Annotated in this window: 102 protein-coding genes, 3 tRNA genes and 1 riboswitch (1 of these 106 running past the window's edge); of the genes, 51 read left to right on the top strand and 54 right to left on the bottom strand. The window is 68.8% G+C overall.

From position 1 onward, the window contains the following. From hemC to hemE, 8 genes are all read right to left on the bottom strand, one after another. Window positions 1–190: the 5' portion of a hydroxymethylbilane synthase gene (hemC, locus tag BJQ95_RS00525; protein ID WP_130176413.1), read on the bottom strand. 764 nt of this gene lie to the left of the window's left edge; the window shows 190 of its 954 coding nt (coding positions 1–190); its start codon is at window positions 188–190; the stop codon falls past the left edge of the window. Continuing rightward, window positions 187–1,281, bottom strand: coding sequence for a ferrochelatase (locus BJQ95_RS00520; RefSeq protein WP_130176414.1), 1,095 nt, complete (start codon window positions 1,279–1,281; stop codon window positions 187–189). The genes hemC and BJQ95_RS00520 overlap by 4 nt, the downstream gene beginning before the upstream one ends. Then, window positions 1,281–2,045, bottom strand: coding sequence for a hydrogen peroxide-dependent heme synthase (gene hemQ / locus BJQ95_RS00515; RefSeq protein ID WP_130176415.1), 765 nt, complete (start codon window positions 2,043–2,045; stop codon window positions 1,281–1,283). Before hemQ ends, BJQ95_RS00520 begins: the two co-directional genes overlap by 1 nt. Window positions 2,046–2,105: 60 nt before the next feature. Continuing rightward, window positions 2,106–2,405 carry a DUF3618 domain-containing protein gene (locus BJQ95_RS00510; RefSeq protein WP_130176416.1) on the bottom strand — a complete coding sequence of 100 codons (300 nt, stop codon included), beginning with the start codon at window positions 2,403–2,405 and terminating at the stop codon, window positions 2,106–2,108. Continuing rightward, window positions 2,395–2,811 carry a phage holin family protein gene (locus tag BJQ95_RS00505; RefSeq protein ID WP_165384852.1) on the bottom strand — a complete coding sequence of 139 codons (417 nt, stop codon included), beginning with the start codon at window positions 2,809–2,811 and terminating at the stop codon, window positions 2,395–2,397. Before BJQ95_RS00505 ends, BJQ95_RS00510 begins: the two co-directional genes overlap by 11 nt. Window positions 2,812–2,842: 31 nt before the next feature. Continuing rightward, on the bottom strand, window positions 2,843–3,262 hold the full coding sequence (locus tag BJQ95_RS00500; protein ID WP_130176418.1) for a hypothetical protein: 420 nt from the start codon (window positions 3,260–3,262) through the stop codon (window positions 2,843–2,845). Window positions 3,263–3,352: 90 nt separating this feature from the next. Beyond that, complete coding sequence (locus tag BJQ95_RS00495; RefSeq protein ID WP_130176419.1) at window positions 3,353–4,918, bottom strand: NAD(P)/FAD-dependent oxidoreductase; 1,566 nt, start codon at window positions 4,916–4,918, stop codon at window positions 3,353–3,355. 82 nt (window positions 4,919–5,000) lie between these two features. Next, window positions 5,001–6,158: a uroporphyrinogen decarboxylase gene (gene hemE / locus BJQ95_RS00490; RefSeq protein ID WP_130176420.1), complete on the bottom strand. Its 1,158-nt coding sequence runs from the start codon at window positions 6,156–6,158 to the stop codon at window positions 5,001–5,003. Window positions 6,159–6,231: 73 nt separating this feature from the next. On the opposite strand from hemE, the gene BJQ95_RS00485 reads away from it, so the two are divergent. Beyond that, the gene (locus BJQ95_RS00485) at window positions 6,232–7,632 is read left to right on the top strand and encodes a glutamyl-tRNA reductase (RefSeq protein WP_130176421.1); all 1,401 of its coding nucleotides are present in this window, start codon (window positions 6,232–6,234) and stop codon (window positions 7,630–7,632) included. A gap of 68 nt (window positions 7,633–7,700) precedes the next feature. After that, on the top strand, window positions 7,701–8,747 hold the full coding sequence (locus tag BJQ95_RS00480; protein ID WP_130176422.1) for an alcohol dehydrogenase catalytic domain-containing protein: 1,047 nt from the start codon (window positions 7,701–7,703) through the stop codon (window positions 8,745–8,747). Between the two features lie 394 nt (window positions 8,748–9,141). Here the strand turns inward: BJQ95_RS00480 and BJQ95_RS00475 are convergent, their stop codons facing one another. Beyond that, window positions 9,142–10,527: a glycine--tRNA ligase gene (locus BJQ95_RS00475; protein WP_130176423.1), complete on the bottom strand. Its 1,386-nt coding sequence runs from the start codon at window positions 10,525–10,527 to the stop codon at window positions 9,142–9,144. Between the two features lie 489 nt (window positions 10,528–11,016). On the opposite strand from BJQ95_RS00475, the gene BJQ95_RS00470 reads away from it, so the two are divergent. From BJQ95_RS00470 to BJQ95_RS00450, 5 genes are all read left to right on the top strand, one after another. Next, on the top strand, window positions 11,017–13,299 hold the full coding sequence (locus BJQ95_RS00470; RefSeq protein ID WP_130176424.1) for a carbon starvation CstA family protein: 2,283 nt from the start codon (window positions 11,017–11,019) through the stop codon (window positions 13,297–13,299). A 27-nt stretch (window positions 13,300–13,326) separates the two neighbouring features. After that, complete coding sequence (locus tag BJQ95_RS00465) at window positions 13,327–13,536, top strand: YbdD/YjiX family protein (protein WP_130176425.1); 210 nt, start codon at window positions 13,327–13,329, stop codon at window positions 13,534–13,536. Between the two features lie 78 nt (window positions 13,537–13,614). Beyond that, window positions 13,615–14,469: a shikimate 5-dehydrogenase gene (locus BJQ95_RS00460; RefSeq protein WP_130176426.1), complete on the top strand. Its 855-nt coding sequence runs from the start codon at window positions 13,615–13,617 to the stop codon at window positions 14,467–14,469. Continuing rightward, the gene (locus tag BJQ95_RS00455; protein ID WP_240694598.1) at window positions 14,466–14,954 is read left to right on the top strand and encodes an NUDIX domain-containing protein; all 489 of its coding nucleotides are present in this window, start codon (window positions 14,466–14,468) and stop codon (window positions 14,952–14,954) included. Before BJQ95_RS00460 ends, BJQ95_RS00455 begins: the two co-directional genes overlap by 4 nt. Window positions 14,955–15,055: 101 nt before the next feature. Continuing rightward, a complete protein-coding gene (locus tag BJQ95_RS00450; RefSeq protein WP_130176427.1) occupies window positions 15,056–15,637 on the top strand; it encodes a DUF5655 domain-containing protein in 582 nt (193 codons plus the stop codon). Window positions 15,638–15,792: 155 nt separating this feature from the next. Here the strand turns inward: BJQ95_RS00450 and BJQ95_RS00445 are convergent, their stop codons facing one another. The 4 genes from BJQ95_RS00445 to BJQ95_RS00430 are packed head-to-tail and all read right to left on the bottom strand — an operon-like array spanning window position 15,793 to window position 19,830. Continuing rightward, entirely contained in the window at window positions 15,793–16,752 is a 960-nt protein-coding gene (locus BJQ95_RS00445; protein WP_130176428.1) for a PfkB family carbohydrate kinase, read from the bottom strand. Next, entirely contained in the window at window positions 16,749–17,783 is a 1,035-nt protein-coding gene (locus BJQ95_RS00440) for an ADP-ribosylglycohydrolase family protein (protein ID WP_240694599.1), read from the bottom strand. Before BJQ95_RS00440 ends, BJQ95_RS00445 begins: the two co-directional genes overlap by 4 nt. Then, window positions 17,780–18,340, bottom strand: coding sequence for a cysteine hydrolase family protein (locus BJQ95_RS00435; RefSeq protein ID WP_130176429.1), 561 nt, complete (start codon window positions 18,338–18,340; stop codon window positions 17,780–17,782). Before BJQ95_RS00435 ends, BJQ95_RS00440 begins: the two co-directional genes overlap by 4 nt. Continuing rightward, window positions 18,337–19,830 (bottom strand): cytosine permease, encoded by a 1,494-nt coding sequence (locus tag BJQ95_RS00430; RefSeq protein WP_130176430.1) that lies wholly within the window; start codon window positions 19,828–19,830, stop codon window positions 18,337–18,339. Before BJQ95_RS00430 ends, BJQ95_RS00435 begins: the two co-directional genes overlap by 4 nt. Window positions 19,831–20,057: 227 nt before the next feature. Between BJQ95_RS00430 and BJQ95_RS00425 the strand changes: the two genes are divergently transcribed. Next, window positions 20,058–20,627: a YdeI family protein gene (locus tag BJQ95_RS00425; protein ID WP_240694600.1), complete on the top strand. Its 570-nt coding sequence runs from the start codon at window positions 20,058–20,060 to the stop codon at window positions 20,625–20,627. Between the two features lie 87 nt (window positions 20,628–20,714). Here the strand turns inward: BJQ95_RS00425 and BJQ95_RS00420 are convergent, their stop codons facing one another. Further along, complete coding sequence (locus BJQ95_RS00420; RefSeq protein WP_130176431.1) at window positions 20,715–21,623, bottom strand: serine hydrolase; 909 nt, start codon at window positions 21,621–21,623, stop codon at window positions 20,715–20,717. An 83-nt stretch (window positions 21,624–21,706) separates the two neighbouring features. Further along, entirely contained in the window at window positions 21,707–23,671 is a 1,965-nt protein-coding gene (locus BJQ95_RS00415; RefSeq protein ID WP_130176432.1) for a M13 family metallopeptidase, read from the bottom strand. A 152-nt stretch (window positions 23,672–23,823) separates the two neighbouring features. Here BJQ95_RS00415 and BJQ95_RS00410 point away from each other — a divergent pair, with 152 nt between their 5' ends. From BJQ95_RS00410 to BJQ95_RS00385, 6 genes are all read left to right on the top strand, one after another. Further along, window positions 23,824–24,753 carry an NADP-dependent oxidoreductase gene (locus BJQ95_RS00410; protein ID WP_130176433.1) on the top strand — a complete coding sequence of 310 codons (930 nt, stop codon included), beginning with the start codon at window positions 23,824–23,826 and terminating at the stop codon, window positions 24,751–24,753. A gap of 103 nt (window positions 24,754–24,856) precedes the next feature. Next, window positions 24,857–26,188, top strand: a complete 1,332-nt coding sequence (locus BJQ95_RS00405; protein ID WP_240694601.1) for an MATE family efflux transporter — start codon at window positions 24,857–24,859, stop codon at window positions 26,186–26,188. Window positions 26,189–26,435: 247 nt separating this feature from the next. Then, window positions 26,436–27,923, top strand: a complete 1,488-nt coding sequence (locus tag BJQ95_RS00400) for an integrase core domain-containing protein (protein WP_240694581.1) — start codon at window positions 26,436–26,438, stop codon at window positions 27,921–27,923. Window positions 27,924–28,043: 120 nt separating this feature from the next. Next, window positions 28,044–29,252: an MFS transporter gene (locus BJQ95_RS00395; protein ID WP_130177829.1), complete on the top strand. Its 1,209-nt coding sequence runs from the start codon at window positions 28,044–28,046 to the stop codon at window positions 29,250–29,252. Window positions 29,253–29,261: 9 nt separating this feature from the next. Then, entirely contained in the window at window positions 29,262–29,957 is a 696-nt protein-coding gene (nucS, locus tag BJQ95_RS00390; RefSeq protein WP_130177828.1) for an endonuclease NucS, read from the top strand. Between the two features lie 78 nt (window positions 29,958–30,035). Further along, window positions 30,036–30,704, top strand: coding sequence for an HAD hydrolase-like protein (locus tag BJQ95_RS00385; RefSeq protein WP_240694754.1), 669 nt, complete (start codon window positions 30,036–30,038; stop codon window positions 30,702–30,704). Window positions 30,705–30,924: 220 nt separating this feature from the next. Here BJQ95_RS00385 and hxlA read toward each other — a convergent pair whose 3' ends face one another. Both hxlA and hxlB read right to left on the bottom strand, forming a co-directional pair. Continuing rightward, window positions 30,925–31,548: a 3-hexulose-6-phosphate synthase gene (gene hxlA / locus BJQ95_RS00380; protein WP_130177826.1), complete on the bottom strand. Its 624-nt coding sequence runs from the start codon at window positions 31,546–31,548 to the stop codon at window positions 30,925–30,927. A 51-nt stretch (window positions 31,549–31,599) separates the two neighbouring features. Further along, window positions 31,600–32,190, bottom strand: a complete 591-nt coding sequence (gene hxlB / locus BJQ95_RS00375; protein ID WP_370688402.1) for a 6-phospho-3-hexuloisomerase — start codon at window positions 32,188–32,190, stop codon at window positions 31,600–31,602. Between the two features lie 275 nt (window positions 32,191–32,465). Here hxlB and BJQ95_RS00370 point away from each other — a divergent pair, with 275 nt between their 5' ends. After that, window positions 32,466–33,737, top strand: a complete 1,272-nt coding sequence (locus BJQ95_RS00370) for a LuxR C-terminal-related transcriptional regulator (RefSeq protein WP_240694753.1) — start codon at window positions 32,466–32,468, stop codon at window positions 33,735–33,737. A 125-nt stretch (window positions 33,738–33,862) separates the two neighbouring features. On the opposite strand, the gene BJQ95_RS00365 is transcribed toward BJQ95_RS00370, so the two are convergent. The 3 genes from BJQ95_RS00365 to BJQ95_RS00355 form a co-directional block, all read right to left on the bottom strand. After that, complete coding sequence (locus tag BJQ95_RS00365; protein WP_240694752.1) at window positions 33,863–35,584, bottom strand: SulP family inorganic anion transporter; 1,722 nt, start codon at window positions 35,582–35,584, stop codon at window positions 33,863–33,865. After that, a complete protein-coding gene (locus tag BJQ95_RS00360) occupies window positions 35,581–36,006 on the bottom strand; it encodes a metalloregulator ArsR/SmtB family transcription factor (RefSeq protein WP_130177832.1) in 426 nt (141 codons plus the stop codon). Before BJQ95_RS00360 ends, BJQ95_RS00365 begins: the two co-directional genes overlap by 4 nt. 190 nt (window positions 36,007–36,196) lie before the next feature. Beyond that, a complete protein-coding gene (locus BJQ95_RS00355) occupies window positions 36,197–36,340 on the bottom strand; it encodes a hypothetical protein (protein WP_165384932.1) in 144 nt (47 codons plus the stop codon). Between the two features lie 329 nt (window positions 36,341–36,669). Here BJQ95_RS00355 and BJQ95_RS00350 point away from each other — a divergent pair, with 329 nt between their 5' ends. Beyond that, complete coding sequence (locus tag BJQ95_RS00350) at window positions 36,670–37,641, top strand: FKBP-type peptidyl-prolyl cis-trans isomerase (protein WP_165384931.1); 972 nt, start codon at window positions 36,670–36,672, stop codon at window positions 37,639–37,641. A 52-nt stretch (window positions 37,642–37,693) separates the two neighbouring features. Further along, window positions 37,694–37,758, top strand: a riboswitch (guanidine-III (ykkC-III) riboswitch). An 11-nt stretch (window positions 37,759–37,769) separates the two neighbouring features. Beyond that, entirely contained in the window at window positions 37,770–38,093 is a 324-nt protein-coding gene (locus BJQ95_RS00345; protein WP_130177824.1) for a multidrug efflux SMR transporter, read from the top strand. Here BJQ95_RS00345 and BJQ95_RS00340 read toward each other — a convergent pair. Next, window positions 38,059–39,981, bottom strand: a complete 1,923-nt coding sequence (locus tag BJQ95_RS00340; RefSeq protein WP_130177823.1) for an HNH endonuclease signature motif containing protein — start codon at window positions 39,979–39,981, stop codon at window positions 38,059–38,061. The two genes, BJQ95_RS00345 and BJQ95_RS00340, sit on opposite strands and share 35 nt — an antisense overlap. A gap of 131 nt (window positions 39,982–40,112) precedes the next feature. Continuing rightward, on the bottom strand, window positions 40,113–40,526 hold the full coding sequence (gene panD / locus BJQ95_RS00335) for an aspartate 1-decarboxylase (protein ID WP_205750122.1): 414 nt from the start codon (window positions 40,524–40,526) through the stop codon (window positions 40,113–40,115). Between the two features lie 88 nt (window positions 40,527–40,614). Here panD and BJQ95_RS00330 point away from each other — a divergent pair, with 88 nt between their 5' ends. The 4 genes from BJQ95_RS00330 to BJQ95_RS00315 all read left to right on the top strand — a co-directional run bounded on the left by BJQ95_RS00330 (window position 40,615) and on the right by BJQ95_RS00315 (window position 46,997). Next, window positions 40,615–43,209 carry an excinuclease ABC subunit UvrA gene (locus tag BJQ95_RS00330; RefSeq protein ID WP_165384930.1) on the top strand — a complete coding sequence of 865 codons (2,595 nt, stop codon included), beginning with the start codon at window positions 40,615–40,617 and terminating at the stop codon, window positions 43,207–43,209. An 83-nt stretch (window positions 43,210–43,292) separates the two neighbouring features. Further along, entirely contained in the window at window positions 43,293–44,522 is a 1,230-nt protein-coding gene (locus tag BJQ95_RS00325; RefSeq protein WP_240694751.1) for an aminotransferase class V-fold PLP-dependent enzyme, read from the top strand. Then, window positions 44,523–45,581 (top strand): hypothetical protein, encoded by a 1,059-nt coding sequence (locus BJQ95_RS00320; RefSeq protein WP_130177820.1) that lies wholly within the window; start codon window positions 44,523–44,525, stop codon window positions 45,579–45,581. It begins immediately after the preceding gene. A gap of 129 nt (window positions 45,582–45,710) precedes the next feature. Beyond that, entirely contained in the window at window positions 45,711–46,997 is a 1,287-nt protein-coding gene (locus tag BJQ95_RS00315; protein WP_130177819.1) for an ATP-binding protein, read from the top strand. 24 nt (window positions 46,998–47,021) lie between these two features. Here BJQ95_RS00315 and BJQ95_RS00310 read toward each other — a convergent pair whose 3' ends face one another. Further along, on the bottom strand, window positions 47,022–47,768 hold the full coding sequence (locus tag BJQ95_RS00310; protein ID WP_165384929.1) for a FadR/GntR family transcriptional regulator: 747 nt from the start codon (window positions 47,766–47,768) through the stop codon (window positions 47,022–47,024). Between the two features lie 248 nt (window positions 47,769–48,016). On the opposite strand from BJQ95_RS00310, the gene BJQ95_RS00305 reads away from it, so the two are divergent. Continuing rightward, entirely contained in the window at window positions 48,017–49,411 is a 1,395-nt protein-coding gene (locus tag BJQ95_RS00305) for a GntP family permease (RefSeq protein WP_130177817.1), read from the top strand. A 35-nt stretch (window positions 49,412–49,446) separates the two neighbouring features. Continuing rightward, window positions 49,447–49,992, top strand: coding sequence for a gluconokinase (locus BJQ95_RS00300; protein ID WP_130177830.1), 546 nt, complete (start codon window positions 49,447–49,449; stop codon window positions 49,990–49,992). A gap of 245 nt (window positions 49,993–50,237) precedes the next feature. On the opposite strand, the gene BJQ95_RS00295 is transcribed toward BJQ95_RS00300, so the two are convergent. Continuing rightward, the gene (locus tag BJQ95_RS00295; protein WP_130178012.1) at window positions 50,238–50,867 is read right to left on the bottom strand and encodes a hypothetical protein; all 630 of its coding nucleotides are present in this window, start codon (window positions 50,865–50,867) and stop codon (window positions 50,238–50,240) included. Window positions 50,868–51,061: 194 nt separating this feature from the next. Beyond that, window positions 51,062–51,577 carry a DUF664 domain-containing protein gene (locus BJQ95_RS00290; RefSeq protein WP_130178011.1) on the bottom strand — a complete coding sequence of 172 codons (516 nt, stop codon included), beginning with the start codon at window positions 51,575–51,577 and terminating at the stop codon, window positions 51,062–51,064. 206 nt (window positions 51,578–51,783) lie between these two features. Between BJQ95_RS00290 and hutH the strand changes: the two genes are divergently transcribed. The 5 genes from hutH to hutI all read left to right on the top strand — a co-directional run bounded on the left by hutH (window position 51,784) and on the right by hutI (window position 59,204). Beyond that, window positions 51,784–53,364, top strand: coding sequence for a histidine ammonia-lyase (gene hutH / locus BJQ95_RS00285; RefSeq protein WP_130178010.1), 1,581 nt, complete (start codon window positions 51,784–51,786; stop codon window positions 53,362–53,364). A gap of 46 nt (window positions 53,365–53,410) precedes the next feature. Then, window positions 53,411–55,207 carry a urocanate hydratase gene (hutU, locus tag BJQ95_RS00280; RefSeq protein WP_130178009.1) on the top strand — a complete coding sequence of 599 codons (1,797 nt, stop codon included), beginning with the start codon at window positions 53,411–53,413 and terminating at the stop codon, window positions 55,205–55,207. After that, on the top strand, window positions 55,200–56,408 hold the full coding sequence (locus BJQ95_RS00275; protein ID WP_130178008.1) for an allantoate amidohydrolase: 1,209 nt from the start codon (window positions 55,200–55,202) through the stop codon (window positions 56,406–56,408). The genes hutU and BJQ95_RS00275 overlap by 8 nt, the downstream gene beginning before the upstream one ends. Then, window positions 56,405–57,856: a formimidoylglutamate deiminase gene (locus BJQ95_RS00270; RefSeq protein WP_256041476.1), complete on the top strand. Its 1,452-nt coding sequence runs from the start codon at window positions 56,405–56,407 to the stop codon at window positions 57,854–57,856. Before BJQ95_RS00275 ends, BJQ95_RS00270 begins: the two co-directional genes overlap by 4 nt. A 148-nt stretch (window positions 57,857–58,004) precedes the next feature. Then, window positions 58,005–59,204: an imidazolonepropionase gene (hutI, locus tag BJQ95_RS00265; RefSeq protein WP_130177704.1), complete on the top strand. Its 1,200-nt coding sequence runs from the start codon at window positions 58,005–58,007 to the stop codon at window positions 59,202–59,204. Between the two features lie 38 nt (window positions 59,205–59,242). On the opposite strand, the gene BJQ95_RS00260 is transcribed toward hutI, so the two are convergent. The 5 genes from BJQ95_RS00260 to BJQ95_RS00240 form a co-directional block, all read right to left on the bottom strand. Beyond that, on the bottom strand, window positions 59,243–60,790 hold the full coding sequence (locus BJQ95_RS00260; RefSeq protein ID WP_240694736.1) for a Mur ligase family protein: 1,548 nt from the start codon (window positions 60,788–60,790) through the stop codon (window positions 59,243–59,245). Between the two features lie 167 nt (window positions 60,791–60,957). After that, entirely contained in the window at window positions 60,958–61,809 is an 852-nt protein-coding gene (locus BJQ95_RS00255; RefSeq protein ID WP_130177703.1) for an ABC transporter permease, read from the bottom strand. Window positions 61,810–61,843: 34 nt separating this feature from the next. Next, entirely contained in the window at window positions 61,844–62,920 is a 1,077-nt protein-coding gene (locus tag BJQ95_RS00250; protein WP_240694735.1) for an ABC transporter ATP-binding protein, read from the bottom strand. Further along, complete coding sequence (locus BJQ95_RS00245; protein WP_205750112.1) at window positions 62,917–63,984, bottom strand: sigma-E factor regulatory protein RseB domain-containing protein; 1,068 nt, start codon at window positions 63,982–63,984, stop codon at window positions 62,917–62,919. The genes BJQ95_RS00250 and BJQ95_RS00245 overlap by 4 nt, the downstream gene beginning before the upstream one ends. A gap of 247 nt (window positions 63,985–64,231) precedes the next feature. Continuing rightward, entirely contained in the window at window positions 64,232–65,062 is an 831-nt protein-coding gene (locus BJQ95_RS00240) for a DeoR/GlpR family DNA-binding transcription regulator (protein WP_130177702.1), read from the bottom strand. A 124-nt stretch (window positions 65,063–65,186) separates the two neighbouring features. On the opposite strand from BJQ95_RS00240, the gene BJQ95_RS00235 reads away from it, so the two are divergent. From BJQ95_RS00235 to BJQ95_RS00225, 3 genes are read left to right on the top strand one after another with little or no spacing between them, the layout of a single operon-like run. Continuing rightward, window positions 65,187–66,548: an MFS transporter gene (locus BJQ95_RS00235; protein WP_130177701.1), complete on the top strand. Its 1,362-nt coding sequence runs from the start codon at window positions 65,187–65,189 to the stop codon at window positions 66,546–66,548. Between the two features lie 46 nt (window positions 66,549–66,594). Continuing rightward, window positions 66,595–68,139 (top strand): mannitol dehydrogenase family protein, encoded by a 1,545-nt coding sequence (locus BJQ95_RS00230; protein ID WP_130177700.1) that lies wholly within the window; start codon window positions 66,595–66,597, stop codon window positions 68,137–68,139. After that, window positions 68,136–69,572: a xylulokinase gene (locus tag BJQ95_RS00225; protein WP_130177699.1), complete on the top strand. Its 1,437-nt coding sequence runs from the start codon at window positions 68,136–68,138 to the stop codon at window positions 69,570–69,572. Before BJQ95_RS00230 ends, BJQ95_RS00225 begins: the two co-directional genes overlap by 4 nt. A 132-nt stretch (window positions 69,573–69,704) precedes the next feature. Here BJQ95_RS00225 and BJQ95_RS00220 read toward each other — a convergent pair whose 3' ends face one another. Then, entirely contained in the window at window positions 69,705–70,613 is a 909-nt protein-coding gene (locus BJQ95_RS00220) for a LysR family transcriptional regulator (RefSeq protein WP_240694734.1), read from the bottom strand. 153 nt (window positions 70,614–70,766) lie between these two features. Here BJQ95_RS00220 and BJQ95_RS00215 point away from each other — a divergent pair, with 153 nt between their 5' ends. The 5 genes from BJQ95_RS00215 to BJQ95_RS00195 are packed head-to-tail and all read left to right on the top strand — an operon-like array spanning window position 70,767 to window position 75,527. Then, window positions 70,767–72,155, top strand: a complete 1,389-nt coding sequence (locus tag BJQ95_RS00215; RefSeq protein ID WP_130177697.1) for an MFS transporter — start codon at window positions 70,767–70,769, stop codon at window positions 72,153–72,155. Further along, window positions 72,155–72,901: a 3-hydroxybutyrate dehydrogenase gene (locus BJQ95_RS00210; RefSeq protein ID WP_205750111.1), complete on the top strand. Its 747-nt coding sequence runs from the start codon at window positions 72,155–72,157 to the stop codon at window positions 72,899–72,901. Before BJQ95_RS00215 ends, BJQ95_RS00210 begins: the two co-directional genes overlap by 1 nt. Before the next feature lie 45 nt (window positions 72,902–72,946). Further along, the gene (locus BJQ95_RS00205; protein WP_130177696.1) at window positions 72,947–73,687 is read left to right on the top strand and encodes a CoA transferase subunit A; all 741 of its coding nucleotides are present in this window, start codon (window positions 72,947–72,949) and stop codon (window positions 73,685–73,687) included. Beyond that, window positions 73,684–74,337, top strand: coding sequence for a 3-oxoacid CoA-transferase subunit B (locus tag BJQ95_RS00200; protein ID WP_130177695.1), 654 nt, complete (start codon window positions 73,684–73,686; stop codon window positions 74,335–74,337). The genes BJQ95_RS00205 and BJQ95_RS00200 overlap by 4 nt, the downstream gene beginning before the upstream one ends. Continuing rightward, window positions 74,334–75,527: an acetyl-CoA acetyltransferase gene (locus BJQ95_RS00195; RefSeq protein ID WP_130177694.1), complete on the top strand. Its 1,194-nt coding sequence runs from the start codon at window positions 74,334–74,336 to the stop codon at window positions 75,525–75,527. The genes BJQ95_RS00200 and BJQ95_RS00195 overlap by 4 nt, the downstream gene beginning before the upstream one ends. Window positions 75,528–75,625: 98 nt before the next feature. Here BJQ95_RS00195 and BJQ95_RS00190 read toward each other — a convergent pair whose 3' ends face one another. Both BJQ95_RS00190 and BJQ95_RS00185 read right to left on the bottom strand, forming a co-directional pair. Further along, on the bottom strand, window positions 75,626–76,483 hold the full coding sequence (locus BJQ95_RS00190; protein ID WP_165384920.1) for a Cof-type HAD-IIB family hydrolase: 858 nt from the start codon (window positions 76,481–76,483) through the stop codon (window positions 75,626–75,628). A gap of 217 nt (window positions 76,484–76,700) precedes the next feature. Continuing rightward, a complete protein-coding gene (locus BJQ95_RS00185) occupies window positions 76,701–77,219 on the bottom strand; it encodes a DinB family protein (RefSeq protein ID WP_130177692.1) in 519 nt (172 codons plus the stop codon). A 223-nt stretch (window positions 77,220–77,442) separates the two neighbouring features. Here BJQ95_RS00185 and BJQ95_RS00180 point away from each other — a divergent pair, with 223 nt between their 5' ends. The 4 genes from BJQ95_RS00180 to BJQ95_RS00165 all read left to right on the top strand — a co-directional run bounded on the left by BJQ95_RS00180 (window position 77,443) and on the right by BJQ95_RS00165 (window position 82,905). Beyond that, window positions 77,443–78,957 (top strand): MDR family MFS transporter, encoded by a 1,515-nt coding sequence (locus BJQ95_RS00180; protein WP_130177691.1) that lies wholly within the window; start codon window positions 77,443–77,445, stop codon window positions 78,955–78,957. Window positions 78,958–79,255: 298 nt separating this feature from the next. Further along, window positions 79,256–79,987 carry an HAD family phosphatase gene (locus BJQ95_RS00175; RefSeq protein WP_130177690.1) on the top strand — a complete coding sequence of 244 codons (732 nt, stop codon included), beginning with the start codon at window positions 79,256–79,258 and terminating at the stop codon, window positions 79,985–79,987. After that, entirely contained in the window at window positions 79,984–82,500 is a 2,517-nt protein-coding gene (locus BJQ95_RS00170) for a glycoside hydrolase family 65 protein (RefSeq protein ID WP_130177689.1), read from the top strand. Before BJQ95_RS00175 ends, BJQ95_RS00170 begins: the two co-directional genes overlap by 4 nt. 279 nt (window positions 82,501–82,779) lie before the next feature. Next, a complete protein-coding gene (locus BJQ95_RS00165; protein ID WP_256041475.1) occupies window positions 82,780–82,905 on the top strand; it encodes a hypothetical protein in 126 nt (41 codons plus the stop codon). Window positions 82,906–82,917: 12 nt separating this feature from the next. Here BJQ95_RS00165 and BJQ95_RS00160 read toward each other — a convergent pair whose 3' ends face one another. Beyond that, entirely contained in the window at window positions 82,918–83,352 is a 435-nt protein-coding gene (locus tag BJQ95_RS00160) for a DUF2269 family protein (protein ID WP_130177688.1), read from the bottom strand. A gap of 185 nt (window positions 83,353–83,537) precedes the next feature. Between BJQ95_RS00160 and BJQ95_RS00155 the strand changes: the two genes are divergently transcribed. Then, entirely contained in the window at window positions 83,538–84,701 is a 1,164-nt protein-coding gene (locus BJQ95_RS00155; protein ID WP_240694733.1) for an alcohol dehydrogenase catalytic domain-containing protein, read from the top strand. 129 nt (window positions 84,702–84,830) lie between these two features. Here the strand turns inward: BJQ95_RS00155 and mtnN are convergent, their stop codons facing one another. Next, complete coding sequence (gene mtnN, locus BJQ95_RS00150; protein WP_130177686.1) at window positions 84,831–85,610, bottom strand: 5'-methylthioadenosine/S-adenosylhomocysteine nucleosidase; 780 nt, start codon at window positions 85,608–85,610, stop codon at window positions 84,831–84,833. Further along, on the bottom strand, window positions 85,607–86,059 hold the full coding sequence (locus BJQ95_RS00145; protein ID WP_130177706.1) for an S-ribosylhomocysteine lyase: 453 nt from the start codon (window positions 86,057–86,059) through the stop codon (window positions 85,607–85,609). Before BJQ95_RS00145 ends, mtnN begins: the two co-directional genes overlap by 4 nt. A gap of 146 nt (window positions 86,060–86,205) precedes the next feature. Between BJQ95_RS00145 and BJQ95_RS00140 the strand changes: the two genes are divergently transcribed. After that, window positions 86,206–87,582 (top strand): hypothetical protein, encoded by a 1,377-nt coding sequence (locus BJQ95_RS00140; protein WP_130177685.1) that lies wholly within the window; start codon window positions 86,206–86,208, stop codon window positions 87,580–87,582. Between the two features lie 12 nt (window positions 87,583–87,594). Here BJQ95_RS00140 and BJQ95_RS00135 read toward each other — a convergent pair whose 3' ends face one another. Both BJQ95_RS00135 and BJQ95_RS00130 read right to left on the bottom strand, forming a co-directional pair. Continuing rightward, the gene (locus BJQ95_RS00135; RefSeq protein WP_130177684.1) at window positions 87,595–88,530 is read right to left on the bottom strand and encodes an aldo/keto reductase family oxidoreductase; all 936 of its coding nucleotides are present in this window, start codon (window positions 88,528–88,530) and stop codon (window positions 87,595–87,597) included. 267 nt (window positions 88,531–88,797) lie between these two features. Further along, a tRNA-Leu gene (locus BJQ95_RS00130) sits at window positions 88,798–88,881 on the bottom strand. A 217-nt stretch (window positions 88,882–89,098) separates the two neighbouring features. Between BJQ95_RS00130 and BJQ95_RS00125 the strand changes: the two genes are divergently transcribed. From BJQ95_RS00125 to pknB, 7 genes are all read left to right on the top strand, one after another. Next, window positions 89,099–89,845 (top strand): DUF3662 and FHA domain-containing protein, encoded by a 747-nt coding sequence (locus BJQ95_RS00125; protein ID WP_130177683.1) that lies wholly within the window; start codon window positions 89,099–89,101, stop codon window positions 89,843–89,845. Then, complete coding sequence (locus BJQ95_RS00120; RefSeq protein ID WP_130177682.1) at window positions 89,842–90,435, top strand: FHA domain-containing protein; 594 nt, start codon at window positions 89,842–89,844, stop codon at window positions 90,433–90,435. The genes BJQ95_RS00125 and BJQ95_RS00120 overlap by 4 nt, the downstream gene beginning before the upstream one ends. Window positions 90,436–90,438: 3 nt before the next feature. Continuing rightward, a complete protein-coding gene (locus BJQ95_RS00115; RefSeq protein WP_130177681.1) occupies window positions 90,439–91,668 on the top strand; it encodes a PP2C family serine/threonine-protein phosphatase in 1,230 nt (409 codons plus the stop codon). Continuing rightward, on the top strand, window positions 91,652–93,052 hold the full coding sequence (locus tag BJQ95_RS00110) for an FtsW/RodA/SpoVE family cell cycle protein (protein WP_130177680.1): 1,401 nt from the start codon (window positions 91,652–91,654) through the stop codon (window positions 93,050–93,052). Before BJQ95_RS00115 ends, BJQ95_RS00110 begins: the two co-directional genes overlap by 17 nt. Next, a complete protein-coding gene (locus BJQ95_RS00105; RefSeq protein WP_130177679.1) occupies window positions 93,053–94,504 on the top strand; it encodes a penicillin-binding protein 2 in 1,452 nt (483 codons plus the stop codon). Then, a complete protein-coding gene (locus tag BJQ95_RS00100) occupies window positions 94,501–96,246 on the top strand; it encodes a protein kinase (protein WP_130177678.1) in 1,746 nt (581 codons plus the stop codon). Before BJQ95_RS00105 ends, BJQ95_RS00100 begins: the two co-directional genes overlap by 4 nt. Window positions 96,247–96,328: 82 nt before the next feature. Continuing rightward, window positions 96,329–98,026 carry a Stk1 family PASTA domain-containing Ser/Thr kinase gene (pknB, locus tag BJQ95_RS00095; RefSeq protein ID WP_130177677.1) on the top strand — a complete coding sequence of 566 codons (1,698 nt, stop codon included), beginning with the start codon at window positions 96,329–96,331 and terminating at the stop codon, window positions 98,024–98,026. A 94-nt stretch (window positions 98,027–98,120) separates the two neighbouring features. On the opposite strand, the gene BJQ95_RS00090 is transcribed toward pknB, so the two are convergent. From BJQ95_RS00090 to BJQ95_RS00080, 3 genes are read right to left on the bottom strand one after another with little or no spacing between them, the layout of a single operon-like run. Continuing rightward, on the bottom strand, window positions 98,121–98,759 hold the full coding sequence (locus tag BJQ95_RS00090; protein ID WP_130177676.1) for an aminodeoxychorismate/anthranilate synthase component II: 639 nt from the start codon (window positions 98,757–98,759) through the stop codon (window positions 98,121–98,123). Next, entirely contained in the window at window positions 98,756–98,917 is a 162-nt protein-coding gene (locus BJQ95_RS00085; RefSeq protein WP_165384919.1) for a hypothetical protein, read from the bottom strand. The genes BJQ95_RS00090 and BJQ95_RS00085 overlap by 4 nt, the downstream gene beginning before the upstream one ends. A 41-nt stretch (window positions 98,918–98,958) precedes the next feature. Further along, window positions 98,959–99,759, bottom strand: coding sequence for a class E sortase (locus tag BJQ95_RS00080; protein ID WP_130177675.1), 801 nt, complete (start codon window positions 99,757–99,759; stop codon window positions 98,959–98,961). An 86-nt stretch (window positions 99,760–99,845) separates the two neighbouring features. On the opposite strand from BJQ95_RS00080, the gene BJQ95_RS00075 reads away from it, so the two are divergent. After that, complete coding sequence (locus BJQ95_RS00075) at window positions 99,846–100,088, top strand: cell division protein CrgA (protein ID WP_130177674.1); 243 nt, start codon at window positions 99,846–99,848, stop codon at window positions 100,086–100,088. A 151-nt stretch (window positions 100,089–100,239) separates the two neighbouring features. Here BJQ95_RS00075 and BJQ95_RS00070 read toward each other — a convergent pair whose 3' ends face one another. Beyond that, entirely contained in the window at window positions 100,240–101,088 is an 849-nt protein-coding gene (locus BJQ95_RS00070; RefSeq protein ID WP_256041474.1) for a rhomboid family intramembrane serine protease, read from the bottom strand. Window positions 101,089–101,099: 11 nt separating this feature from the next. Further along, window positions 101,100–101,639, bottom strand: coding sequence for a peptidylprolyl isomerase (locus BJQ95_RS00065; RefSeq protein ID WP_130177673.1), 540 nt, complete (start codon window positions 101,637–101,639; stop codon window positions 101,100–101,102). A 124-nt stretch (window positions 101,640–101,763) separates the two neighbouring features. Between BJQ95_RS00065 and BJQ95_RS00060 the strand changes: the two genes are divergently transcribed. After that, window positions 101,764–102,300, top strand: a complete 537-nt coding sequence (locus tag BJQ95_RS00060; protein ID WP_130177672.1) for a hypothetical protein — start codon at window positions 101,764–101,766, stop codon at window positions 102,298–102,300. Between the two features lie 402 nt (window positions 102,301–102,702). On the opposite strand, the gene BJQ95_RS00055 is transcribed toward BJQ95_RS00060, so the two are convergent. The 11 genes from BJQ95_RS00055 to dnaA form a co-directional block, all read right to left on the bottom strand. Next, entirely contained in the window at window positions 102,703–104,181 is a 1,479-nt protein-coding gene (locus tag BJQ95_RS00055; RefSeq protein ID WP_130177671.1) for a class I SAM-dependent DNA methyltransferase, read from the bottom strand. A 222-nt stretch (window positions 104,182–104,403) separates the two neighbouring features. Continuing rightward, a tRNA-Ala gene (locus BJQ95_RS00050) sits at window positions 104,404–104,476 on the bottom strand. A 93-nt stretch (window positions 104,477–104,569) separates the two neighbouring features. Further along, a tRNA-Ile gene (locus BJQ95_RS00045) sits at window positions 104,570–104,643 on the bottom strand. Between the two features lie 84 nt (window positions 104,644–104,727). Continuing rightward, the gene (locus BJQ95_RS00040) at window positions 104,728–105,135 is read right to left on the bottom strand and encodes a DUF3566 domain-containing protein (RefSeq protein ID WP_130177670.1); all 408 of its coding nucleotides are present in this window, start codon (window positions 105,133–105,135) and stop codon (window positions 104,728–104,730) included. Then, on the bottom strand, window positions 105,128–107,635 hold the full coding sequence (gene gyrA, locus BJQ95_RS00035) for a DNA gyrase subunit A (protein WP_240694740.1): 2,508 nt from the start codon (window positions 107,633–107,635) through the stop codon (window positions 105,128–105,130). Before gyrA ends, BJQ95_RS00040 begins: the two co-directional genes overlap by 8 nt. Before the next feature lie 64 nt (window positions 107,636–107,699). Beyond that, window positions 107,700–109,679: a DNA topoisomerase (ATP-hydrolyzing) subunit B gene (gene gyrB, locus BJQ95_RS00030; protein WP_130177668.1), complete on the bottom strand. Its 1,980-nt coding sequence runs from the start codon at window positions 109,677–109,679 to the stop codon at window positions 107,700–107,702. A 121-nt stretch (window positions 109,680–109,800) separates the two neighbouring features. Next, window positions 109,801–110,289 (bottom strand): DUF721 domain-containing protein, encoded by a 489-nt coding sequence (locus BJQ95_RS00025; protein ID WP_130177667.1) that lies wholly within the window; start codon window positions 110,287–110,289, stop codon window positions 109,801–109,803. Beyond that, entirely contained in the window at window positions 110,282–111,469 is a 1,188-nt protein-coding gene (gene recF / locus BJQ95_RS00020; RefSeq protein WP_130177666.1) for a DNA replication/repair protein RecF, read from the bottom strand. Before recF ends, BJQ95_RS00025 begins: the two co-directional genes overlap by 8 nt. Window positions 111,470–111,475: 6 nt before the next feature. After that, the gene (gnd, locus tag BJQ95_RS00015; RefSeq protein WP_130177665.1) at window positions 111,476–112,363 is read right to left on the bottom strand and encodes a phosphogluconate dehydrogenase (NAD(+)-dependent, decarboxylating); all 888 of its coding nucleotides are present in this window, start codon (window positions 112,361–112,363) and stop codon (window positions 111,476–111,478) included. Between the two features lie 44 nt (window positions 112,364–112,407). Continuing rightward, window positions 112,408–113,556, bottom strand: a complete 1,149-nt coding sequence (dnaN, locus tag BJQ95_RS00010; RefSeq protein WP_130177664.1) for a DNA polymerase III subunit beta — start codon at window positions 113,554–113,556, stop codon at window positions 112,408–112,410. A gap of 365 nt (window positions 113,557–113,921) precedes the next feature. After that, window positions 113,922–115,343: a chromosomal replication initiator protein DnaA gene (gene dnaA / locus BJQ95_RS00005; protein ID WP_130177663.1), complete on the bottom strand. Its 1,422-nt coding sequence runs from the start codon at window positions 115,341–115,343 to the stop codon at window positions 113,922–113,924.

Genomic DNA, 115,343 nt, shown 5'->3' with positions numbered 1-115,343 from the left:
CACGCAGGGCGCTGGCGAAGACGCCGGTTCCGCCGAGGCTGGAGAGCGACTCGCGGGACACGTCGCCGTGGGTGGTGATCGGGATGATCTCCACGTCCCCGCCGACGGCCGCCTGGATACGATTCGCGACCGCCGAGGTCTGGGCCATGGCCAGGGCGCTGCCCCGGGTGCCGACGCGGATCACGCTCACGGCGCCATTCCAGCGACCGCCGGCTTGAAGCCGAGGCGCACGTTCTCGCAGCAGCCCGGGCGACAGACGTCATACCAGGGGCCGAGGTCGGTCAGGGCGGGGCGGTCCTCGGCTGGCACGTCGTTCAGACGTTCCTCGACGAGGTCGATCAGACCGCTCACGTAGACCGGGTCGGCGCCGGGGGTGGGCACCCGCACCGAGAAGAGGCCGTGCTCCTTGGCCGTTTCGGTGGCCTCGTTGTCGAGGTCCCACATGACCTCCATGTGGTCGCTGACGAAGCCGAGCGGCACGATGACGACGGCGCGGATGCCGCGCGCCGGCAGCAGCGCGATGGCGTCGTTGATGTCGGGCTCGAGCCACGGCATGCTTGGCGGGCCGCTGCGGGACTGGTAGACCAGCTGCCACGGGGACTCGAGGCCCTGCATGACCACGTCGGCCACGGCCATGTGCTGGGCTGCGTAGGCGCCGTCAGGGCCGAAGCCGCGCTCCGCTGGGCCGCTCTTGGCGGCATCCGTGGACGGGATCGAGTGGGTCGAGAACAGCACCTCGACCTCGCTGGCGAGGTTGATGCCGGGGATCTGGGCCTCGATATCGGCCAAGCCCTGGCGCACGCCGGTGATGAACGGGGTGACGAAGCCGGGGTGGTCGAAGAACTGGCGGATCTTGTCGATCTGCACCGTGCCGGTGAGCCCGGTGGTGTCCAGCGCCTGGGCGAAGTCCTCCCGGTACTGGCGGCAGCCGGAGTACGAGCTGTACGCGCTGGTGGCGATGGCCAGCAGGCGGTCCTGGCCGTTGGCGTGCGCCTCGGCGATGGTGTCGGGCAGGTAGGGCGCCCAGTTGCGGTTGCCCCAGATCACCGGCAGGTTGATGCCGCGGCGGTCCAGCTCGGCCTGCAGGGCGGCCCGCAGCACGCGGTTCTGCTGATTGATCGGACTGATGCCGCCGAAGTGACGGTAGTGCACCGCGACCTCTTCAAGGCGCTCTTCTGGGATGCCGCGGCCGCGCGTGACGTTGCGCAGGAACGGGATCACGTCGTCCTGGCCCTCTGGTCCGCCGAAGCCGGCGAGCAGGATGGCGTCATAGCTTGTCATTACTGCAGCACCTCCACGAGCTCGGCGGTGCTGATGCGACGGCCGGTGTAGAACGGCACCTCTTCACGCACGTGCATGCGGGCGTCGGTGGCGCGGAGCTCGCGCATCAGGTCGACCAGCTCGGTGAGCTCGTCGGATTCGATCGGCAGCAGCCACTCGTAATCGCCCAGGGCGAACGACGAGACGGTGTTGGCGATGGCCCCGCGGAATGCGGCACCCTTGCGGCCGTGGTCGGCGAGCATCCGGCTGCGCTCGGACTCCGGCAGCAGGTACCACTCGTAGCTGCGCACGAACGGGTAGACGGTGAGCCAGCCCTTGGGCTCGACGCCGCGGAGGAAACCGGGCACGTGGCTCTTGTTGAACTCGGCGTCGCGGTGCACGCCCATGGCGTTCCAGGTCGGCAGCAGGCTCTTGAGCAGACGGCTGCGGCGCAGCTCCCGGTTGGCCCACTGCAGGGTCTGGGCCTCGTCGGCGTGGGTCCAGAGCATCACGTCGGCGTCGGCGCGGAGGCCGGAGACGTCGTAGATCCCGCGCAAGGTCACGCCCTCGGCTTCGACGAGGGCGATGATGTCGTCCAGCTCGTCGACGAAGCGCGGCACGTCACGGCCGTCGAGGTCGTCGGGGTTGGACGGGTCCTTGCGCAGCACCGTGAACAGGGTGAATCCGGAGGGGGAAGCCTCGGTGGGTTCAGCCTCGGACGAGGTGTGTGATTCGGGGGTGGGCACGGTCTTGTCTACTGCCTCTCCGGCAGCCGGGTGAGTCATGTGTACTAGTCTCTACCGCTTTGCCCGGAGAGCCAAAAGTAGCCCAGCCCACCCGGCCGTTCAGCGGCGGTCGAGGACCGTCTTGACGCCCCACCAGACGACTGTTCCCACCGTGGCGGCAGCACCGAGGGCGATGCCGGCCAGGGCGATGGGGTTGTCCTCGCCGAGCCTATGCAGGCCCAGGGTGAAGCGTCGGGTGTTGATCTTGATCTGTTTGGGCACGTTGAGCTTGTACTCGATGGCGTCCAGGGTGCCGGCGAGCGCGGCACGCGCCCGGTCGGCTTCGGCGCGCAGTTCGGCCGTACTCCGGTGGTCCGGGGTGGTGTCCGGGGTGGTATCCGGGGTCTTGTCAGTGCTCATATTCGCCAACTCCCTTGAATGCGTTGACGTCCTTCTGGATGCTCGCGGTCACGCCCTCCGGATCGTGGCTGGTGCCCTTCTTGACCCGGTTGAGCCCGATCAGGGCCAGGATCACCGCGATGAGGAGTAGCGCGACGGCCACGATCAGTGCCGCCAGCCAGAGCGGCAGCACCAGGTCGAGCGCGATGACGGCCAACGCGATGAAGACGATGATCGCGAAGAATGCGAACACCGCCGCGCCGATGAAGAGGCCCAGGCCGATGCCGACATTCTTCGCCTTGCCGGAGATGTCGGCCTTGAAGGCGTCAATCTCGGCCTTGACCAGATCAGTGATCTGGCCAGGAAGCTCACTGAGGAGCGTGAACAGTGACTGCTTGCTTTTGGGGTTGTACCCGCTGTTGCTCACTGGCATCCTTCCTTGGACTGTCGTCGTGAGGTTACTGCGCGGCCGTGGTGTCGTCTGCGGCCTGGGCGGACTCGGCCGCGGAGGTGGCAGAGGCCGCGGCGGCCGTGGCGGACTTCGTGGCAGAGGCGGCGGCCTTGGTGGCCGCGGTGGCCTCGCCGGGCGTGGTGCCACGCTTGATGCCAGACGGGGATGCCGCGGCATCCTTGGTCTTGTCGGACTTGTTCGCGACGGCCGAGGCGACCTTCTTGCCCGCTTCGTACAGGGCGCCGGGCACGTCGCCGACGCGCTCCAGGGCGAAGTCCTTGACCTCGTTCACGCGCCGCTGCACCGGAGGACGGTTCCACAGGTCTGAGGCGGCCGACGCGATCTGGTCGTAGCGCTTACGTCCGGCGCGTGCACCCAGCACGTAGCCGACGAGGCCACCCGTGATGAACAGAAGCTTTCCCCGCATTGTGACTCCATTCCGTTACGTTCATGTAGTGCCAAGCGTAACCCCCCGGCCCGGGGAGGCACGTGTGTGCAACGCCTGAATCAGTCCTGATCAGAGGTCTAGCACTGCCCGTCTGCCGCGGATACCCGCGGCGAGCGCATCGGGGATCACCGAGGCCAGGCCGGTGCCGGAGAGCCAGCCGCCGGTGACGTCGAGGCCGGCTGTGGCCTCGACCCTCTCCCGCACCCGGCGGATGCGCTCGGGCGCGCCGATCGTCGCGGGCGAGAGGCCGTCGCTCCACAGGGTGCGGGCGAATCCCACAACCGGGGCTCCGGCGAGGTCGACACCGAGGATCGCCGCGGCGTCGTGCACGGCGAGTTGCTGCAGCTCGGCGTCGCTGAGGCTCAGTGTGGGCACCGGGGCGCCGGCGCGGCCGAAGGAGAGTCGCAGGATGTGCCGGCCGGGCGGGGTGAGGGCATCCACCCAGGCCCACTTGGCGGTGACGTGGGTGATCGCCTTGGCGGTGACCCCCGGGGTGCCCTCGGCCACGAGCACTCCGTTGCCGCGCGGGTGCGCGTCCAGCGCCGGCGCGTCGAGCACCAAGGTGGCCAGTTCGACGGCGGCCGGTGCGGGCCAGTCCAGGGCCGCGAGGGCGGCGAAGTCGGTGCCGAGCGGGGCCAACAGGCCCAGGGCGGCGGCGGCGGGAACGGCGAGGATCACGTGCCGGGCCTCGAGCGTGCGCGGCTCGGCCGGCGTGGCGGGTGCGTCGGGTGCGTCGGCGGAGGCGGCGTTCGCGGCGGCCGTGTCACCGGCTGCGGCGTCGGCTGCGGCGTCGGCATCCGTCGTCGGGGCGAACTCGACGACCCAGCTGCGGCTGGTCGTCTGGCTGCCGTCCGCGCCGGTCTTGGGCACGTCGACCGGCGTGAAGCCGGTCACGGCGGCGTGCGTGCGGATCTGGACGTCGTAGCGCCCGAGGTCGGCGACCAGGGCGTCGACCAGGCGGTGCATGCCGCCGTCCAACCCGCGCACGGCGGAACCGGCCGGCGCGGCGGTGCGCATTGCGGTGACCGCGCCGGAGAGGGACCCGGCCGAGGTGAGGGCGCGGTTGAGGCCGGGGGCCACGACGTCCACCTCGAGATCGGCGGCCGCGGTGGCATAGACCCCGCCGGCGACCGGGTTGACCAGGCGATCGAGCACCTTCTGGCCCATCCGCTTGCTCACGAGCGCGCCCAGGCTGTGCTCCCGGCCGATCTTGAGCACCGGAATCAGCCGGTCGGCATAGGCGCGAAGCGCCCCGGACCAGCCGATCGCCAGACGCACATCCTCGGCCAGCGGCGACCCGGGGATGCCGAGCACGCCGGCCTTGGGCAGCGGCACCGACACGGGGGCGCCGCCGGGGCGGTGCCCGGGCAGGTGCAGCCAGGCGCCGGCCGGGTTCGGCTCGACGATCTGATCGGTGAGGCCGAGGTCGGCGATGAATGCCGCCACGGTGTTGCCGCGCACGGCGAAGCTCTCCGCTCCGGCGTCCAGCTGCAGGCCGGCGACCTCGTGGCCGACCACGGCCCCGCCGAGCGTGCCGGCTGCCTCCAGCACAACAACGCTGAGCCCGAGGTGGGCGCACTCGCGGGCGGCCACCAGACCGGCGACACCTCCGCCGATGACCAAGACGTCCTTCATGACCTTGCTTTCCGCCGGCGTCTGCGGCCGGCACGGGCTCTGGTGAGCTGGGCTCTGGTGAGCGGCTCCCGGAAGCGGTGCGCTACGAGGCGGGGCGCTCCGCGGGGGAGGGAGTTGACGTGGTTTCGTGCACGAACTGCACCAGCCGGGTGAGCACGTCGGGGTTCGTCTCCGGCGGCACGCCGTGGCCGAGGTTGAGCACGTGGGACGGCGCCGTGCGGCCGCGCTCGAGCACGTCGAGGACGTGCGCCTCGAGCACCGGCCAGGGCGCGTTCAGCAGGGCCGGGTCGATGTTGCCCTGCACGGGCACGACGCCGCCGAGGCGCCGGCTGGCCTCATCCAGGGGCACCCGGTAGTCCACGCCGACGACGTCGGCGCCGATACCGTGCATGGCCTTGAGCAGCTCGCCGGTGCCGACACCGAAGTGCACGACCGGAACATTGCGGCGGATCGACTCCGGGTCCGCGGCCAGGTCACCGGCGGACTCCACGTAAGTGAGGTCGCGGACATGCCCGATCGCGGCGGTGGACGCCGGGGCGACGAAGCGGCTGTAGTCGTCGAGCGAGAGGGCGCCGGCCCAGGAGTCGAACAGCTGCGCGGCGCTGGCACCGGCGAGCACCTGGGCGCGGAGGAACCGGCCGGTCACCTCGGCGGTCCAGGCCATCAGCTTGGTCCAGGCCTCCGGGTCCGAGTGCATCAGGGTGCGGGCGTGGATGTGGTCCTTGGACGGCCCGCCCTCGACGATGTACGCGGCCAGGGTGAACGGCGCCCCGGCGAAGCCGATCAGCGGGGTGGAGCCCAGCGCGGCGACGGTGAGGGCGACGGCCTCGCTGATGGGGGCCAAAGCGGTGTCGAGCACGGCAGGGTCCAGGGCGATGAGGCGGTCGACATCCGCGGCGGTGCGCACGGCCTCGGCGAGCACCGGGCCCTTGCCGGCGACGATCTCCACGTCGACGCCCACGAGCTTGAGCGGCACGACGATGTCGCTGAACAGGATGCCCGCGTCGACGCCGTGCCGGCGGATCGGCTGCAGGGTGATCTCGCTGGCCATCGCGGGGTCCAGGCAGGCGTCGAGCATCCGGGTGCCCACCCGCAGTTCGCGGTACTCGGGAAGGGAGCGGCCGGCCTGGCGCATGAACCACACCGGGGTCACGGCAGGGCGGGTGCCCTGGTAGGCCCGCACCAGGCGGGAGTCCGAGGTGAGGCCGGAAGAAAGTGGGTGCGTCGTGTCGAGGTTCATCACCCTCGATTGTCCTCTACATAAGCTGGGGGAACGATTCGAGGTGTTGTTCGACACAACGTAGAATCAAGCGGTGTTGATTTGTCTGTCCGCGAACCACAAGAACTCCAGCTTCGACGTGCTCGAAAAGCTGTCTGTTGGCGCGGATGCAGCGGCGGGCGGGATGCTCACGGGTCACGATGCCCTCAACGGGGCCGTGGTCGTGGCCACCTGCAACCGATTCGAGGCCTACCTCGACCTCGACGAACCGTTCGGGGTCTCCCCGCTTCCGGCGGTCTATGCCGCGATCGACGCCGTGAGCGCGAGCACCGGCGTCAGCGCCGACCTGCTCCGCGACACGCTCGACGTAGTGCACGGCAACGGCGTGGCCGAGCACCTCTTCGCCGTGACCAGCGGACTCGAGTCCGTCGTGGTCGGCGAGGGCGAAATCGCCGGGCAGGTTCGGCGCTCCCTCGAGGAGGCCCGCGCCGCCGGAACCACCAGTCCCGAACTCGAGCGGCTGTTCCAGCGTGCCTCCCAGACCTCCCGCGGCGTGAAGAACCGCACCGGCATCGGCGCCGCCGGCCGCTCGCTCGTGCGTCTCGCGCTCGAACTGGCCGAGAGCCGGGTCACCGACTGGGCGCACACCCGGGTGCTGCTGGTCGGCACCGGCCGGTACGCCGGCGCGTCGCTGGCGGCCCTCCGCGACCTCGGCGTCACCGACGTGCGGGTCTACTCACCGTCCGGCCGCGCCGTGAAGTTCGCCACCGCACACGACATCGGGGCCGTGCTGACGGATGCCGCCGAACTGGCCCACGAAACCGCCCTGGCCGACCTGATCCTCACCTGCACCACCGCGGAGCACCACGTCATCGACGCGGGCATCCTCACCGCCGGCCGCGCCCTCGTGGCCGCGAAGCACGCCACGGAGGTCCCCGCCCTGGTGGCCGGGCCGGATGGCGTGCGTACCTGCCCCGTCGGCACTGAGCCGGACGACGCCCGCCAACTGGTGATCGACCTCGGCCTGCCCCGCAACGTGGACCCAGACGTCAGCGACGTGCCCGGAGTCGAGCTGCTCGACCTCGAGACAATCCGCATCCACGCGCCCCTCGAACAGCTCAATGCGACCAGCGAGGCTCGCAAGCTGGTGGGCCGGGCCGCCAAGAAGTTCTCCGCCGTGGCCGAGGAGCAGAGCCTGGCACCGGCCGTCGTGGCGCTGCGCTGCCATGTCTTCGACATCCTCGACGGTGAGATCGCGCGGGCCAGGAAGCGCGGCGACACCAGCGAGGCGACCGAGTCCGCCCTGCGGCACCTCGCCGGCGTGCTGCTGCACACCCCCATGGTCCGCTCGCGCGAGCTCGCCAGGGCCGGCGACCAGGATGCGTTCCTCGGCGGGCTCGACGCTCTGTTCGGCATCGATGTCACCCTGCCGGAGTCGACGGAGGCACCGTCCGAACTGCCCGCGGTGGTCGGCATCTCCGACGCCGCGTCCTGATGTGGTCGGTTCATCGGCCCGGCCCGGTGGTGAGCCGGGCGTGGTTCTGAGCGGAGCGTGGTTCTGACGTGAAAGCCGTCTGGTTCGATCAGTTCGGGGAGCTGCCCGTCGTGCGCGAGGTGGCCGATCCGGAGCCCAGCGCCGCCGGTGTCGTGGTGCGGGTCGAGGCCACCGGACTCTGCCGCAGCGACTGGCACGGCTGGCTGGGCCACGACGCCGGCATCGCCCTGCCTCACGTTCCCGGCCACGAGCTCGTCGGCGTGATCGACGCCGTCGGCCCGCTCGTGCGAAGGTTCACGGTGGGCCAGCGGGTCACCGTGCCGTTCGTCTGTGCCTGCGGCGACTGCCCGGAGTGCGCCGGCGGCAACGCGCAGGTCTGTCGCTACCAGACGCAGCCCGGGTTCACCCACTGGGGGTCGTACGCCGAACGGGTCGCCCTGCACCACGCCGATGTGAACCTGATCGCGGTACCGGATTCCCTCGACGCCGGCGCCGCCGCCCTGCTCGGCTGCCGGTTCGCCACGTCGTACCGCGGCCTCGTGCACCAGGCGAAACTGGTGGCCGGCGAAACCCTCGTGGTGATCGGCTGTGGCGGGGTGGGCTTGTCGGCCGTGATGATCGGCACAGCCCTGGGCGCCCGGGTGATCGCCGTGGACATCAGCGTGGACGCCCTGGCCGCCGCGGCCCGTGCCGGCGCCGCCTACACGGTCAACTCCACCGGCATGACCGACGCCGCGGTGGTGGAGCGGGTGCGCCTGCTCGCCGATGGCGGCGCCCAGGTGTCGGTGGAGGCGCTCGGCCGGGAGAACACCGTGGGCATCGCCATCCGCTCGCTGGCCACCCACGGGCGGCACGTGCAGATCGGCCTGCTCGCCGAGGACCCCCGCCTGCCACTCGGCCTGGTGATCGGCCGCGAGCTCGCCGTGCTCGGCAGCCACGGCATGCCCGCCGGCGACTACCCCGAGCTGATGGCCCTCGTGGCCAGCGGCAAACTGCGCCCGCAAAACCTGATCAGCCACCGCATCCCGTTGGCGGATGCGCCGGCGGCCTTGGCCGCGATGTCGGCGCCGCTGCCCGCGGCCGGTGTCACCGTGATCGACCTGACCCTGCCGTAACGCCGCGGCGGCGCGGCCGTGCGGAGGGCGGCACAGGCCTACGCGGGGGCGGCGGCGTGGGCGGCATCCGCAGCTATGCGGGCACAGCGCCGCTACGCGGGTGGCGCGCCACCCGCAGAACGGCGCCTACCCCGCAGAGCACGTCGCGCGGAGCATCCGCTGCCGCGCGGGGGCACGCTACGAACACAGGGACAACCGGAGACCCGAGAGCGCGGCATCCGCAGCCATGCGGGCACAGCGCCGCTACGCGGGTGGCGCGCCACCCGCAGAACGGCGCCTACCCCGCATCACGCGATATGCGGGTCGGGCGCCGTTATGGGACCGGGCGCCGTTATGGGACCGGGCGCGCCGACCGGGGGCGACCGAATGCCGGGCGCGACCGGACGCGCGGCGGTTAGGCTCCGCGCAGTCGCACGGCCAGGTACGCGTCCAGCTCGGCCAGGGGCACCCGCTCCTGCGCCATGGTGTCGCGGTCACGCACTGTCACGGCCTGGTCCTCGAGCGAGTCGAAGTCCACCGTGATGCAGTACGGGGTGCCGATCTCGTCCTGGCGGCGATAGCGGCGGCCGATGGCGCCGGCGTCGTCGAAGTCCACGTTCCACGACTCGCGCAGGCGCGCGGCCAGGGAGCGGGCCATCGGCGAGAGGGCCTCATTGCGCGAAAGGGGCAGCACGGCCGCCTTGATCGGGGCCAGGCGCGGGTCGAGCTTGAGCACGGTGCGCTTGTCGACGCCGCCCTTCGCGTTGGGCACTTCCTCCTCGTGGTAGGCATCCACCAGAAACGCCATGAGCGAGCGGGTGAGGCCGGCCGCGGGCTCGATCACGTACGGGACCCAGCGCTCGTTCTTGGTCTGGTCGAAGTACGAGAGGTCCTTGCCGGATGCCTCGGAGTGCGTCTTGAGGTCGAAGTCGGTGCGGTTGGCCACACCCTCCAGCTCGCCGAACTCGCTGCCGGAGAAGCCGAAGCGGTACTCGATGTCGACGGTGCGCTTGGAGTAGTGCGAGAGCTTCTCCTGGGCGTGTTCGAATAGCCGCAGGTTCTCCGGGTTGATGCCGAGGCCGGTGTACCAGCCCATCCGCTGGTCGATCCAGTACTGGTGCCACTCCTCGTCAGTGCCGGGCTCGACGAAGAATTCCATCTCCATCTGCTCGAACTCGCGGGTGCGGAAGATGAAGTTTCCGGGGGTGATCTCGTTGCGGAAGCTCTTACCGATCTGGCCGATGCCGAACGGGGGCTTCATGCGCGCGGCCTGCAGCACATTGGCGAAGTTCACGAAAATGCCCTGCGCGGTCTCGGGGCGGAGGTACACCATCCCGGCCTCTTCGTCGACCGGGCCGAGGAAGGTCTTGAGCAGGCCGGAGAACGCGCGCGGCTCGGTCCAGGTGTGCCGGTTGCCGCAGTTGGGGCAGGCGATGCCATCCACACCGCCCTCGGGCGGGCGACCCTTCTTCTCCTCGAACTCCTCCACCAGGTGGTCTTCGCGGAAGCGCTTGTGGCAGCTGGTGCACTCGATCAGCGGATCGGAGAACACCTCGACGTGGCCGGAGGCCTCCCAGACCTTACGCGGCAGGATGACGGAGGAGTCCAGGCCCACGACGTCGTCGCGGCTGGTGACCATGAAGCGCCACCACTGCTTCTTGATGTTCTCCTTCAGCTCCACGCCGAGGGGCCCGTAGTCCCAGGCCGACCGGCTACCGCCGTAGATCTCACCGGCCTGGAACACGAAGCCGCGGTGGCGGGCGAGGGCGATGACGGAATCAAGACGGGAAAGTGCGGCCACGGTGGCTCCAATGGTCCAAAAGGATGGTCAAAATGCCGGGCAGGGGCCCGGGTACGGATTCGTCCATTTTAGCGATGCGGGCATGGCGCCTGCTGACGAGCTTTGCCCACCCCGCAGCACGCCCCTCGCCGCCTGACGGCCTCGCCCTCACCCTGCGCACTCCGGGCTCATCACCGAACAACTGGTGGTGGACTTCGCGACCACCGGGGGTTCCTGCCTCAGCGCACGGTGATCGGGCACCTCAACGTCGAATCGGTGACCAATGTCTTCGGACAGCTGAGCCGCCAGCTGCACCACCGGGGCCAGACCACGGTCACCCCCAAACGACGTCTTCACCAGCGCCTCACACCCCTGAGCGAGGCCGGCGGGGAGGACGTCTGCGCGACACACGCAGGACTAAAGGCCTCTCCTGAGGAGTTCTCGGCTGTTACCGTTAGGGAGTTACCCGGCAATCAGCTGTGAGTTTCTCTGCATCTCAAAGGGGAGAATATGGACGCTACGTCCAAGATTCCGCACGACGCGATCAACGAACCAGACCTCACCCAGGACCCCGCGCTGCCGCCGGTGGCCCTGGACCCGACAATCCACGAGGCCGAAGAAGCCCACTGGACGCCGGTGAAGATCGCGATCTGGGTGGCCATCGCGCTGCTCGGTGGATTGAGCTGGGTGATGCTGGCCGTGGTGCGCGGCGAGACCGTGAACGCCATCTGGTTCGTCTTCGCCGCGATCTGCACCTACCTGATCGGGTACCGGTTCTACTCCAACTACATCCAGAAGCACCTGCTGCGCCCGGATGACCGCCGGGCCACGCCCGCCGAGTACAAGGCCGACGGCAAGGACTACGCCGCCACCGACCGCCGGGTGCTCTTCGGCCACCACTTCGCCGCCATCGCCGGCGCCGGCCCCCTGGTGGGACCGGTACTGGCCGCCCAGATGGGCTACCTGCCCGGCACGATCTGGATCATCGTCGGCGTGGTCTTCGCCGGCGCCGTACAGGACTACCTGGTGCTGTTCTTCTCGATGCGTCGCGGCGGCCGGTCGCTGGGCCAGATGGCCCGCGACGAGCTCGGCCGGGTCGGCGGCACCGCCGCCCTGATCGCCACGCTCACGATCATGGTCATCATCGTGGCCATCCTCGCCCTCGTCGTGACCAACGCCCTCGCCGAAAGCGCCTGGGGCGTCTTCTCGGTCGGCATGACCATCCCGATCGCCCTGTTCATGGGCTGCTACCTGCGCTTCTTCCGTCCGGGCAAGGTCACCGAGATCTCGATCATCGGCTTCGTACTGCTCATCGCCGCGATCGTCGGCGGCGGCGCCATCGCCGGCACCTCGTGGGGAGCTGCGCTGTTCACCGTCGACAAGGTGCCGCTGGCCATCGGCATCATCGTCTACGGCTTCATCGCCGCGATCCTGCCGGTCTGGCTGCTGCTGGCCCCCCGCGACTACCTCTCCACCTTCATGAAGATCGGCACGATCGGCATGCTCGCCGTGGCGATCATCGTCGTGCGGCCCGAGATCACCGTGCCCGCCGTCACCGAGTTCGCCACCAGTGGCGCCGGTCCCGTCGTCAGCGGCACGCTCTTCCCGTTCCTCTTCGTCACCATCGCCTGCGGCGCCCTCTCCGGCTTCCACGCCCTGATCGCCTCGGGCACCACGCCCAAGCTGATCGAGAAGGAACGCCAGAGCCGATTCATCGGCTACGGCGGCATGCTGATGGAGTCGTTCGTGGCGATCATGGCACTCGTGGCCGCGCTGTCGATCGACCAGGGCATCTACTACGCCATGAACGCGTCCCCCGCCCTCACCGGCGGCACCGTGCAGGGCGCGGCCGCGTTCGTGAACGGCCTGGGCCTGACGGGCGTGAGTGTCACCCCGGAGCTGCTCACCCAGACCGCGCTCAACGTGGGCGAGGAGACCATCGTCTCGCGCACCGGCGGCGCGCCGACCCTGTCGGTGGGCCTGGCCAACATCATGCAACAGGTCGCCGGCGGCAGCGGCATGATGGCGTTCTGGTACCACTTTGCGATCATGTTCGAGGCGCTGTTCATCCTCACCGCGGTGGATGCCGGCACCCGCGTGGCCCGGTTCATGCTGCAGGACAGCCTGGGCAACTTCTTCCCGAAGTTCAAGGACACCTCCTGGCGCACCGGCGCCTGGCTCACCACCGGCATCATGGTGGCGGCCTGGGGTGCGGTGCTCGTGATGGGCGTCACCGACCCGCTCGGCGGCATCAACACGCTGTTCCCGCTGTTCGGCATCGCCAACCAGCTGCTCGCCGCGATCGCCCTGGCCGTGTGCATGGCCATCGTGGCCAAGCGCGGCATGTTCAAGTACATCTGGATCGTGGCGGTGCCGCTCGGCTTCGCGGCCGTCGTGACCATCACGGCCTCGATCATGAAGATCTTCTCGACCGTGCCGTCGGTGGGTTACTTCGCACAGAACGCCGCGTTCTCCCAGGCGCTGGCCGACGGCGAGACGAGCTTCGGCACGGCCACCTCGGTCGCGGCGATGGAGGCCGTTGTGCGCAACACCATGGTGCAGGGCATCCTGTCGATCGTCTTCGTCACGCTCGCCGTCATCGTGATCTTCACCGCGCTGCAGGCCACCTGGAATGCATGGAAGACCCACTCGAATGCCACCAACGAGGACCTGGCCGTGCCGTCGCGGATCTTCGCGCCGTCCGGCATCATGGCCACCCCGGCAGAGAAGGCCACCCAGGCACTGTGGGACGCCCGACCGAGCACCGGTAAGCGCAAGACTCGCGAGCACTGATGGCTGTGCACTGATGGGCGTGCGCTGATGGGCGTGGCCACCGCGGTGCGCTCGGCCGCGGCCGGGCTCGCCTGGTACGTCAGGGCGGTCATGGGTGAGGATGCCTACGAGAAGTACCTGGCGCACCACGAGTCGGTGCACGGCACGGATGCCCAGGTGCCCGTGCTGACCGAACGGGAGTTCTGGCGCGACCAGACCGATCGGCAGGACACCAACCCGCAGGGCCGGTGCTGCTGACGCGGCGCCCGCCTTCCCACGATGCGTGATCTACGGCCCGCCCGGGTGTGAACCGGGGGGGCCGTAGCATTGGAGACGATGACTGACTCAACGATCCCCCCGCGTGCGACACCCACCAAGCCCCCGCTGAACAAGGACACCCGGCTCTGCATCTCGCTGGCCGCCCGGCCGAGCAACTTCGGCACCCGGTTCCACAACTACCTCTACGAACAGTTCGGCCTGGACTTCGTCTACAAGGCGTTCACCTCCACTGACCTGGCCGGCGCGATCGCCGGGGTGCGGGCGCTGGGCATCCGGGGCTGCTCGGTGTCGATGCCGTTCAAAGAGGATGTCATCGCCCTCGTCGACGAACTCGACGCCTCGGCCACGGCCATCCAGTCGGTGAACACCATCGTGAACGACGACGGCTACCTGCGTGCGTACAACACCGACTACATCGCCGCGGCCGACCTGCTGAAGAGCAACCGGCTGGACCCGGCCACCCCGTTCCTGCTGCGCGGCTCCGGCGGCATGGCCAAGGCCGTCGCGGCGGCCCTGCGCGACTCCGGCTTCGCCGCCGGCACCATCGTGGCCCGCAACGAGACCCGCGGCCGGGCGCTGGCCGACGAGGTCGGCTACGCCTGGCTGGCCGAACCGGGCGACGCCACCGCGCCGCTGCTGGTGAACGTCACTCCGATCGGCATGGCCGGCGGCGCGCAGTCCACCGAGTCGGCGTTCACGGCCGCAGCCATCGCCGCCGCTGACACCGTCTTCGACGTCGTGGCCCTGCCCGCCGAGACGCCGCTGATCCTCGCGGCCCGCGCGGCCGGCAAGACTGTCATCACCGGAGCCGAAGTGATCGCCCTGCAGGCCGCCGAACAGTTCGAGCGCTACACCGGCGTGCGGCCGACGAACGAGCAGGTGCGGGTCGCGTCGGCCTTCGCCCGCGCGTGAGCGACGCGCCGACACCTGACCTGGGTGGCGTCGCCGGCTCCGTGGCCGGCGCCCGCGGTGACGACGTCGTGTCGGTGCACGCCGGGCACGCCGACATCCTGGTCGCGGCCGTCGCCCTCATCCGCGACCGCCGGGTGCTCATGGTTACCGCCCGTGGCCGCGACGTGTGGTTCATGCCCGGCGGCAAGATCGACTCCGGCGAGAGCGAGGCGGATGCCGCCGCTCGGGAAGCCTGGGAGGAGGTGACGCTCCGCCTGGACCCCGCCGCCCTCGAACCGTTGTTCACGGTGCTGATCCAGGCCCACGGCGAACCCGAGGGCCGGCTGGTGCGGATGGTGGTATTCGCCGCTGAGACCGCCGAAGAGCCGACGGCGAGCGCCGAGGTGAGCGCCCTGCACTGGGCCACCTCCGCGGACGCGCACCGCTGCCCACCCGCCGGCGTCGAAGTCCTCCACCTCCTGCACGCCGCCGGGCGCATCGACTGACTCGCGAACCGGGAGAAAAGCCCCTCAGAAGGCGAGTTTTCGGGGCTTGTCTCACGGCTAGCGGGAGTGCGGGAGTGCGGGAGCGGGCGTACCCTGCCTGCATGACCGACCATGTGCCGCTTCCCTGGGACCACATCCGGCTCTGGGAGATCGGCCAGTTGCAGAATGCCACCGGGAGCGGTCTGGAGCACTGGCTCGCCCGCATCCGGGATCTCGACCCGCCCACCGAGGCGGCACTGCGCGAGTGGCTCGGCACCGAGGGGGTCAGCGGCTATCCACGCGCGCTGCTCGTGCACGAGACGTTCGGCTACCCGGACTCCACGGTGCGAGCCGCCGATGAGCTGATCGACGCGCAGTACGCCGACCGCCCGTCGCTGCGGCCGATCCTGGATGCCGTGCTGTTGTACGCCGGAGACCTGGACGAGGTGAGCATCCAGACCCGCACCACCCATGTGGCGTTGTCAGGGCCGCAGCGCACCTTCGCGGTGGTGCAGCCGAGCACCAGGCACCGGGTCGACCTGGGACTACGGATCGCCATTCCGGCGGCTGCACCCAGCACCCGGTTGCGGCCGACCACAAAGCTCGGGGCGGACTTCCCGGGGCGGATTCCACTCACCGCGGCCAGCCAGGTCGACTCCGAGGTGGCCGCGTGGCTCAAACACGCCTACGACGCGACCCTCTGACCCCGGCCCAGGCCCGCTGCGGCGCAGGTTCGGCCTCGAACTCAACCTCGATGCCGTCGTGGATGAGCTTGCCGATGCTGAGCCTCCTGACGGGACGCGGGGGCGATACGTGCGGCCTGACCCCGTTGTGGTCCGTCAACTTCAGGACGGCACCGTCAGGAGTTCGACTCCCGCCGGTTGAGGAAATCCCGGGTGTCGGCATTGGCCTGCCGAAGGGCAGCGAGGGGAGGCCGGCCGGCCGCCAACGCGCTCACCAAGGCCCCGGTGTGGGCATCGCCGGCCCCGTTGGTTGAGACGACGGACGCGGGCGCCGCGCCCACCAGGACCGGCATGGCACCGGTACCGGCGAGGATGCAGCCCGCCGCGCCGATCCGCACGACCGCGTGAGCGCCCTGGCGACTAGGCGCATCCAGGCCCGGTGCGGCCCTGGCCAGCTGCTCGGCGAGCGCCGACGCCGCGAGGGCGGGGTCGGTGTGCCCGGTGAGCAGGGTCGCCTCCCGGTCGTTGCAGGTGAACCAGTCGGCCCGTGCGAACAGTGCCTCGCGGGCGGCGGGATCCAGTTCGTGACCCAGCGGACCGGGGTCGACGACGAGCGTGGCCCGGTCCGGCAGCCCGGCGAGCACGGCCAGGACGGTGCGCCGGGTCACCGGGTGCACCAGGCCGTAACCGGACACGAGCACCGCGTCGGTCGGCCGCACCGGAACCTGGGCACGCCACGCCGGCTCAAACCGGCCCTCCGCGCCCGGCATCGTCACGAAGGTCCGTTCACCGCTCGCATCCACCAGCACGACGCAGACGCCGGTGTCGAGACCGACAACCGGGGCCAGGACCGTTTCGATGCCGGAGGTGGCGAGCGCGGCCCTGGCCAGGTCGCCGAACGGGCCGGTGCCGGTGGTGCCGGCGTGCAGGGTGCGAAGGCCCCCGCGCCGGGCGGCCGCCATGGCGGTGAAACCGCCGCCGGCCACGAGAGCGCCGCTCGAGCCGAACACGTCGCCGCCCGGCTCCGGCAGGCCGGGAACGACGCAGACGAGGTCGACCAGTACGGTGCCGAAGCTGACCAGCCGGTGGATCGGGCCGGCCGCCGGGTGCACAGGGCCGGCCGTCACTGCGGTCACCGGCCCGGTGGGCGCAGCGCCAGCAGCGCCGCGGTGACCGGCGCCAGGTCCAGGTCGTTCACCCGGCGAACCGTGCCAACCGCCTCAACGGGAAATCCGGAAACCCCGTGCACGGCGCCGCCGATCGCGCCGGCCATCGCGGCGATGGTGTCGCTGTCGCCGCCGAGGGACGCGGCGGCCAGGCAGGCCCGCCACGGGTCATCCGGGTACAGGGCCAGCACGGCGAAGGCCGCCGGCACCGACTCCTGGCTGGCCAGGCTGGTCCCGACGAGTTCGTAGACCAGGTCGAGCGACTCCCCCGGCCGGCGGGCATCCATCAGTCCCACCGCCCAGCGGATACGCGGTGCCACCTGCCCGGCGGCCACCCAGAACCCGCGTGTGGCGCCGAGCCGGGCCGTCTCGATGGCCAGCTCGGTCGCCTCGGCCACGGACGCGCCGTCGATCGCGGCGCTCACGGCGGCTGCCACCGCGGCGGCGCCGGCTATGGCCACTCCGGTGTTGTGGGTGGCGAGCGCGCTCTCCACCACCCGGTCCACCAGGGCCGGCAGGTCGTCAGCTGGCATCATGACGCCCACCGGCGCCACCCGCATCGCGGCACCGTTGGTCACCCCGAACCTGCCGGACTCGGCCGTGGACTCCCCCGCCAGAATGCGGGCCAGGGCGCCGCGGGTGGACGGGCCCAGCAGGTCCAGCGAACCCTTGGCCCGCATCGCCCGCTCCCAGTCCAGCAGCGACCTGGCGTAGTCGGCGGTGTCCAGATGACCCGCCCCTGCCACCAGGGTCCAGGCCAGCAGCAGGGCCTGTTCGGTGTCGTCGGTGACCGACCCTGCGGGCATGCCGGCGGCCAGCGGATGGTCGTCGGCCGCGGGCTCGAACCCGGTGACGCCGCGTCCGTTGAACCGGCGCAGCACCTCGGGGCGCGACATCATCTGGCTGGGCATGCCCAGGGCGTCGCCGATGGCCAGACCGGTGAGCGCGCCGAGCGCGCGATCCGGCTGGCCGGCCGGTCGAGGGCCCGAGGCCGGTTTCACCGGCCGAGCCCTCGTTCGGCGAGGATCTCCTCGACGGTGGTGATCTCGATCAGCGGTCCGTACAACGCCATCACGTCGAGGGCGCGCCGGTGGTCGGCGTCGCTGAGCCCGGCGCAGGCATCCGCCACCACCCGCACCCGCACGCCGTCGTCGGCCGCGGCCAGGGCCGTTGACAACACGCAGCAGTCGGTGGAGACCCCGGCGAGGATGATGTCGCTGGCGTCGCCGAGGGCCGCCCGGGTGGCGGCATCCCATTTACCGAAGGTGGGTCGGTCGATCAGCACGGCGTCACCGGGCGGCAGCGCCGGCACCAGGTCGTAGAGGTCGGCGTTGGCGGGATCCAGGGCGAACGGCCACTGCTGGTAGTACGGCACCCAGGCGCCCGCCGGGGTCTCCGGTGCCAGGAACCGGGTGAGCGCGGTGCGGCCGGGGAAGAGTTCGCGCAGCCGTACGGCGCCGGCCGCCGCGTCGGCGAACCGCGGGGTGAACCAGTGGCTCGCCGGCTCACCGAAGATGCGCTGCAGGTCGATCAGCACCAGCCAGGAGCCGAGGTTCATGCCCGGGCCGCCGCATCCAGCTCGTCGGTCAGGTGGTCGCCGTCGGCCAGCGGTAATGCCTCCTGGCGGCGCACGGTGCCACGGCCGAAGAGCCAGGTGCCGCCGAAACCGATCACCAGGGCCACGAGCACGCCGAGGTTGGCGAAGGCCCAGTCGCCCTCCTTGCCGCCCAGCCCGAAGGGTTCGAGCAGGTAGCCCTGCCAGGCCAGCCAGCCGGCGAAGCCGTTGGTGACCATGCCCCAGCCGATCACGGAGCCCAGCGCGATGAGCACGATCGCGAGGACCCGCACGTTGCCGTACCGTCCGGCGGGGTCGAAGAGGTCCTTCGCCGAGTAGCCGGTGCGGCGCATCAACACGTCGGCCATGAAGATGCCGCACCAGGCGGCCACGGGCACTCCGAGGGTGATCAGGAAGCCCTGGAAGGGGCCGAGGAAGTCGGCCGCGAAGAACACCACGTAAATCGCACCGAGCACCATGAGCACCCCGTCGATGCCGGCGGCCACGAACCTGGGTACGCGCAGGCCCGTGCTGAGCAGGGCCAGGCCGGAGGAGTAGATGTCCAGCACGGCACCGCCGACCAGGCCGAGAACCGCGGTGAGCGCGAACGGGATGAGGAACCAGACCGGCAGGATGGTGGTCAGCGCACCGATCGGGTCCAGGGCGATCGCCGCGCTGAGCTCGGGCGACGAGCCGGCCAGCAGCAGGCCGAACACGAGCAGGATGATCGGCGCGAGCGAGGCGCCGAAGGTGGTCCAGCCGACCACGCCGGCGCTCGACGCCGTGCGGGGCAGGTATCGGGAGTAGTCGGCGGCGGCGTTCACCCAGCCCAGGCCGAAGCCGGTCATCATGAACACCAGCGCGCCGATCACCTGGGGCGCCCCGCCGGCCGGGATCGCCGCCAGGGTGGCACCGTCGATCTGGCCGAAAGTGAGCACGATGTAGACCACGGTGAGCACACCGGTGACGATGGTGATCCACATCTGCAGTTTCATGATGAAGTCGAAGCCGATGATGCCACCGGCCACGATCAGGGCGGCCACCACGATCAGCGCGACGACCTTGGTCGCATCACCGCCCGCCCCGCCGAGCTCCCGGAACACCGTGGCGGTCGCCAGGACCGCCAGCGAGGCGAGCACGGTCTCCCAGCCCACGGTGAGCAGCCAGGAGATGGCGGAGGGCACCCGATTGCCGTTGACCCCGAAGGCCGCCCGGCTGAGCGTCATGGTGGGGGCGTGTCCCCGCTTGCCGGCCAGGGCGATGAAGCCGCAGAACAGGAACGACACCACGATGCCGGTCAGTCCCACCAGGGTGGCCTGCCACAACGAGATGCCGAAGCCGAGCAGGAACGACCCGTAGCTGACCCCGAGCACCGACACATTGGCCGCGAACCACGGCCAGAACAGATCCCTCGGATGCCCCTTGTGCTCGCTCTGATCGATCGAGTTGATGCCGTTGCGCTCCACGCTCAGCGCGGTGGTCTGGTCGCTCATGCGACGAGACTACTCGCGAGCAGTGATCATGGCTCGCCCATTCCTGCTAGTCGGACGGGCATCCGGATTGGCCGATACGGGCCAGTCATCAGAACGCGGCCCTCCGACACGTGCGGTAGACCGCTCCGAGGGGACAATCTGAGTGGCCCATTTCTACGAGTCGGATGGGGGTCTCGACTAGCGAAAATGGGCGAATCCTCGTTGCGGGCGCGGGTATGCTCGTCGGCGTGAACACGGATGCTGAGCGGGTGCAGCCGGACGACCGGGCCGCCTGGCGCCGGTGGCTGGCGGAGAACCACACCGTGAGGACGGGTGTCTGGCTGGTCACCTGGCGCCAGGGCGCCGGGATGCCGGTGCTCACCTACGAGGACGCGGTGCTCGAGGCCCTCGCCGTGGGGTGGGTGGACAGCAAAGGGGCCCGGCTCGACGAGACGCGCACCATGCTCTACTTCGCCCCACGCCGGCGCGGCAGCTCGTGGTCACGACCGAACAAGCAGCGGATCGAGCGATTGCGCGCGGAGGGGTTGCTGCGCCCGGCCGGGGAGGCCGCGATGCGCGCGGCCGAAATGGACGGCTCCTGGACCCGCCTAGACGAGGTGGAGGACCTGATCGTGCCGCCCGACCTGGCCGAGGCCCTGGCCGCGACCGACGGCGCCCGGGCGAACTGGGACGCGTTCCCGCGCTCCCCGCGCCGCGCCATCCTGGAGTGGATCGTGCTCGCCAAACGCCCCGAGACCCGGGCGGCCCGCATCCGCGACGCCGCCGAGGCCGCCGGTCGCAACGAGCGCGCCCGTTAGGCCCGACCCATCCACGAGCCGTGAGAAAAGCCCCCTAGTTTCGGGTTTTTAGGTGCTTAAGTCACAGTTCGCGGAGGGGGCAGGGGGCTAGTGCACGTATTCGAGGAGGTCGAGACCGACCGAGCGCATGCCGTCGAGCACCGAGAGGCGCGAGGAGAGGTTGTGGTCGTCGAAGAAGATCGACACGGCGTAGGCGACGCCGGCGCGCGGGCCGCGCAACACGCCCGCCTCGCTGCGCACCCCGTTGTCACAGCCGGTCTTGTTCACCAGCAGCACCCCGTGCGAGGGCCCCCGGTGCGCGTGTGGCGAGAACCCGAACGCGCTGGCCACCATCGACAGGTCCGAGTTCAGCGACAACCAGCCGAGCACCCGTTCGCTGCCGTCGTCGTCGAGGATCTCACCGCGCGCCAACGCCGTGAACAGCCAGGTGAGCTCGCGGGCGCTGCCGATCGACAGGTTGGGGGCGTCGTCGGGGCCTCGGCTGTCGCGCACGAGGTCGAGCAGGCCGGTGCCGGACAGGCCGAGCTCCTCGGTGCGTCGGCGCACGGCCTCCAGGCCCACAGCGCGCAGCAGCACATTGGTGGCCAGGTTGTCGTTGGTGGCGCCCACCAGCGCGGCCAGGTCGGCCACCGGCAGCGACGGGGCTTGCAGGTGCTGCCAAAGTCCGGAGCCGTCCACCGAGTCCCGCGGGGTGCGGTCGAGGATGGTGTACGCGCCGAAGTCGGCGTCGCGCAGCCGTGACGCCACCTCGATGAGCAGCAGCACGGTGCCGATGCCGGCGGTGGGCATCACGACGTGGTCGTCGACCGAGAACAGCACCCGCCCGGTGGCCAGGTCGGTCGCCCGCGCGGACACCTGGGCACCCCCCATGGCGAGCTCGCCGAGGGAGTGGAAGCCGCGTTCGAAGCTGGACGGCACCGCGGACTGCCGGTGCTTCCCACCACGCGCGACAGCGTGCCGGGACCGCCGTTCGGATTCCTGTGCTGGCGCGACCACTGCTCTCGATTTCCTCTGACTATCGGTGCTGTTGAGCCCCCGCGAACACCCTAACCCACGGGCTGCGAGGCATGGCCGGGCCGCTACCAGATCGTGACGCGCTTCTCAGGAGCGAGCCACGCGGCATCCGTCTCGGTCACGTTGAACGCCGTGTAGTACTCGTCGATGTTGCGCACGATCTGGTTGCAGCGAAACTCGTTCGGCGAGTGCGGGTCGATCGCGAGCAGGCGGATGGCCTCCTCGTCGCGCAGCTTCATCTGCCAGGCCTGCGCCCAGGAGAGAAAGAACCGCTGGGCGCCGGTGAGGCCGTCGATGACGGGCGGCTCGGCGCCCTCGAGAGAGAGCAGGTAGGCCTTCCAGGCGATCGACAGGCCGCCGAGGTCACCGATGTTCTCACCGATGGTAAGCGCGCCGTTGACGTGGTGATCGGGCACCTGGGCCGGCCGCAGAGCGTCGTACTGTTCGATCAGCGACGCGGTGCGCCGCTCGAACGCGGCCCGGTCGGCTTCGCTCCACCAGTCGGTGAGCCGGCCGTCGCCGTCGTACTTGGAGCCCTGGTCGTCGAAGCCGTGGCCGATCTCGTGGCCGATCACGGCGCCGATCGCACCGTAGTTGGCGGCGGCGTCCCGGTTGACGTCGAAGAACGGCACCTGCAGGATGGCGGCGGGGAAGACGATCTCGTTGAAGCCGGGGTTGTAGTAGGCGTTGATGGTCTGCGGGGTCATGAACCACTCGTCGCGGTCCAGCGGGTTGCCGATCTTGCCCAGTTCCCGGTGGAACTCGAACTCGCCGGTGGCGCGCACGTTCTTGATCAGGTCGCCGGGCTCGATGGCCAGGCTGGAGTAATCGCGCCACTTGACCGGGAAACCGATCTTGGGGGTGAACTTGTCCAGCTTCTCCAGCGCGCGTGCGCGGGTCTCCTCCGTCATCCAGTCCAGGCCGGTGATGCTGGCCCGGTAGGCCTCGACCAGGTATTTGACGAGCACGTCCATGCTGGTCTTGGCGTGCGGCGAGAAGTGCCTGTTGACGTAGATGCGGCCGACGGCCTCGCCGAGCGAGCCCTCCACGAGCGAGACGCCGCGCTTCCAGCGGGCGCGCATCTGCGGGGTGCCGGTGAGGGTGCGGCCGTAGAAGTCGAAGTTCGCTTCCACGAAATCGCTCGACAGGTACGACGCGCTCGAGCGGATGACCTGCCAGCGTAGCCAGTCCCGCCAGGCGTCGAGCCGGTCGACGGTGAGCATCTCGGCCAGGCCGACCACGAAGCTCGGCTGGCGCACGACGACCTCCGCAAACGCCACGGCGGGGGCGTCCAGGCCCTCCAGCCACAGGTCGAGGTCGGCGCCGGCGGCGAGCGCGGACAGCTGGTCCCAGGTCTTGAGGTTGTAGGTCTTCTCGCTGTCGCGGGTGCGAACGTTGTCCCAGTGGTGGCTGGCGAGCTCGGTTTCCAGGGCGAAGATGCGCCCGGCGCGCACCGGCGCGTCGTGCACGCCGGCGAGGGTCAGCATCCGTTCGACGAAGGCGAGGTAGGCGGTGCGCACATCGGCGAATCTCTCGTCGCGGTAATAGGACTCGTCCGGCAGGCCAAGGCCGGCCTGCTCGACGAAGACCAGGTAGCGCTCGGGGTTGCCCGGGTCGTTGTCGACGTAGAGCTGGAAGGTGCCCGCGACGCCGGCCCTCTCGAGACGGCCGAGGGTGGCCAGGAACACCGGCACGCTGCTGATGCCGTCCACCGTGGCCAGGTCGGCGGCGAGCGGGGTGGCGCCGAGCTGCTCGATGCGCTCCTCGTCCATGAAGCTGGCGTACATGTCGCCGAACTTGCGCTCCTCGGTGCCCTCGGCGGCGGTCTGCGCCTCGAGGATGATCTCCTGCACGGCCTTCTCGGCCTCTTCGGCCAGCAGATAGAACGACCCCCAGCGGGCCTTGTCGTTCGGGATCTCGGTGCGTGCGATCCACTTGCCGTTCACATGGCGGAAGAGATCGTCCTGCGGGCGCACGCCCGGGTCGAGTTCGTCGGTGTCGATTCCGGATGCAGTCACCTGATCAGTCATCCGCCCAGCCTAATCCTCACCGCAACGGGGTGGGGCGGGCACGGCGCGGCGCGGCGTCATGGGACCATGGGCCATGGTGGCGGATGCGGCGGGCGTGGGAGCATAAGCAGAACGGCGCTCCACACGGGTCGCCTCTGACCCAGGAGGTCCCCATGCGCGTCATCACCCTGCCCGAGTTCGGTTCCGCCCTCGAACTGAGCGAGATCGACACCCCTCAGCCGTCCGCAGGAGAGGTGCGGGTGCGCGTTCATGCGGCATCCGTCAACGGATTCGACCTGGCCGTGGCCGCCGGCTACCTCAACGGCCTGATGGAGCACCGGTTCCCCGTGGTGCTGGGCAAGGACTTCGCGGGCATCGTGGACGCCCTCGGCGACGGCGTCACGGCCTACGCCGTGGGCGACCGGGTATTCGGCGTCGTCACGAAGGCCCACCTGGGCGACGGCTCGTTCGGCGAGTTCGTGGTCGTGTCCACTGCGACGGGCCTGGCGAAGCTGCCGGATCAGGTGGACTTCGCCCGTGGCGCCGCCCTGGGCCTGGCCGGCACGGCAGCGCAGGCCGCCGTGGATGCCGCCCAGCTCACCCCCGGCAGCACCGTATTGGTGGTGGGCGCCACCGGCGGTGTCGGCAACCAGGCCGTGCAGCTGGCCGCCGCAGCCGGCGCCACGGTGATCGCCACCGCGCGCACCGCTCTGGGCATCGCCCAGGTGCGCCTGCTCGGCGCGAGCGAGGTCGTCGACCACACCCAGAACCTCAGCGCGGCCGTACTCGCCGCCCACCCCGACGGCGTCGACGTCGTGCTGCACTTCGCCGGGGACGCGGCGACCGTGCTGCCCGCTCTGCGCGCCGGTGGTCGCCTGGTGTCGACCCTGATCGGTTCGGCCGACCAGCTCGCCACCGACACCGTGACCGTGGTCCCGATCCTCGCCGACCCCACCGCCGAGGTGCTGGCCAGCCTGGCCGAGAGCCTGGCCGCCGGACGTACCTCGGTGACCGTGCAGGGCAGCTACGCCCTCGAAGACGTCGCAGAGGCCTTCGACGACTTCGAGTCCGGCGCACGCGGCAAGCTCGTCATCCTGCCGTAAGCCGTCAACTGTTGCCGTCGCGGACAATTGCAGCCGGTGCGCCGGGCGCAATTGTCCGAACGGGTGCCAGTTCGGTGGTCGGGGGCGAAATAACTAGAGTCGAGTGATCAGACTTCTACGCCCCCAACCCATCGACCGCGAGATCCGCCGGCTGGCCCTGCCCGCCCTCGGCGCGCTCGTCGCGGAACCGCTGTTCCTGCTCACCGACTCGGCCATGGTCGGGCACCTCGGTGCGGTGCCCCTGGCCGGCCTCGGCCTGGCCAGCGCGGTCCTGCAGACCATCATCGGGCTGATGGTGTTCCTCGCCTACAGCACCACCCCCGCGGTGGCCCGCTGGCTCGGGGTCGGTGATCGGCGTCGCGCGGTGTCGGTGGGGGTGGATGGCCTGTGGCTCGCGCTCGGCCTCGGCCTGGTGCTCGCCGTGGCCGGCTGGTTCGCGACGCCCGCCCTGGTGGGCGCGTTCGGTGCCGAAACCGCGGTGACCCGCGCCGCCGCCGACTACCTGGGCCTGTCGATGTTCGGCGTGCCGGCGATGCTGCTGGTTTTCGCCGCGACCGGGCTGTTGCGCGGCCTGCAGGATACCCGCACGCCGCTCTGGGTCGCCGGTCTCGGCTTCATGGTCAACATCCTGCTCAACCTCTGGTTCATCTACGGCCTGGGCCTGGGCCTGGTCGGGTCGGCGCTGGGCACGGTGCTGGCCCAGTGGGGGATGGTGGCGGTGTACCTGGTCGTCGTCGTGCGGCATGCCCGGCGCGAGCGGGCGCCGATGCGGCCGCACCGCGCGGGCCTGGCCCGCGGGGCCACAAGCGGCGGCTGGCTGTTCCTGCGCACCGCGAGCCTCCGCGCAGCCATGCTGTTGGCGGTGTTCGTGGCCACCAGCCTTGGCTCACCGGAGCTCGCGGCGTTCCAGATCGCGATGACCCTGTTCGCCACGCTGGCGTTCGCCCTGGACGCCCTCGCGATCGCCGCGCAGGCTCTGGTGGGCCGTGGTCTCGGCGCCGGCGACGAGCGGCAGGTGAGGCAGGTGCTGCGCCGGTGCCTGGAATGGGGCATCGGCGGTGGGGCGTTGCTCGGCCTGGCCCTGGTGGCCGTGAGTGGGGTGCTCGGCGGCGTGTTCACCGGCGCCGCCGAGGTGACGGCGCTGCTGCCACCGACGCTGATCGTGCTCGGGCTGTCCGTGCCGCTCGGCGGCCTGGTCTTCGTGCTCGACGGCGTGCTGATCGGCGCCGGCGACGCCCGCTACCTCGCCCTGACCGGCCTGGTGAACCTCGCCGCGTTCGTGCCCCTCGCCGGACTCGTGCTGCTCTGGGCCCCTGACGGCCCCGACGGGCTTGCCTGGCTGATGGCCGCGTTCGCCTTCGGCTTCCTGGGCGCCCGCGCGGTGACGCTGTCGCTGCGCGCCCGGGGCACCCGCTGGGTGCACCTGGGCGCCTGACCCCGTCGCGAACCGTGAGCAAAGCACCGAATTCCTGGGTTTTTGGGGGCTCTGCTCACGGTTCGCGGGCTTGGTAGCGTGGGGAGGTGAGCAGAGGATGTGATGTCTCAGCTCTGTGTTTACAACCTGTCTCACGACGTTGTTGTCACCATGTGTCAGGACCTTCTTTACGGGATGTCTCACGACCCTGATTACAGGTTCGGCGGTCAAGGAAGCACGCCCTGAACGTGGTTTTTGATAATTGGGAGTGCCTAGATCCCTTTCTCCCGCCGTCCGCCGCCAGATCATTGAATACGACCCGCTTGCCGCCGACGGGCCCAGCGTTACCGAGTTCTGCCAAAGACTGAACATCAGCCGTCCGTCGTTTTACAACATCCGGCGACGATTCCTCCGTGAGGGCAATACGGCGCTGAATCCGCGCTCGTCAGCGCCGCTGAACCCGGTGCGGACCTTTGACCAGAAGACCACCGAGATCGTTCTGAGGATCCGCGCCCGACTGAAGAAGGAAGGATGGGACAACGGGCCCAAATCAATCTGGTTCACCGGGATCGACACCGGCGAATTCGCTTCTCCCATCCCGTCGGTGGCGACGATCGCCCGCATCCTCGCTTCATCCGGCGTCACGAACGCGAACCCGCGGAAACGGCCACGGACGGCCTGGCTTCGGTTCTCCCGTGCCGCGGCGATGGAGATGTGGCAGCTGGACGCGTTCGAGTACCGTCTCGCCGACGCGCAGGGCCCGAATGCGCTGGGCACCAAGGTCACCGTCTACCAGCTGCTGGACGACTCCACCCGCTTCGACGTCGGCACGATGTGCTTCGCCACTCCGGAGAACAGCACCGACGCCATCATCACGCTTCGTTCCGCCATCACCGACCACGGGGTTCCGAAAGAACTACTCAGCGACAACGGGACTGCGTTCAACCAGGCCCGACGCGGCAACATCTCCGCCACCGAACGGTTCCTCGCCGACCGGGGCTGTCTGGGCATCACCGGGCGCGGAAGCCACCCCCAGACCCAGGGGAAGAACGAACGCAGCCACCAAACGATCTTGCGGTTCCTCGATGCCAACGCCCCCGATACCCTGGAGCAGCTCACCGCCCTGATCATTGCTTACCGCGCCTATTACAACTACCGCCGACGGCACCAGGCGCTGCCCGGATCGATGACACCCGGGCAGGCCTGGGACGCCGCGGAACACCGCCCCGCCGATGGCACCCCGATTAGCCACGACGTGCTTCAGGCGCGAGCGGATTCGTACCGGGACAAATCCCTCGCCGATCAGTCGGGCGTAGCTGTCTTTGGAGGTGTCGATCTGAGGGAGACAACGATTCCCGCCGAGCCTGGCGCGCAGCAGGTGCCGCATGGTGGCCGGTTGCGCGATTCCTCGGACCACGTCGTCATCACGCGAGCCAACCCGCAGTTCTACTTCCACGGCCTCCGAATCAAGGTCCCGACGACGTTGGTCGGGACCTACCAAGTCGTGACCACCGAGACCGAATTCGCTATGTTCGACGCGTTCAGTGGAGTCGAGAGCATCTACTTCCCACTGCCCATGCGCACCGACGCCGCCCAAGAACCCTTCCCGCTCTGGCAAATCGAGGGAGCGAAAATCCGCGACCCGAAACCAGCCTGGCTCCACAAACATCAGACCTACGAGAAGGAGCATTTTCCGGCGGATCGTGACTACACGTCCTTGCCGACTTCGTCGGCCGGGCAGTTGCGCCGGCTGTAATCAACGTCGTGCGATTGGTTGTACATAACGTGGCGACACAGGTTGTAAACAACGTCATGAGAGCGGTTGTAAACAAGGAGGTGAGAACGTGTGTAAACAACGTGATGCGATTACACAGAGGTGAGCAGAGGACCGGTGGGGTGGCGAAACGCCATCTTTGTGTTGTTTTTCGTGAGCGGGCTCAGCCTGGCCTCGTGGGTGTCCCGCATCCCCACGGTGCGTGACGGCCTGGCACTCCGCACCGACGAGGTGGGGCTGCTGATCTTCGGGCTTTCCGCCGGATCGATCCTCGGCCTGGTCTCGGCGGTCTGGCTGCTGTCCGCGTTCGGCGCCCGCCGGGCGATCGTGGCGAGCATCGCGGTCTCCTCGACGGGGCTGGCCCTCGTTGGCGTCGCCGCGTCGGTGTGGGGGTCGGCGCCGCTCGCGTTCACCGCCCTGATCCTGGTGGGCTTCGGCATGGGCTCCACCGACGTGATGATGAACGTGGAGGGCGCCGCCGTCGAACGTGAGCTCGGCGTCACGCTGATGCCGTTGCTGCACGCCTGCTTCAGCCTGGGCACCGTGGCCGGAGCGCTGCTCGGCGCCGCGGCCGCCGGCCTGACCGTGTCGGTGGGCTGGCACCTCACCGGCGTCGCCGTCCTCGCGCTGGCCGCGGCTGCGATCGCGGTGCGGTTCGTGCCGCTGCGGCCCGCCCTCGGCGATCCCACCGATCACACCCTGGTGCGGCCGAACTGGGCCGAACGGATGCGCGACAGCCTCGCCGTGTGGCGCGACCCGAGCATCCTGATGATCGGGGTGATCGTGCTCGGAATGACCTTCGCTGAAGGCTCGGCCAGCGACTGGCTCGCCCTGGCCGTGGTTGACGGGCGCGGGCAGAGCGACGCCACCGGCGCGCTGGTCTTCGGGGTGTTCGTGTCGGCGATGACGGTGGGCCGGGTGGCGGGCGGCCCGGTGCTGGACAGGTTCGGCCGGGTGCCCGTGCTCCGCGCCTGCTCGCTGCTCGGCGTGGCCGGGCTGCTGCTGGTGATCCTCGCGCCGGCGGTGTGGCTGCTCGTCGTGGGCACCGTGCTGTGGGGCCTTGGCGCGTCGCTGGGTTTCCCCGTCGGCATGTCGGCCGCGGCCGACGACACCGCCAACGCGGCCGCCCGGGTCAGCGCCGTCGCCATGATCGGCTATTTCGCGTTCCTGGTCGGGCCGCCGTTGCTGGGCCTGATCGGTGAGCAGGTGGGCATCCTGAACGCCCTGTTCGTGATCGTGGTGCTGATGGCCCTGGCCGGACTGGCCGCCCCGGCCGCCCGCGAGCGCACGCGCACCCCTGCCGCCGGTTAAGCTCGTTCAGTGCGCCTCGTAATAGCAAAATGTTCAGTTGACTACGCAGGACGACTCAGCGCGCATTTGCCGCTGGCCACCCGCCTGCTCATGGTCAAGTCCGACGGCAGCCTGCTCGTGCACTCCGACGGCGGCTCGTACAAGCCGTTGAACTGGATGAGCCCGCCCTGCAGCCTGGCCGTCTCGACGCCAGACGACCTGCAGGCCGAGGCCGGTATCACCGAGCTGTGGACCGTGACGCACGCCAAGACCGCCGACCAGCTCATCGTGAGCATTTACGAGGTGGAGCACGACTCCGCCCACGACCTCGGTATCGACCCCGGCCTGATCAAGGACGGCGTCGAGGCGCACCTGCAGAAGCTGCTCGCCGAGCACATCCACCTGCTCGGCGACGGTCACACCCTGGTGCGTCGCGAATACATGACGGCGATCGGCCCCGTCGACATCCTGGCCAGGGATGCCCAGGGCGCCTCGGTCGCCGTCGAACTCAAGCGCCGCGGTGACATCGACGGTGTCGAACAGCTCACCCGCTACCTCGAGCTGATGAACCGCGACCCACACCTGGCGCCCGTCGTCGGCGTGTTCGCCGCGCAGCAGATCAAGCCGCAGGCGCGCACTCTGGCCGAGGACCGCGGCATCCGCTGCCTGGTGCTTGACTACGACGCGATGCGCGGCCTCGACGACACGGCCTCCAAGCTCTTCTGAACGCCGGCGTGTGTCGCACCTGCTCTGGTGAGGGTTCACATGCAAGGGTTTGGGCACCCCGGCCCTAAGCTGTTGCGAGTGAACCCCACCCTGACGCGCACCTGGAGCGCCATCCTCTTCGACCTCGACGGAACCATCACGGATTCCGCCCCGGCCATCACCAACTCGCTGGCCCGCACGTTCGCGCTGCTCGGTCGACCGATTCCCTCCGACACCGAGCTGATGAAGTACGTCGGCCCGCCCCTCCTGGCCGCATTCGTCGAATACGCCGGCATGACTCCCGACGAGGCCCTCGAGGCCATCGCCGTGTACCGCGCCGACTACCAGGGCCCCGCGTCGCTGGACACCGCCGTGTACCCGGGCGTCGCCGGCCTGCTCGAACGCATCCACGAGGCCGGCATCCCTCTCGGTCTGGCCACGAGCAAGCCCGAGCACACCGCCATCGCGATCCTGGAGCACTTCGAGCTGGCCCAGTACTTCACGGTCATGGTCGGGGCCACCGAGAACGAGACCCGCAGCAACAAGGCCGACATCGTCGAGGAGGCCCTGGTGCGCTTCAGCGCGGCCGGGGTCGACACCTCCGCCGTGGTCATGGTCGGTGACCGGGTCTACGACGCCGAGGGCGCCAACGCCAACGGCGTGCCCACGATCCTCGTCGAGTGGGGTTACGGCTCCCCGGAGGAGGCCGCCCTGGCCACCGCCGTGGTGCACTCCACCGACCAGCTCGGCAAGCTGCTCCTGGGCTGACCTGCCCGGATCCGCAGCATCCGCGCCGCCGGACCGCCCGCTGCACCGAGTTGCCGCAAAATGCCCCTTCACGCATCGTGAAGGGCATTTTTCGGCACGTCGTGCGGATGCGCGGGCGCCGACTTGCCGCAAATACCCCCTCCGGTAGCGCTGCAGGGGATATTCGACGCAACTCGCCGATAGTGGATTGCGGTGCGGCTTGCGGTGCGGCTTGCGGCTGCTAGCTGATGGCGGCGCGCAGCTCAGCGGCGGCGGCGGCCGGGTCGGCCGCGCTGTAGATGGCGCCACCGGCGACGGCCACCTCGGCACCGGCGCGCTGCACGGCCGCGATGGTGGCCGTGGAAACCCCGCCGGCCAGGGAGAAGGGCACCTGAGCGGTTTCGCCGGCGCTGAGCAACGTCTCGAGGCTGAAGCCCTCCTCGGCCTGCTCGTCCAGGCCTGCGTGCATCTCGACGAACACGGCGCCGAGCGCGATCACCTCGCGGGCCCGGCTGACCTTGTCGGCCACGCCGATGAGGTCCACGACGATGCCCTTGCCGTGCTTGGTGGCGGCCGCGACGGCGCCCACGATGGTGCTGTCGCCGGCCGTGCCGAGCACGGTGACCAGGTCGGCGCCGGCGGTGAAGGCGATGTCGGCCTCGAGCTCACCGGCATCCATGGTCTTCAGGTCGGCGAAGACGATCTTGTCGGGGTGCGCCTGCTTGATCGCGGTGACAGCGCGGAGGCCCTCTGCCTTGATCAGCGGGGTGCCGAGCTCGATGATGTCCACGTACGGGGCCACCTGGCCGGCGAGGGTGAGCGCGGCGTCGGTGGTGAGTACGTCCATTGCTACCTGAAGCTTCATGGGATCTGCTTTCTGTTGTCGGTGGGTGCTTCGAAAAGAGTGGGGTCTGGGCTATTCGAGGTTGGCGTGCCGGGGCCAGAGCTCGTCGGCCGTGGCACCGGATGCCTGCCAGAGGGTGTGGAAGACGGCGTCGCCGACGACGAGGACCGACTGCTCGAACAGCGCGCCGGAGTACTGCACGGACCGGGTGCCGCCGTGATCCTGTTTCTGGGCGGCGGGGAGCACCACGGTGACGTCGGCCAGGTCGGCCAGCGGTGACTCGGGCGCCGTCGTCAGCACGAGAACGCTCGCGCCGGCGGCATGCGCGGTCTCGGCGGCGCGCACGATTCCGGCGGTGCTGCCGGAGCCGCTGGCCGCCAGTAGGGCATCCTGGGCGGTGATCGCCGGGGTGGTGACGTCGCCGACCACGTGCACGACGAGGCCGAGATGCATGAGGCGCATCGCCGTCATCCGCAACGCCAGCCCGGACCGGCCGGCGCCGAGCACGAAGACCCGGTCGGCGGCGGCGATGCCCGCCGCCATGGCATCGAGGCTCGCGGCCGCACCGGGATCCGCCGCCAGCCGGCGCGCCACGGTGGTGTTCTCGGCCAGGATCGACTGCACGTTGGCGAGTACCGCCGATGTCGCCGTGCCGGCGGTCACGGCGCCGGCAGACTCGGCGCGGGCGGGGTCAACCTTGGCGGCCTCGGCTCGGGCGGGGTCAACCTTGGCGGCCTCGGCTCGGGCGGGGTCAACCTTGGCGGCCTCGGCTCGGGTGGGGTCGACCTTGGCGGTCTCGGTGCGGGCGGTCTCGGTGCGGAGCATCCCTCAATGATTGCCGCCCCCGCCCCCGCGTGCGGCCCACCGAACGGGCAGCCAGCCTACCCGGATGGGTAGGCGTGGTGGTCCGGCCGCGGGCATCCGGGTAGGCTGACTCGGTGAAGTCGATCACCAACCCCCGTTCCATCGAGCTGCTCGATGCCCTGCAGGCTGTCGTGGCCAGCTCGCTCCTCGACATTGCCGGCGGCTTCTCCGCGCTGCTGCAACCGCTGATCGGGCACACCGCGCTGGTGATCTTCACGGAGGACTGCACCGGCCGGCCTCAGAAGAAGGCCGGCGAACCGGCGATCATCGACGAGGTCACCCTGCTCGAGCTGGACGCCGTACGCCGGTCCCTCAACACCGAAGCCGCCGACCCGTGGGGTCTGCGAGCCGTGATCGGTGGCACCGACCGCCCGATCACCGCGTGGCTGGCCGGTACCGGTGCCCTGCTGGTGCTCACCGATCCCGAGCTCACCCCGGCCGGCCGGGCCGACCCCGAGTCGACCCTCGCGCTGGCCGGCCGGCTGTGGCAACTCGTGGCCACGAGCATCCGCCAGCAGGTGGCCGCGGCCGCCCCCGCCTACCTGCTCGACTCGCGGGCGGCCTCGGCCGAGCGTGCCAAGCTCATCGCCGACCTCACGGATGCCCATTCGACCGCCCTGGAGTCGATACTCGCCGTTCTGCGCTCGCCCACGGTGAGCGCAGAGGCCGCCCGCCAGACGGCGACAGACCTTGCCGCGAGCGCGATGGTGAGCCTGCGGGCGGTCTCCGACCGGGACAGGTCGCTGGCCGAGGAGCCAGTGGGTGAAGCCTTCGCCCGGCTGCGGGACGACCTGCGGCCGCTCGTGCGCTTCGGCGACCTCGACGTGCAGTTCGTCGAACCGCCGGCGAACGGGCGGGCGCTGCCCGGCGAGGTCGCCCATGCCGGCCGGGCCATCGTGCGCGGGGCCGTGCTCGCCCTGGTGGAACAGGCCGGGGTCAGCCGGGTGCGGGTGCAGTGGGACTGCGACGGCAGCAACCTGCTCATCCAGATCCGCGACGACGGCGCCGGGAACCTCACCGCCGACTCCCCCGGCGTGGGCCCGCTCACGGCCAGGGTCGCCGCCCTCGGCGGCACCTTCGGTGTGCAGGCCACCGCCGGCTGGGGCTCCGAGCTCGCGGTGTCGCTACCGCTCGATGCCCCGCTGGCTCCGTTGGCCCCGGCCGCTGAGTGGGGGCTGAGCCCGCGCGAGCAGGGCGTGCTCGCTCTCGTCGCGTCGGGAGCGCGCAACAAGGCCATCGCCGCCGAGCTCTCGATCAGCGAGAACACCGTGAAGTTCCACGTGGCCAACCTGCTGCGCAAGGTGGGCGCCGCCACCCGGGCCGAGCTGGCCTCGCTGGCCCGTTAGGGACGCACGGTTATCAGGACAAAGGTCGCAGGAAAGGACCAGAGCTCCGATTCCGTCCTTGTAATCTCACTTATTCCTTTTGTGCGGCACCCGCGCCTCGGGGCAGCCGCGCCTCGGGGCAGCCGCTAGTCGCGGGGCAACCGGATCGCGCTGGTCCAGCCGAAGTCTCCGGCATCCGCGCCGCCGCCGGCCGTCGCGGCCCGGGTGACGTGGCTACGCGCGTGCTCGATCGCGGCGTCCAGGTCGGTGAAGAGATGGTTGCGGTGCCGCAGTGACGTGATCACGCCCACCCGGGTGACGAGCTTGAGGTGCCGCGGCTGGATGCCCTTGACCAGCACCGTGATACCGCGCCGCTCCAGGGCCTGGATCATCTCGGTGATCACCCGGGCGCCGGTGGCGTCGAGGATCTGCAGCTGCGACATCCGGATGATCACGACGGTGATGTGGCTGGTCTGGTTGACGCGTTCGAGCATCCGCTCTGCGGCGCCGAAGAACAGGGCGCCGTCGAGCCGGAACAGGGCGATGCGTTCGTCGCCCGGCGCGGGTTCGCCGGGTAGCTCCTCACGGTGCACTCCGCTGGAGGCCGAGACCGACCGCAGGGCGAAGAACGCCGCCACGGCGATGCCGATGCCGACGGCCACGATGAGGTCGACCGAGACGGTGACCAGGGCGGTGATGATGAACACGGTGGCGTCCGAGCCCGTGGAGCCGATGATGCTGCGCACCGTGGCGATCGAGATCATGCGCGCTGCGGTCATCATGAGCACCCCGGACAGGGCGGCGAGCGGGATCTGCGAGACCACCCCGGTGGCCAGATAGACCACACCGATCAGCACGATCGAGTGCACGATGGCCGCCAGCCGGGTGCGGCCGCCCGAACGGATGTTGACGGCCGTGCGGGCGATCGCGCCGGTGGCGGGCATCCCGCCGAAGAAGCCGGAGGCGATCGAGGCCAGGCCCTGGCCCACCAGTTCGCGGTCGGCGTCGTACGGGCCGGTGTCGGAGAGGGTGACGGCCACTCGGGCCGAGAGCAGGGATTCGATCGCGGCGAGCGCCGCGATGGTGAGCGCGGGGCCGACCAGCGAGCCGAGCTGACCGGGATCGAGCTGGGGCAGCATCGGCGATGGCAGCGAGCTCGGCAGCTCGCCGATGCGGGCCAGCGGCAGGTTGGCCAGGTTGGCGATCACGGTCACCACGATGATGGCCACGATCGACCCGGGCAGCTTCTTGTGCACCAGCGGGGCCAGCAGCATGATCGCGGCGACCACGAGCACCATGGCCACCGGGATGATCACCGTGGACCAGTCCACGGTCTCGAAGGACTGCACGGCGGCCATGAAGGCGTTGCTGCTCGGCCCGGCCTTGGAGCCGATCGCGGCAGGCACCTGCTGCAGGAAGATGATCACGGCGATGCCGAGTGTGAAGCCTTCGATCACCGGCCACGGGATGAAGCTGACCGCGCGACCGAGTTTGAGCGCGCCGGCGGCGATCACGATGAGGCCGGCCATCAGGCTGAGCACGGCGACGACGCCGACACCGTGGGCGGCCACGACCGGGCCGAGGACCACGACCATGGCGCCGGTGGGCCCGGACACCTGGATGTTGGAGCCACCGAACACGGCGGCGATGACCCCGGCCACGATGGCGGTGATGAGTCCGCTCTCGGCGCCGGCGCCGGAGCTGACCCCGAAGGCCAGGGCCAGCGGCAGCGCGATGATGCCCACGGTGAGCCCGGCGACGATGTCCCCGCGCCAGGTGCGCTTCACGTCCCGATAGTCCTGCCAGCTAGGCAGCAGGGCGCGCAGGTAGCGGCCGGATGAGGCGGCAGCAGTGCCGATCACACTCACCGGGACACCGCGTCGCTGGTCAGCGCGCTGGAGCGCGCATCCGTCGACGCAAGCCTGGGCAGGCCTACCGTGCTGATCAGATGCTGCTGGGTGGTCTCGAGGATCTCGACGAGCAGCTGCCTGGCCACCGCGAGGAGGTCCGCCACCTGCGGGTAGGCCAGGCTGTAGAAGACCAGGCTGCCGCGGCGCTCGGCCACCACCAGGTTGTGCCTGCGCAGCACCGACAGGTGCTGGGAGAGGTGCGAGGCCTCCAGGCCGGTGTCGGTGAGCAGGTCGGAGACCGACAGGTCCGCCTCGGCGTTGGCGAGAACCTCGAGCACCCGCACCCGCACCGGATGCGCCAAGCCCTTGAACAGATTGGCCTTCACCTCGTACAGCGGACGGTTCGCATCCGTGAAGTTATCGATCGGGTCCTGCTTCATCGGTTCCATGAATTCATCATATCGCGCTATCACGACGGCGGACCCGGACGAAGGTCCCGTTCGGTCGGGTCGCCGGTCACGCCGCAATCAGCGGCAGCGGCAGATCTGGCCTCACCGAAGTGAGGCACGTCTACGAGGCCACGAGCCGGACGTGCTTACGCTCGCACTCCGGCTATCGGTGAGCCGGCGGCTATTCGGCGTTGGGGTCGGCGACCGTGGACGCCGGCGCCGGGGCGGGGGCGTTGCGGTGCGTGCGCCAGAAGTACTCACGTTTGAGGCTTGCCCAGCGGTCCATGCTGACGGCATGTGCTGAGGTGGACTTCGGGTCGGACACGAATGACTCTTCTCTTGACGTGCGTTCACCACGTCGAGCGACGTTCGACGGGTGAGGCAGGGCGTCAATCGAACGAGAACATTACCGTGGGATGCGTGGCGCCACTGTCGGTGGGTTCGGTCGCCATCGACCAGCTCGGCCTGATGGATTTCTGGGGCCGTGTGTCCAGTTTAGATCTCGCCATCCGGCGTCGTCAGGGGACGAAAGTCCCAATTCGAAGACGTGCCTGGGTTCTGTCTGGGAGGTGGCTGGGAGCCGCCGTGATTCAGCGCATACATAGGTGCAGGGGTCAGACTATTCGAGGCCCGAATCTGACTGGAGACTTCTGCGTGCGCACACTTCCTACTTTCCTCACCCTGACCGCGGTTGCGGCCGTCGCCCTCACCGGGTGTGCGGCATCGCCCGATCCGGCGGCGACCCCGTCGGCCACGAAAGCGGCGATCGCCTGCACCGATCCGGGTTCCACCTCGGACGCTGTGACCGTCGCCGGTGATGCCGGTGTCGAACCGACCGTGACCTTCGAAGCACCCCTGGCCGCGAAGGAGACCGAACGGACGGTCGTCAACGAGGGCACCGGGGACGCGGTGAAGGACGGCGACTCCGTTGCCATCTCCTACACCGCGTACAACGCGACCACCGGGGCCAAGCTCACCGCCGGCGGCTTCGGCGACGACGCCGGCCTCACCATCAACGTGGTCGACGGCCAGGGTGTCATCCCGGGCATTCTCAAGGGCGTTGCCTGCTCCAACGTGGGCGACAGGGTGGCCGTCGTGTTCCCGCCCGCGGATGGCTTCGGTGAGACCGGCAACACCGACCTCGGCGTGGCCGCCACCGATCAGCTGCTCTTCGTGATCGACATCAAGGAAAAGCTGCCCACCCGCGCCACCGGCGAAGACCAGGAGCCCACCGACGGTTTCCCCGCCGTGAAGCTCGCCGATGACGGCGAGCCCACCGTGACCATGCCCAAGGGCGACCCGCCCGCGGACCTCGCGGTCGAGGTACTCAAAAAGGGCGACGGCGCGGTCGTAGCGGACACCTCGACGGTGACCGTGCAGTACACCGGCGCGATCTGGGCCACCGGCAAAGTGTTCGACCAGAGCTGGGGCGTCGGACCCACGACCTTCCCGGTCTCCGGGTTGATCACCGGTTTCACCCAGGGCATGGTCGGGCAGACCGTGGGTTCCCAGGTCGTGATCGTCATCCCGCCGGGTGAGCTCGGCTACGAAGGCGGCAACGAGACGGCCGGCATCAGCGCCACCGACAGTCTGGTCTTCGTCGTCGACATCATCGCGGCTGCGTAGCCACGCCCGGCGGCCTGCCCAGTTATTGCACAGGCCGCCGGGATAGCCTTCGGGGAGACCGCTCACTGCGGTCCCGGACGAGGGATCAGTACCCGGAACGCGACAAGACTGGCCGCGGGAGTGCTGTCATGTCGTGGATCATTTTGATCGTGTCCGGGGTTCTCGAAGCCGTCTGGGCGACAGCCCTGGGCAAGTCCGAGGGCTTCAGCAAGCTCTGGCCCACCGTGATCTTCGGGGTGGCATTGGTGCTGAGCATGAGCGGCCTCGCGTTCGCGATGCGCGGCATCCCGATCGGCACCGCCTACGCAGTCTGGGTGGGCATCGGCGCGGCCCTGACCGTGCTCTACGCAATGATCTTCGGCGGGGAGCCGGCGTCCCTGATCAAGATTCTGCTCATTCTGGGTCTCATCGGCTGTGTCATCGGCCTGAAGCTGGTGGACGACAGCCACTGACATCGCCTCGGTTCGCATGCTCGCCCAGGGCGGCGGCGCTCGTATTGCGCATCCGGGTCAGTGTCTGTCCCGGGTCAACGGTTGCCGGTGGCCTCAGCCAGTAGACCCCGCGGTTTTCGAATATCTGCCAGCCCTGGGCGTGTAGCAATCGGTGATGGGGCGGGCAAAGCAGGATTCCGACGCGAATGTCGGTGGCGCCGTGGTCGCGGGCCCATTCTTCGAGGTGGTGGGCTTCGGTTCTGGAGGGGGGTCTGTCGCAGTCGCCCCATCGGCAGCCGCCGTCGCGGGCGGCCAGTGAGATGCGTTGCGCGGCGGTGAAGATGCGTTCTTCGCGGCCGAGGTTGAGGGGTTGGCCGTCGTCATCGAAGGTGACCTCGATGGTGCCGCTGGTGCAGATCATCCGGTTGATGGTTTCCCGGCACACTGGTTGGGGGTGGCCTTCGATGAAGCCATGCCCGGTGCCGTCGGGAATCGCCACGAGCACCTCGGTCGGGTCGTGAGATGGTGGCGGCGATGCTGCGGGCGGGGTGGATAGTGCGCCCGGAGCCGGCGGCTGCGGCTGCGGCTGGGTGGCCGTGTCGCCACGCGCAGCCGGCGATGGCGTGGCCTGTGTGTGGCCGACCGGTCCAGGGTCGACCGGTTTGGTCGCGGTGACGAGGACCCGGACGGCGGGGGTGCGGCCGCCCAGCATGCGGTTCGGGTTGACCGTGCTGCCAGCCTTGAGCAGCTCGACGAACGTGTCGGCGGTGAGTTGGTCGGTGCTGCGCGGGTCGTCCTGGACTGCTTTGGCCCACGCGGCCCGGTTCGGGTCGACGAAGCGCACTCCGCCACGCCGCGGTCCCGTGGCGCTGTCGTACACGGAGAGCAGGAACGCGCCCTGCTCGGGTGGGAACTGTCCGTTGAGGTGCACCTGTCCGGAGTCGCTGGTCCAGATCCGCAGGTAGCGGTCGTCCCAGGCTTTCTTCTCGCGGGTCGCGATGCCGGCTTCGTCCAGGGTGTCGCGCATGCGGCGAGAGCGTTTGAGCAGCTCGTCGACAGTCGTCTCCTTGGCCTCGGCGAGGAGCTTCTGCACGGCAGCCCACAGAGCCTCGGCGGTGATCACCTCGTCGATCTTCCCGAGGCCTGCACGGATCGCATGTGCCGCGGCGACGGAGAGGGTTCCGGTGGCGACGGCGGCGGAGATCGGGCTGTACCAGGGCAACAGAGCCGGATCGGCACAGGCGAGGCGATCGAGACCGCCGACTCCATCAACCCCGCCAGTCCCGCCAGCCCTGTCAACGCCGCCAACTGCGTCGGCCCCGTCAACTCCACCAACTCCGTCCCGGCCGGCACCGCCGAGCCCTGCCTGCTCGTCAAGGAGCCGGCGGGCCGCTTCGCCCTCGACCGCGGCCTGAGCGGCCTCGGCATCGCCGAGCATCGTTCCCACATCCACAAGCTTCCGGGCATCGGCGCGGGTGGAACCGGTGAGGGTCTGGATCAGCTCGGCCGGCGACAAAAAACCCTGCCGGGCGGCGAGGCCCCGCTGGCCCAACTCGGGCCGGGAACGGTGCGCGAGGGTCTTCGCCAGCCACACCGATCGGGTCTCCACCAAGCCACGCAACCTGGCCAGGTCCTTCTGGCCGGCGATCAATTCCGCGTCGGAGAGCGCGTCGTAGTCGGCGCTGCACGCCCCCAGGTGCTCCACCGCTTCAACCGCGGCGATCAATGGCCTGGGCAGCGAATCGGCCGACAGCGCGGCCGTCGGCACCGAAGCCGTCGGCACCTCGGCATCCTGCACCGTGGTAACCGGCACCGTGGTAGCCGGCACCGTGGTAGCCGGCACCGTGGTAGCCGGCACCGAAACATCCGGCGGGGTACCGGGTTCGAAGGCGGCTGCGATGGTGACCATGCAGTGAGAATAGCTCAGTATAGAACGTTTGTGTGATGAAGTTGACGGCTGTGGAGAACTTTTTTCACACCTTCTCCGCCCCCCCTGATCCGGGCGCGCTGCTTCTCCTCGGTGCCGCCGGGCAGCGAAGCTCAGACGGCGAAGGGCGGGCGCTCCAGGTCGTCATCGCCGTCAGCGGCTGCCGGATCGGTGCCCACGGTGATGATGGCGTTGTTCTCGTCCACGTGCACCACCGTGGGCACGTACGCCCTGGCCTTCTTAGTGCTCATCTGGGCGTAGGAGATGATGATGACCAGGTCACCCTGGTGCGCCATCCGCGCGGCGGCGCCGTTGACGCCGATCACGCCGCTGCCGCGCTCCCCGGCGATCAGGTAGGTCTCGAAGCGGGCGCCGTTGTTCACGTTGACGATGCTCACCAGTTCGCCGGGCAGCAGGTCGGCCGCGTCGAGCAGGTCGAGGTCGACGGTCAGCGACCCCACGTAGTGCAGTGCGGCGTGCGTCACGGTGGCGCGGTGGATCTTGGATTTGAACATGGTGCGGCGCATCTGGGAAAAGCCTTTCGCGGTTCGACCTCTCCACGATACGCGTGCCGCGCCGGGCCCAGTGTCAGGGGGTCGAACTAGAGTGAATCGAATGCCTCACACTCCCTCCATTTCTCCGGCACAGGCTTCGCCGGCACGGACTTCCCCGGCCGGTCCCGCCGACTCCGCCCACCCCGCCGCCGACGGTTTCGTGCGCGTGCGCGGCGCCAGGGAGAACAACCTCCGCGACGTGGACGTCGACATTCCCCGCGACGCCATCGTCGCGTTCACCGGCGTCTCCGGCTCCGGCAAGTCCTCCCTGGCGTTCGGCACGATCTTCGCCGAGGCCCAGCGCCGCTTCTTCGAATCCGTCGCGCCGTACGCACGGCGCCTCATCCAGCAGGGCCACACCCCGCACGTCGACCTGATCACCGGCCTGCCGCCGGCCGTGGCCCTCCAGCAGCGCCGCGGTTCGCCCAGCTCCAGGTCCAGCGTCGGCACCGTCACCACGCTGTCCAATTCGATGCGGATGCTCTACTCCCGAGCCGGCACCTACCCCTCCGGGTCAGCCCTGCGCCTGGACTCCGACGCGTTCTCCCCGAACACCGCCACCGGTGCCTGCCCCGAATGCCACGGTCTGGGAATCTCTCACACCGTGACCGAGTCGCTGCTGGTGCCTGACGCGAGCCTGAGCATCCGCGACGGAGCCATCGCCGCCTGGCCGGGCGCCTGGCAGGGCAAGAACCTGCGCGACATCACGGCGGTGCTCGGGCACGACATCGACCTGCCCTGGCGCCGGCTCAACCGTGAGGCACGAGACTGGCTCCTCTATACCGAGGAGCAGCCCGTCGTGGAGGTCACTCCGCAGCGGGACAGGGTGGCCAAGCCGTACAAGGGCCGGTTCTGGAGCGCGAAGAGCTACGTGATGCACACGCTGGCCGATTCGAAGAGTGCCCAGATGCGCCAGCGCGTGCTCCCCTTCGTGGAGACCGGCCCGTGCCGGCTCTGTGGCGGCAGCGGCCTGCGCGCCGAAGCCCTGGCGGTGCGCTTCGCCGGCCGGCCGATCAACGAACTCAACGCCCTCACCCTCAGCGAGCTCGCCGAAGTGCTGCGGCCCACCGCCGAACTCACCGGCGCCACCGGCTCACACCGCTCAGCCCAGTCCGGCGAGGTCACCGAGGTCGCGGTCACCGTGGCCGGCGACCTGGTGCGCCGCCTCGAGGTGCTCATCGACCTCGGCCTGGGCTACCTCAGCCTGAGCCGCGCCACCCCCACCCTCTCCCCCGGCGAGATGCAGCGGCTGCGCATCGCCACCCAGCTGCGCAGCGGCCTCTTCGGCGTGATCTACGTGCTCGACGAGCCCTCGGCCGGTCTGCACCCCGCCGACGCCGAACCGTTGCTGGTGGTGCTCGAAAAGCTCAAGGCATCCGGCAACTCGGTGTTCGTGGTCGAACACAATATGGACGTCGTGCGACGCGCCGACTGGATCGTGGATGTGGGCCCCCGGGCCGGCGACGGCGGCGGGGAGGTGCTCTACAGCGGCCCGGTGCCCGGCCTGGCCGATGTGGCCGGCTCGATCACCCGCGGGTACCTGTTCCCGACCGCGCCGGACTCGGCCGCGCCCGCGCCCCGCGAGCCGGCCGCGTGGCTGGGCCTGGCCGGCGTCAACCGGCACAACCTGGTCGACCTCGACGTCGACGTGCCGCTCGGCGTGCTCACCGCCGTCACCGGCGTCTCCGGGTCGGGCAAGTCCACGCTGGTGAGCAAGGTGCTGGCGGATGCCGTGGGCCGGGAGCTGCGCCAGGGCCCGGTCGACACCGCGCCGGCCGGCCGCGACGCCGCGGCCGACCCCGATGAGGCGACCGGCGAGGAGGAGAGCACCACAGTGCTCGACACGGTCACCGGCGCCGGCGCCATCGACCGCCTGGTGCGCGTGGACCAGAAGCCCATCGGCCGCACCCCGCGGTCCAACCTGGCCACCTACACCGGACTTTTCGACGCCGTGCGCTCCACCTACGCGGCCACTGCCGCGGCCAGGGCGGCCGGCTTCGGCGCCGGCCGGTTCTCCTTCAACGTGCCCGGCGGCCGCTGCGACACCTGCCAGGGCGAGGGCTTCGTGGCGGTGGAGCTGCTCTTCCTGCCGGGCAGCTACGCGCCCTGCCCGACCTGCGGCGGGTCCCGGTACAACGCCGAGACCCTCGCGGTGCTCTACAACGGCAAGTCCATCGCCGACGTGCTCGGCCTCACGGTCGACGCGGCGGCCGCGTTCCTCGCCGACGTGCCCAGCGCGGCTCGCAGCCTGGAGACCCTGCGCGAGGTGGGCCTGGGCTATCTGCGGCTCGGCCAGCCTGCGACCGAACTCTCCGGCGGTGAGGCACAGCGCATCAAGCTGGCCACCGAGCTGCAGCGCGCCCGCCGCGGGCACACGCTGTACCTGCTCGACGAGCCCACCACCGGGTTGCACCCGGCCGACGTTGAACTGCTGATGACCCAGCTGAACCGGCTGGTCGACGCGGGCAACACCGTGGTGGTGGTTGAGCACGACATGGGCGTGGTCGCGGCGGCGGACTGGGTCATCGACCTGGGGCCGTCCGGCGGCAGCGCGGGCGGGCGCATCGTGGCCGAGGGCACCCCGGCTACCGTCGCGGCGCATCCGCACAGCCACACGGCGCCCTATCTCGCGCAACGCTTGGAGCTAGCTGTGTAAAGGCGCCACACCCGGTCAAACGGGACCTTGGTCCCCGTTCCCGGCTCGGCGGCGATTCTAAGCTGAGCCGGGAGTTGGAATCAATGAAGCGCAGCACGCTGTTCAAGAGGCCCGCCGCCGCACCGCTCGACACGGGTCGGCAGGGTGATTTCGGCTATCTGCAGCCCGGCGAGATCTACCTCGACGCCGCCTGCCAGAGCCTCCGCCCGCAGAGCGTGATCGACGCCCTCACCGACTACTACACGAGCTACAACGCCTGCGGCGGCCGGGTCAAGTACGCCTGGGGCCAGAAGGTCGACCACGCCGTGGCCGACACCCGCCTGGCGGTGCTCGGCCTGCTCGGGCTCTCGGCCAAGAGCCACGCCGTGTCGTTCACCCTCAACACCACCTACGGCCTCAACCTGTTGCTGCAACAACTGCCGCTCGGCCGCTTCGCCCGGGTCGTCACCAGCCACATCGAACACAACTCGGTGTTCCTGCCCACCATCACGGCCGCCCGTCGGCTGGGTGTCGAGCGCCTGGTGCTGGATCGGGCCGCCGACGGCGCCCTGCTCTACGACCCCGCGCAGTTGGAGAAGGCGGTGGTCGTGGTCAACGCGGCGTCCAACATCGACGGCCGCCTGCTGACCAACCTCACCGACCTGGTGCGCGACGCCCACGCCCGTGGCGGCATCGTGATCGTCGACGCGGCGCAGGCCATGGGGCACGCTCGCGCACTGCTGCAGAAGACCGAGGCGGATGCGGTGTGCTTCTCCGCCCACAAGATGTACGGTGCCAGCCTGGGCGTGGTGGTGGCCCGGCACGAGCTGCTCGGCTCGCTCGAGCTCGGCTTTGTGGGCGGCGGCATGGTGCAGGATGTGCGCGAGAGCGACTTCGACCTCGTGCAGGGCGACCCGGGTGCGCTGCTCGAACCCGGCCTGCAGGCGTGGGGCGAGATCATCGCGCTGGGCCGCGCCATCGACTGGCTGGGCGTCGTCCGCCCCGGCGGCCTGGCTCCCGCCGAGCACATCGGCGCGCTCTCCCGACGTCTCCACGACAGCCTCGCCGAGATCCCCGGTCTCACGTTGCTGAACACCGCGGCCAGCCCGGTGATCAGCCTGTACGCGCCCACACAGGACTCGCACCGGCTCGCGGTCTTCCTGTCGCACTCCACGATCATGGTGCGCAGCGGCTACTTCTGCGCGCATCACTACCTCAAACAACAGCTCGGGCTGCCCCCGCTGCTGCGCTTCTCCCTCGGCCTGCACTCGACCGAGTCGGACATCGACACGGCCACCCAGGCCCTCGCTCGGCTGATGAAAGGCCTCTCCTAAGTGTTCTGTATCGCGGCGTTCATCATCCTGGTCGTCATGGCCGCCTTCTCGGCGAGGTACCGGCGCTACGTCGGCACTGCCTGGAACTGCACCTGGCGCCGGGTCACCTTCCGGCCCTGCGACACGACCTTCAAGCAGGACATCAAGGACCACCTGCTCGCCCCCATCGCCATGCGTCGGCCCGGGCTGGTGAAGCCGGCCAGCATCGGCCTGGAGATCCTCGCCGTGCTGGTACTCGTCACCACCATCTGGTCGGGCTACACGGTGGTCAAGAGCGCCGTCAACCTCTACGTCTACGGCACCTGCAACAAGCAGGACTCGGCATCCTGCACCCTCGGCGCCGAGGCCTGCTCCATCCCGGATGAGACGCCGGGCTTCATGGAATCGCTGGGCGAGTTCGACGTGCTCGGCGCGTTCGGCAATGAATTCGGCAGCCTCGGCGAGACCTTCGCGGCCATCCCGGCCCGGTTCCAGACCTGGACCGCCGAGGACTACCTGCCCGCCAACCCGAGCTACCTCACCGAGGACGCCGCGAACCCGATCGCCGTCGAGGTCATCGACCCCGGCTGCACCTTCTGCAAGGCGCTCTTTGCGAACATCGAGGAGGCGGGCTTCGAATCCTCCTACAACCTCACCTACATCGCCTACCCGATCGCGGGCACCGACGGCTACAAGTTCCCCAACTCGTTGCTGGTCACCCGCTACCTCGAGGCCCTGCGGCTGCACCCGCTGGACGGCGCCGAGACCCCCGTCGATTGGCAGGTCCTCGAGCGCATCTTCACCGAGAAGGCGGAGTCCGGCCTGCCGTGGCAGGAGACCATCAACTCGATGGATGCCGACGAGGCCACCGCGACCCTGGTCGGCTGGCTGGGCGAGTTCGGCCTGTCCGCCGACCAGATCGACGAGATCGTCACCGAGGCCGACTCCGACACCGTCTCCGACATCATCGCCGCGAACAAGACCCTCGTGGAGGAGAAGATCGCCACCGTGAAGATTCCCACGATCATCTTCGACGGCCGCCGCCACGACGGCCTGGTCTCGGTCGACGGCCTGCGGTAGCCCGCCCCGCCCATCCGCGAACCGTGAGAAAAGCCCCGAAGATCACGAATTTTCGGTGCTTTACTCACGGTTCGCGGGAGGAAAAGGGTCTCGGGTGGCATAGTGGCCGCAGACCCCCGAGGGAGACCGATGACTCAGTGGCGCATCCGTGACTTTCACACCGACGACCTCGACGGCATCCTGCGCCTCTGGGAGGAGGTGACCGCGTCGAGCACCGACCCGGTCTATGGGCTGTCGGAGGTGCTCGCCTCCTGCCAGAAGGACGACGCGGTCGTGGCCGTGCACGGCGACGAGGTGGTCGGGGCCGCGGTCGGCCGGGCCGCCCACGCTCAGGGCTGGGTCGTGTTCCTCGCCACGACCAAACCGTGGCAAAGCCACGGCATAGGCTCCGCCCTGTTGGCCGCCCTCGAAAAGCGGATGGCGCCGCACGCGCTGACGAAACTCTCCGCGCTCATGCCGGAGACCGCCACCCGGGTGGACGCGTTCCTCAACCGCGGCTTCGAGATCAAGAACCACCTCAGCTACTTCGAGCGCCGCATCCCCGTGCAGGGCCAGGAGATTCGGGCTCTGGCCGACCTCGGCGGGCGCATCCTGCCGCGCGACCTGTGGGCGGGCGTCGGCGGTATGGTGCGGGAGAAGGAGATGCTCGAGCGGCGGCTGGTGATGCCCCTGGCCCGGCCGGAGATGGCCGACAGGTACGGCGTCGTACCACCAAAGGCCGTGGTGCTCTTCGGCCCGCCCGGCACCGGCAAGACCACCTTCGCCAAGGCCATCGCCTCCCGGCTGGACTGGCCGTTCGTGGAGGTGTTCCCGTCCCGGCTGGCGACGGACCCGCAGGGTCTGGCGGGCGCGCTGCGGGGAACCTTCGGCAAGATCGATGACCTCGATCACGCGGTGGTTTTCATCGACGAGGTCGAGGAGATCGCCGCCCAGCGCGGCGGCGAACCGCCCTCACCGCTGCAGGGCGTGACCAACGAGCTACTCAAGCTCATCCCGGCCTTCCGCGAGCGGCCCGGGCGACTGCTGGTCTGCGCCACCAACTTCATCCGCACCCTCGACTCGGCGTTCCTGCGGCACGGCCGGTTCGACTACGTCGTGCCGATCGGGCTGCCGGATGCCGAGGCCCGGCACGCAATTTGGGAGCGCTACCTTCCCGCCGCCGTGACCGGCACCGTCGACCTCGCCGCGCTGGTCGCGGCCAGCGACGGGTTCTCCCCCGCCGACATCGAGTACGCCGCCCGACGGGCCTCCCAGCAGGCGCTGGAAGACGCCCTCTCCGCGGGCGCCGACGAGTCCGCGCCCGGTGGGCCGGGTACCTCGGACTATCTGGCCGGCATCCGCGGCACCCGCACCACGGTCTCGGCGCAGGTGGCCGCCGAGTTTCTCGAGGACATCGACCGGCTCGCCCGGCTCTGAGCGGCGCCAGCGCCGCTTCGCAGGTTAGCCTGCGCTGCTGGTCGCGTCGGCCGACTCCTGCACGAACTCGGTGAGGGTGGCCTCGATGGTGGCATACGCCGAGGCGTACGCGGCATCCTCGTCGCCCGCCACGATGGCCTCGGCCAGGTCGTTGTGCCGATGCGCGGATGCCGGGGTGTAGTCGGTGATCGTGAAGCGCTTCTCCTGCTCCCGGGTGCGCAACAGGGCGGCCACGGTGCTCGCGAAGTGGCCCATCACGGCGTTGCCGGCGCCTTGCAGGATCAGGGTGTGGAACTCGACATCGGCCTCAAGGTAGCGCCGGCCGTCCTGGGCTCGGTCGGCCTGCACCATGGCGGCTGCGGCCTTGGCCACGGCCTCCCGTTCCTCGGCGGTCATCAGGCGGGCGCTCAGCCGCGCGGCCACGGGTTCGATGCCCAGGCGCAGCTCGAGCATCTCGCGCATCTGGGCGAAGTAGTCGCCCTGGCCGCGCCACTGGATGATCTGGGGGCTGAACAGGTCCCACGACCGCCTGGCCAGCACCTGGGTGCCCACCCGCTGGCGCGGCTCCACCATGCCCACCGACTGCAACACCCGCAGGGCCTCCCGCAGCACGGAGCGCGACACGGCAAAGCGTTCGCTCAGCCGGTCGAGATTGAGGATGTCGCCGGGCGCATACGTGCCGTCGACGATCTCCTGACCGAGCGCGTTCACCACCCGTGCGTGCAATCCCCGGTCCCGCCAGGTTTCGCCGCCCACTGCAGTCACTTTCACACCCTCACTCCCTCGGGGCGACCCCGTCGCACCGATCCGCTTCAACCGGCGTCGTCGCGGGCCGCCGTTTCGGTGTTGTTGACCACATCACCGTTGTTGTGTAACACTTCATAAATCCGATTAATCAGATTAATCAGATTACGTACTTCCTCCTTCACTATGCCGCATCCCGCGCCGTGAGGGGGACCTGCGTGCTCACCACATGACGAAGAGGTCGCAGGGACGCGACCTCGGAACGGATTCTCGAGATGAATGTGACCCGCGCGATTCAGGCAGTGGAACCAGTGGTTCCCGCCGGCAGCACTCTCCAACTCATCCTCGCGGCGACCATCGGCGTCGCCGTGATCATCGTGCTGATCACGTGGCTCAAGGTACATCCCTTCCTGGCTCTCTCCATCGGCGCCGTCGGCGTGGGTGTGGGCGCCGGCATGGCCCCCAACGCCGCGGTCACCAGCTTCGGCGCCGGCTTCGGCTCCACCATGGCCGGCGTGGGTGTGCTGGTGGGCTTCGGCGCCATGTTCGGCAAGCTGCTGGCCGACTCCGGCGGAGCCGACCGCATCGTCGACGCACTCGTGAGCCGCTCCAGCGTGCGCACCTTGCCGTGGACCATGGCGCTCATCGGTGGCCTGATCGGCCTGCCGATGTTCTTCGAGGTCGGCCTGGTGCTGCTCATCCCCGTCATCATCCTCGTCGCCCGGCGCAGTGGCCAGTCGCTCATCCGCATCGCCATCCCGGCCCTGGCCGGCCTGTCCGTCATGCACGGCCTGGTGCCGCCGCATCCCGGCCCTCTCGTGGCCGTCACCACCCTGAACGCAAACCTCGGCCTCACCCTGGCCATCGGCGTGCTCATCGCCATCCCCACCGTGATCATCGCCGGCCCGCTGTTCAGCAAGTTCGCGGCCCGCTGGGTCAAGGTGCCGGTACCCGAAATGTTCATCACCGCCGCCGACCAGGGCCTCGAGGAGAACATCAAGCGGCCGAGCTTCATCGCCACCGTCTCGGGCATCCTGCTGCCGGTCGTGCTGATGCTCGCCCGCTCGATCGCCGACGCCATCAACCCCGGCTCCACCGACCCGCTCAACGCCACCCTGGACTTCCTCGGCACCCCGATGATCGCGCTGGGGATCGCCGTGCTCTACGCCATGATCGTCTTCGGTCGTGGTGGCGGCATGGACCGTGCCGCCGTGTCGAAGTCGCTCGCCGACTCGCTGCCCCCGATCGCCGGCATCCTGCTCATCGTCGGCGCCGGCGGTGGCTTCAAGCAGGTGCTCATCGACACCGGAATCGGCACCGTCATCGCCGACGCCGTCAACGGCTCGAGCGTCTCGGTACTGCTGCTGGCGTGGGTCGTTTCCGCGCTGGTGCGCGTGGCCACCGGGTCGGCCACCGTCGCCACCGTGACGGCCGCGGGCATCCTCGCGCCGGTCGCCGCCAGCCTCGGCGCCACGGATGTCTCGCTCATGGTTCTGGCCATCGGCGCCGGTTCGCTGTTCCTCTCGCACGTCAACGACGCGGGCTTCTGGCTGGTGAAGGAGTACCTCGGCACCAGCGTTCCGCAGACCCTGAAGACCTGGACGGTCATGGAGTGCCTCATCTCCATCACCGGCCTGGCCGGGGTCCTCCTCCTGAACGTGGTGATCTAGCCGTGTTCGAGAATCAGCAACCCGTGCTCGTGATCATGGGCATCTCCGGCTCCGGCAAGTCCACCGTGGCGGGCATCCTCGCCGGCCAGCTCGGCTGGGACCTCGAAGAGGGCGACGACCTGCACCCGCAAGAGAACATCGACAAGATGTCCTCCGGTCAGCCTCTCAACGATGAAGACCGCGCGCCGTGGCTCGACACCATCTCCTCGTGGATCATCGAGCACACCATGGCGGGCGTGCCCGGCATCATCACCTGCTCGGCGCTCAAGCGTCGCTACCGGGACGTGCTGCGCGAGCACAACGTGACCTTCGTGCACCTGACCGGCTCGAAAGACCTGATCGGACGGCGGCTGGCCACCCGGCACGACCACTACATGCCCACCTCGCTGCTGGACTCGCAGGTGGATGCGCTCGAGCCGCCGGAGCCCGACGAGAACGCGATCACGATCCACGCCGGCCGGAAGCCCGCCGAGGAGGCCGCCGAGATCGTGCGCCGCCTGGGTCTCACGCCGAGCCCCGGCTCCTCGGCCCTGGGCGCCCGCGACCCCGGCCAGTCCTCGGTAGCCCGCCCCACTCCCTAGCCCCGCCCGACACCCCACTGTTCCAGACTCGCCCATCCGCCACCCAGACTCGCCCATTCTCGATAGTCCTGGCGCTGCCTCACCAGCCAAAGTGGGCGACTCTGGTCTGCGCCAGCCAGCCCCCCGCACACAGAAACCCAGACTCGCCCTTTTTAGCTGGTTCGCGGCCCTCCCGCACTAGCGAGAATGGGCGACTCTGGTCTGCGCCAGCCAGGGCGGGTGTGGCCTGTGGCCGGGAGCGATCGTCAAGACAACTCTGGATGCCGGGGCGGCAGGGCGTGGCGCTGGCCGGCGGCGTGGAGCTTGAGGTTCTTCGCTTCCCAGTCGCCCAGCGCCTGGCGCACCGGACCCAGGGCACGGGTCTCGGGGCAGGCGGCGACCGAGTTGCCGCATCCGCAGCGTTGCGGGTCGGCCGGGGTCACGGTGTGCAGCCGGCCGATCTGCCAGAGCACGGCCATCGCGGCATCCGTGCGGCGCTGGCCCAGCTCGGCCTTGCGCTCGGCACGCTTGAGCACCTCGGTCTCGAGCAGGCCACGCAGCCCGGCGTCGGGGCCGCGGTCGAAGCGGCCGGCCACGATGCCGGTCAACTCGGCGACCTGGGCGTCCAGTGCGGTGATCTCGGCGTCACGCTCGGCGATGGTGGCGGTGCTCGTGGCCTCGAGCTCGTGCAGGGTCTCCTGCTGCGCGGCGAACTGCCCGAGCCAGAGCTTGATGTGGTCGGTGTCGCGCTGCTCGGCCTTCTCTGCACCGAGGTGACGCAGGCAGTGCGTGCAGACCACCTGATCGGTCGCCGAGGTGAAGTGGAACGGCTGCAGCGACTGGCAGCAGAAGCACTGTGCCAGCACATTGACATACAGCGGATACGAGTGGGCCACAGGCTCTCCAGGGTCGAGGTACTGCCCCGAGCCTAGCCGGGCGTCGGTCGCGCGAGCCCGCCCCGCCCGTGGCTCTCGCCCGGACCGCCCGCTCGCGAGAGCGGGGCAACGGTCACCACAGCGCACCGAGGCAACCACACGGCCGCTTTCGCGGAACGTGGACCCGATTACGTGCCGGCCATGTCCGAGGCGGCTCAGTGCGGGCCGGCCCGTATCGCCAGCCCGCGCACGAACGCGGCCTGGCCGGCGTGCTCGAGGTCGTCGCCGATCACGCTGACCAGCCGCACGGCCACGGTCACCGGCGGCGTCCAGCGGGTGTCGACCACGCGGCTGAAGTCGTCCTCGCGCAGCGTGCCCAGGTACGCGATCGTGCGCTCGTGCACCGCGTCGAAGTAGCCGCGCAGCAGGTCGGCGCCGGCCCGCACGGCCGCGACCTCGCCGGCGCTCTGCCGGTACCCCGTGGCACCGGCGGCGAAGGGAAGATTGAAGCGTTTCTGCCAGCCTCCGGCCGTCCAGACCTGCGGCTCGTCCATGAGGTCGGAGACATGGTCGTCCTGTACGCGGGTGAGGTGCCAGACCAGCCAGGCGATGGTGTTGGCCTCTGGGTCGACACGGAACTCGAGCAGATCGGACCCGGCGCCGACCAGCACGGCGTGCACCGCCTCCTGCACCCGGCCGAAGGCATCCGTCATCAGGTCGGTTGAGAGCATTCGGTACCTCCAGTGTCGAGGCGGCCAAACCCGCCACCGTCCGCCCACCCTAACCCCGCCTGCTCCTCCAATTCTTCCCGATTCGGGCCAAAATTGCAGGAGTTGTGCACGCGGGTCGAAGGCGATGGCGGCGTGTGTCTCGTATACGAGACACGAACCGGGAGAAAGCCGCTGCGGCGGAGGCCGTGCAGGAGTCAGATAGGAGCATGCACACCGCCGACACCGTCCCGCCCACCGTCAGAACCGCTCCGGCCCCCGTCACCGTGGGCACCGGCCCGGTCTCGGTGGCGGATGTCGTCGCCGTCGCCCGCCACGACGCCCCGGTGCACCTCGGCGAGGACGCCCGCGCCGCCGTGGCCGCCAGCCGCGCCACCATCGAGGTGCTCGCCACCGACGCGGCCCCGCACTACGGCATCTCCACCGGGTTCGGCGCCCTGGCCACCACCTTCATCACGTCGGCCGACCGCACCCGGCTGCAGCAGAGCCTGGTGCGCTCGCACGCGGCCGGTTCCGGCGCCGAGGTGGAGCGGGAGACCGTGCGCGCGCTGATGCTGCTGCGCCTATCCACCCTGCTCACCGGCCGCACCGGCATCCGCCTGTCGACCGCCGAGGCCTATGCCGGCCTGCTCAACGCCGGCATCACGCCGATCGTGCGCGAGTACGGCTCGCTCGGCTGCTCGGGCGACCTGGCCCCGCTGGCCCACTGCGCCCTGGCGCTGATGGGCGAGGGCACCGTGCGCGATGCCGCCGGCACCGAGCTGTCCGCTGCAGACGCCCTGGCGGCCGCCGGCCTCGAACCGGTGCTGCTGGCCGAGAAGGAGGGCCTTGCCCTCATCAACGGCACCGACGGCATGCTCGGCCAGCTCAGCCTGGCCCTGCACGACCTGCACACCCTGCTCGCCACCGCCGACATCGCCGCCGCGATGAGCATCGAGGCACTGCTCGGCACGGATGCCACCTTCGCCGCCGACCTCGCCGGCCTCCGCCCACAGCTGGGCCAGCAGGCCTCCGCCGCCAACCTCCGCCACCTGCTCGCCGGCTCCCCCATCGTGGCCAGCCACAAGACCCCGGAATGCACCCGGGTGCAGGACGCCTACTCGCTGCGCTGCGCCCCGCAGGTGCACGGCGCCGCCCGCGACACGATAGACCACGCGAGCCGTATCGCCGAGCGTGAGCTGGCCAGCGCCATCGACAATCCCGTCGTCACGATCAACGGCCGCGTCGAATCCAACGGCAACTGCCACGGCGCCCCGGTCGCCTACGTGCTCGACTTCCTCGCCATCGCCGTGGCCGACGTCGCGAGCATGTCCGAGCGCCGCACCGACCGGATGCTCGACCCGGCCCGCAGCAACGGCCTGCCCGCGTTCCTCGCCCACGATGTGGGGGTCGACTCCGGCCTGATGATCGCCCAGTACACCGCCGCGGGCATCGTCTCCGAGCTCAAGCGCCTCGCGGTGCCCGCCTCGGTCGACTCGATCCCGTCCTCGGCCATGCAGGAGGACCACGTTTCGATGGGCTGGCACGCCGCCCGCAAGCTCCGCACCGGCATCGACGGCCTCGCCCGGGTGCTCGGCATCGAGGTCATGACCGCCGGCCGTGCCCTCGACCTGCGCGCACCCCTGAAGCCCGGCCCCGCCACCGGCGCGGTGCTCGCCGAGGTGCGACGCGAGGTCGCCGGTCCCGGCCCCGACCGGTTCCTCTCCCCCGAGATCGAGTCCGTCGCCGCCTCCGTGCGGAGCGGCGCCGTGCTCGCCGCCGCCCAGAGCGCCACCGGCGCGCTGTACTGATCCGCCACGCACTGACCCGCCACGCTCTCGAGAAAGCAGCCCGCTCATGACCGACCTGCCCGAGACCAGCCCGACCGGCACCAACACCCCGCCGACGGATGCGCCGCCCACCGATCCGCATCCGCCGCGCGTGGTGCGCGCCGCCCGCGGCACCACCCTCACGGCGAAGAGCTGGCAGACCGAGGGCCCGCTGCGGATGCTGATGAACAACCTCGACCCCGACGTCGCCGAGCACCCGGAGAAGCTCGTGGTCTACGGCGGTACCGGCAAGGCCGCCCGTAACTGGGCGGCCTACGACGCGATCGTGCGCACCCTCACCACGCTCGAGAAGGACGAAACCCTGCTCGTGCAGTCCGGCAAGCCGGTGGGTGTGTTCCGCACCCACGAGTGGGCTCCCCGGGTGCTGATCGCCAACTCCAACCTCGTCGGCGACTGGGCCACCTGGCCGGAGTTCCGCAAGCTCGAGGCCCTCGGCCTCACCATGTACGGCCAGATGACCGCCGGCTCCTGGATCTACATCGGCACCCAGGGCATCCTGCAGGGCACCTACGAGACCTTCGCCGCCGTGGCCGCCAAGCTCGCCGCCCGAAAGGACGGGAAATACAAGCACAGTAACGGCACCCTGGCCGGCACCCTCACCCTCACCGGCGGCGCCGGCGGCATGGGCGGCGCCCAGCCCATGGCGGTCACCCTCAACGAGGGTGTTGTGCTCATCGTCGACGTCGACCCGTCCCGCCTGGCCCGCCGGGTCGAACACGGCTACCTCGACGAGATGACCGACGACCTCGACGACGCCCTCGCCCGGGTGCTCACCGCCAAGGCCGAGCGCCGGCCGCTGTCGGTGGGCCTGGTGGGCAACGCCGCCACGGTCTTCGCCGAGCTCTTCGCCCGGGAGGTGCCCATCGACATCGTCACCGACCAGACCAGCGCCCACGACCCGCTCGCCTACCTGCCCGAGGGCGTCACGGTGGCCGAGTGGCACGCCTACGCGGCCGAGAAGCCTGAGGAGTTCACCGACCGGGCCCGCGCCTCGATGGCCAAGCAGGTGCAGGCCATGGTCGACTTCCAGATGTACGGCGCCGAGGTCTTCGACTACGGCAACTCCATCCGCGCCGAGGCGCTGCTCGGCGGCTGCGAGCGGGCGTTCGACTTCCCCGGCTTCGTGCCGGCCTATATCCGGCCGCTCTTCGCCGAGGGCAAGGGCCCGTTCCGCTGGGCCGCGCTCTCCGGTGACCCGGCCGACATCGCCGCCACCGACAGAGCCATCGTCGAACTCTTCCCTCACGACGAACACCTGCGCCGCTGGATCACCGCGGCCGGCGAGAAGGTGCCCTTCGAGGGCCTGCCCGCCCGCATCTGCTGGCTCGGCTACCAGGAACGCCACCTCGCCGGGCTCACATTCAATCAGATGGTCGCCTCCGGCGAGCTGTCCGCCCCGATCGTGATCGGCCGCGACCACCTCGACTCCGGATCGGTGGCCTCGCCCTACCGCGAGACCGAGGGCATGAAAGACGGCTCGGATGCCATCGCCGACTGGCCGCTGCTGAACGCGCTGCTGAACACCGCGTCCGGCGCCACCTGGGTGTCGATCCACCACGGCGGCGGGGTCGGCATCGGCCGCAGCATCCACGCCGGCCAGGTGATAGTCGCTGACGGCACGCAGCTGGCCGCCGAGAAGATCTCCCGGGTGCTCGTCAACGACCCCGGCACCGGAGTGATGCGCCACGTTGACGCCGGCTACGAACGCGCCGAAGAGGTGGCCCGCGAGCGTGGCCTGCGGGTGCCGATGTGGGAGACCGATACCGCTGCCGGTACGACAGTCACGGATGCGCCCGATGCCTGACCTCGTCGCTCACGGCGTGCTCGCCGGTCTCGACGAGATCGCCGACACCGGTCGCGACCGGCGCGCCGGCGGCTACTCCCGGCACCTCTGGCAGAGCGCCGACCTCGAACTGCGGGCCTGGTTCACCGAACGCGCCGAGCGCCTCGGACTGAACGTGGAGGTGGACCGCAACGGCAACACCTGGGCCTGGTGGGGCGCACCGGGGTCGGATGCCGTGGTGGTCGGCAGCCACCTCGACTCCGTGCCCGGCGGCGGCGCCTACGACGGGCCGCTCGGCGTGGTCTCCGCGCTCGAGGCCGTCGCCCGGCTGCAGGCCGCCGGCTTCACGCCCGGCCGGCCCTGCGCGGTCCTGGTCTTCGCCGAGGAGGAGGGTTCCCGCTTCGGCGTGGCCTGCCTCGGCTCCCGGTTGCTCTCCGGTGCCATCGACGCCAACCGGGCCCGCGCCCTCACCGACCGGGCCGGCATCACCCTCGGCGAGGCCGCGGCGACGGCCGGCCTCGACCCCGCGCACCTGGGCCGGGACCAGGAGTCCCTGGACCGCATCGGTATATTCCTCGAACTGCATGTGGAACAGGGCCGGGGACTGATCGATCTCCGTGAGCCCCTCGCGGTGGCCTCGTCGATCCTCGCGCACGGCCGCTGGCGGCTGAGCTTCACCGGGCAGGGCAACCACGCCGGCGCCACCCCGATGACCGACCGGCGTGACCCGATGGTCGCCGCCGCGCACGCCATCGTGTCCGTGCAGCAGGCGGCCCTGGCCAGCCCCGGGTCCCGCGCCACGGTGGGACGCATCGAGGCCGTGCCCGGCGGCACCAACGTGATCCCCTCCGTCGTGCACGCCTGGCTGGATGCGCGCGCCGAGACCGACGCCCAGGCCCGCGCCGTGGTGGCCGAGATCACCGCACGGGTGCAGGCGCCGCACGCCGGCTGCTCCACCTCCGTGGTGGAGGACTCCTGGACGAGCACCGTCACCTTCGACCCCGAGTTGGCCGCCCGGCTCGTCCGCACGCTCGGCGGGCTGCCCGCGCTGGCCGCTGGCGCCGGCCACGATGCGGGGGTGCTCGCTGCCCGCGTGCCCACCGCGATGCTGTTCGTGCGCAACCCCACCGGCATCTCGCACTCGCCCGACGAGTTCGCCACCCTCGAGGACTGCGTCGCCGGCGTCGAGGCCCTGGACACCCTGCTGCGGGAGCTGCTGTGACCGCGGCACCGCTGGCGACCTACTGGTGCGAGTCGCTGCTGGTCGACGGCGTCGTCACCGCCGGCGTACGCCTCAGCATCGGCGCCGACGGTCGGATCTCCGGCCGTGCAGACGATGTTCCCGCCGAGCCCGGCGACATCCGCCTCGGCACCGTGCTGCCCGGCCTCGCGAACGCGCATTCGCACGCGTTCCACCGGGCCCTCCGCGGCCGCACCCACGACCAGGGTGGCGACTTCTGGCGCTGGCGGGAGTCGATGTACGCCGTCGCCCGGGCGCTCACTCCCGAGCGCTACCTGCTGATGGCCCGGGCGGTCTTCGCCGAGATGCTCGTCAGCGGCTACACCGCCGTGGGCGAGTTCCACTACCTGCACCACAAGGCCGACGGCACCCGCTATCCGCAGGCGCACGCCATGGAGCTCGCTCTGGCGACGGCAGCCCGCGAGGTGGGCATCCGCCTGGCGCTGCTGGACACCAGCTACCTGGCCGGCGGCCTCGACACCCCGCTGCGCCCCGAGCAACAGGGCTTCAGCGACGGGTCGGCGGCCGGCTGGCTGGCGCGGTGGGCGCGGCTGCGCGAGACCCTCGCAGCGGATGCCGCGGGCCGGCCGAACGAGCCGGCCCTGGTCACCCTCGGCGCCGCACTGCACTCGGTGCGGGCCGTGCCGCGTGACGCCATGCGGCAGATCCTGGCCGGGCTGCCGGCGGAGGTGCCGCTGCACATCCACCTCTCCGAGCACCCGCAGGAGAACGCCGACTGCCTGGCAGTGCATCGGGTCACCCCGACGGGGCTTCTCTACGGCCTCGGAGCCCTCACCCCGCGGCTGAGCGTCGTGCACGCCAGCCACCTCAGCGACGACGACCTCCGGATGCTCGGCCGCACCGGTGTCACCGTGGCGATGTGCCCGAGCACCGAGGCCGACCTCGGCGACGGCATCGGCCGGGCCAGGGAGCTGGCCGCCGCGGGCAGCCCGATCGCCCTGGGCTCCGATCAGAACGCAGTCATCGACCCGTTCCTGGAGATGCGCGGCCTGGAGATGGGCGAGCGCCTGGCCTCCGGCAGCCGCGGCCGGTTCACCCCCGCGGCGCTGCTGCGGGCCGCCGGCGCCGACGGTTACGCCGCGCTGGGCCTCGGCCCGGCACGCCTGGCGCCCGGTGACCCGGCCGACCTCGTCGAGGTCGACGCCCACAGCATCCGCACCATGGGCGCCCGGCCCGACCAACTGGTGCTCGCCGCCACGGCGGCCGACGTGCGGCGGGTGATCGTGGCCGGCCGCCTCGTGGCCGACACCGGCCGGCTCGTGGGGACCGCCGCCGCCGCGCTTGCACCCCGCGGCTCGCCCGCCGCGCTCCTCCGCGACGCGCTCGACACCCGCGGCACCCCCGACACCCCCGACGCCCGCCGGCCCGCCGACCCCACCCCGTCCGCCGAAGCCCCGAGTCCAGCATGACCGCACCCGCCCGGCTCTACTGTTCCGCGTGCGGACAATTGTGGCCGGCACACCGGGCACAATTGTCCGGAACGGGAACAGTTAGGTCTAGCCGCACCCCGCCCGTCCCGACTGCACCCACCGTTGTCCCCGACCGGAAGGCCCCACGATGACCGCTGAACTGCTCACCGGGATCGCCGAGCTCACCACACAGGCCGCCGAATCCAGCCACGACGACGACCGACTGCTGGGTGCCGCACTCGTGATCGAGAACGGCCGCATCGCCTGGCTCGGGCCGGCCGCCGAAGCGCCCGCCGCCGACAGCGTCGTGGATGTGCACGGGCGAGCGGTGCTGCCGGGCTGGGTCGACACCCACAGCCACCTGGTTTTCGCGGGCGACCGGGCCGCCGAGTTCGAGGCCCGGATGGCCGGACAGAGATATGCCGCCGGCGGAATAGTCAGCACGATGCTGGCGACCAGGGCAGCGAACGAGGCCGACCTCGTCGCCAACGCCCGCTGCCTCCGCCGGGAGGCCGAGGCGCAGGGCACCACGTTCCTGGAGACCAAGACCGGCTACGGCCTCGACCTGGCCGGCGAGCTCCGCAGCGCCAGGGCGGCCGCCGAGGTCGCCGATGTGGTCAGTTTCCTCGGCGCCCACGTGGTGCCGCCGGGGATCGACCGGCGGGACTACCTCGACCTGGTGACCGGCCCGATGCTGGCCTCCGTGGCCCCGTACGTGGACTTCGTCGACGCCTTCTGCGAGACTGGCGCGTTCGACGTCGAGGAGTGCCGGGAGGTGCTGCTGGCCGGCCGGGCCGCCGGGCTGGGCCTGCGTCTGCACGGCAACCAGCTCGGCTTCAGCGGTGGCGTGCGCCTCGCCGCGGAGTTGGGCTGCGCCAGCGTGGACCACTGCAACCACCTGGACGACGCCGACATCGACGCCCTGGCCGGCTCGAACACCGTGGCCACCCTGCTGCCGGCCTGCGACCTGTCCACCAGGGCACCGTTCCCGCCCGCCCGCCGGTTGCTCGACGCCGGCGCGCACATCGCCCTGGCCAGCAACTGCAACCCCGGCACGTCGTACACGACGTCGATGCCATTCTGCGTGGCGACGGCGGTGCTGCAGATGGGCCTCACCGTGCGGGAGGCGATCTGGGCGGCCACCCGCGGCGCGGCTCGGGCGGTCGGCCGTGAGCACGGGCCGGATGCCGTCGGCTCGCTCCGGATCGGCGGCCGGGCCGATCTGCAGGTGCTCGACGCCCCCTCGGTGGCGCATCTGGCCTACCGGCCGGGCATGCAGCTCTGCGTGGCCACCTGGACCGAGGGTGCCCGCGCCCGCCCTCTCGCGAACCGTGACTTAAGCACCTAAAACCCAGCGTTTGAGGTGCTTAGCTCACAGTTCGCGGGCTAGGAGACCGGCCAGCCGTGTCGGGCGAGGGCGTCCCGGGCCAGCTCGCGGGCCGAGTACGGCGTGCGCACACCGCGGATGTCGCGGTAGTCCTGGTGGCCGGGTCCGGCCCAGAGGATGGCGTCGCCGTCCCGGGCCAGGTCGACGGCGTAGTCGATCGCGGCCTCCGGCGGGGAGACCTCCACGATCTGCTTGTTGGGGAAGGCCTCCCTGGCGGCGTCCACGAGCATCCGGCGGATGCTGGCCGGGTCTTCGAAACGGGGGTGGTGGTCGGTGATGACCACGATGTCGGAGCCGGCCGCGGCGACGCGGGCCATTTCGGGGCGCTTGACCGGGTCGCGGTCGCCGTCGGCGCCGAAGAGCATGATGACCCGGCCGGGGGTGACGGCCTTGACCGCCCGCAGGGTCTTCTCGAAGGCGTCGGAGCTGTGGCCGAAGTCCACGTACACTCGCGGTCCGGTCGGACCGGAGACGCTCTCGGTGCGGCCCGGTATGTACACCTCGATGCCGTCCTGCAGCGCGGCCTGAACCCGGTCGGCGGCGTAGCCGGCCTCGATGGTCATCGCAACGGCGAGCCCGGCGTCGGCGACGAGGTGGTCACCCAGCAGCGCGACCGTCGTCTCGACGGAATCGCCGGCCCGGTTGTGCACGCGGAAGCGGGTGCCCTCCGGCAGTGCCTCGAGGATCTCCAGGCGCCAGTCCGGATCGGTCGCGGCATCCGCGGAAATCGACGCCACCGGGATCGTCGGCTCGGCCAGCAACTTCCGGCCCCAGGTGGTTTCCAGGCTCACGACGGCGGTGCGGGAGCGATCCGGCCGGAACAGGAGTTCCTTGGCGTCGAAGTAGTTCTCCATGGTGCCGTAGTCGTCGAGGTGGTCTATCGAGAGGTTGGTGAAGCCGGCGACGTCAAAGAGGATGCCGTCGACCCGGCCGTGGGTGAGGCCCTGGGCGCTCACTTCGAGCACCACGGCCTCCACGTGCTGTTCCTTCATGCGCGCGAGGAGCGCGTGCACGTCGGTGGCCTCCGGGGTGGTCAGGCGGGAGACGAAGACCTCACCGGCGATGTGGCGTTCGGCCGTGGTGGACAGCCCGGTGACCAGGCCCATCTGGCGCAGCACAGCCTCGAGCACGTACGCGGTGGTGGTCTTGCCGTTGGTACCGGTGATGCCGAAGATCGTGGGGGCGCCGTCGGCCGTGCCGTAGATGAAGGCGCTGAGCTCGCCCAGCCGGCCCCGCAGGTTGTCGCTCACGATGACGGGTACGCCGGCGGCGCGGGCGGCGGCCTCACCGTCAGCATCCGTGAGCACGGCCACCGCGCCGGCCTGCACGGCGCTGTCGGTGTACGCGGCGCCGTGGCCGTTCTTGCCGGGCAGGGCCACGAAGAGATCGCCCGGCTGCACGGACTGGGTGGACAGGGCGATGCCCGAGACGATCGTGCCCGCGTCAGCGAGGGCACTCGACGTGTCAGCCCGGCCCGCGATGTCCTCCAGGCGAACCTGCGGCGGGGTGCTCGGCCGCACAACGGGTGGGGTACTTTCGATTGCCAAAACAGACGCCTCCGGATTCACCCCCGAATGAGGGCACATTATTACCGTAAGCGCCCCTCCTGCAAGGGATCTGCGATAGCGGTCCGTTCGGCCACACTCATATGAACTGCATAGAAACCGACCCGCGGCCGGCTGTAGTGCGACGGCCCGGCCTGCCCGCCACCGGCTCAGCTCAGGATGTCCTTGGTGACGAACCTGCCGTACGCCAGCGCTCCGAAGACCAGCAGATAGCCGCCCTGCAGCAGCGCGTTCGCGCCGAAGGAGCTGAGGTCGACGGGCTGGCGCAGCAGGTCGGCGAAGTCGAGCCAGTAGTGGCTGAACAGCCACGGATGCAACCAGTCCAGTTGCGGCAGCGAATCAAGCACCTGCGCGACCACCGAGAGAACGATGGTGGCGGCCATCGCCCCGACGGGCACCACGGTGAGGGTGGAGAAGAACAGGCCGATGGCTGAGAGGCCGAGTAGTGACACGGTGACGTAGCCGGCGATGAGCAGGGCGCGCAGGAACGACTCGCCCAGGCTGATGGTGTCGCCGGAGAGCAGGGTCAGCGGCCCCACCGGGAACAGCGCCAGCCCGGCGAGCACCCCGGCGGTGACGACAGTGAGCGTGGCCGCCACGCAGAACACCGCCGCGCCGACGTACTTCACCACGAGCAGCCGGACCCGGCCGGCCGGGGCCACGAGCAGGTAGCGCAGGGTGCCCAGCCCGGCCTCGCCGGCGATGGTGTCGCCCGCGACCACACCGACGGTCAGGGGCAGGAACAGGGGGATCGACACGATCAGGCCGGTCACCGCGACGAACAGGCCGTTCTGGGTGACCTGGTCGAGAAACGGCGGACCGCGTCCGGGCGTGGGCTCCTGTGAGGAGAGCCGCACGGCGACGGCGATCAGCACCGGCACCGCGGCGAGCGCGAGCAACAGCGCCCAGGTGCGGCGGCGGCGGAAGAGCACAGTCAGTTCGGAGACCAGCAGCGCCCAGGCGCCGCCGGGCCGGGCGGTCGTCTCGGCTGCCGCTGCCACCGGGGATGCCGCTGGACGGCCATCAGAGGACGTCTTATCGGACAACGTCGAACCCCTCTCCGGTGAGCGCCACGAAGCGGTCCTCGAGGCTGGTGTCCTGCACCTCGAACCCGCGCACCCGCACCCCGCCCGCCACGAGCGCGGCGACGAGGTCCTCCTCCTCGAGCTGCCCACCTGCGGACCAGCCGCCCGGGTCTGCGGGGGCTCGTCCGCTGCGGGGCACGTCGATGGGGGCGCTCACCCAGTGGTCGGCGGATCGGTCGGCGGATCGGCCCGAGGATGCGGAGGCGCCCGGGAAGCTCTCGGTGCCGCGATCGTTCGGCGCGGGCTCCAGCTCGGCCATGAGGCCGGCGCCGGCCAGCACGCGGATGGCGGCCGCGGCATCCGGGGTGCGCACCCGCACTCTGGACTCACCGGCGCGCAACTCGTCGAGGGTGCCCTGGGCCACCAGGCGTCCGGCGCTCATGATCGCCGCGTGGGTACACATGTGCTCGACCTCGGCGAGCAGGTGGCTGGAGACAAAGACCGTGGTGCCCTCCCCGGCCAGCGACCGCACCAGGGCACGCACTTCTCGGGTGCCCTGCGGGTCGAGTCCGTTGGTCGGTTCGTCCAGCACCAGGAGCCGGCGCGGCATCAGCAGGGCGTTCGCGATGCCCAGGCGCTGCTTCATGCCCAGCGAGTACGCCGACACCTTCTTGCCCGCCGCGTTGGACAGGCCGACCCGTTCGAGCGCGCGGTCCACCCGGGCCCGGCGGTTGCGGGTAGGGGCCGCGCGGTCGGCGGAATCGAGTCGGCGCAGGTTCGCGGCGCCGGAGAGGAACGGATAGAACGCGGGGCCCTCCACCAGGGCGCCCACCTGGGGCAGCACCCGGGCGAGCCGGCCCGGCATCGGCTCCCCGAGCACTCTCACCTCACCGCTGGTGGCGGCGGCGAGGCCGAGCATCACCCGGATGCTGGTGGTCTTGCCCGAGCCGTTCGGCCCGAGGAATCCGAACACCGAGCCCATCGGCACCGCGAGGTCGATGGCATCGACGGCGGCCTGCTGGCCGAAGCGTTTGGTGAGGGCCCGGGTCTCGATCGCCAGGTCGGCGACCCGGGCGGCGACGCTCACTCCTGGGTTGCGGCGGCCAGCAGCCGCTCAACGGGAACGGACCCGGCGAAGACCCGGCCGTCGTCGGTGATCAGCACCGACACGAGGGTGGTGCTCAGTGCCCGGCCGCCGTCGACGGCGTCGGTGAGCTGGCTGTACAGGGGTGAGGCGGTGAGGTCGGCCAGGGCCGCGGCATCCTCGCCGGCCGGCATCGACACGACGGCGTCCCAGCCGGTGCCGACCACAGTCACACCGCTCCGGTCGGCCTCGGGATGGCCGGCGTCATCCTTCGTGGGCAGCGTCTCCTCTGAGACAGTTGCGCCGGCCGGCGGGGTGAAGGCGAACAGGTCGGCGGGTGGGGCCTCGAGGCTGAGCGAGGTGTAGGCCACGCTGATGGCCGGGTCGGTGGCTTCCCGCGCGGCAACCTGCACCCGGAGCGGCAGTCCGGTCCCGGAGTCCACCGCGATCGACACCGAGCCGACCAGGGTGTCGGCGCTGTCGGGGGTGAGCACGAGCTCATAGGCGGTGCGGCCGGCGACCTGGGTGTTCCCGGCCAGGGTCACGTCGGTGCTCGGGGTCACCTCGTCCAGAAAGGTCTGGGCCAGTTCGCTCGGTGTGTAACTCGCGCCGGCCTTCTCTGCGCCGGCGCCCGGGGCGGCATCGGCGGGCAGGGTGGTGTACACGGCGGTGTTGTCGGCGGAGTCGTAGAGCCAGACGTCGGAGCCGTTGCGAATCAGGTTGCGCTCGGACATGGTGTCCTGCACCTGCACCCGGCTCTGGTCGGCGCCGTTCTGGTAGACCCGCACGGTGCGACTGCCGGTGAGCAGGTCGAGGGCGTCGGCGAATTCGGCGGTGGCGGCATCCCCGGTGCTGGGGATCTCGGGCAGCCCCAGCTCCGAGGTCTGCTCGATGGTGCCGGAGAAGGTGTCGACGGTGCTGCCTGCGGCCAGTTCGAGCACCTCTTGCGGGGTCTTGTCCGGCAGGTCGACGGCCGCGCCGGCCTGCAGGGGAACCGCGAGGACCCCGGCGACGATCACGGCGGGAACCGCCACGGCGGGCATCCACTTCAGCCAGGTTCGGGACATGACGAGCAACCTCCAGTGTGACCACATAGAACTCCGCAATGCGTATGCCCGACACTACGCTTCGATGCTGAAAGTTCCATTCGATTTTTTGCCGGTGTGGTGGCTTTCCCACAGCGCCACGGCCCGGGCGGTTCGGGCGTGCCAGGTGGGCGTGGCACCGCCCTGCGCCCAGGCCGGGGATGCCCGGACGCGGCCACCGCCGCCAGCTCTCGGGGGCCCGCCGCCCGCTCCATCAGAGTTGCGCTGTCTAGGGCTCGGGGGTGGGCACGTAATGCACAGCCACGTCAAGCCGGTCGAGCTGGTCCCGGTGCTCGGCCGCGAGGTCGGCACTCACGAGAATGTCGTCGAAAACGTCGAGGTTCACCACGTGGTGCAGCCCCTTGGCGCCGAACTTGGTCACGTCAACGAGCAGCACTTTGCGGTCGGCCATCTCGACCAGCGCCTGCTTGGTGCGGGCCGACTCGGCGTCGGGGTGGAAGAGTGCATCATTTTTCACCGAGGTGGTGGAAATGAACGCGACATCGGCGGAGATGCGCTTGATTTGCTCGATCACCACGGTGCCGAGAAACGAGTCCGTCTCCGGGTAATACTGACCGCCCAGGCCGAGCAGCTTGATCTCCGGATGCGCTCGGGTGAGGTCGTGCATCAGCGCCAGGGAATGGGTGATCACCGTTGACGGCGCCCGAGCGGCGAGCACCGGCAGTATCGCCGCGGCGGTGGTGGAGTCGTCGATGGCCACAACGTCGCCCGCCCGGATCAGCGCGGCGGCGGCCCGCGCCAGGGCCACCTTTTCCGCGACTTTGGTAGCTCGGCGAAGTCGCACGTCCCGCTCGAGGAAGGCGTGCGGCAGGGCACGGGCACCTCCCCGGATGCGCTCGATCCGACCCTCGCGGGAGAGCAAGTCGAGGTCTCGGTGGATGGTCATGGGGCTCACCGCAAAGGCCTCGGCGAGTTCTTCCGCCCTGGCGACGGAGTGGATGTCGATGTACCGCACGAGTTCGCCGCGCCGCGCCGCTGCGGTCAGGCCGTCGCGGGGGGACTGCGCCACATCGCGCTCCTCGGATGTCTCACCTTCCATGTTCACAATGATACGTCAGATTCCGCACTTCAGTCAGATTTATCATCAAGAATGATAATTATGGTAATAACTGTGTTACTTTTGGCGAATTGATTTTTGATGGCCCATCGTAAGGACGCGAATAATGGCATCACAGGCAACGCATAACCCGCCCACCGGATCGAAGACCGAGACCCGAGAGGGCATCCTCGACAGGCTCGGATTACCCCGCCCACTCATCTGGGGGTTCGTCGGACTGGCGCTTTTCATGATCGGCGACGGGGTCGAGACGAACATCCTCTCCCCGTTCCTCACCGGCGAACACGGCTTCTCCATCCCCCTGGTCGGCCTGCTCGTCACCGTCTACGGCGTTGCCGTGGCGATCGCGGCGTTCTTCTCCGCCGCCCTCTCCGACCTGTGGGGCCCGCGGCGGGTGATGATGATCGGCGCCGGCATCTGGGTGTTCTTTGAGCTCGCCTTCCTCATCCTGGCGCTCAACTCCAGCAATGTGGTGCTGATCTTCATCACGTACGGACTGCGGGGCTTCGGCTACCCGTTCTTCGCTTACGGTTTCCTGGTCTGGATCACCGCCACCGCCAATCCCAAGCGACTGGCCAGCTCGATCGGTTGGTTCTACGTGGCATTCACCGCGGGCCTGCCCACCCTCGGCGCTCTGGTCGCCACCAGCACCCTGGACATCTTCCACCTGTCGATGTTCCAGACCCTCTGGGTGTCGCTGGGACTGGCGGCGCTGGGCACCGCCGTCGCGTTGATCGGCGTCAAGGAGAAAATCGGCCGCGCCCCCCTGGTGACCAATTCCGACGAGGTCTTCACGGTTCTCACCTTCGGCCTCAAACTGCTGGCCACGAAGCCCAAGGTGCTGATGGTCATGCTCACCCGCATGATCAACTCGATCCCCACCTACGGCATGGCGATCTTCTTCCCCGCCCTGTTCGTCGACAGGTTCCACTGGAGCATCGGCCAGTTCCTCATCCTCACCACGGTCATCTACGCGGTGAACATCCCGTTCAACCTGTTCTTCGGCTGGCTCGGCGACCGCAACGGCTGGAGCCGCACGGTCACCTGGTACGGCGCCGTGCTCTGCGCCGTGTCGATGCTGGGCCTCTACGTGGTGCCGGACTTCGCGATCAGCCAGGGTTGGCCGTTCGCCTACGCCCTCACCCTGCTCGTCGGTGCGATCTTCGGCATCGGCCTGGCCGGCTTCGTGCCGCTCTCGGCCATCGCCGTCTCCCTGGCCCCCCAGCAGCCGGGCGCCGCCATGAGCTCGTACAACCTCGGCATCGGCGCCGCCGTCTTTGCCGGCCCGCTGCTCGTCGCCCTGCTCTACAGCAGCCTCGGAGCCTTCGGCCTCGTCGTGCTCTTCTCCGCGCTCTATCTCGTCGCTGCCGCGATGTCCGCAGCGCTGCGCGGCACCCAGCCCGGCTTCGACGGCGTGCCGCCGGCCATCGGCATCCGGGAAACGGAGATGGACCTCCTCACCCGCTAGCGCGTCAACCCCACCGATTGTTGCAACACCAAGCAAGGACAAGACAATGACCGCATCGAACACTCCCACCACCGCCCTCCGCCCCGAGAACCTCGCCACCCTGGCCGCGACCGTCACCGTTCCCGGCTACGAGCGCGCCGGCCTCACCGCCGGCATCATGCACTTCGGCGTCGGCGGTTTCCATCGCGCGCACCAGGCGCTCATGATCGACGACCTGCTCGGTCAGGGCCTGGCCCGCGACTGGGCCATCTGCGGCATCGGCGTCCTGCCCGGCGACGCCAGGATGCGCGACGTGATGCGCTCCCAGGGCGGCCTCTACACCCTGGTCGAGAAGCACGCCGACGGCCACCTCGAGGGCCGGGTGATCGGCTCGATCATCGACTTCATGTTCGCCCCAGACGACGTCGAAGCCGTGATCGAACGGATGGCGAGCCCTGGCGTGCGCATCGTGTCCCTCACCGTCACCGAGGGCGGTTACAACATCCACCCCGTGACCGGGGCTTTCGACCTCACCAACCCGCAGGTCGCCGCGGACCTCGAGCCCGGCAGCAGGCCGGCCACCGCGTTCGGCATCACGGTCGAGGCCCTGCGCCGACGCCGCGACCGCGGTATCACCCCGTTCACGGTGATGTCTTGCGACAACCTGCAGAACAACGGTGAAGTGGCCCACCGCACCTTCGTCGCCTTCGCCGCCGCAAAAGACCCGGAGTTGTCCGCCTGGATCGACGCCGAGGTCGCCTTCCCGAACTGCATGGTCGACCGGATCACCCCCGGCACCACCGACGCCGACCGCACCCTCGTCGCCGACACGTTCGGCGTCACCGACGACTGGCCCGTGGTCTGCGAACCGTTCTTCCAGTGGGTGCTGCAGGACACCTTCACCGACGGACGCCCGCCGCTGGAGCAGAGCCGCACCCAACTCGTCGCCGACGTCGAGCCCTACGAGCTGATGAAGCTGCGCCTGCTCAACGCCAGCCACCAGGGCCTGTGTTACTTCGCTCATCTGATGGGCTACCGGCTGGTGCACGAGGCAGCCGGTGACCCGTTGATCGCCGAGTTCCTGCGGGCCTACATGGACCGCGAGGGCACCCCGACGCTCAAGCCGGTTCCCGGGATCGACCTCGAGGCCTACAAAGCGGACCTGATCGAACGGTTCTCCAACCCGAGCGTGCGCGACACCGTGGCGCGGCTCTGCAACGAGTCCTCTGACCGCATCCCGAAGTGGCTGCTGCCGGTCGTCAACGACCAGTTGGCCGCCGGCGGCCAGGTTGAGCTCTCCGCCGCGATCGTGGCGAGCTGGGCCCGTTACGCCGAGGGTGTCGACGAGCAGGGCGCGCCGATCGATGTGTGCGACCGCATCAAGGAGCGCGTCATGGCGAGCGCGGCCGGTTACCCGATCGACAGCCACTCCTTCCTCCGCGACCGCGACCTGTTCGGCAGCCTGATCGAGAGCGAGATCTTTGTGACCGAGTACGACCGGGCGCTGGGCCTACTGCACAGCGTGGGCGCCCGCCGCACCCTGGAGATCCTGCTGGGGTCAGACCGGGACGTCGTCGTCGCATCCGTCCCCGAGAGCCTCGGCGCCCGATGACCTTGGTCGCGGGTGTGGATTCCTCCACCCAGTCCTGCAAAATCGTCATCCGCGATGCCACGACCGGCGCGCTCGTGCGCACCGGCCGGGCCTCGCATCCCGACGGCACCTCGATCCACCCGGATCGCTGGTGGCACGCCCTACAGGTGGCGATCACCGACGCGGGCGGCTTGGCCGATGTCTCGGCACTGGCCGTCGGCGGGCAACAGCACGGAATGGTGGCGCTCGACTCCACCGGAGCCGTGGTGCGGGACGCCCTGCTCTGGAACGACACCCGGTCGGCCCAGGCCGCCCTCGACCTCATCGCCGAACTCGGCGACGGCGACCCCGTGGCCGGCGCGGCGGCGTGGGCGAGCATCATCGGCTCGGTTCCGGTGGCATCGCTCACCGTCACCAAGCTGCGCTGGCTGCGCGACGCCGAGCCGCTGAACGCGGGGCGGGTGGGCGCGGTGGCCCTGCCGCACGACTGGCTCACCTGGCGTTTGGCCGGAAACGGCGCCGGGTCGGGGGCAGCGGGGCTGGCCTGCCTCACCACCGACCGGTCGGATGCCTCTGGCACCGGCTACTGGTCGCCGATCGACGAAGACTACCGGCGCGACCTGCTGATCCTGGGCCTCGGCCACGACACGGTGCTGCCGACGGTGATCGGGCCCGGTGCCATCGCCGGCCAGACCCCCGGCGGCATCGTGCTCGGTGCCGGCGCCGGCGACAACGCCGCGGCGGCCCTTGGCCTCGGCCTGTCCGAGGGTGACGTGGCGATCTCGATCGGCACCTCCGGTGTGGTTTCGGCGATCTCCGCCACCCCCACGACGGATGCCAGTGGACTGGTCACCGGGTTCGCCGATGCGACCGGCGCCTTCCTGCCGTTGGCCTGCACCCTGAACGCCGCCCAGGTGCTCGACGCAGCCGCCCGAATGCTCGGCGTGGACCATGCCGGGCTCAGCGCCCTGGCGCTCTCGGCGCCGGCCGGGTCCGACGGCCTCGTGCTGATCCCGTACCTCGAGGGCGAGCGCACCCCGAACCGGCCCAACGCCACCGGTGCCCTGCACGGGCTGCGGAACGTGAACACCACCCCGGCGCACTTCGCCAGGGCCGCCGTGGAGGGCATGCTTTGCGCCATGGCCGACGGCCTCGACGCGCTGCGCGACCAGGGCGTGCCCGTTCACCACGTGTTCCTGATCGGCGGCGGCGCCCAGTCCGAGGCGGTACGACGCCTCGCCCCCGCCGTGCTCGGCCTCGACGTCACCGTGCCGAGCCAGGGCGAGTACGTCGCCGACGGCGCCGCGAGGCAGGCCGCCTGGGCCCTGCTCGGCGGCGACCGACCACCGGCCTGGGCGCTCTCCCACAGCGACACCTACCGCGCGACGCCCACCCCTGGGGTGCGTGACCAGTACGCGGCCGTCCGCGACCTCACGGCCACCCGCCCCGCCTGATCCACCCGCACGCCCGCGAGCGGCGAGCGGCGCCCGAGAATTCGACTCTGTCGGGGGCTTCAGCTCACGGCTCGCGGGTTCGTGCCGGGCGCTGGACGCTGTCGGCGTCGAGAGTCCAGCCGAAGGCGGGACTCAGCCGCGGAGCGCCGAAGCCACCGTCACCATTTGCGACCGCAGCGCCTCCACCACGACCGAGATCACCGGCTGGCGCTGCGCCTCGGGCCGCAGCACCATCCAGTACGGCAGTTCCTCGGCGAACTCCGTCGGCAGCACCCGCATCAGGTCGTCGTGCCGGTCGGCCATGAAGCAGGGCAGCAGGCCGATACCGCCGCCCACCCGGGTGGCTTCGATCTGCACGAACACATTCGTCGAACTCAGCGAGCCCCGCATGGTGGGCACCCGCCGGCGGGGCGCATCCAGATCGTCCACCTGCAGCATCGAGTCGACGAAGTAGACCAGTGGATGCTCCACCAGCTCGGCCACGTCGGCCGGCGTGCCGTTCCGGGCCAGGTACTCCCGCGACGCGTACATTCCCAGGGTGTAGCGGCCGAGTTCGAACGCCTCGGCCCGATGCGCCTGGGGCCGGCCGACCACCACCTCGATGTCCAGGCCGGAGCGGTGCTGCAGCGCCTGACGGGTCACCGTGACGATTTCCACCCGCAGCCCCGGATGCGTGCGCTGCAGGTCGACAACGGCCGGGGCCGCGATGAACGCGCTGAAGCCATCCGTCGCGCTCAACCGCACCACCCCGGAGAGCTCCCCGCCGTCCGCCTGCCCGCCCAACAGATCGAGGGCAGCCTCCACGTTCTCGGCCGCGCGCACCGCCCGGGTGCCCAGGTCCGTGAGCTCCCAGCCTCCCGCCGTACGGGAGAGCACCCGACCGGCCAGCGCCGCCTCCAGGGCCGCGATGCGCCGGGAGATTGTGGTGTGACTGAGGCCGAGGGATTCGGCGGCGGTGGTGAAGCGGCCGGTCCTCGCCACGGCGAGCAGCACCAGCAGGTCGTCGGGATTGGCCGGGGTGGCGACGCGAGAGTCGGTCATATCTGCAATTATGCACATCCGGAGTGGTGAAGTGGTCATTGCCGCAGCCAAGGGGAGACGGAATACTCAGGGGAGCCGTTCGCGGCCCCTCGCGTGCAGAACGACGAGTCCTTCCCCCATCCAGTGTCAATGCCGATACTCAAGGAGATCCCCATGAGCGCGAACTCGCGTGTCACCACCGCCACAAGCGGCCCCTCCCCCACCAGCGAAACCTCGGGCCTGAAGAAGGTCGTTGCCGCCTCCATGGTCGGCACGGTCGTCGAGTGGTACGAATTCTTCCTCTACGCCACGGCGGCGAGCCTGGTCTTCGCCACGGTCTTCTTCCCCAACGCGGGCAGCCAGCTCGACGGCATCATCGCCGCGTTCCTTACCTATGCGGTGGGCTTCATCGCCCGGCCGCTTGGCGGCATCGTCTTCGGCCAGATCGGCGACCGGCTCGGCCGCAAGCACACCCTGCAGCTCACCATCGTGCTGGTCGGTGTCGCGACCTTCCTGATGGGCTGCCTGCCCGGCTTCGACACCATCGGCTACTGGGCGCCCGCTCTGCTGGTGGCGTTGCGCTTCATCCAGGGCTTCGCCGTCGGCGGCGAGTGGGGCGGCGCCGTGCTGCTCGTGGCCGAGCACAGCCCGAACCAGTCCCGCGGGTTCTGGTCCAGCTGGCCGCAGTCCGCCGTGCCGGTGGGCAATCTGCTCGCCACGCTGGTATTGCTGACCATGTCCTGGACCCTGCCCGCCGACCAGTTCCTCAGCTGGGGCTGGCGCGTGGCGTTCTGGCTCTCCGCGATCATCGTCGTGGTCGGCTACTACATCCGCACCCACGTCAGCGAAGCACCGATCTTCCTCGAGGCCCGCGCCCAGGTGGAGGCCGACAAGGCCACCAACTACGGTGTGCTCGAGGTGGTGCGCAAATACCCGAAGGGCATCCTGGGCGCCATGGGCCTGCGCTTCGCCGAGAACATCCTGTATTACATCATCGTGAGCTTCTCGATCGTGTACCTGGTCACCGTGCACGAGTACAACACCAGCAGCCTGCTGCTGGCGTTGCTGATCGCCCACGTTGTGCACTTCCTGGTGATCCCGCAGGTCGGCCAGCTCTCCGACCGCCTCGGTCGCAAGCCCGTCTACCTCGCCGGCGCCATCCTCGGCTCCACCTGGGCGTTCTTCGCCTTCCCGATGTTCGACACCCAGAACCCGGCACTGATCGTGCTGGCGATCACCATCGGGCTCTGCTTCCACGCGCTGATGTACGCCGGCCAGCCCGCGATCATGGCCGAGATGTTCCCCACCCGGATGCGCTACTCAGGCGTCTCGCTCGGCTACCAGGTCACCTCGATCCTGGCCGGATCGATGGCCCCGATCATCGCCACGGCGCTGCTCAAGGAATACAACTCCTGGCTGCCGGTGGCCATTTACGTGGCCGCGGCGTGCGCCGTCACCCTGGTGGCCGTGGTGACCCTCAAGGAGACCCGCGGCATCTCCCTGCGCGAGGTCGACAAGGTGGATGCCGAGAAGCACGGCCTGACCCCCGTCGGCAGCCTCTGATGGTCAGCGACCTCTCCGGCCAAACAGCCGTCATCACCGGCGGCGCCGGCGGCATCGGTGCCGCCTGCGCGGCGGCCCTGGCCGCCCAGGGCGCCCACGTGATCGTCGCCGACCGGGATGCCGAGGCCGCCGAGCGGGTGGCCGGGGAGGTCCGGGGCGAGGCCTGGGTCGTCGACCTGCTCGACACTGCCGCGCTTGACGAGCTCGTACTCGAGGCCGACATCCTGGTCAACAACGCCGGGTACCAGACCATCAGCCCCATCGAGGCGTTCGACCCGGCGGAGTTCCGCCGGATGCAGACGCTCATGGTGGAGGTGCCGTTCCTGCTGATCCGGGCCGCCCTGCCGCGCATGTACGCCAAGGGGCATGGACGCATCATCAACGTCTCCTCGGTGCACGGGCTGCGCGCCTCCGCGTTCAAGTCCGCCTACGTCACCGCCAAGCACGGCCTCGAGGGCCTGTCCAAGGTGACCGCGCTCGAGGGCGGCGACCACGGGGTCACCAGCAATTGTGTCAACCCGGGCTATGTGCGCACGCCCCTGCTCGAACGCCAGATCACGGCACAGGCCGAGGCGCACGGCATCCCCACCGATGAGGTGATGCACGAGGTGATCCTGGCCAAGAACGCGATCAAACGGCTTGTCGAACCCGCCGAGGTCGCCGCCCTGGTGGCATTCCTCGCTTCCCGCGAGGCGGCCATGGTCACCGGCTCGTCGTACCTGATGGACGGCGGCTGGACCGCCTGAGCGATCCCGCCCATCCTGCCCCACCGTGACCCAGAGGAGACTCCGATGACAACACTGCACCTCAGCGCCGCCGAGGCCTTGGCCGGCACCCTCACCGACGGCTGCGTGCTCGCGGTCGGCGGTTTCGGCCTCAGCGGCATCCCCGCCGACCTGATCGAGGCCGTGCGTGACTCCGGCGTGAGAGGCATCACCGTGGTCTCGAACAACATGGGCGTCGACGGCCTGGGCCTCGGCCTGCTGCTCGAGGCCGGTCAGGTGCGGAAGGTCATCGCCTCCTACGTGGGCGAGAACAGGCTCTTCGCCGAGCAGTTCCTCGACGGCCGCCTCGAGGTGGAGTTCAGCCCACAGGGCACCCTCGCCGAGCGGCTGCGGGCCGGCGGTTCGGGCATCCCCGCGTTCTACACCAAGACCGGGGTGGGCACCCAGGTGGCCGACGGCAAACCGCACGCCGACTTCGACGGTCAGCGCTACGTGCAGGAACGCGCGATCGTTGCCGATGTGTCCCTGGTTCGCGCGCACACCGCCGACACCGCCGGCAACCTCACCTACCGTTACACCGCCCGCAACTTCAACCCGGTGGTCGCCACGGCCGGCCGCCTCACCATCGCCGAGGCCGAGCACATCGTGCTGGCCGGCGAACTCGACCCCAACCGGGTGATCACCCCCGGTGTCTACGTGCAACGCCTCGTGCCGGCCACGACCCGCGAGAAGCCGATCGAGCAGCGCACCGTGCGCCAGCGCGACACCGTCAACACCACTTTCAGCCCCGAGGGAGCACTGCGATGAGCTGGACCCGCGACGAGATGGCCGCGATCGCGGCCGCCGAGCTGGAGGACGGCGACTACGTCAACCTCGGCATCGGCATCCCCACCCTGGTGGCCAACAACCTGCCCGCCGGGGTGCAGGTCACCCTGCAGAGTGAGAACGGGCTGCTGGGCATGGGCCCGTTCCCCTTCGACGGCGAGGAAGACGCCGACCTGATCAACGCGGGCAAGCAGACCGTCACGATCCTGCCGGGCGGGGCGGTGTTCGACTCCGCCACCTCGTTCGGCATGATCCGCGGCGGCCACGTCAAGGTGGCCATCCTCGGCGCCATGCAGGTCTCCGGCGCCGGCGACCTGGCCAACTGGACCATCCCGGGCAAGATGGTCAAGGGCATGGGCGGCGCGATGGACCTCGTCGCCGGCACCCCCCGCGTGGTGGTGCTCACCGAGCACGTCGCCCGCGACGGCTCCGCCAAGATCGTCACCGAGTGCACCCTGCCGCTCACCGGCGTGGGCGTGGTCGACCGCATCATCTCCGACCTCGCCGTGTTCGACATCACGGATGCCGGCCTGCAGCTGGTCCGTCTCGCCCCCGGCGTCACCGTCGAGCAGTTGCGCGACTGCACCGAGGCTGCCTTCACGGTGGATGCCGCGGCGGAGGCGATCGCATGAGCCTCGCCACACAGTTCGGCACCGACGTGCTGCTCACCGGCTGGGGGCACAGCCGGTTCGGCAAGCTCACCGACGACACCCTCGAGTCCCTCATCGTGCAGGTCACCCGGGAGGCCATCGCCGGCGCCGGCATCGACGCCGCCGAGATCGACGAGGTCTACCTGGGCCAGTTCAACTCCGCCCTGGTTCCGCTGGCGTTCCCGTCCTCGCTGGTATTGCAGGCCGACCCAGTGCTGGCGAACGTGCCGGCCACCCGGGTCGAGAACGCCTGCGCCTCCGGGTCGGCCGCCCTCCAGCAGGGCGTGAAGTCGCTGCTGGCCGGCACCGCCAAGACCGTGCTGGTGATCGGTGCCGAGAAGATGACCCACGCCTCGGCCGACCAGGTCGGGTCGGCGCTGCTCGGCGCGGACTACGACCTGGCCGGCACACCATCCAGCACCGGGTTCGCCGGCCTGTTCGCCGTGGTGGCCGACGCCTACGCCGAGCGGTACGGCGCGATCGGTGATGTGCTCGGCTCGATCGCCGCGAAGAACCACCGCAACGGCGTGGCCAACCCGTACGCACAGCTGCGTAAGGACCTCGGTGAGGAGTTCTGCCGCACCGTGTCGGAGAAGAACCCGATCGTGGCCGGGCAGCTGCGCCGCACCGACTGCTCGCCGGTCTCCGACGGCGCCGCCGCGGTGATCCTCAGCACGGATGCCCGCCGCGGCTCCGGCGCGGCCACCGACCCGGTGCGCCTGGCCGGCTTCGGCCAGGCCAACGACTTCCTCCCGGCCGCCCGGCGCGACCCCACGGCGTTCGCGGCGACCCGGGTCTCGTTCGAGCGGGCGCTGTCGATGGCCGGGGTCGGCCTGGACGACATCGACTTCGCCGAGCTGCACGACTGCTTCACCATCGCCGAGCTGGTGCTCTACGAGGCCATGGGACTCACCATGCCGGGTCAGGGCCGCCGGGCCATCGACGAGGGCTGGGTGGCGCCGGGCGGCCGGCTGCCGGTCAACCTGTCCGGCGGGCTCAAGGCCAAGGGGCACCCGGTGGGCGCCACCGGGGTTTCGCAGCACGTGGTCTCGGCCATGCAGCTCACCGGTACCGCCGGCGACATGCAACTGCCCGGCGCCCGACGCGCCCTGGTGCAGAACATGGGCGGCGTCGGCGTGGCCAACTACGTCAGCATCCTCGAGGCGGTCTAGCCGCACCGCCGCGCTAACAGTTCCCCGTGCGGACAAGTGGCCCCGGTGTGCCGGGTGCACTTGTCCGCACGGGGAACAGTTACGGGTGCTAACGCGAGCTAGATCAGGCCGTGGCGGCGGAACGCGTTCCAGACCCCGTCATCGAGCACGCTCGTGGTGACCTCGTCAGCGTGCGCCTTCACCGCATCCGTGGCGTTGCCCATGGCGATGCCCACGCCGCAGACCTGCAACATCTCGATGTCGTTATTGCTGTCGCCGATTCCAATGGCGGATGCCGCACCCAGGCCGAGCCTGTCGAGCAACTGCAGCAGCGTCGAGCCCTTGTTGACCCCGCCGAGGGTGACTTCGCCGCTGCCCTTGCCCATGTGCGGGATGGTGCCGGTGATCACGTGGAAGTCGCCGCTGAGCGCCGCACTGACCCGGTCGAACGCGGTGAGGTCGCCGGCCAGGAACACCGACTTCGCAATCCCGGTGAAGCTGAGTGGGCGCACGTCGGCGAAGGCCTTCAGTGCGGGGTGCTCGTCGGCGTCGGTCACCGAGGCGAGGTCGGTGCGGGTTTCGCCCTTGCGCTCGCTGTCGTCGTCGAGGTACCTCGCGAAACGGTTCCGCACCCCGGGGCTCGGGTACAGCTCATCAAAGGCCTGCAGGTAGAAGTCGTACCCGGACTCCTCGTAGAAGTCGACCATTCGCTCCACCGCCGCTTCGGGCATCGTGCGCTTGATGACCAGTTCGTCGCCGATCTCGGCAAAGCCGCCGCCTGCGCTGATGGCCCCGTCGAAGCCGATATCCCGGATCCGGGGGTAGATCTCCACGCTCGCCCTGCCGGTGCTCAGGTAGACCAGGTGCCCGTTGGCCCTGGCGGTCTGCACCGCCTCGATGGTGGAATCGGCGATCACCTCGCCCGAGTCGATGAGGGTGCCGTCCACGTCGAGGAAGGCGATGCGGGGCGAAATCATGTGGAGCTCCAAACGAGGCGGTCTCCGGGGGACCAGCATCCCCAAGACCACCCAAGGTGTACAACGTGTCTCTCGACGCTAGCGCGTGAGGCTGGCACCGTTCGACCGAATGACCTCGGCGTACCAGTCGAAGGCCCGCAACTGTTCCCCGTGCGGACGAGTGGTCCCGGTTCGCCGGGTGCACTTGTCCGCATCGGCAACAGTCAGGCCGCCGCAATCAGCCGGCGACGTCGTACAGGTGATGGGTGGGGTCGTGCGCGAAGTACTGGGCCAGCGTGGTCACGCTGAACCGGGCGCCGTCGCTGCGGCGGCCGGTGCGCTGCCGGTCGGCGGGCGGCACCGCGGCGAAGTTGTCGGCGACGGCTGCCGCGGCCGCGGCCAGCTGGGCCGCCACGGCCTGCGGGTCCTGCTCGTTGTAGCGCTCGGCCACGGCCGTGGCATCCTGGTCCCAGTTCGCGAACAGCGGGTCGTCCTCGCCGAGGATCAGGCTAAGCCGGGTGTCGAAGATACGGAACACATCGCGCACGTGGGCCGCGTACTCCAGCGCCGACCAGGTCGCCGCGTCGGGCCGCACCGCCGCATCCGGTCGGGCAAGCACGGGCGCCCAGGCGGCCGCGTTCGCCCGCACGAGGGCGGGAACGTCGTCGTAGTCGAGGTCGGCGGCGGAGAATCCGCACTCGGGACACGGGTGCTCGAGCACCCAGGTCCAGTCCTTGGTGTCGGGGGTGATCGGCATTCCCCCAGCGTAGGGACGTTTCTGTGGCCGGAGGGCGCTGGCGCCTGCCAATCCTCGGCGATCTGCTGCCAACCCGGGCCGGCCACAACTGTCCCCCGTACGGACATCTGCACCCGGTGCGCCGGACGCAAATGTCCGATTCGGGAACATATCAGGCGCGTTCTGGTTATGGCATGGGTACCTCATACCGGGGTCGCACCAGTGCCCGTTCGTTAGGACCCCGATGACCGACTCTGTCACCACCAGCACCGCCGATGCACCGACCGGCAACGCACCGACCGGCAACGCAGCGACCAGCAACACACCGGATGCCGCCGGCACCAAGCTCGTCATCTCGCTGCTGCTGGTGTCTGCGTTCGTTGTGATCCTCAACGAAACCATCATGGGTGTGGCGCTGCCGCACCTGATGAAGGACCTGAACATCACCGCCGGCGCCGCCCAGTGGTTGACCACCGCGTTCATGCTCACCATGGCCGTCGTGATCCCGATCACCGGGTTCCTGCTGCAGCGGTTCAACACCCGCCCGGTCTTCCTGGCCGCGATGACACTGTTCAGCACCGGCACGTTCATCGCCGCGATCGCGCCGGGCTTCGAGGTGCTGATCCTGGGCCGGGTGGTGCAGGCCATGGGCACGGCCATCATGATGCCGCTGCTGATGACCACCGTGATGACCCTGGTGGCGCCCGCCGCCCGCGGCAAGACCATGGGCAACATCTCCATCGTCATCTCGGTCGCCCCGGCGATCGGCCCCACCATCTCGGGCCTGATCCTCAGCGTGCTCGACTGGCGCTGGATGTTCCTCCTGGTGCTGCCGATCGCCCTCGGCTCCCTCGTGCTCGGCGCCGCCCGCATCAAGAACGTCACCACTCCCACCAAGGTGCCCCTCGACGTCATCTCGGTGATCCTCTCGGCGTTCGGTTTCGGTGGCCTGGTCTACGGCCTGAGCAACCTGGGCGAATCCGCCACCGGCAGCGCCGCGGCCGGCCTGGTGCCGCTGGCCATCGGCGCCCTGGCGATCGCCCTGTTCGTCTGGCGCCAGATCGCCCTGCAGCGCGCCGACCGGGCCCTGCTCGACCTGCGCACCTTCGTTTCGCGCACCTTCACCTTCGCTATCGTGATGCTGGCCGTGAGCATGATGGCCCTGTTCGGCACACTGATCCTGCTGCCGATCTACATGCAGACGGTGTTGGGCCTGGATGCGCTCACCACCGGCCTGCTGCTGCTGCCCGGCGGCCTCACGATGGGCCTGCTCGCCCCGTTCGTCGGCCGCTTCTTCGACAGGTTCGGCCCCACCGTGCTGCTCGTTCCCGGGTCGATCATCGTCAGCGGTGCGTTCTGGTTCCTCACCATGCTTACCGCGACGACCCCGGTCTGGTGGGTGCTGGTGGCCCACGTGGCCTTGAGCTTCGGGCTGGCGTTCCTGTTCACCCCGCTGTTCACGTCGGCGCTCGGCTCCCTCAAGCCCGCGCTGTACTCGCACGGCAGCGCCATCGTCGGCACCGCCCAGCAGCTGGCCGGCGCGGCGGGCACGGCGCTGTTCGTCACGGTGATGTCCTCGACCGCGGCCACGCAGATCGCCAACGGCGCCGGCGAGATCGCCGCCACCGCGGCGGGCACCCAGAGCGCGTTCCTCTACGGCGCGATCATCTCGCTCTTCGCGATTCCACTGGCCTTCTTCATCCGCAAGCCGGCGGTGTCGGTCACCGGCACACACGACGCCCCGACCATGGCGCACTGAGCAGAGGTTGGCCGCCCAATGCGCCCGTTCGGCGAATTGGCAACAGAACGTTAACACGCGGACACCACACCGGACAGATCGAAGTTCTAGGATCGATGTGCACCGCACGACGGCTCCCTGCCCCGGAGCCGCCGGCGGCTCCGGAAGATTTCGTGATCGCCGGGGCAAGTGACAAGCTCGACTACCCGGTTTTTAGCCATCTCTTCACGCAACTACCAAGCAGGGCACCATATTGACTTCCCCCCACTCCCCCCTTTCGCCAGCTGAGACCCGAGACCGGGTTCTCACCGCGCGCGGCGTGCTTTTCGACCTCGACGGCGTGCTCACCCCCACCGCCGAGGTGCACATGAGCGCCTGGTCGAGGCTGTTCACGCCGTTCCTGGACTCCCGTGGCGTCAAACCGTATACGGATGCCGATTACTTCGGCTACATCGACGGCAAGCCCCGATACGACGGCGTGCGATCGCTGCTCGCTTCCCGCGGCCTCTCGCTGCGCGACGGTGACCCGTCGGACGCGCCGGAACTGGAGACCGTCTGCGGTCTCGGCAACCGCAAGAACAAGGCCTTCAACGAAACTCTCGCCGAGGACGGCGTCAGCCCGTATCCCGGTTCGCTCAGGTTCCTCGACGCCGTCGTCGCTGCCGGCCTGCAGGTGGCCGTGGTCACCAGCTCCCTCAACGGCGAGATGGTCCTCACCGCGGCGGGCCTCCGCGACAGGTTCGAGATTGTCGTCGACGGTGTGCGTGCCCGCGCCGAGAAACTGGCCGGCAAGCCCGCGCCTGACACCTATGCCTTCGCCGCCGAGCTGCTCGGCCTCACCGCCGCGGAGTGCGTCGTCGTCGAAGACGCCGAATCCGGCATCCAGTCCGGCCGGGCCGGCCACTTCGGGCTGGTGCTCGGCGTCGACCGCGGCGTCGGATCCCACGTTCTGCTCGAGGCCGGCGCCGATACCGTCGTGGCCGACCTCGATGAGCTGCTGCCATTGATCGGCAGCACCGTCCTGTCCCCCGAGAGCGAAGTGCACGCATGACCCTCGACGCCGCCATCCAGAACCTCGCCGACCCGCTGGACCGCAGCCGGTTCCCGCTGGACGAGTGGGCCCTGGTCGAAACCGAGTTCTCCGGCGACGACATGGGCCGCACCGAGACCATCTTCGCCGTCGGCAACGGCTACCTGGGCCTCCGCGGCAACGTCGACGAGGGCCGCGACGGCCACGTTCACGGCACCTTCATCAATGGGTTCCACGAGACCTGGCCGATCCGGCACGCCGAAGAGGCGTTCGGTTTCGCCCGTGTCGGCCAGACCATCGTCAACGCCCCGGATGCGAAGATCATCCGCATCTATGTCGACGACGAGCCGTTGGTGCTCACCCTGGCCGAGCTGCTCAGCTACGAGCGCCGGCTCGACTTCGCCGACGGCATCCTGTCGCGCTCGCTGGTCTGGCGCACGCCGTCGGGCAAGCAGGTGCTCATCCGCTCGCGCCGGATGGTCTCGTTCACCGAACGCCACCTCGCCGTGCTCGAGTACGAGGTCACCATGCTCGACGCGGACGCCTCCGTCGTCATCTCCAGCCAAACCCTCAACCGGCAGGACGGCATCGGCGAGTACGACCGGCCCAAGTCCGGCTCCGCGAACGACTGGGATCCCCGCCGCGCCGAGATGTTCACCGACCGGGTGCTGCAGCCACGGTTCAAGCGCGCCAACAACGGCCGCTACATCCTCGGCTTCCGGTGCACCAACTCGGGCATGACCATCGCCACGGCGTCCGACCACTCGATCGACACGATCAACGACTTCGACGAGTCGTCGCAGCTGGGCGACGACCTCGCCAAGCACGTGTACAAGGTCAAGGCCAAGATGGGCAACTCCATCCGCATCACCAAGCTAATCAGCTACCACACCTCCGCCGGCGTGCCCACGCACGAGCTCGCCGACCGCTGCGACCGCACCCTGGACCGTGCCAGGGAGACCGGCGTCGCCGAGCTCATCCAGGAGCAGCGCGACTGGCTCGACGCGTTCTGGGCCCGCACCGATGTCGAACTGCCCGACCAGCCTGCCCTGCAGCAGGCGACCAGGTGGAACTTCTTCCAGCTCGCCCAGGCGTCCATGCGCGCCGACGGCCAGGGCGTCTCGGCCAAGGGGGTGTCCGGCTCCGGGTACGGCGGGCACTACTTCTGGGACACCGAGGTCTACGTGCTGCCGTTCCTCACCTACACGTCGCCGAACGCGGCGCGTAACGCCCTCCGGTTCCGGCACGGCCTGCTCGACCACGCCCGCGCCCGCGCTACCGAGCTCAACCAGCTCGGCGCCCTGTTCCCGTGGCGCACCATCAACGGCCTCGAATCCAGTGCCTATTACGCGGCCGGCACGGCGCAGTACCACATCGACGCCGACATCTCCTATGCGCTCAGCCAGTACGTCGCGGCCACCGGCGACGAGGACTTCCTCGCCCGCGAAGCCATCGACATCCTGGTCGAAACCGCGAGGATGTGGGCCGACCTGGGCTTCTGGCGCGGCAACGGCAATGACGTCTTCCACATCCACGGCGTCACCGGGCCCGACGAGTACACCACCGTGGTCAACGACAACCTGTACACGAACATCATGGCGCGCTCCAACCTGCGCGCCGCGGTGAAGAGCGTGCGCCGGCTGCTGTCGACGGACCGGGCCTCGTTCGACTCGATGGCGGCCCGCCTCAAGCTCGACGAGGCCGAGGTGATGGAGTGGTCCTTCGCCGCGGAGGCGATGCACATCCCCTTCGACCGCAACCTCGGCATCCACCCGCAGGACGCCCAGTTCCTCGAGAAGGAACGGTGGGACCTCGCGGCGACGCCGCCGGAGAACCGGCCGCTGCTGCTGCACTACCACCCGCTGGTGATCTACCGCTTCCAGGTGCTCAAGCAGGCCGACGTGGTGCTGGCTCTCCTGTTGCAGGGCGACCAGTTCACCCCGGAAGAGAAACGGGCCGACTTCGACTACTACGACCCGCTGACCACGGGCGACTCGACACTGTCGGATGTCGTGCAGTCGATCATCGCCGCCGAGGTGGGTTACCACGAGCTCGCGCTGAACTACTTCACCTCCGGGCTGTTCGTCGACCTCGCCGACCTGCACCACAACGCGGCCGACGGTGTGCACGTCGCATCCGCCGGTGGAGTGTGGAGCGCTCTGGTGATGGGGTTCGGTGGCCTGCGCGACCACAGCGGACGCATCACGCTCGACCCGCGCCTGCCGGCGGACTGGGATGAGCTGATCTTCCGGGTCACGCTCAAGGGCAGCCGTCTGCGCGTGGCAGTCACCCAGACCAGCGTGCACCTCAGCATCGAGGAGGGCACGGAGGCTCGCCTGACCGTTCGCGGCCTGCAGGTCGTCGTGACGGCCGGACAGCCGGAAACGATTCCTCTGTCGCACCAGGGCGCCCGCGACCCCGGGGCTCCCACGGCGGCGCTCATCGAGAGCAGCCGACGTGCCGACGGCACCGTCATCACCTCGTCGATCCCCACGATCGCGCACATCACCGAGCAGATGCCCACGCTCGACTAGCGTTCGTATCGGTCAGGGCCGCGCCTCCTCTCGCCTGGCGAGCGGATGCGCGGCCCTGTTGCGTGGCCAGCGTCGACGGCGTCGAGGCGCTGCAAGCATCCGACAGGTGGAACAGCATGGTCACCAACCGGCCCCGCCTGGGGGCCCGGCCGGCCTCACCCCGAGGTGCCCCACTGGCTGAGCCGGGCGCACGAAACCGCGTGACCTGCGCCGGGTGACCGTCGTGTCAGCGGGCGCGGGATGCATAACTCCTGCGATTGTTCTGACGACGGGTTCCGGATGCCGGAATCACGCGGATATGTCCAGCCGCGGCGAGAATCTGCAGGAGTTATGCTCGCCACCGGCGACGAGGAGGAGGAGGAGGAGGAGGAGGAGGAGGAGGAGGAGGAGGAGCGTGTCGGATAAGCGGGATGAAGGTCAAGGCCTTAAGACCATGAGAACGGTCACGCCGACCAGCAGCAGGGTCACGATGCCGGACCCGGCGGCGATCCGCGGGTAAACGGCCAGCCGGGCGGTGCCGGACGCGTTCGCCGTCACCTCCTCGGCCGCGGTGCGGAGCGCCGGCACGACGAGGAACAGGTTGATTCCGAGCGCGATCGCGTAGAGCACGATGGACAGCCAGATCCAGGTCGACGCGAACGACGCCCGCTCGCTCATCCCCAGCGCGCCGAAACCGAATAGCGCCACCAGCAGGGAGAGCAGCGTGAAGAGGTTCACCGACTTCGCCAGCACCGTGATCGGTCCGGCCTCCCGGGCGCGGAGGGCCCGAAGCCCGGTCATCGGCAGGATGGCCATCGGGCCCACGATGAAGACGGCGGCGACGATGTGCAGAAGCTCGAGTGTGGTGTCCATGTGCACACCCTAGAACGGATGCGCCGCCGGGGTAGCTGGCCGGCGCCGCACCTGTTTCCCGTCGCGGACAAATGGTCCCGGCGCACCGGGCGCAAAAGTCCGAAGCGGCAACAATTGCGCCGATACCGGATGCGCCGGGCGGGCTCGGGGATACTAGGGGGGTACCCGTCACCGAGGAGATCACCGTGGATTCCGACACCGTCGTCGCAGCCGTTCCGCCCGCCGAGCAGGCCCGACCGCCACTCTCCATCCGCGGGGCCGTCCTGAGGACCACCGGAGCCGCCAGGCCCTACCGGGTGTCGCGGCCCCTGGAGATCCTCGACCTGCAGCTCGAACACCCTGGTGCAGGCGAGATCCTCGTCAAGATCGAGGCCGCCGGCCTCTGCCACTCGGATCTCTCGGTGGTCAACGGCAGCCGGGTGCGTCCCACGCCGATACTGCTCGGCCACGAGGCGGCCGGCCGGGTCGTGGAGCTGGGCGCCGGGGTCGACGACCTCCGGGTTGGCCAGCGCGTCGTGATGGCGTTCCTGCCCCGCTGCGGTGACTGCGCCGGCTGTCATACCGACGGCAAGCTGCCCTGCGTCCCCGGCAGCGCGGCGAACAACGCGGGCACCCTGCTCGGCGGCGCCGGGCGGCTCGAGCATGACGGCAGCCCGGTCAACCATCACCTCGGCGTTTCGGCGTTCGCCGACCATGCCGTCGTCAACCGGTTCTCGGTGGTGCCGGTCGACGACGACGTGCCGCCGGACATCGCCGCCGTGCTCGGCTGCGCGGTGCTCACGGGCGGCGGCGCCGTCATCAACGCCGGCCGGCCACGCCCCGGCGACACCGTCGCGATCGTCGGCCTCGGCGGTGTCGGCATGGCCGCGCTGATCACCGCGCTCTCCCTCGACGTCGCCGGGGTCATCGGCATCGATTCGGTGCCCGCGAAACTCGACCAGGCCCGCAGGCTCGGCGCCGGCGCGGTGTACACGCCGGCGGAGGCGCTCGAGCAGGGCATCCGGGCGACCGTGGTCATCGAGGCGGCCGGGCATCCCCGCGCCTTCGAGACCGCTGTGCGCATCACCGCGGCCGGCGGAACCACGGTCACGGTGGGGCTGCCCGCGCCCGATCAGCTCGCGTCGGTGTCCCCGCTCACCATCACGGCGGAGGCACGCACGATCATCGGCAGCTATCTGGGCTCCGCCGTGCCTGCCAGGGACATTCCGTTCTACGCGGAGCTCTGGCGGACGGGCAGGCTGCCCGTGGAAAGCCTGATCTCCAGCCGCATCGGGCTCGAGGACATCAACGAGGGCATGGACACCCTCGCCGACGGCAACGCCGTGCGCCAGATCATCCTCTTCGACTGAGCCGCGCCCGGCCCCGCCCGCAAGCCCCGCCCGCAATTGTTACACCTGCGGACAACTGCACCCGGCGTACCGGGCGCACTTGTCCGCACGGGGCACAGCTGGTCGTGAACGGGGCCGGCCGGGCCGGTGCTAGAGGTGCCGCAGGGTCTCCAGCACCACCACGGCCGAGCGCTCGGCCGCGTCGTCCACGTGGGTGAGGTGGTCGCCCACCGGTCCGCACAGATCCGAGATGCCGCGGATGGCGACGAACGGCACCCCGTGCACGAAGCAGGTCTGCGCGATGCCCACGGATTCCATGTCGGTGCAGAGCACTCCGGGGAACAGCTCGCGCAGGCTCTCGGCGAGCTCGGCGCCCACGAACTTGTCGTTGGAGACCATCAGGCCGCGCTGCACGACCAGGGGCGACCCGTCGGGCATCCGGGTCGGCGTTTCGGCGGCGTCCAGGGCCGCGTCCGCACCGGCGTACCGGGCCGGCATGCCGGGCACCTGGCCGAGCGCGTAGCCGAACGCTTGCGCGTCCGCGTCGCTGTTGAGGCAGTCGCTGCCGATCACGACCTCGCCGACCCGCACGTCCACGCCCACACCGCCGGCCGACCCGGCGCTGATCACCAGCGGTGCGGCCCCTGGGTCGGTCGCCCGGGCGGCGAGAATCGCGGATGTTGTCGCCCCGGCCGCGTTGACCAGGCCGATGCCGCCCTGCACGAGCAGCACCTCGCGCCCGGCCAGGGTGAGCCGGTACTGCAGGGCCTTGCCCACGGTGACCGGTGCTGACGAGACGGTTGCCGCGGCCAGGAACGGCGCGGCCTCCTCCGCCATCGCGACCATGATGATCGCGGCGGGGCTGGTCGGGCCGGGGCTGCCGGTGCCGGCTGCCCTGGTGTCGGCTGCCCTGGTGTCGACACGGCTCATGCGGTGACGTTCGCCCAGCCCGCGCGGCCGGCCAGGAACACCGTCACGGCCTCCTGCGCGGCGCTGAGCGAGTGGTTCGCGCCCCAGCCGCACTGCACCTCGTTGGCCGCTGGCACCTCGGTGGCGCCGAGGATGTCGGTCATGGTGGCCTCGATCAGCTCGAGAACCTCGGCGAACTCCGGCTGGCCCTGCAGGATCAGGTAGAAGCCGGTCTGGCAGCCCATCGGCGAGAAGTCGACGACCCGGGCCGAGTGGTTGCGGGAGTGCTCGGCGAACAGGTGCTCGATCGAGTGCACCGCCGGCATCTCCAGATGGGCCACATTGGGCTGGGTGAACCGCACGTCGTACTTGACGATGACGTCGCCCAACGGCAGCACCTTGGTGTCGGCCAGGCGCACGTAGGGTGCGACGACGGTGCGGTGGTCGAGGTTGAACGACTCGACGTTCATGCGTGGCTGGTTCACGTGAGCTCCCTGCAAGATGGTGCCGGCCCGGTGCCGGGCGACCAATCGACAGTAACAGGATGCGTCATACTGGCACCCTTGGCGAGTAGCCGGGGGGATTCGGGGGAAGCCATGCACACCCACTCGAGCCGATGCTAACGCGCCGGCGCCACCGGGCTGTCGCGGGCGCGGTGCTGCTCACCCTCGCCGCGGCCCTGTCCGGGTGCAGCCTGCTGACACACCCGCCGGCCGAGGTCACGGCCGCGATCGATAGGGCGACGCAGGCGATCCGTCAGAGCGCCGGCGTGGCCGGCGCGACCTCTGAGATCCGCCCCCGCGACCTCAAGGACGGCGGGCCGTTGTCGAACCCGGGCGCGTGGACGGCCACCATCACCATCGACGCCGACGAATCCGGTGTGGATGTGCGCGCCCTGGCCGAATCGGTCGGGCGGAACGCCGCCATCGGCACAGTTTCCACGACCGCTCTGCTGCGGATCCCGGGCGAGGACGGCGCCGCCGATGCACAGTTCAACTTCACCCCGCTTCCCGATGCCACCAATATCATCACCGAACCCGACGAGATGGCCGACGCTGTGCTCGCCCTGCGCGACCTGCCGGGAGCCCGGTCGGTCGCCGTGTTCGACCACGGCGACCCGGCCACCGTCACTGCCGGCGCCGACCGCTGGGCCGACCTCACGGCCTCGGTGCGGGCCCTGCCCGACTTCGGCCTCAACGCCCTGTCCGCGCTCACCCTGCACAGCGGGCAAGACGGGAACGAGCGCGGGGAAGCCTCACTCACCCTCGACGCGGCCTCGCCGAGCCTCGATTTCGTGCGGTTTCTCGGCGAGCTCAGCGCTGACCGGGCCGTCGATTCCGTCAAGTTCACCGGCATCGACGTCCGGCGGGACCTCGCCGCGCAACGGCCGGAGCTGCACGCGGTGGTGTCCACAACCGGCGACGTCGACACCGTCGCCGGGATGCTCACCGCTCTTGATGACTCCCAGACCACGGTCGACGGAGTGCCGCGCGCCTCCTTCACGGTCTCCACCCGCAGCAACGCCGCCCCGACCGAAACCGGCTACCTGGGCCTGCCACCAGGCTCCGCGGAGCCCGACGACCGCTTCTTCAGCACCCCGAACCCCGCCGCCGACGACGCCTTCGACCCGGCGGCCGCGGCCGACCAGCTCCAGCGCGACCGCGCCGTGGTGACCGCCCTGCTGGATGCCGCCGGCGACGCCGCGGGCATCCGCGGGCCCGCGACGGTCACGATCGGGCCCTGCGCCACCGGCGCCAACCAGCAGGTGCAGGGCTCCGTCGTGATCCCCATCTTCGAGATCGCGGACAGCGCCGACGAGGCCTTCGACGCCATCACCACCGGCTGGGAGCGCCAGGGAATCCGGAAGTCCGACCGCGCCATGGGAACGGATTTCTACTCGGCGGCCGACAAGAGCCTCGACACCCTCTCCATCCGAGGCGGCACGGAGGGCATCTCGATCACGGTCGCCGCGCGCTGCGTGCTGTCCGGGTAACCGACGCGGCGCTCAGGGCACCCGGTAGCCCGCGGCGCGGAACAGTTCGTACCACTCGGCGCGGGTGAGCGGGATCTCCGAGCCCAACGCAGCCCCGGCGACCCGCTCGGGGCTGGTGGTGCCGAGCACGACCTGCATCTGCGCGGGGTGGCGGGTGATCCACGCGGTGGCGATGGCGATCGCGGGCACGTCGTAGGCCGCGGCGAGGCGGTCGATGACCGCGTTCAGCTCGGGGTACTCCGGGGAGCCGAGGAAGACCCCGGTGAAAAAGCCGGCCTGGAACGGTGACCAGGCCTGCACGGTGATGTCGTTCAGCCGGCAGTAGTCCAGGATCCCGCCGCCGTCGAGGATGAGGGACTGCTGCTCGCCGGCCATGTTCGCGGCCACGCCCTGCGCCACGATCGGCGCGTGCGTGATGGACAGCTGCAGCTGGTTGGCCACCAGCGGCTGGCGCACGTACTTCTTGAGCAGGTCGATCTGTCGCGGGGTGTGGTTGGAGACGCCGAAGGCGCGCACCTTGCCGGCGGCTTCCAGCTCGTCGAAGGCCCGCGCGACCTCTTCGGGCTCAACGAGCGCGTCCGGGCGGTGCAGCAGCAGGATGTCGATGTGGTCGGTCTGAAGCGCGGCCAGGGAGCCGTCCACAGATTCGATGATGTGCTCAGAGGAGAAGTCGAAGTATGGCCCCTCCCCCACGATCCCGGTCTTGGTCTGGATGGTCAGCTCGTCGCGCTGAGACGGCGTCAGCTGCATCGCCTCGGCGAACCGGCGCTCACAGCCGTGCAGCGCGCTGCCGTAGACGTCGGCGTGGTCGAGGAAGTCGATACCGGAGTCACGGGCGGTGCGCACCAGTTCGCGCACCTCGTCGTCGGTCTTGTCCTGGATCCGCATCAGGCCGAGCACAACGTTCGGGGCGACGATCTCGGTACCGGGCATGGTGAAACGCTTCACAGTGGTCCTCTCAGGTGATCCACGGGCGGCGGGTGCTGCACGATCGGGCATCTCGCGCCGCCATGGTGTGTTTTCCACCGTACGGACGCGCAGACCAGAAGTACAACAACATGTATCGATGCCATTGAGAAGCCGGGGCAGTCAATCCATCACCGAGGCGGGTGGCTGGGATGCGCCCTGACCCTCCCGAAATGGCGAAAGGCCCCCGGTTTCCCGGGGGCCTTACTGTTCGCGCAGATTATTCATCCATCGTGCACGTACCAACCGTGCGCGAGGGGGGACTTGAACCCCCACGTCCTTTCGAACACTGGCACCTGAAGCCAGCGCGTCTGCCAATTCCGCCACTCGCGCGAACTTTGAAATCCTAGCATTCCGTGGGACCGAAACGCCATTCGAGCGTGTGCGGGTCGGTACTGCCGCCCAGAGGAGCCGTAACACTACCCCGATTAGTGGTCCGGCCCTAGTACCCCCGTAGGATGACTTCCCGTGCCCTGACCCACCCATTGGGCGAGTTAACACGTGAGGCAAGTAACATGCTCATAGCCAAACGGACCGGATCGGGAGACCTGTGGGCATACTGGACAACTTTGAGAAAGGTCTTGAGCGCGCCGTAAACGGTGCTTTCGCCAAGACCTTCAAGTCGGGCGTGCAGCCGGTGGAAATCACCTCAGCGCTGCGTCGTGAGCTCGACACCAAAGCCGCGGTCGTGTCGCGCGACCGCATCCTCGCGCCCAATCGCTTCACCGTGCGTCTGGCCCAGCCCGACTTCCGGCGCATGTCCGATCTGGGCCCCGCCCTCATCGACGAACTCGGCCAGCTCGTGCAGCAGCACGCATCCTCGCAGGGCTACCAGTTCACCGGCGTCGTCTCGATCACCCTCGCCAACGACCCCGGTCTCAGCGAGGGCATGGTACAGATCGACTCCACCTCGGTGAACGGCTCCGTCGCCTGGACCCCGGTCGTGGACATCAACGGTCACCGCCATCAGCTCGTCAAGTCCCGCACGGTCATCGGCCGCGGCTCGGACGCCGACATCACCATCGACGACTCCGGCACCTCCCGCCGGCACGTCGAGATCATCTGGGACGGAACCCGCGCCCAGGTGCGCGACCTCGGTTCCACCAACGGCTCGCAGCTGAACGGCTCTCCCGTCAAGCAGGCCATCCTCGAGCCCGACTCGGTCATCACCATCGGGCGCACCAGCATCGTCTTCAGGGTCGTCGCCCAGGCCGGTACCGAACGCTCCGAGGCGCGCCGGGTCGACGAATCCACCCAACGGCACGACATGGGCGGGTTCTGGGGGCCGAACACATGAATCCCAGTGAACTGACCCTGCTGGTCCTGCGTCTGGCCTTCCTGCTGGTGCTGTGGCTGTTCATCTTCGGCATCGTCTACGCCCTGCGCAGCGATCTGTTCGGCCAACGGGTGCGCAAGATGTCCACGGATGCGCCCGCAGCGGCCGCCGTGCCGTTCGCCACCCCGCCGCCCGCCCCGGTGCCCGCCGGAGCGTTCGCCCAGGCGCCGGCAGCGGCGGCCTCCGCGCCCACCGAGCAGTTCTCCCGCCAGAAGGCCGCACCGCTGCCGCCAGCCGGGCCGGAGAAGGCCACCACGCAGAGCGCCACCCGCCTGGTCATCACCTCAGGGCCCAAGGCCGGCACCGAGTTCCCGCTCGGCTCCGAACCCATCACCATCGGCCGCTCCAGCGATTCCAGCCTGGTCATCCGTGACGACTACACCTCCACCCACCACGCGCGGCTGATGCTCTGGCACGACGACTGGATGGTTCAGGACCTCGATTCCACCAATGGCACCTTCCTCGACGGCAAACGTGTTGCCGTGCCGACGTCGGTGCCGTTGAACACCACCGTGAAAATCGGCGCGACCAGCTTCGAGCTTCGGCGGTAATGCATGGCCTCGGTTAGTCACAGCGCAGCCGCGTCCAACGTTGGCAAGATTCGTTCCAACAATCAGGACTCCGGATACGCGGGACATACCCTGTTCGTCGTGGCCGACGGCATGGGCGGGCACGCGGGCGGCGACGTCGCCTCCGCCATTGCCACCAAGCGCATCATGGAGGCCGACACGACCTACCTCTCGGCCCAGGACGCCGAGTTCGCGCTGCAGGCCGCCCTGATCGCCGCCAACTCCCAGCTGGCCGAGACCGTCTTCGAACACGCCGAGCTCACCGGCATGGGCACCACCGTCAGCGCCCTGGTGGTGCTGGACGACCAGGTCGCCATCGCGCACATCGGCGACTCCCGCATCTACCTGTTCCGCGACGGCGAACTGTCCCAGATCACCACCGACCACACCTTCGTGCAGCGGCTCGTTGACAGCGGCCGCATCACCGAGGCCGAAGCCATGGTGCACCCGCGCCGCTCGGTGCTGATGCGGGTGCTCGGCGACGTCGAGTCCTCGCCGGAGATCGACACCTCGATCCTGGCCACCCGGGCGGGCGACCGGTGGCTGATCTGCTCCGACGGGCTGAGCGGCGTGGTGTCGAACACCGGTATCGCCAACGCCCTGAAATCCTCGCTCGACGCCCAGGCCGTCGCCGACCGCCTGGTCAAGGAAAGCCTGGACGGCGGTGCCCCCGACAACGTGACCATCGTCGTCGTCGACATCGGCTCCGGCGGCGAACGCCTCGGTGAGCCCGTTGTGGTCGGTTCCGCATCCGCCCCGCTCGCCTTCGGTGAGGAGCCGGTGCGCACCCGCGCCCCGCGCATCCCGTCGCTGCGCCTGCACCCGGTGCGGGAAACCCACTTCGAGCCGGACTCGCAGGACTACCTGTCCGAGCTGATCGAGGAAGACGCCCGCCGTGCCCGCCGCCGCAAGGTCACCTGGCTGGCCGCCATCGTGCTGCTCATCGTCGCCATCGTCGGCGCCGGGTTGCTCGGCTACCAATGGACCCAGAGTCGGTACTTCGTCGGCGTCGAAGGCAGCACCGTCGCGATCTATCAGGGCATCCAGCAGGATCTGGGGCCCATCAAACTTTCCAGCGTCTACGAAGACACCGACCTGGAGCTGAACCAGCTGCGCGTCTACGACCGCCAGCAGGTGGAGCGCACCATCAACGCGTCCTCCCTGGAGGACGCCAAACTCATCGTCGAACGGTTGAGCAATGCCCCGGCAGAGTAATCCCTCCACGGATGCCCGCGAGGCCGCTCCCCAAACCGGCAAGATCCGTCGGCTGCACCTGCCGCAGAAGCTGCGCAATCTCGAGCTGTTCCTGCTGATCATCGCCTGCGGCATCAACCTGGGCGCCGTCGTACTCGTGCAACTGGGCGCGCTCGGCCTGATCGACACCACCCTGGTGCTGCTGGGCGCGAGCCTGTCCGGCCTGGTTTTCGCGATGCACGTCGTGCTTCGTTTCGTCGCCAGGGAAGCCGATCCGTTCATCCTGCCCATCGCCACCCTGCTCAACGGCATCGGCATCGCGATGATCTACCGCATCGACATCGCCAACAACGAATCCGGCTGGGCCAGCGCCGCCGTGCGGCAGACCGTCTGGAGCGGCCTGGCCATCGCCTGCGCCATCGCCGTGCTTCTCATCATCCGCAATCACCGGGTGCTGTTCCGGTACACCTACGTGGCCGGTTTTGTCGGTGTGCTGCTGTTGCTGCTGCCGCTGGTTCCGGGTCTCGGCCGTGAGGTCAGCGGTGCCAGGGTCTGGATCGGCTTCGGCTCGTTCGCCACCTTCCAACCCGGTGAGATCGCGAAAATCGCCCTGGCCGTGTTCTTCGCCGGCTACCTCGTGCGCAACCGTGACAGCCTCTCCATGGTCGGCAAGAAGTTCCTGGGGATGCGCTTCCCGCGCCTGCGCGACCTCGGCCCGATCCTCGTGGTGTGGGCCCTGTCGATGTCGGTCATCATCTTCCAGCGCGACCTCGGCACCGCCCTGCTGTACTTCGGTCTGTTCCTGGTGATGCTCTACCTGGCCACCGGCCGGCTCAGCTGGGTGTTGCTGGGCATGGCGCTGTTCCTCGGCGGCGCCCTCATCGCCAGCCAGACCCTCGACTATGTCAACGGCAGGTTCACCAACTGGCTGGATGCGCTGAACCCGGCCGTGTATGACGCCGCGGGCGGCAGCTACCAGCTGGTGCAGGGCCTGTTCGGCCTCGCCAAGGGCGGGTTGATCGGCACCGGCCTCGGCCAGGGCCGCCCGGAGCTCACCCCGGTCCCCCAGAGCGACTACATCATCGCCAGCCTCGGCGAGGAGCTCGGCCTGGCCGGCATCTTCGCGATCCTCGCCCTGTACCTGCTCCTGGTCGCCCGCGGCTTCCGCATCGGCTTCGCCGGCCAGGACGACTTCGGCAAGCTCCTCGGCGTCGGGCTGTCCTTCGTCATCGCCCTGCAGTGCTTCATCGTGATCGGCGGTGTCACCCGCGTCATCCCGCTCACCGGCCTTACCACCCCGTTCCTGGCCGCCGGTGGCTCTTCCCTCGTTGCCAACTGGATCATCGTCGCGCTGCTGCTGCGACTGAGTGACACAGTGCGCAACCAACCTCGGCTGGTGGTCTAGTTGAATCGTGAACTCAAGCGCGTGAGCCTCGTCGTGATGCTCATGTTCGTTGCCCTACTCGGGTCGACCTCCATCGTGCAGGTTTTCCAGTCCGACAACCTGTCGGCGGATGACCGAAACACCCGCACCCTGCTCGACAGCTACTCCGTCGAACGCGGCGCCATCCTCGCCGGCGGGGAGCCCATTGCTCAGTCGATGCCGGTTGATGACAACTACAAGTTCCAGCGCACCTACAGCAACGGCCCGCTCTACGCCCCGATCACGGGCTTCATCCCGGTCAACGGCGCCCCCACCGGACTGGAACAGGCCCTGAACGGGGAGCTCAGCGGCACCTCGAACGCACAGTTCTTCGACCAGATCTCCAGCGTGGTCACCGGCCAGGACCCCAAGGGCGCCGCCGTCGAGACCAGCATCGACCCGGTCGCGCAGCAGGCCGCCTGGGATGCCCTCGGCGACAACACCGGCTCCGTGGTCGTCACCGAGCCCAAGACCGGCCGGGTGCTTGCCATGGTTTCCAAGCCGAGCTACGACCCGAACGCCCTCGCCGTGCACGACAGCGCCGCGGTGAATGACACCTACGATGCCCTCGTCAACGCCCCCGGCGACCCCCTGATCAACCGGGCCATCAACTCGCTCAACCCGCCCGGCTCGGTCTTCAAGCTCGTCGTGGTGGCCGCAGCCCTTGAGTCGGGCCAGTTCACCCCCGACAGCACCTTCCCCAACCCGGCCACCTACACGCTGCCCAATTCCAGTTCGGTCGTGATCAACTCCGGTGGCGGCGCCTGCGGACCTGGCGACACCGTCACCATCGCCACGGCCCTGCGGCTCTCCTGCAACATCCCGATGGCCGAGCTGGGCCTGCAACTGGGCGATGACGCCATCCGCGCCATGGCCGAGAAGTTCGGCTTCAACTCCGAGTTCAGCATCCCGCTACCGGTCACCGCCAGCGAGTACCCCGAGAACCCCGACGACGCCCAGACGGCGCTGTCGGCGTTCGGCCAGACCAGCGTGCGCGCCACGCCGCTGCAGATGGCCCTGGTCTCGGCCACGATCGCCAATGGAGGTATCGAGATGCAACCCAACCTCGTCGACCAGATCCTGGCACCGGACCTCAGCCCGCTGCAGACCTTCGAACCCGTGGCCGCCGACCGCGTGCTCAGTGCCGAAACCGCGGCCACGATGACCCAGATGATGATGAACGGGGTCCAGGACGGGGCCGCGAGCAATGCAAGAATAGACGGAGTCGACGTGGCGGGAAAAACGGGGACTGCGGAGAACGGCGCCGACGATCCATACACCCTGTGGTTCACCGGATTCGCGCCTGCAGCAGACCCGCAATACGCGATCACCGTTCTCATCGAAAATGGTGGGGGACTCGGTCAGACCGGGTACGGCAACTTGCTTGCCGCACCGATAGCGAAACAGGTACTAGAGGCGGTGCTGAATAAATGAGACCCACAGCAGGGCTCACCTTCGGGGGACGATACGAACTGCAATCCCGCATCGCCATCGGCGGTATGGGCGAGGTTTGGCAATCCGTCGACCTGGTGATCGGGCGCACTGTCGCCATCAAGATCCTCAAGGACGAATACCTCGGCGACCCCGGCTTCCTCGAGCGCTTCCGCGCTGAGGCCCGGCACGCCGCCCTGGTGAACCACGAGGGCATCGCGAACGTGTTCGACTACGGCGAGGAAGACGGCAGCGCCTTCCTGGTGATGGAGCTGGTGCCCGGTGAGGCGCTCTCCACGATCCTCGAGCGCGAGCACACACTGCCCGCCGACAAGGTCCTCGACATCGTCGCGCAAACCGCCGCCGCCCTGCACGCCGCACACGCGGCCGGCCTGGTGCACCGCGACATCAAGCCGGGCAACCTGCTGATCACCCCAGAGGGTCGCGTCAAGATCACCGACTTCGGCATCGCACGCATCGCCGACCAGGTTCCGCTCACCGCGACCGGCCAGGTCATGGGCACCGTGCAGTACCTCTCGCCCGAACAGGCCAGCGGACGCTCGGCGTCGCCGACCACGGACATCTACTCCCTGGGCATCGTCGCCTACGAAAGCCTCGCCGGCCGCCGCCCGTTCACGGGTGAGTCCCAGGTGGCGATCGCCATGGCGCAGATCAACGAGCAGCCGCCGCCGCTGCCCGAGACCGTCTCCGAACCGGTACGCAACCTGGTGATCTCCTGCCTGGCCAAGAACCCCGCGGAGCGTCCCGCCTCCGCGGCGCACCTCGCGCGCGCCGCGATCGCTCTGCGCCGCGGCGATGTCGCGGCAGCGGCCGCATCCGTGCCCGCCGTCATGACGGGCCTCACACCCACGGCCGCGACCATGCTGATGCCCGGTGCCGGCAATGACCAGACCACCCAGCTTATGCCCGCCGCCGGCGGAGTGACGCAGCCAAGCACCCGTGCAGAAGCGGCCGCCGCCGCTGCGGCCGCGGATACGAAGAAAAAGAAGAAGCGCAGTCCCTGGACCTGGCCCCTGGTCGCGCTCATCTCCATCCTCGCCCTCGTACTGGTGGGCACCCTGGTCACGCTGTTCATGCAGCCGGCCGCGGCGCCGGAGCCGGAGCCGACACAGACTTCACAGGCGCCGACTCCCCCGAAGGTCACGCCGACCCCCACCCCGTCGTCCACCTCCGTGGAGCTCAATCAGAGCGATTTCCTCGGTCTGACCAGCACCGAAGCACGGGACAAGCTCAGTGGGCTCGGCCTCAGTGCCAACGTCGTAGCCGACAAGGCGGCACCGGCCGAGGACCAGGCCGACAGGGTCTACGCCATCAACCCCACCGGGCGGGTCGCCGAGGGCACCGAGATCACGGTGCGGGTCTATTCCGAGTTCGTTCCGCCTCTCCCCGACGCGCCCTCAGGCACGCCGACGGCCACACCGGCCACCGTCGCGCCGGCCGGAACCGTCACGGTCACCTGGCCCGCCCAGACCTGCCCAGCCGGGCAGGAACTCTCAGGCTACGAGCTCCTCGCCGAGGGCAACGGGGTCTCTTCCCCGCCGCCCACCGGTGCGGACACGACCACGGCCACCGTCACGGCGGGCACCGGCAACTTCACCGTGAAGTTCCGGTACCTCTGCGGCGACGTCGCCTCCGACTACTCGGCTTCCACCACCGTCACCGTCACGGGGCCTGACGTGCCCACCCCGCCGGCCACCCCGCCGGCCACGCCGCCGGCAGGGTAGGCGTCCCCGGTGGGTGCCTGCAGGGTGCCGACCGGATCTTGGCTAAAATGATCAACATTGTCCGCGAGCAGGGAGTTTTGCATTGACTGATGAGGGCCGTCTGCTTGCTGGTCGATACCGCGTGGGAGCGTCCATCGGTCACGGCGGCATGTCCGACGTGCACATCGGCACCGACTCCAGGCTCGGCCGCACCGTGGCCATCAAGCTGCTCAAATCCTCCCTCGCTGCCGACCCCGCCTTCCGCACCCGATTCCGTCAGGAGGCCCAGGCGGCCGCGCGGATGGCGCACCCCACGATTGTGCGCGTCTTCGACGCCGGCGAAGAAACCATCTCCGAAGACGACGGCAGCGAATCGCAGATCCCGTTCATCATCATGGAGTTCGTCGACGGGCGCCTGCTCAAGGACATCATCCGCGAAGGCCCGATCGATTCCGTCGAGGCCGTCCGCATCATCGACGGTGTTCTGACCGCTCTGGAGTACTCGCACCGCGCCGGCGTGGTGCACCGGGACATCAAGCCGGGCAACATCATGATCACCAAGGCCGGCCAGGTGAAGGTGATGGACTTCGGTATCGCCAGGGCCATCTCCGACTCGGCCACGACGGTCGCCCAGACCACGGCCATCCTCGGCACCGCCTCCTACTTCTCCCCCGAGCAGGCCAAGGGCGAGTCGGTGGATGCGCGCACCGACCTGTACTCCAGCGGCGTGGTGCTCTTCGAGATGCTCACGGGCCGTCCGCCTTTCCGCGGCGACACGCCCGTAGCAGTGGCGTACCAGCACGTCAGCGAACCTCCGGTCAAGCCCAGTTCCCTCAACCCCAAGGTGTCGCCGGCGCTGGACACCGTCGTCGTGCACGCCCTGGCCAAGGACCGGTTCGCCCGCTACCAGAGCGCTGTCGAGTTCCGCAACGACGTTGAGACGGCCGGTGCCGGTCACATTCCGGTCAAGCGCACCGCCGACGACGTCGCCGGGGGCCTCTTCGGTGCCCCGCCGGAGGTGGAGTCCACCTCCGAGCTCGCCCTCAAGCAACTCGCCGAGGACCAGACCATGGACCGAACCCAGCGCCGCCCACCGGTGATCTGGATCTGGGCCGGCATCGTCAGCGTCATCGTCATCGTCATCGCGGTGATGTTCTGGGCCCTCAGCCTCACCCCCAACAACGAGCTGCCCGACTCGTCACGACGGGTTCCTGTGCTCACCGGCCTCAGCTACGACGATGCTCAGGATGCACTCCTCGAATTGGACCTCGCGGCCACCAAGGCCGAGGAGAGCAGTCCCACGGTCGCCAAGGACGAGGTCATCCGTACCGATCCGCCATCCGGCACGATCACGCTGCCGACCACCGTCATCAAGGTCTATGTCTCGACCGGTGCCGAACTCGTAGAGATGCCGGACACCACCGACCAGCCGTTCTCCGCGGCGGAACCGTTCCTCACCGAGCGCGGCTTCGTCTCGGGGTCGGTCACCACCCAGAACTCTGCGGACGTCCCGGAGGGCATCGTTCTGGAGACCGTCCCCGCACCGCGGGACCAGACACCGGTCGGTTCGACGGTCGATTTCACGGTGTCCAGCGGACTGGTGACCATGCCCAACCTCGTCGGCCAGGCGCTCACCGCGGCCAATGCGCTCCTGCAGGCGGATGCGACGCAATTGGAGCCGGAACTCGAACCCGACTACACCTGTGACAGCGCCAGCGGCTCACCGGTCACCAAACAGTCCCTCCCTGCCGGTGACGTGCCGCAGAAGTCCGCGGTCGTCCTGACCTACTGCGCCGGCTAACCAGCCGCCTCGCCGTCGGCCGTCTCGCCGGGTCTCGACAAGCTCGACCAACGCGTGGCCTCGCTCTACAGGCCGGGTTGGGGTATTGGCGCGTCTAGCTCAGCTTGAGCATGGGGGTGAGGTGCTTGGCCTTTTCGCGCGCGTCTGGCAGACCGGCCAACGCCAGCCAGTTGGCCACCATCAGGTAGCCGCCCTCCGTCAGGACCGACTCCGGGTGGAACTGCACCCCGAGGATCGGCGCCGACACGTGCCGCAGGCCCATAATCACGCCGCCCTGGGTGCGCGACGTCACGACCAGGTCACTGGGGACCGTGCCGTTCACAACGGCCAGGGAGTGATAGCGGGTGGCCGTGAAGGGCTGGGGGACCCCGTCGTAGAACTCGCTGCCGTCGTGGGTGATCTGGGAGGTCTTACCGTGCATGAGCTCTTCGGCGTTCGTCACCGTCGCGCCGAAGGCCTCGGCGATCGCCTGGTGGCCCAGGCACACGCCGAACAATGGCTGGTTGGCGGCCAGGGCCGCTTCCACGGCCGCGATAGAGACGCCCGCGTCCGACGGCTTACCGGGCCCAGGGGAGACCAGCACCCCGTCGAACTCGGCCAGGCGGGCGGCCACATCCGTCTTGGCGAAGGCGTCGTTGCGCACCACTTCGGTCTCGGCGCCCAGCTCGCGCAGGTAGCCGTTGAGGGTGTAGACGAAGCTGTCGTAGTTGTCGATTACAAGGATGCGGGTCATGGGACGCCCACCGTCACTTCCTGATTGTTGACCAAAGTGTCGACCCAGGGGAAAACCCAGGTGACGAGGCAATAGAGAATAGCCGTTAGCAGCACGAGAACGACGAGGACACGCACCCAGAACGGTCCGGGCAGGAGGCGCCAGATTGCTGCGTACATCGGTTGGTCCTTAACTCTTCTGTATGACGGCTGGGTGGATGTTAGGCGGCGGGGAGCAGGGCCGCCAGCTCGGCTGGAGGCCCCACGGCTGTCGGTTGCCACGATTCGAACACACCGTAGGCGATGATCCGTTCAGCGGTGGAGAACAGCGGGTTACAGGTGGTGAGGGCGATCAGCCGGTCGACGGGAATACCGTCCGGGTCGTGCGGCACCGGCGCGATGGCCTCCACGGCGCTCGGCGGCACGTACTCGAAGTCTCGGAACCTGTAGGTGTAATAGCCGTCGGCGGTCTGCAGGTAGATCGCGTCGCCGAGCTGCAGCTCGTTGATCAGGTGCATCCCGCCGCCGTTGGCGCTGCGGTGCGAGGCGATGGCGAAGTTGCCTACCTCGCCGGGCATCTGTGTTCCCGGGTAGTGACCGATGCCCAGGTCGGGGCTGTTCAACACGTTGGTGCCGGTGCCCTCGGCGATGGTGCGCTGGTAGCTGTCGCCGAACCGGGGCACGTAGAGCACGGCGAACCCCGTCGCATCACTGGGCGCGGCGGCCACTGCGGGGTCGCCATATCCCTCCTCGACTGCTGGGGCAGGGGCCTGGTCCGGCTGGGCTTCGTCGAGCCAGCCCTGACTGATCGACGCCGCGGCCCGAGACTGGGAGGCGGCCATCACGGCGTCGTTCCACCACAGCTGCCAACCGAGGAAGAGAAATACGAGAACGCCCCCGGTCATCAGCACCTCACCGAGGACTCCGAAGACGCTCACCCGGGCGCGCGCCCGCTTCTTCGACCCGCGTTGGGCTGTCCGCCCGCGCAGGGCCGGAACTTCGGACGTGGCCGGCTCGGTCATGCAGTCGATTCTAATCGGGGCGAACCTACTGATCCGCCGAGTGCTTCCGGCAGGGCAACGCAGGCGGGGACGCTAGAATCTCAGGCATGGCACGCACAAATCCCCGAACCAAGCCCGCCCGTCCCGAGGCCCGCGCGGGCGAAGACGCCCCGAACGCCGTCTGGTTCAAACCGGTGATGTTCGGTTTCATGCTGATCGGGCTGGCCTGGATCATCGTCTTCTATGTGAGCCAGGGCGCACTGCCCGTCCCGGCCTTCGGCTCGTGGAACATCCTCGTTGGATTCGGGATCGCCTTCATCGGCTTCCTGATGACCACCCGCTGGCGCTGAGACCCGACTGTTCACCACCCGTTCCGTGTGGTTTAACCACCCGTTCGGGGAGTCAATTACAGCCGTGTAATTATCCCCAATGTGGAAACTCCTGTGGATAACTTTCTCCCCGGGTGTGGATAACCCTGGGGAAACCTAGTGGCCGAGCGGCCTAGACGAAGAACTTGCTCAGGCTCAAAGCCACGAGCAGGGCAGCAAAGCCGCCCAGGAGTAGGAACTGCTGGGTGCGCTTGCTGCGCTGGCGGGTCTGCACATAGATCAGGCCGATGACGGCACCGCCGATGAGGCCCCCGACATGTGCCTGCCAGGCGACGTTGAGTCCGGGCAGGAAGCCGATCACCAGGTTGATGCCGACCAGGATCAGCAGTTGGGTGGCGTTGCCGCCGAGCTTGCGCTGGATGACGAGGAACGCGCCCATCAGCCCGAAGATGGCCCCGGAGGCGCCGACGACGGCCACATACGGGTCGGCCAGGAACAGAACGCCGAGTGAACCGGCCAGGCCGCTGAGTAGGTACAGGGTGAGAAACCGGCCGCGTCCGAGCATCCGCTCGAGGATCTGGCCGAAGATCCACAGGGTGTACATGTTCAGCAGCACGTGGAAGATGAACCCGGTGGAGTGCACGAAGACGCTGGTCAGCATGCGCCACGGTTCGAAGTCGCCCGGATACGAGAACGCGCCGGCGTACAGAAACGCGTTCGTCACGCCCAGTCCGGGAATGAGCTGCAGAATGAAGATGACCAGCGTCAGCGCGATGATCGAGTAGGTGACCACCGGCTCGCCGGCCGCGGTCATGCGTCCGAGCCTGGTGCGGGCGGCCGACTTGGTGCGTGGTGCGCTCTGGCGCTGCTCACGCATGCACTCGGGGCAGATGACGCCCACGGCCGCCTGGGTCTGGCACTCGGGGCAGATGGTGCGACCGCAGCGCTGGCAGAGGATGAAACTCTGCCTGCCCGGATGCCGGTAACAGAAATTGGCGGCGGTTCCGGGCAGGCTGGTCATCTCGGGAGGTCCTAGACCTGCTCGACGGTGATGCTCTCGATGACGACATCGGTGAGCGGACGGTCGCGGCCGTCGGTGGGCACGACGGCGAGCTGGTCGACGATCTTGCGGGAGTCTTCGTCCTCGACGGCGCCGAAGATCGAGTGCTTGCCCTGAAGCCAGGTGGTCGGCACGACGGTGATGAAGAACTGCGAACCGTTGGTGCCGCGACCGCCCTGGATGCCGGCGTTGGCCATGGCGAGGACGTAGGGCTGGGTGAAGTCGAGCTCCGGGCTGATCTCGTCGTCGAACTGGAAGCCGGGTCCGCCGGTGCCCTGGCCCAGCGGGTCGCCGGCCTGGATCATGAAGTCCTTGATGATGCGGTGGAAGACTGTGCCGTTGTACAGCGGGTCGTTGGAGGTCTTGCCCGTTGCCGGGTGCTTCCACTCGATCTCGCCGGTGGCGAGGCCGACGAAGTTCTTGACGGTCTTGGGAGCGTGGTTCCCGAAGAGGTTGACCTTGATCGGTCCGAGGGTTGTATGGAGCGTTGCGACTGCAGTGTGCTTAGACATAGGAATAATTCTTGCACAGCGAAGATTGCACGAATCCGTCTGCTTGTCAGGCATTCAGAGCGCTCACAGGCTATTCAGTGGCAAGATGGGCTGTGTTAACCACAAGAAACGATGGAGGGTCCAGATGAGCCTGTCACGCAAGCGCCGAAAGGAACTCACTCGTCTGCGCAAGAGCGCGGATGAGCTGTGGAGTAATCAGCAGGAAGTTCTCGACCGCGCCAACGAGATTGCACGTGAAGCCGGCCGTCAGGCCAGTGTGCTCACTCGTGAAGAAGTAGTACCCCGCGTTCGCCAGGGCTATGAGCACTACCTCCTCCCCGGTGTGCACGCGACCCAAGATTTTGCCGGTGGCGTTCGCCACCAGGTCACGGACAAGGTTCTGCCGGGGATCGGAACCGCACTGGGCACTGTCATGTCGGTGGGGGATTTCGCCAAGGACGCACGCATCGCCGCGCTCAACCGCGTTCGCTTCCAGAAGCCCGTCGTGGTTCAGAAGCAGGGCCTGGGTGCGGGAACGTACATCGCCATCGGTGTGGGCATCGCTGCCGCAGCCGGTGTGGCGTACGCAATCTGGCAGACCTTCCGTGCCGACGATGAACTGTGGGTCTCCGAAGACGAGTCGCTTCTCGATTCGCCGATTGAGAAGCCCACGGACATCTAGTTCGCAGCATCGCCGACAAGGCCCTCGTCTCTGACGGGGGCCTTGTTGCGTGTCCGGACGCCGGCCCGGCCTTGAGCGCCTGGCACACGCCGTGCGCGGTACGCGGGCCAAGCGCCGTTAGGCGGGCGGCGCGCCACCCGCCTAACGGCGCCTCACCCGCCCCAACGTTTCCGTCCTCGAGGCCCTGTGTGTCGCGTGGGCGGATGCGGAGCCTGGGCGTGTGTCTGTGGGCGATGGGCCGTTCCGGGGCGATCACAGCGCGCCTGGGGGTCAATGAGCCGGTAGTGCCATTCGGCGGGGTAATCTCACCGCCTATGGGCCCGAAGACCTCGAACACGTCGCGCAGGAACTCAACGCCCGCCCACGCAAACCCCCGTCCGCCGGCCGGGCTTTTTCAGACCCTCACATCGTCACCGAGGTTGACGCGGCCATCGTCAATTCACTGGACGGGCGACACACCTCACGAAACATGAAGTCCTCGGGAGTCATCACACGCGAAATCGCGGGATCGGCATTCTCGAACGCTTTGTACGCCTCGAGTACCGCGTTTCGATCACCCGTGCGCATCTCACGTCGCTTCTCGCCCACAGGTTTGTGCAACGCCCCCCACTGGCCGGATCCTTCGATCAGCTGGATCTTGTGCCGGCGCTCAGGATCTTTGTTCGTGTCGAGAATCCAGACGTATGTCGCAGTACCGGTACCGTAGAACATGTCTGTCGGCAGGGCGATGATAGCGTCAACAAGGTCCTCTTCGAGAAGCCACTCACGGATCCCAGGAGGGCCTTGGTCACTGTTGAACAGGGGCGAAGCGCTAGAGACGACTGCCGCGCGACCGCCTTGCCCGTTAGGTGCCGCTGGGCTCAGCTTGGAAGCGCAGTGCGCGAGAAATAGCATCTGCGCATCAGCAGTTCCCGGCAGGCCGTGACTGAATCGCGACCCATGCAAACCGGCCTGGTCATGGACCGATTTCTGGTCCACCGACCAGTCCATGCCCAACGGCGGATTCGAGAGCACATAGTCAAAGGTCTGATTCGCGTAGTGGTCGTCTACGAGAGTGTTCCCCTGCTTAATCGAGTCCGGGTGGCCTCCCTGGATGAGCAGATCAGCCTTTCCCAGGGCGAATGCGGACGGCGTGAGTTCCTGACCATACAGAGTCACGTCCATCGTCGCGTTCATTCGCTTCAACGCGTCCTGGGCAATGAGCAACATCCCGCCGGACCCCGCGGTCGGGTCGTAAATCGAGCGCGCTGCACTCTCACCGGCGAGCGTCTCGTCTTCGTGCGCGATGAGGACATCGACCATCAGATTAATGGCATCGCGTGGGGTGTAGACGTTGCCAGCGGCTTTTCCCTTTTTATTGAATGCGCGGTACATGATGTCCTCGAACACGTCGCCCATCGCGGTGTTGTCGAGTTTGCTCGGGCCAAGGTCCAACGTGGAAAAGTGCTTGACGACAGCGTGTAGGCGGTTCGCCTCCGCAAGGACCTTCACCCGGCGAGCGAAGTCGAAGGCCACCCAGATGTCCGCGATGTTATCGGAGAAACCATCGATGTAGCTCGTCAATGACTTCTCGACGTTGTCGTCGACGGAGGCGATCGTGGCGAGATCGAGCGGCGAGACGTTGTAGAAGCTGAGCTTGAAGCGATCCTTCACGGCGATCTCGATAAGATGCGCCGGGAGCGAGGATCGAGACGCCATGAACTCCGTCACCTGAGCCTGAGTATCCCCAAGCATGCATTCCAGACGCCGCAGAACAGTGAATGGCAAGATGAAGTCGCCGTAATCTTCCTCGTCGACGATGTTGCAAAGGAGCTTGTCTGCTGTCTCCCACACAATTCGTGCTGTCGTTGCGCTCGTGGATCCCGCCGTAGACTCTGCCATGCTGGCTCGTTCCTGGTAGTCCGGTGATGCTCGTATCAGGAACGCTAAAGGACGAATGCGTCACGAATGTGACATTCAGCCGAACGCCAGAGGAAAAGCGATCGCGATGGGCGCCCACGCAGGAACGGCTCAGGGTCTTGCCGCACCGCTAGAGCCCAAGCGGCCGCTCGCCGCGAGATTCCGGGGCACACACGGCCCACCTGCTATGCGGAAGTGAAATTGTGGAGCCACGGGGAATCGAACCCCGGACCTCCTGCTTGCAAAGCAGGCGCTCTACCAATTGAGCTATGGCCCCGAACCGGTTCCTCACAAGGTGAGGATCTGGCGGAGATGTAAGGCTATTCAGTACACAGTGTTTTTGTGACACACACAGTGTTTTTGTCATACGTGGGGATACCGGGATTTGAACCTGGGACCTCTTCGTTATCAGCGAAGCGCTCTAACCAACTGAGCTATATCCCCCCATTGGGCAGATTTGAGACTACCGGAAACCGGCGGAAAGTCCCAATCGAGGCCGGCAGGCGACCTCGATCGGGCATCCGACGGTCAGTTGTTGGTGAATCCGACGAGCAGGCCTCCGGTGACCTTGACGCTCAGGTTGTACAGCACGGCGAAGATCGCGCCCAGGGCGGTCACGACGACGGCGTTGATGACCGCGACAACCACGGCGAAGCCCATCACATTGCCGATCGACAGGATCGTCGTGAGCTCAGAGGCACTCCCGGCGATATCCGTGTACAGCGCGTCGATCTGGGTGAAGATGCCGGTTCCGTTCAGCACCGTGAAGGTGAGGAACGTGGCCACGATGGTGACCACCGCCAGGCACACGGCGATCAGGAAGGACAGTTTGACGGCCGACCAGAAGTCGATATAGACGAGCTTCAGACGTACCTGCTTGGACGACATTGCACCCCGACTCGACTTTTTGGCCAGTTTCTCGGCAACACTACTCATCTGCTGATTCTACTTTCCCCGGATCGCCCTCGGCTGCAGCCTCAAGTTCGACTACCAGATTGCGCTCGGTGTTCTTCGCGATCGCAATGATCCTGTCTTCGGTCGCGAACTTTGCAAAAACAACGCCCATGGTGTCCCGGCCCTTGGCCGGCACTTCGGCGACGTCAGAGCGTACCACCTTGCCGCTGGCAAGGACCACAAGCACTTCGTCCTCCTCGTCGACGATGAGCGCGCCGACCAGGTCGCCGCGGTCATCGTTCAACTTGGCCACCTTGATGCCCAGACCGCCGCGGTTCTGCAGGCGGTACTGGTCGGCGGAGGTGCGCTTGGCGTAGCCGCCCTCTGTCACCACGAAGACGAAACCATCGTCGGAGACGACCGAGGCGTCCAGCAGGGTGTCCTTGCCGCGGAAGTGCATTCCGATCACACCGGAGGTGCTGCGGCCCATCGGGCGGAGCGCCTCGTCGGAGGCGGTGAACCTAATCGACATGCCCTTCTTCGATACCAGCAGAAGATCGGAGTCCTCATCGACGAGCAGAGCGGAGACGAGTTCGTCACCCTCGCGCAGCTTGATGGCGATGATGCCGCCGGTGCGGTTGGTGTCGTATTCGCTCAGCGCGGTCTTCTTGATCAGGCCCTCGCGGGTGGCCAGGGTCAGGTATTGGGCGACGCCGTAGTCCCGGATGTCCAGGATCTGGGCGATTTCCTCACCGGGCTGCAACGCCAGCAGGTTGGCCACGTGCTGGCCCTTGGCATCGCGGCCGGATTCCTGCGCCTCGTAGGCCTTGGCCCGGTAGACGCGGCCGGTGTTGGTGAAGAAGAGCAGCCAGTGGTGGGTCGTGGTGACGAAGAAGTGCTCGACCACATCGTCCGCGCGCAGCTGGGCGCCCTTGACGCCCTTGCCGCCGCGGTGCTGGTTGCGGTAGTTGTCGCTGCGGGTGCGCTTGATGTAGCCGCCGCGGGTGACGGTGACCACCATCTCCTCTTCGGGGATGAGATCCTCGATCGACATGTCGCCGTCGAAGCCGAACATGATCTCGGTGCGGCGGTCGTCGCCGAACTTGTCGGTGATCTCGCCGAGTTCGGTGCTGACGATGCTGCGCTGACGCTCGGGGCTGGCCAGGATCGATTTGAACTCGACGATCTGCAGCTCGAGCTCGGCGGCCTGGTCGACGATTTTCTGACGCTCCAGGGCGGCCAGGCGACGCAGCTGCATGGTGAGGATGGCGTCGGCCTGCAGCTTGTCGACCGTGAGCAGGTCCATCAGGCCCGCGCGCGCGTCGTCCACGGTGGGGGAGCGGCGGATCATGGCGATGACCTCGTCCAGAGCGTCGAGCGCCTTGAGATACCCGCGCAGGATATGGGCATCTGCCTCGGCCTTGTTCAACCGGAACTGGGTGCGACGCACGATCACGTCGATCTGGTGGGCGACCCAGGCGCTGATGAAGCCGTCCAGGGCCAGGGTGCGCGGGATGCCGTCGACGATCGCGAGCATGTTCGCGCCGAAGTTCTCCTGCAGCGAGGTGTGCTTGTAGAGGTTGTTGAGCACGACCTTGGCCACGGCGTCGCGCTTGAGCACGATCACAAGGCGCTGGCCGGTGCGGCCGCTGGTCTCGTCGCGGATGTCGGCGATGCCGGTGATCTTGGCGTCCTTGACCAGGTCGGCGATCTTGATCGCCAGGTTGTCCGGGTTGACCTGGTAGGGCAGCTCGGTGATCACCAGGCAGGTGCGGCCCTGCAGCTCTTCGATGTTCACCACGGCGCGCATCGTGATGGAACCGCGGCCGGTGCGGTAGGCATCCTGGATGCCCTTGATGCCCAGGATCTGCGCGCCGGTGGGGAAGTCAGGGCCCTTGATGCGCTGGATCAGTGCTTCGAGCAGTTCTTCGCGGGTGGCGTCAGGATTCTCCAGGTACCACAGGGCGCCTGCGGCCACTTCGCGCAGGTTGTGCGGCGGGATGTTGGTGGCCATGCCAACGGCGATGCCGACGGAGCCGTTCACCAGCAGGTTGGGGAACCGGGCCGGAAGAACGGTGGGTTCCAGGGTACGGCCGTCGTAGTTGTCCTGGAAGTCGACGGTGTCTTCGTCGATGTCGCGGACCATCTCGAGGGCAAGCGGGGCCATCTTGGTCTCGGTGTACCGGGGGGCGGCGGCGCCGTCGTTGCCGGGGGAGCCGAAGTTGCCCTGGCCGAGGGCCAGCGGGTAACGGAGGCTCCACGGCTGCACGAGGCGCACGAGGGCGTCGTAGATGGAGGAATCACCGTGCGGGTGGAACTGGCCCATCACGTCGCCGACGACACGGGCGCACTTCGAGAACGCCTTGTCCGGACGATAGCCGCCGTCGTACATGGCGTAGATCACACGGCGGTGCACGGGCTTCATGCCGTCACGCACGTCGGGCAGCGCGCGCCCGACGATGACGCTCATGGCGTAGTCGAGGTAGGAACGCTGCATTTCCAGCTGCAGGTCGACCTGGTCGATCTTGCCGTGCTGGGTCAGGTGCGCCGCTGCCGCAGCAAGCCCGGCGGCGTCGGGGGCGTCCGGCGTGATGCCGGTGGTGTCGTCAGATGTCAAGGAAACGCACGTCCTTCGCGTTCTTCTGGATGAAGTTGCGTCGGGATTCGACGTCTTCGCCCATCAGGGTGGAGAAAATCTCGTCGGCGGCTGCCGCGTCATCCAGGGTCACCTGGAGCAGGGTGCGGGACTCGGGGGCCATCGTGGTTTCCCACAGCTCCTTGTAGTCCATCTCGCCCAGCCCCTTGTAGCGCTGGATGCCGTTGTCCTTCGGGATCCGTTTGCCGGCGGCGGCGCCGTCGGCGAGCAGGGCGTCCCGCTCCGCATCCGAGTACACGTACTCGTGGGCCGAGTTGGCCCACTTGAGCCGGTAGAGCGGTGGCTGGGCGAGGTACACATAGCCGAGGTCGATCAGCGGCCGCATGTAGCGGAACAGCAGGGTGAGCAGCAGGGTGGTGATGTGCTGGCCGTCGACGTCGGCATCGGCCATCAGCACGATCTTGTGGTAGCGCACCTTGTCCTGGTTGAAGTCCTCGCCGATGCCGGCGCCGAACGCCGTGATCATCGCCTGTACTTCGGCGTTGCCCAGGGCACGGTCGAGCCGGGCTTTCTCCACGTTGAGGATCTTGCCGCGCAGAGGCAGGATCGCCTGGGTCTCGGGGTTGCGGCCCTGAACGGCGGAACCGCCGGCCGAGTCACCCTCGACGATGAAGATCTCGGACGCCGCGGGGTCCTTGCTCTGGCAGTCCTTGAGCTTGCCGGGCATACCGCCACCCTCGAGCAGGCCCTTGCGGCGGGCGGTTTCACGCGCCTTGCGGGCTGCCATGCGGGCAGTCGCGGCCTGCAGGGACTTGCGGATGATCTCGCGGGCCTGAACCGGGTTGCGGTTGAACCAGTCGGTGAGCTGGTCGCCGACAACACGCTGCACGAAGGCCTTGGCCTCGGTGTTGCCCAGCTTGGTCTTGGTCTGGCCTTCGAACTGCGGTTCGGCGAGCTTGATCGACACGACCGCGGTCAGGCCCTCGCGCACGTCGTCGCCGGAGAGGTTGTCGTCCTTCTCCTTCAGGATGCCCTTTTCGCGGGCGTACTTGTTCACCAGGGTGGTCAGCGCCGCGCGGAAGCCCTCTTCGTGGGTGCCGCCCTCGTGGGTGTTGATCGTGTTCGCGTAGGTGTGCACACTCTCGGTGTATGCGGTGGTCCACTGCATGGCCACCTCGAGGGCGATCTTCTTCTCGGTGTCCTCGAATTCGAAGGAGATGATCTCCTCGTTGACCAGGTCCGCCTTCTTGGCCCGGTTGAGGTAGGCCACGTAGTCCATCAGGCCCTGCTCGTACATGAAACTGTTGCTGAGCGGCTTGTCCTCGGCGTTGAGGCTGTCCGGGCGTTCGTCGGTGAGCGTGAGACGCAGGCCCTTGTTGAGGAAGGCCATCTGCTGGAAACGTGCGCGCAGGGTCTCGTAGTCGAAGATGACGGTCTCGAAGGTTTCCGAGCTCGGCCAGAACGTGATCGTGGTTCCGGTCTCGTCCGAGACCTCGTCCTTGTGAAGTGACTCGTTCGGAACACCGTTGTGGAAACTCTGCCGCCAGGCGTTGCCCTGCCGGCGCACCTCGACCTCGAGGCGGCTGGAGAGCGCGTTGACGACGGAGCTGCCGACGCCGTGGAGTCCGCCCGAGACCGCGTAGCCGCCGCCGCCGAACTTGCCGCCGGCATGCAGCACCGTGAGCACCACTTCGACGGTGGACTTGCCCTCGGCCTTGTGAATGTCCACGGGGATACCACGACCGTTGTCCTGCACGCGGACGGCGCCGTCAGCGAGGATGCGGATGTCGATGGTGTCGCAGTAGCCGGCGAGGGCCTCGTCGACGGAGTTGTCGACGATCTCGTAGACCAGGTGGTGCAGACCGCGTGGACCGGTTGAACCGATGTACATTCCGGGTCGTTTGCGAACAGCTTCAAGGCCTTCGAGAACCTGGATGTCTTCTGCGCCGTAAGCGTGCTGCTCCGGCTCAGTTTTCGGTTCAATTGTCATGTGAAATTGGGCTCCTGACCGTCGCACAGGCGACCCTTCAGCCTACCAACCCCCCCAAGCCTCAGCGGCCAAAACCGCCGTTTGACGCGTTTTATTCGTAGGGTTGACCTGTTTTGGCTACCTAGCCGTAGGTATCGCGTGGACCACGCCCTGGGATTGATCTGGGACCCTTTTTCCACGAGGGGGCGTTGGGTCCCTGAAAACGAATCGCGGCGATGCCAGCATCCGGGAACTTCTGCATGATCTGAGTCATGATTTCGACGCGCATCATTCGCAGCTGTGTGGCCCACGCCGTTGACTCGCAGTGCACTGTCAGGATGCCCTCGTCGATGCCCGCCGGGGTGGAGTGCTTCGAGGTTTCCTCACCGGCCAGTTCGATCCAGGACGCGAGCAGATCGGACTGGGCCATCGGGGAGTTCCAGCCGAGCTGGGCGGTGAGTGAGTTGATGGTCTCGCCCAGCCCGCGCGGGTCCCGGCCGGCGCCGAACGGAACGCTCGACCCGATCTGGGGGCTGGCCTTGCGCCTGGCGCGGGTTCGTTTGGCATTGGGGTCGCCGAAGACGTCCTTGAACCTGAGATAGACCTTGGCGGCCTCGCTGTGTTCAGCCATGCTCGGCGCCCTGTTCCGCGGCGGGGCCGTCGACGACGGCGCCGGCGTGGATGTGGATGGCGTGGGCGGCGAGCACCGCGGGAACATCCTCGAACACGGCGGCGGTGATGAGAACCTGTTCGTAGCCGGTCACAGCCTCGGCGAGGCGTCGGCGGCGGGACTGGTCGAGTTCGGCGAACACGTCATCGAGGATCAGCACCGGGTCGCCGCTGGTGGAATCCCGTCGAAGCAGCTCGGCCGAGGCCAGTTTGAGGGCGAGGGCGAACGACCAGGATTCGCCGTGGCTGGCGTAGCCCTTGGCCGGCAGATTGTTCAGTTCGAAGACGAGGTCGTCGCGGTGCGGCCCGGCCAAGGTCATGCCGCGGTCCAGTTCCTTGCGGCGGAGGCCCGCCAGCGCGGTGCGGAAGGTTTCCGCGGTCTCCGAGCCGCTGCCGCCGGGCTGCGCGGCGGCGGGGGAGGAGGAGCCTTCGTCTTCATCAGCGCCCAAAATGCTCAGGGACGCCACCAGGTTCGGCCCGTGGTCGGCGCCGGCAACCGACTTGTACGCGCTGTGCAACGGCGGCAGCAGCTCGGCCACGAGATCGGCACGCGCGTCGATCAATTCGGAGCCGAGGGCAACCAGCCGCTCGTCCCAGATATCGAGGGTGCCCAGCTGGGTGGTCTTCAAGCCGGATGCCCTAGCCGACTTGAGCAGGGTGTTGCGCTGTTTGAGTACCCGGTCGTAGTCGGTGAGCACCCCGGAGAACCGGGGGTTGCGCAGCACCAGCAATTGGTCGAGGAACCGCCGGCGGCCGGAGGGATCGCCGCGCACCAGAGCCAGGTCCTCAGGGGCGAAGAGCACGCTGGAGAAGTAGCGGGGGAGTTCGCGGGTCTTGATGACCGACCGGTTGATCTGGGCCCGGTTGAGTCCGGACCGGTTGATCTGCACCTCGGCGAGAAGGTCTCGGCCGTTGTATTCCAGCCGGGCCCGGATGATCGCTGCGTCCTGCCCTGAACGCACCATCGCACCGGTTTGGGACACCCGGTGCGAACTCAGGGTGCTGAGGAAACCGAGTGCCTCGACCAGGTTGGTCTTGCCCTGGCCGTTCCGGCCGACGATCAGATTGGGTCCGGCGCCGAAGGGGACCTCCGCCTGGGCATAGTTGCGGAAGTCAGTGAGGGAGAGGTGCGCGACCCGCACGCGGGATCAGTCTGCCTTCTTTATGGCATGGCCGCCGAACTGGTTGCGCAGCGCGGCCACGGCCTTCATGGCCGGGGAATCGTCTTGACGGGAGGCGAAGCGCGCGAAGATCGACGCGCTGATCGCGGGCACCGGAACGGCGTTCTTGATGGCCTCTTCGATGGTCCAGCGGCCCTCGCCGGAATCCTCGACGTAGCCGTCGATGTCGCCCAGCTGCGGGTCGTCCTTGAGCGCGAGCACCAGTAGTTCGAGCAACCAGGATCGCACGACGGTGCCGCGCTGCCACGCGGTGAAGATGCCCGGGACGTCGTGAATCAGGTCGTCGCGCTTCTCGAGCAGTTCGTAACCCTCGGCGTAGGCCTGCATCAGGGCGTATTCGATGCCGTTGTGCACCATCTTGGCGTAGTGGCCGGCGCCCACCTTGCCGGCGTGCACGAAGCCTTCTTCGCGCGGGCCCTCCGGGCGCAGCGCGTCGAAGACCGGCATCGCCCGCTCGACGTCGGCAGCCGAACCGCCGACCATGAGTCCAAAACCGTTGGTCAGGCCCCAGACTCCGCCGGAGACACCGGCGTCCACGTAGTGGATGCCCTGCTCGGCGAGCAGCGCCTCGTGGGTGAAGTCGTCGGTGAACCTGGAGTTACCGCCGTCGATGACCAGGTCACCGGGGGAGAGCTTGGTGGCCAGGTCGGCGATCACCGATGTCGTGATCGCGCCGGCCGGAACCATGACCCAGACCAGCCGGGGAGCCGGCAGCGCTGCCACCAGCTCGGCGGTGCCGGCCACTTCGCTCACATCGGGATTGCGGTCATAGCCGGTCACGGTCAGACCGGCTGCCCGCAGCCGGTCCCGCATGTTGGCACCCATTTTGCCGAGGCCGACGATTCCGATGTGCATGGCTGTCCTTCGTGGTTCGTGTCGTGCTGGCGAGACTGTCGTGCCTAACGCAGGAGCAGGTTCGGCTGCAGGAGGTAGCGGTAGCTGTCGGCGCCCGGCTGCTCGCGGGAGGTCTGGCTCGTGATGAGCACGGGTCCCGGCTTGTTGGGGTTTTCGGTCTTGGTGAAGGAGATCCGCACGAACTCGGAATGCACAGCGCCGAGCCCGTCCAGAAGGAACTGCGGCTTGAGCGAGACGACAGTGTCGCCGCCGGCGAGAATCGCGTCGATGGTCTCGGAGGCCTGGGCCTGTTCGGAGCCGATCGCTTCGAGCGTGAGGCCGTCGGCCGTGAAGCTGAACCGGAGTGCGGCTTCACGCTCGAGCACCAGCTGCACGCGGCGGGTGGCCTCGACCAGTTCCGCGGTGTTCATCACGGCGTAGTTGTCGACGTTCTCGGGGAAGAGGCGACGGACCGGCGGGTAGTTGCCCTTGATCAAGAGCGACGTGACGGTCTTCTTGTCGGCGGTGAAGGCGATCAGTTCACGGTCGTCGGTGTTGGTGACGGCTACCGAAATGGTGCCGCTGTGGCCGAAGGTCTTGCCGACCTCCTGCAGGGTGCGGGCCGGCACCAGCGCGGTGATCGGTTCCTGGGCCTGGTTGGCTCCAGGGTCCCAGTCGATCTCGCGCACGGCAACGCGGTACCGGTCGGTGGCGACGAGGCTGATGCTGTTCTCGGTGATCTGCAGCTGTACACCGGTGATCACCGGGGTGACGTCGTCGCGGGATGCCGCGACGGCTACCTGGGAAACGGCCGCAGCAAATTCCTCGGCGGGTACCAGGCCGGATTGGGCGCTGACCTGGGGAATGCTTGGATATTCCTCTACCGGCATAGACAGCAGAGTGAAGTTTGCGGTGCCGCAGCTCACGGTGATGCGGGAGTCCCTGGTGGAGAAACGTACCGGAGCGTTGGGCATCCGGCTGGCGATCTCGGCCAGAAGACGACCGGAGACCAGGACCTTGCCGGTCTCTTCGACATCGGCTGCGATCTCGGTCTGCGCCGACACTTCGTAGTCGAACGAGGACAGGATCAGGCCGGTCTCTGTCGCCTCGATCAAGACGCCGCTCAAAATGGGCAGGGTGGTGCGTTGGGGAAGGAGTTTGACAGCGAAAGAAACGGCTTCGCTGAAGACATCCCGATTGGCCTGAAATCTCACGAAGTCACTCCTGTCGGTGGAGACCTGGATACGGCCTCAATGCTAGTCGGGTTTGCCGACGGCCTATTTCTTGTGAGCCGGCGGCGAGTGAAGGTTGTTGGACCTGGAGCTAATGAAGTTAATCGTTAATATTCTTAACCGGTGTGGAAACTGTGGATAACTCGGTGGATAGCGCTCAGTGACTGGGAACTACAAACTTGTAATTTGTGGACGCCCTGTGAGCGCTAAGCCCAATGAATGACAGGAACTGCGTTCTGTAATTCGGAGTTTTCACAAGTGGGCCGTGCGTTTCTACAGGTTGACCCGAGTTGTCCGGGCAGTTTCCACAGGGTTATCCACAGGTACGAAACACAAAAAATTTTCTCTTACTTGTAACGGTGGTCCTGCTTGATCCGGTTTGTGAGTTCCGTGACCTGGTTGTAGATGGAACGGCGTTCCTTCATCAGTTCGCTGATCTTCTTGTTCGCGTACATCACGGTGGTGTGGTCGCGGTTACCGAACAGCTGCCCGATCTTCGGCAGGGACAGATTCGTCAGCTCACGGCATAGGTACATGGCGATCTGCCGGGCGGTGGCGACGGCCTGCGACCGGGACGAGCCGTACAGGTCGTCGACAGTGAGCTTGAAATAATCGGCGGTATTGGTGATGATGTCCACCGGCGCGATCACATTGTCTTCGTCGAGGGTGATCACGTCCTTCAGCACGGTCTGCACCAGGTTCATGTCCACTGGCGTGCGGTTCAAGCTCGCGAAGGCGGTCACCCGGATCAGGGTGCCCTCCAATTCGCGGATGTTGGACGACACCTTGGACGCCATGAACTCAAGGATGTCGTGCGGCACCTGCAGTTTTTCGCTCTGCGCCTTCTTGCGGAGGATCGCGATGCGGGTCTCCAGGTCGGGAGCCTGCACATCCGTGATCAGGCCCCACTCGAAGCGGGACCGCATCCGATCTTCGAACCCGGTGAGGGCCTTGGGTGGCAGGTCGCTGGTGATGACGACCTGCTTGTTGTGGTCGTGCAGGGTGTTGAAGGTGTGGAAGAAGGCTTCCTGGGTCTCCGCCTTGCCCTGCAGGAACTGGATGTCGTCGATCATCAGGATGTCGATGTTGCGGTAGCGGTTCTGGAATGCCGACCCGCGGTTGTTGGCAATCGAGTTGATGAAGTCGTTGGTGAACTCCTCGCTACTGACGTAACGCACCCGGATGCCGGGGTACAGGCTCATGGCGTAATGGCCGATGGCGTGTAGCAGGTGAGTCTTGCCCAGTCCGGAGGAACCGTAGATGAAGAGCGGGTTGTACGCCTTGGCCGGAGCTTCGGCGACGGCGACGGCCGCGGCGTGGGCGAACCGGTTGGACTGGCCGATCACGAAGTTGTCGAAGCTGTACTTGGAATTCAACCGGGTGTCGTGCGGGCGCTCGGGGGAGGCGCTCTCGAAGACCGACTGTGGGGTGGCCGGTGTCTCGATGTCGGGCTGGCGTTGGATGGGTTCCTGCACCGGGCGCAGGGATTCCTGCTCGAGTTCCGGATTGACCACGACGTAGAAGGTGGTGACGGCGACTGACTCGCTGAGCTGACCCATCGCGGTGAGCAGCGGAACCCGCATGCGCACGTTGAGCATGCTCGCGGTGAACTCGTTGGGCACCTCGAGGTAGAACGTGCCGGCCGCGATGCCCTTCGGTTCGACCAGGTTCAGGAAGCCGTACAGCATCGGAGTGACGGTGTCGTCGGACTCCAGCAGGGTCAGGACTGACCGCCAGGTTTCGCTGATGGGCTGTTCCCCGTCTGGCAT

This window comes from Cryobacterium sp. SO1 (genome assembly GCF_004210215.2).
Classification (GTDB): domain Bacteria; phylum Actinomycetota; class Actinomycetes; order Actinomycetales; family Microbacteriaceae; genus Cryobacterium.
The sequence above is the reverse complement of the archived record's forward strand: the minus strand, read 5'-3'. Positions and strand labels throughout refer to the sequence as shown.

Bases quoted from the DNA above. Each gene is read 5' to 3' on its own strand.
- BJQ95_RS00230 (WP_130177700.1), top strand. From the start codon at position 66,595: ATGACCGCATCGAACACTCCCACCACCGCCCTCCGCCCCGAGAACCTC.
- BJQ95_RS00275 (WP_130178008.1), top strand. From the start codon at position 55,200: ATGCCTGACCTCGTCGCTCACGGCGTGCTCGCCGGTCTCGACGAGATC.
- BJQ95_RS00025 (WP_130177667.1), bottom strand. From the start codon at position 110,289: ATGGCTGAACACAGCGAGGCCGCCAAGGTCTATCTCAGGTTCAAGGAC.
- BJQ95_RS00145 (WP_130177706.1), bottom strand. From the start codon at position 86,059: ATGAACGTCGAGTCGTTCAACCTCGACCACCGCACCGTCGTCGCACCC.
- BJQ95_RS00085 (WP_165384919.1), bottom strand. From the start codon at position 98,917: ATGTACGCAGCAATCTGGCGCCTCCTGCCCGGACCGTTCTGGGTGCGT.
- BJQ95_RS00345 (WP_130177824.1), top strand. From the start codon at position 37,770: ATGTCGTGGATCATTTTGATCGTGTCCGGGGTTCTCGAAGCCGTCTGG.
- BJQ95_RS00115 (WP_130177681.1), top strand. From the start codon at position 90,439: ATGGCCTCGGTTAGTCACAGCGCAGCCGCGTCCAACGTTGGCAAGATT.
- BJQ95_RS00195 (WP_130177694.1), top strand. From the start codon at position 74,334: ATGAGCCTCGCCACACAGTTCGGCACCGACGTGCTGCTCACCGGCTGG.
- BJQ95_RS00160 (WP_130177688.1), bottom strand. From the start codon at position 83,352: ATGGACACCACACTCGAGCTTCTGCACATCGTCGCCGCCGTCTTCATC.
- BJQ95_RS00180 (WP_130177691.1), top strand. From the start codon at position 77,443: ATGACCGACTCTGTCACCACCAGCACCGCCGATGCACCGACCGGCAAC.
- BJQ95_RS00465 (WP_130176425.1), top strand. From the start codon at position 13,327: ATGGGCGTGGCCACCGCGGTGCGCTCGGCCGCGGCCGGGCTCGCCTGG.
- BJQ95_RS00470 (WP_130176424.1), top strand. From the start codon at position 11,017: ATGGACGCTACGTCCAAGATTCCGCACGACGCGATCAACGAACCAGAC.
- BJQ95_RS00080 (WP_130177675.1), bottom strand. From the start codon at position 99,759: ATGACCGAGCCGGCCACGTCCGAAGTTCCGGCCCTGCGCGGGCGGACA.
- BJQ95_RS00060 (WP_130177672.1), top strand. From the start codon at position 101,764: ATGAGCCTGTCACGCAAGCGCCGAAAGGAACTCACTCGTCTGCGCAAG.
- mtnN (WP_130177686.1), bottom strand. From the start codon at position 85,610: ATGAGCCGTGTCGACACCAGGGCAGCCGACACCAGGGCAGCCGGCACC.
- BJQ95_RS00240 (WP_130177702.1), bottom strand. From the start codon at position 65,062: ATGGAAGGTGAGACATCCGAGGAGCGCGATGTGGCGCAGTCCCCCCGC.
- gyrB (WP_130177668.1), bottom strand. From the start codon at position 109,679: ATGACAATTGAACCGAAAACTGAGCCGGAGCAGCACGCTTACGGCGCA.
- hutU (WP_130178009.1), top strand. From the start codon at position 53,411: ATGACCGACCTGCCCGAGACCAGCCCGACCGGCACCAACACCCCGCCG.
- BJQ95_RS00245 (WP_205750112.1), bottom strand. From the start codon at position 63,984: ATGTCCCGAACCTGGCTGAAGTGGATGCCCGCCGTGGCGGTTCCCGCC.
- BJQ95_RS00215 (WP_130177697.1), top strand. From the start codon at position 70,767: ATGAGCGCGAACTCGCGTGTCACCACCGCCACAAGCGGCCCCTCCCCC.
- BJQ95_RS00430 (WP_130176430.1), bottom strand. From the start codon at position 19,830: ATGAGCGACCAGACCACCGCGCTGAGCGTGGAGCGCAACGGCATCAAC.
- dnaA (WP_130177663.1), bottom strand. From the start codon at position 115,343: ATGCCAGACGGGGAACAGCCCATCAGCGAAACCTGGCGGTCAGTCCTG.
- BJQ95_RS00415 (WP_130176432.1), bottom strand. From the start codon at position 23,671: ATGACTGATCAGGTGACTGCATCCGGAATCGACACCGACGAACTCGAC.
- BJQ95_RS00040 (WP_130177670.1), bottom strand. From the start codon at position 105,135: ATGAGTAGTGTTGCCGAGAAACTGGCCAAAAAGTCGAGTCGGGGTGCA.
- BJQ95_RS00235 (WP_130177701.1), top strand. From the start codon at position 65,187: ATGGCATCACAGGCAACGCATAACCCGCCCACCGGATCGAAGACCGAG.
- BJQ95_RS00210 (WP_205750111.1), top strand. From the start codon at position 72,155: ATGGTCAGCGACCTCTCCGGCCAAACAGCCGTCATCACCGGCGGCGCC.
- BJQ95_RS00315 (WP_130177819.1), top strand. From the start codon at position 45,711: ATGACTCAGTGGCGCATCCGTGACTTTCACACCGACGACCTCGACGGC.
- BJQ95_RS00170 (WP_130177689.1), top strand. From the start codon at position 79,984: ATGACCCTCGACGCCGCCATCCAGAACCTCGCCGACCCGCTGGACCGC.
- BJQ95_RS00435 (WP_130176429.1), bottom strand. From the start codon at position 18,340: ATGAACCTCGGCTCCTGGCTGGTGCTGATCGACCTGCAGCGCATCTTC.
- BJQ95_RS00120 (WP_130177682.1), top strand. From the start codon at position 89,842: ATGAATCCCAGTGAACTGACCCTGCTGGTCCTGCGTCTGGCCTTCCTG.
- BJQ95_RS00055 (WP_130177671.1), bottom strand. From the start codon at position 104,181: ATGGCAGAGTCTACGGCGGGATCCACGAGCGCAACGACAGCACGAATT.
- BJQ95_RS00460 (WP_130176426.1), top strand. From the start codon at position 13,615: ATGACTGACTCAACGATCCCCCCGCGTGCGACACCCACCAAGCCCCCG.
- BJQ95_RS00450 (WP_130176427.1), top strand. From the start codon at position 15,056: ATGACCGACCATGTGCCGCTTCCCTGGGACCACATCCGGCTCTGGGAG.
- BJQ95_RS00200 (WP_130177695.1), top strand. From the start codon at position 73,684: ATGAGCTGGACCCGCGACGAGATGGCCGCGATCGCGGCCGCCGAGCTG.
- BJQ95_RS00190 (WP_165384920.1), bottom strand. From the start codon at position 76,483: ATGATTTCGCCCCGCATCGCCTTCCTCGACGTGGACGGCACCCTCATC.
- BJQ95_RS00100 (WP_130177678.1), top strand. From the start codon at position 94,501: ATGAGACCCACAGCAGGGCTCACCTTCGGGGGACGATACGAACTGCAA.
- BJQ95_RS00185 (WP_130177692.1), bottom strand. From the start codon at position 77,219: ATGCCGATCACCCCCGACACCAAGGACTGGACCTGGGTGCTCGAGCAC.
- panD (WP_205750122.1), bottom strand. From the start codon at position 40,526: ATGCGCCGCACCATGTTCAAATCCAAGATCCACCGCGCCACCGTGACG.
- BJQ95_RS00225 (WP_130177699.1), top strand. From the start codon at position 68,136: ATGACCTTGGTCGCGGGTGTGGATTCCTCCACCCAGTCCTGCAAAATC.
- BJQ95_RS00065 (WP_130177673.1), bottom strand. From the start codon at position 101,639: ATGTCTAAGCACACTGCAGTCGCAACGCTCCATACAACCCTCGGACCG.
- BJQ95_RS00330 (WP_165384930.1), top strand. From the start codon at position 40,615: ATGCCTCACACTCCCTCCATTTCTCCGGCACAGGCTTCGCCGGCACGG.
- BJQ95_RS00290 (WP_130178011.1), bottom strand. From the start codon at position 51,577: ATGCTCTCAACCGACCTGATGACGGATGCCTTCGGCCGGGTGCAGGAG.
- BJQ95_RS00500 (WP_130176418.1), bottom strand. From the start codon at position 3,262: ATGCGGGGAAAGCTTCTGTTCATCACGGGTGGCCTCGTCGGCTACGTG.
- hxlA (WP_130177826.1), bottom strand. From the start codon at position 31,548: ATGAAGCTTCAGGTAGCAATGGACGTACTCACCACCGACGCCGCGCTC.
- BJQ95_RS00220 (WP_240694734.1), bottom strand. From the start codon at position 70,613: ATGACCGACTCTCGCGTCGCCACCCCGGCCAATCCCGACGACCTGCTG.
- BJQ95_RS00410 (WP_130176433.1), top strand. From the start codon at position 23,824: ATGCGCGTCATCACCCTGCCCGAGTTCGGTTCCGCCCTCGAACTGAGC.
- BJQ95_RS00075 (WP_130177674.1), top strand. From the start codon at position 99,846: ATGGCACGCACAAATCCCCGAACCAAGCCCGCCCGTCCCGAGGCCCGC.
- BJQ95_RS00110 (WP_130177680.1), top strand. From the start codon at position 91,652: ATGCCCCGGCAGAGTAATCCCTCCACGGATGCCCGCGAGGCCGCTCCC.
- hutH (WP_130178010.1), top strand. From the start codon at position 51,784: ATGCACACCGCCGACACCGTCCCGCCCACCGTCAGAACCGCTCCGGCC.
- BJQ95_RS00360 (WP_130177832.1), bottom strand. From the start codon at position 36,006: ATGAAGCAGGACCCGATCGATAACTTCACGGATGCGAACCGTCCGCTG.
- BJQ95_RS00340 (WP_130177823.1), bottom strand. From the start codon at position 39,981: ATGGTCACCATCGCAGCCGCCTTCGAACCCGGTACCCCGCCGGATGTT.
- BJQ95_RS00495 (WP_130176419.1), bottom strand. From the start codon at position 4,918: ATGAAGGACGTCTTGGTCATCGGCGGAGGTGTCGCCGGTCTGGTGGCC.
- BJQ95_RS00205 (WP_130177696.1), top strand. From the start codon at position 72,947: ATGACAACACTGCACCTCAGCGCCGCCGAGGCCTTGGCCGGCACCCTC.
- BJQ95_RS00090 (WP_130177676.1), bottom strand. From the start codon at position 98,759: ATGACCCGCATCCTTGTAATCGACAACTACGACAGCTTCGTCTACACC.
- BJQ95_RS00510 (WP_130176416.1), bottom strand. From the start codon at position 2,405: ATGAGCACTGACAAGACCCCGGATACCACCCCGGACACCACCCCGGAC.
- BJQ95_RS00140 (WP_130177685.1), top strand. From the start codon at position 86,206: ATGCTAACGCGCCGGCGCCACCGGGCTGTCGCGGGCGCGGTGCTGCTC.
- BJQ95_RS00165 (WP_256041475.1), top strand. From the start codon at position 82,780: ATGCCGGAATCACGCGGATATGTCCAGCCGCGGCGAGAATCTGCAGGA.
- hutI (WP_130177704.1), top strand. From the start codon at position 58,005: ATGACCGCTGAACTGCTCACCGGGATCGCCGAGCTCACCACACAGGCC.
- BJQ95_RS00070 (WP_256041474.1), bottom strand. From the start codon at position 101,088: ATGACCAGCCTGCCCGGAACCGCCGCCAATTTCTGTTACCGGCATCCG.
- hemQ (WP_130176415.1), bottom strand. From the start codon at position 2,045: ATGACTCACCCGGCTGCCGGAGAGGCAGTAGACAAGACCGTGCCCACC.
- gnd (WP_130177665.1), bottom strand. From the start codon at position 112,363: ATGCACATCGGAATCGTCGGCCTCGGCAAAATGGGTGCCAACATGCGG.
- BJQ95_RS00520 (WP_130176414.1), bottom strand. From the start codon at position 1,281: ATGACAAGCTATGACGCCATCCTGCTCGCCGGCTTCGGCGGACCAGAG.
- BJQ95_RS00300 (WP_130177830.1), top strand. From the start codon at position 49,447: ATGGGCATCTCCGGCTCCGGCAAGTCCACCGTGGCGGGCATCCTCGCC.
- BJQ95_RS00305 (WP_130177817.1), top strand. From the start codon at position 48,017: ATGAATGTGACCCGCGCGATTCAGGCAGTGGAACCAGTGGTTCCCGCC.
- hemE (WP_130176420.1), bottom strand. From the start codon at position 6,158: ATGAACCTCGACACGACGCACCCACTTTCTTCCGGCCTCACCTCGGAC.
- BJQ95_RS00325 (WP_240694751.1), top strand. From the start codon at position 43,293: ATGAAGCGCAGCACGCTGTTCAAGAGGCCCGCCGCCGCACCGCTCGAC.